Genomic DNA, 112219 nt, shown 5'->3' with positions numbered 1-112219 from the left:
CATGCGGTGGTGGATACGGATTTAAACACGCTGCATGTCTTTACCGGCTTGGAGATCGGCGCGATTCCCGCCTCTCGCCAACGTCTGCTGCGGGGGCTGGCCGGGGAATTTTAGGTATTTAGGACAAGAAGAAAACAGCCGGATGACGGGGAGTTGGCGTTGACCTGCCTGAGGCAGCGCGGTAGCAGGCTGCCATGGCACGTATTCCTCTTTTGCAGATGTCCGGTATTGCGCTGACCTTTGGTGGCGATCCGGTGTTTTCCGATCTTGATCTGGTGGTCCAACCCAGCGACCGTGTGGCGCTGGTTGGCCGAAATGGATCGGGTAAATCCACCCTAATGAAGGTTATGGCCGGCTTGGTTGAAGCCGACAAAGGCACAATTGTCATCCCTCCGGGGCGATCCGTTGGCTATATGGAGCAGGACCCGTCCATGGCGGGTTTTGCTACCTTGGGCGATTTTGCCTGCAGCGAGCTGGACCCTGGTGAGCTGTATAAGGTTGAGCGGGCGGGCGAAGGGCTGAAGTTCGATCCGGCGCGATCGGTTGCAACCGCCTCAGGCGGTGAGCGCCGCCGGGCGGCACTGGCCAAGCTGATGGCCGAATCACCTGATCTGATGCTGCTGGATGAGCCGACCAACCATTTGGACATTCAGGCCATCGGCTGGCTGGAGCGGGAGTTGAAGAGCACCCGCGCCGCCTATGTGCTGATTTCCCACGACCGGGCGTTTTTGCGGGCCCTGACCCGCGCCACGCTGTGGATCGACCGGGGCCAGGTGCGGCGGCAGGAAAAGGGATTTGAGGATTTTGAAGCCTGGCGCGATACCATCTGGGAAGAAGAGGACATGCAGCGCCACAAGCTGAACCGGCTGATCAAGTCGGAAGCCCGCTGGGCGGTCGAAGGCATCAGTGCGCGGCGCAAGCGAAATATGGGCCGGGTGCGGGCGCTGGGGGAGCTGCGGGCAGAGCGCGCGGGTCAGATCAAACGTCAGGGAACTGCGGATTTCGCACTGGACACCTCGCCCAAATCGGGGCGCAAGGTGATCGAGGCGGATTGCGTCACCAAGGGCTTTGGCGACAAGCAGATCGTGGTGGATTTTTCGCTGAAGGTGCAGCGCGGCGACCGGGTGGCCTTTGTCGGCCCCAACGGAGTGGGCAAGACCACGCTGCTGAAAATGCTTTTGGGACTGGAAACGCCGGATGCGGGCACCATCACCCAGGGCACCAAGCTGGAAATCGCCATGTTCGACCAGGCGCGCGATCAGCTGAACCCGGACCTGAGCCTTTGGGACAACCTGACCACGGATCCAGAGATGGGTGTATCGGGCAAGGCAGATCAGGTGATGGTGCGCGGTATGCCCAAACACGTGATTGGCTATCTGAAGGATTTCCTGTTCGACGAAAGCCAGGCACGGGCGCCGGTGCGATCCCTGTCGGGGGGCGAAAAGGCGCGGTTGCTGCTGGCCAAACTGATGGCGCGGCAAAGCAACCTGCTGGTATTGGATGAACCGACCAACGATCTGGATATCGAAACGTTGGATCTGTTACAGGAGCTGCTGGACAGCTACGACGGCACTGTGCTGCTGGTCAGTCACGATCGGGATTTTCTCGACCGGGTGGCCACCACCACCATTGCCATGGAGGGCGATGGCAATGCCACGGCCTATGCCGGTGGCTGGAGCGATTATCTGTTCCAGCGTGGCCCTGTCGCAGGGGAGAAACCCGAAAGGGTAAAAGGCTCTAAGGGCAAGGCCAAGCAAGAGGCTAAGGCGGTCTCGGGGCTTTCGTTTACGGAAAAACACCGGCTGGAGGCGCTGCCGGCGGAGATTGATCGGCTGGAGCAGGAAATTGCCAAGCTGGAGGGGTTGATGGCGGACCCTGATCTGTTCACCAAGCAACCGGTGAAGTTCAAGAAGGCCAATGAGGCGCTGGAGCAGCGGCAGCAGAAACTGGCGGCCTCGGAGGAAGAATGGATGGTGCTGGAGGAAAAGGCCGGCGGCTGAGTCTGCATCAGCCAATTTACAAAAACAGGGAGGGGCGCTGCCCCCTCTGGGGAGCCAATGAATTGGCGCCCCATTCACCCCTGGGATATTTATAGCCAGATGAAGCTGGGGGGATTCGGGAGTTTTGGTCTATTCTAGCTGGCAAGGGCCCGGGCCGGTGAGCCGACAACGGTTGTTCCAGTTGTGACATCGCGCAGGACCACAGACCCGGCTCCGATAATGGCCCTGTCACCAATACTGACACCGGGCATGATGATTGCACCGCCGCCGATCCAGACGTCGTGACCGACGGTGACGGGAAGGGCAATTTCCTGGCCCTGGCTGCGCAATACCGCGTCTTTGTGGTGTTGGGCGCAGTAGATTTGCACATTAGGGCCAAACATACAGCGGTCGCCGATGGTGACTGGGGCGCTGTCCAAAATTGTGCAGCCGGCATTCAGATAGACGTTATCACCAAGGGAGATGTTGATCCCATAGGCGCAGTGAAACGGCGCCTCAATAAAACAGTGGCTGCCATGGGCGGCAAACAGGTTTGCCAGTGGCGGGCTTAAGTGGGTGTTTTGGTCAGGTGCCGCAATGTTGTGCTGGTGAACAGCGCCGCGTGCCGCGTGACGTAAAACGTCCAGTTCCGGATCCAGGCAGCAGTACCAGTCACCGGATTGCATCTTTTCGCGTTCGGTTCTTGCCACTTTGGTCTCCTGCTGCCTGATTTTTTTTTACGCGCTAGCGCATGCGCAAGGCACCGTCGAGACGGATAACTTCGCCATTCAGATAGCCCATCTCGACAATAAAACCGGCGGTGCGGCCATATTCGGAGGGGTCGCCCAAACGGGCCGGGTTCGGCACATCTTCGGCCAGTTGTTGCTGTACCTCTTCGGGCAGGCCGGCCAGCATCGGGGTCATGAAGATTCCCGGCGCAATGGTCATCACCCGAATGCCGGTGGAGGCCAGATCGCGGGCCATCGGCAGGCACATGCCAACGATACCGCCCTTGGAGGCGGCATAGGCAACCTGACCTTTTTGACCGTCAAAAGCCGCAACCGAGGCGGTGTTGATGATCACCCCACGGGCACCGTCTGGCTCGGGCTCATTTTTGGCAATTTCCACCGCAGCGAGGCGCGCCACATTGAAGGTTCCGACCAGATTGATGTCGATGGTGCGCCGGTAGGCGTCCAGCGGGTGCGGCCCGTCGCGGCCAACAGTTTTGATTCCATAAGCGATGCCGGCGCAGTTCACACAGGCGGTAATCTTCCCCATCTTGCCGGAGGCGTATTGGATCGCTGCAAGGACCGAAGTTTCGTCGGTAACATCGGTCTGGATGAAGTGCCCGCCGATTTCAGCGGCGATGGCTGGGCCGCGCTCGGCGTCCCGGTCCAGAATTGTGACTTGGGCTCCGTTTTCGGCGAAGTGACGTGCGGTGGCTTCGCCCAGTCCCGAAGCGCCGCCCGTGATGACGGCGGCTGTGGTCGACAATTTCATGAGCGCAGGTCCTTGTGCTATCTGAACAGGCGTTCAGATAATCACATGCGCCTAGAGCTGTCCAGTTTTCCGGGGCGTCATTACCTGGCGATCGAGTGCTGCCAGTGGCCGCAACAGGCGCCCCATTGGCGGCCAATAAAGCCAGCTGCCACCCAGAGTGTGCAACTGGGCGCCGGTTCCGAGCTTGAAGCGGGCCAGCCCCGCCGCATCTTCGGTATTGATCAGCCCGAGATCCAGTTCGGTGTATTCGTTTGCGGCCAACCAGTTGATGGCTTGCCACATTAGGAGATTATGGGCTGACAACGCGCGGCCCCGATCGGTGGAATGGCTGATGTGGTAACTGGCGCTGGTGCCATGACAAAGGATCAGCACGGCGGCGACGCTGTCGTTGCCCTCAAAGGCCTGAAACAGTTTTGCCTTGCCGGGGTTTGTACGCACATAGGCCAGGGTCAGATCCTGCGGCCAGTTGCGATAGCCACGCTGGCCCTGTTGTTTGGCGTCGGCCTGAAACAACCAATGGGCCGGGTCCACCGGCATGGTCTGGCGGCTCACCCTCAGGCCCTGCGATTCGGCATGTTTTAGCCGGTTCCGCCATTTCTGGTGAAGGGCGGCGCGGCGCTGCTCCTTGGGGGCGGTCAGATCCAGCCGGGCAATCCGGGCCGGGCTCATCACCGGGACGGCACCGAGCCTGGCCAGATCCGGGGTTGGGCTTTCGGGGGACAGGATGACGGGGGTGCGGCGCAGGCCCTGTTCCTGCAACATTTCCAGCAGCCGCAGGGGCTTGTCGATCGGCGCACGGTTGACCATGGCGACATCCAAAAACCGCCCAATGCGCCGACGCATGACTAGGGTATTGTTGAGCTGGTCAAGAATCAGCGGCGCTTGGCCGCGATAACGTAAGGCGCGCGCAAATTCTGGCGACTGGGCGATGGAGCGGATAGGAGTGGCGCGTTGTATGGGGCGGGGCATGACATCTGCTGGCATAAAATCAAACATGAGCCCATTAACGCTGTTGAAACCTAAATGCTGGTTAATGAGACCATGAAAAATCAATATAAAATCATGGGTCTCTCGGCGCCCGCTCCTCGGATGACCAGAGCCGCCGCATTTTTGTTGGCGACGGCGCTGTCGGTGCCCGTGTTCATCTTACTGAATGGCATAGCCTGGCTGCTGGGCTGATCCACGGGGGCCTGGCGGCCATAAACATCACTGGCCCGAAGAGACTGCGGACCAGTGATGTCCATTCAGGTATTTTGGCCGTCGAGCTGTACCAACGCGTGGCGCTTTTTACCGGCGCTCAGCTTGATCGGCGAGGTCAGCGCATCAGCGGTAATCATCAGCCCGGCGTCGGTCAGCGGCGCATCATCCAGCTTGGCACCGCTCTCAGCAATAAGACGCTTGGCCTCTTTGCCGGTTTTCGCCAGCCCGGATTTTACGATCAACTGCACGATAGAGATACCATCGCCCAGATCCGCAGCCGACAGCGTCACAGTTGGAAGATCACCGCCAATGCCGCCTTTTTCAAAGACTTCACGCGCGGTGGCCTCGGCCTTTGCGGCGGCGTCAGCACCGTGCAGCAGCGTCGTCACTTCGTTTGCCAGGCGGATCTTGGCCGCGTTGATATCAGAGCCTTGCAGCGCCCCCAGACGATCACAGTCTTCGATCGGCAGCTCTGTATAGAGCTTCAGGAAGCGGCCAACATCGGCATCGGTGGTGTTGCGCCAGAACTGCCAGAATTCATAAGGTGACAGCATGTCGGGGTTCAACCAGATCGCGCCAGACAGAGATTTGCCCATCTTCTTGCCATCCGAGGTGGTCAGCAGCGGCGAGGTCAGGCCAAACACCTCCCCCTCAATGGTGCGGCGGGTCAGGTCGATACCATTGACGATATTGCCCCACTGGTCCGATCCGCCCATCTGCAGGATACAGCCATAGCGGCTGTGCAGCTCCATGAAATCATAGGCTTGCAAGATCATGTAGTTGAATTCGAGAAAGCTGAGCGATTGCTCGCGGTCCAGTCGTGACTTCACCGATTCAAACGCCAGCATCCGGTTAACCGAGAAGTGACGGCCAATGTCGCGCAGAAATTCCAGGTAGTTCAACCCGTCCAGCCATTCGGCATTGTTGATCATCACCGCGCCGTTTTTGTCGTCGCTATAGTCAACATAGGCCGAGAACACCCGCTTGATGCCGGCGATATTATCGTCAATCTGCGCATCGGTCAGCAGCGGCCGCTCATCCGCACGAAACGACGGATCGCCCACCTTGGTGGTGCCGCCGCCCATCAGGGTGATTGGTTTGTGGCCGGTTTTCTGCAACCAGCGCAGCATCATGATCTGGATCAGCGATCCAACATGCAGCGATTTGGCGGTGGCATCAAAACCGATATAGGCAGGCTGGCCCGGGGTCATCAGGGCTTCGTCCAGCCCCTGATAATCGGTGCAATCGGCCAGATACCCGCGCTCTATCATTACGCGCATGAATTCCGATTTGGGATGGTAGGTCATGATGTGCCTCGGCTATGGATTGCGTCGGCCTGTATAAAACGCAATTGCGGCAGTGGGAACAGGTTTTCGAGAGAAAAACACTATCCTATAAGGATGGTTAACGGGCAGAGTAGATCCGGCAGCAGCAAAAGGGGCTGAGAATGAGCAATGCCATTTCCAAAACAGGTGTGGTGAAAGCACTGGGCGCAATGAGCGGCACCTCGCTGGACGGCGTTGATGCTGCCATAGTTGAGACGGACGGCAGCCAGATCTATGGCTTCGGGGACTCAGCTTACCGGGGCTACTCAAAGGCTGAGAGAGAGATCCTGCGCGCCGGGTTGGGATGTTGGGGCGGCGCGGCGGCCACGGCGGCGGCGCGGGTGGTCGATGCGGCCCATGGCGAGCTGATGGCCGGTTTTTCAGACTATGATATAGCCGGTTTTCACGGCCAGACGCTGGCCCATGCGCCGCGTCAGCAGGGCACTTTTCAGGTGGGCGACGGCGCCGCGCTGGCCGAGAAACTTGGCAAACCGGTGGTCTGGGATTTTCGCTCAGACGATGTGGCAATGGGCGGCGAGGGGGCGCCACTGGCGCCGTTCTTTCACTTTGCCTGTGCCAAATATCTGAACCTGCGCCAGCCAGTTTGTTTCCTTAACCTCGGCGGTGTTGGCAATCTCACCTATGTTGATCCGCGTCTGGACACGGCTGAGCAACCGGGCGCATTGCTGGCCTTTGACACCGGCCCGGCCAATGCGCCAGTGAATGATCTGATGCAGGCCCGGCTGGGGCTGGAGATGGACGCAGGCGGCAAGATTGCGCAAGGCGGCACTGTTGAAACCGGCGCCCTCGAATTGTTCCTGGCTGAACCTTTTTTCTCAAAACTTCCGCCTAAATCGCTGGATCGTAACGATTTTTCGGAAATGATCTCGCTGGTTGGAGAGCTGAGCGACGCAGATGCCGCAGCGACACTAACCGCGATGTGCGCCGCCGGAGTGGCGCAGGGAATGCAGCATTGCCCGGAGCAGCCGAGGGTGGTGTTGGCCACCGGCGGCGGCCGTCATAACCCGGTGCTGATGCAGATGCTTTCAGTGTCGCTGGATTGCCCGGTGCAACCCATTGAAGAGGTCGGTCTGGACGGTGACATGCTCGAGGCGCAGGCCTTTGGTTATCTGGCAGTGCGGGTTGCCCGCGGCATGGTCACCTCGGCCCCCGGCACCACCGGGGTCAGCGCCTGTGTCGGCGGTGGTGTGGTGAGTGTGCCGGGGCATCGCTAGCTCGGGTAACGCTTAGCTGGGCGCAATATCAAAGCCGGGCGCAGCCAGCTCAAAGCCGTCAAACTGAAACCCCGGCGACACCGTACAGCTGACCAAGGTATAGTCTCCGGTACTACGGGCGGCTTGCCAGTGGCCTTCGGGGACAATGATCTGGGGCTCACCTTCACGCAAGTCCGGGCTCAGCAGATGGTCCTGCGCCGGACCACGATCTGTCGGCGCCAGCGACAGCACCAGCGGCGCGCCGCAATGAAACAGCCAGATTTCGGTGGCATCGACCCGGTGCCAATGGCTGCGCTCATTGGCGGCCAACAGAAAATAAATGCAGGTGCCAGTGGCGCGGCCCTCATTTTCCGCCTGCCAGGTCTGCCGGTACCAGCCACCCTCGGGGTGAGGTTGCAGGTCAAGCCTGGCGATAATCTCCTGTGCCGTCATAGAATTGCGCGCTCCTTTATGGCTGGAAGTTCTATATCCAAAGCATATGTTGTGGGCATGAAACTGCACATCCCCTTTGACAATTCATACGCCCGCCTGGCGCCGGTGTTCTACAGCAAACAAGCGCCTGAGCCGGTGAAATCCCCGACCCTGATTGCCTTTAACCAGGACCTGGCTCAAATGCTGGGGATCTCTCCAGGTGAAAATGACGAGATGGCACAGGTGTTTGGCGGCAATCAGCTGCCCAAGGGGGCCGAGCCGCTGGCGCAGCTTTACGCGGGGCACCAGTTTGGCAGCTACAACCCGCAGCTTGGCGATGGCCGTGCGGTACTGCTGGGGGAAACGGTCGGCATTGACGGACAGCGGCGCGACATCCAGCTGAAGGGCTCCGGGCGCACGCCCTATTCCCGCCGCGGCGATGGACGCGCCTGGCTGGGGCCGGTGCTGCGGGAATATGTGGTCTCCGAGGCCATGCATGCCCTTGGTATCCCCACCACGCGGGCATTGGCGGCGGTTGCAACCGGAGACATCGTCCAGCGCGAGCGGGGCCTGCCGGGGGCGGTGCTGACCCGTGTGGCCTCCAGCCATCTGCGGGTGGGCAGCTTTGAAGTGTTTGCCCGTCGCGGCGACATCCACAGTTTGAAACAGCTGACAGATTACGCAATTCAACGTCACTATCCGCAGGCAGTGGGGCCGATGGATCTGTTGCGCGCGGTGCGCGATGCGCAGAGCAAGCTGATCGCAGACTGGATGGCGGTGGGGTTTATCCACGGGGTGATGAATACGGACAACTCGTCGATCGCCGGCGAAACCATCGACTATGGCCCCTGCGCCTTCATGGATCGCTACCACCCGCAAACAGTGTTCAGCTCCATCGACCGCAATGGCCGCTATGCCTATGATAACCAGCCCGAAATTGCCGTATGGAACCTGGCGCAACTGGCCACAGCGCTGATCCAGCAGCTTGACGATCCGCAGCAGGCGGTGGAGCAGGCAACCGAGATCGTGCATGCCATGCCGGCGCTGACGCAGCAGCACTGGGAACAAAATTTTCGCGCCAAGCTGGGCCTCTCGAGCGCCCATGCGGAGGATCTGCAGCTGATCTCTGAGCTGCTCAGCCTGATGGCCCAGAATCAAAGCGATTTCACCAATACATTCCGTTCTTTGGCGACCGGCGGTGGTGGCGATCATTTTGCGGATCGCGCTGGCTTTGCGCGCTGGCAGGCCCGCTGGCAGGCGCGGTTGGCGGATGAACCTGATTCACAGGCGCTGATGCTCAGATCTAACCCCGCCTATATCCCGCGAAATCACCAGATCGAACAGATGATAGCTGCCGCGGTGGCGGGGGATTACGCGCTGTTTCACCGTTTAAATCAGGTGCTGGCACAGCCCTTTGCACAGCAGCCTGACCAGGCTGACCTGCGCCTACCGCCAACCCCGGATCAGGTGGTCCCGGCGACCTTCTGTGGCACCTGATCCCATTCATCTGGCTCTAAATATCCTCGGGGGTGAATTGGCCAGAGGCCAAGAGGGGGCAGACAGCCCCCCTTTTGAGCGTAGTTTCGATTGAAAGCAAACCGCCCTGTACCGGATCGGCAGAATAGCCAATACTCAGGCAACCAAAGGAATTTAGATGTCTGTCCCAACCCTGCGCCTGGCCAGTTACAATATTCAGAAATGTGTTGGTCTGGACCTGCGCCGCAGGCCGCGGCGCACATTGCAGGTGATCGACGGCACCGGCGCTCAGATCGTGCTGCTGCAAGAGGCCGACAAGCGGCTGCCTCCGCGACCCGCTGCCTTGCCGCATTTTGTGCTGGACGAGGCCGGCTGGCAGATTGCCAACCTGGGCGGCGCGGGCTCTCTGGGCTGGCATGGCAACGCGATTTTGTGGCGCTCAGATTCGGTGACCATGCGCGATCATGGCCACATCAAGCTGCCGGGGCTGGGACCGCGTGGTGCAGTCTGGGCGCGGTTCGACACCGCCATCGGCCCGCTGCGGGTGATCGGTGCGCATCTTGGGCTGACCGGTAGAGTGCGCCACGAGCAGGTGCTGCATCTGGCCCGCGAGAGCGCCAGTTTTGATGACACACCCTTGGTCTGGGGCGGTGACTTTAACGAGTGGTCGCGGGCCCCGGTTCTGGATCATCTGGCGCCGGAAATGACCTTTTTGGTACCCAAGCCGAGTTTCCCGGCGCTGCGCCCCATTGGCGCCTTGGACCGGATCGCCATTGGCCCGGATCTACAGGTGGCGGCGCATGGGGTTTACAGCGAACGCCCGGCCCATATTGCCTCGGATCATCTGCCGGTCTGGGCTGACCTGCGTCGCGCATGAAAAACCCCGCCCCGGTGAGCACCGGAGCGGGGTTTGAATTGTTTTTGGGTTAACCAGAGGTCACACTGCAGTTAAGCTGCGGTCCGGTTGCCGCCACCGCCGCCACCGCTGCGCCGCCGCCGACTCTGACCGCCGGGCTTGGCACCGTCACCGCCGCCGGCAGATCTGCGCTGGCCACCGCCGCCACCGCCGCCGCCGCGACGCCGGTTGCCACCACCGCCACTGGGTTTCTTGGCGCCGGGCTGAACTTCCCAAGGGGTGCCCGAGGCCACCGGAATGGTGGTGCCCAGAACCTTTTGGATGTCCTTCAATTCGCCCATTTCATCGGGAGAACAGAAGGCAATCGCTGCGCCGTCCTTGCCAGCCCGCGCGGTGCGGCCGATGCGGTGCACATAGGCGTCGGGCACATTGGGCAGATCATAGTTATAGACGTGTTTGACGTCCGGAATATCCAGCCCGCGGGCCGCCACATCGGTGGCCACCAGCACTTTGATCTGACCGGATTTAAACGCCGCAATTGCCCGGTCGCGCTGGCCCTGGCTTTTGTTGCCGTGGATCGAGGCTGTCGAGAAACCAGCCTTTTCCAGCGTCTTCATCAGCTTTTCCGAGCCATGCTTGGTGCGGCCAAAGACCAGCGAACGCTCGTCTGTGTGCTTGGACAGCAGCTCTTTCAGCAGCGAAGTCTTTTCCGCCTTGGCGATGAAATGCACCTCTTGGGTGACCTTGTCGGCAGCCTTGCCCGGAGGCGAGACTTCGACCCGGATCGGGCTTTTGAGGTAGCTAGCGGCGATCTCGTTCATCTGTTTTGGCATGGTGGCCGAGAACAGCATGGTCTGGCGCTCGGTGGGCAGCAGCGCGGCGATTTTGCGCAGGGCGTGGATAAAGCCCATGTCCAGCATCTGGTCGGCTTCGTCCAGCACCAGGAAATCACAGGAGCCAAGGTTAAGGGCGCGGCGGTCCAGAATGTCCAGCAAACGACCGGGGGTGGCGACCAGAATGTCGGTGCCACGGGCAATGCGCTGGATCTGCGGGTTGATCGATACGCCGCCAACCACCAGGCCGACGCTCATCGATGAGCCATCCATCAGGCCTTTGATCTGCTGGCTGATCTGATTGGCCAACTCACGGGTTGGCGCCAGAACCAGACCGCGTACGGTCTTGGGAGCGGGTTTACGCTCATACTGCATCATCTGAGCAATCAGCGGCACCCCGAAGGCTGCGGTTTTGCCGGTGCCGGTCTGGGCCAGGCCCAGCACGTCGCGGCCCTGCAACGCATGCGGAATTGCGTGCGACTGAATCGGGGTTGGGTCTTTGAAGCCCATGGCTTCGATCCGGGCCAGAAGCTTCTCGGGAAGCCCCATTGTAGAAAATTCGCTCAAGTCATATCCTTTCGCAGCCTTTGCAGATGCAACGGCCGGTTTTGTCGCAACCTGTGCGACGAGTTGGGGGCAGGGACCTCGGGCGCAGCTGGCCGTATGCCAGCGAGCCGGTCGTCTGCTCGTGCCCCACGCGTGATTTTGGGAACGCAGGTATATCACTGTAGGCGCTGGAGACCGGAGTCTCGGAGGGGGCAAAATTGCCCGAACGCCTCTGCTCACGCGGCAGAGAGGGATACCTGTTGGGCCAAATGGCTGTGGATAAGGTATTTGTCAACCGGCATTCTGTGATTATATCCGGTTTTCGGGCGCTTGTTCTTTCGTTACACAGGGCAACCAAGCGCAATGTGAGCGCACAGAGGATGCCGATGACTGATACAATCATTTCCCGCTGCGAGGCCAAGGGCCTGCGTATGACCGGTCAACGCCGGATCATTGCCCGCGTCCTGCAGGACAGTGTAGACCACCCGGATGTGGAGGCCTTGTATACCCGTGCCAGTGCGCTGGACGCCGGTATCTCGATTGCGACGGTCTATCGGACCGTCAAGCTGTTTGAGGAAGCTGGTATACTGGAGCGGTTGGAGTTCGGCGATGGCCGCGCCCGCTATGAGGATGCCGAGCGCGAGCACCATGACCATTTGATTGATATGAATTCCGGTGAGGTGATCGAATTTGTGGATCCTGACATCGAGGCGTTGCAGGAAAAGATTGCCCAGAAGCTGGGCTATGAGCTGAAGGGCCATAAGCTGGAACTCTACGGGGTGCCAATCCGCAAGAGGTAAAAGAACCGGGAGTCGTTTCATCGTTGGGGCGCCTGCCTGCGCCGGGCTTGGAGTGAGTATTTTAGGCAAAAAGAAACCCCAGGGGGGTGGTTAGTTGTTGCCGGCTGTCCCCGGAGCCATGAAACGGCTGGCCTCGGCGTGGCTTAGGGCCTGATCCGCATAGCTGAAGGTGCCCTGTTCGAGGATCTCGTTTGCCGCCCTTACCAGGGCGCCCAGGGCGGCGCGGGCAAAAGAGCCGCCGACGCTGATGCGTTTGACGCCGGTATCTGCAAGGTCGCTCACCGACCAGTTTGGCCCGCCTAGGCCCATGACCACATTCACCGGCTTGTCCAGGTTGCGGCACAGGGTTGCGATCGAGGCCAGGTCCGGCAGGCCGGGGGCGTATAACACCTCTGCTCCGGCGTCGCTGAAGGCCTGTAGGCGGGCGATGGTGTCCGCGAGGTCCGGCCGTCCACAGATGAAGTTTTCGGCGCGGGCGGTTAGCAAGAAGGGTTTGCCTGCGCATGTTTCGGCCGCAGCCTGGATGCGCTCGACGGCGAGATCAAAATCGTAGATGGGCCGGTCAGCGTCGCCGGTTGTGTCCTCGATTGAGCCGCCGACCAGACCGATATCCATCGCCTGCTGGATGGTCTGTTGGCAGTCTTTGGCGGCAGCGCCAAAACCATTTTCCAGGTCTGCGGAGACCGGCAGGTCGCAGGCGGCGACAATGTCGCAGGCGTTGGCCAGAATTTCATCGCGGCTGATGGCGCCTTCGGAATCCTGCTTGCCAATCGAAAAAGCCAGACCTGCACTGGTTGTTGCCAGGGCCTCGAAGCCCAGCGAGCCTAGTATCAATGCGCTGCCAGCGGTCCATGGGTTGGGCATGACAAATGCGCCGGGGCGGGCATGCAGATCGCGAAATGTCTCGTATTTTTGAAGGGATGATGTCATTGAATTTCTCCTAAATAGATAGATCCTAGCACTAATGGGAGCATCGGGCGTGCATCAATATCTGTGATGCAGTGCGGCACGACTTGTTGCGTTGGTTGTGTCGGATTGTCGCGAATGGGCGAGCGTGGTTGCTGAAAATGTCGTTGCTCTGGTCGGATTGTGCCAGCACAGGCTGGCGATCCCTCTGATGGAGATGCGCGTATGAACAATCTTAACGGTATCTTGCTGGTGGTCGCGTCCATGGCCGCCTTTACGCTGGAAGATATGTTTATCAAACATCTGTCGGCGGATATGCCGGTGGGACAGATCCTGATTCTTCTGGGACTTGGCAGCAGTAGCGTGTTTGCGGCCCTGGCCTGGTACAAGGGGCACAATTTACTGGCGAGAGCGGCGTGGAAACCTGCGGCGGTGCTGCGGACCCTGGCTGAGGCTGTTGGTGCGATGTGTTTTGCAACAGCGCTGGCGCTGGTTGATATATCAACTGTGGCAGCGGTGTTTCAGGCCTTGCCACTGGTGATCACCATGGCCGCTGCAGTGTTCCTGAAGGAACAGGTGGGCTGGCGCCGCTGGAGCGCCATTTCGGTTGGCTTTATCGGAGTGCTGTTGATTATTCGCCCTGGTTTTGACGGCTTTGAGCCGGCTTCTATACTGGTGCTTTTGTCGGTGTTTGCCATTGCTGCTCGTGATCTTCTAACCCGGTTTGTGGATTCCTCGGTGTCGTCAACTGTTGTAAGCTTTCAGGGCTTTGCGGCGCTTATCGTGGCTGGAATACTGCTGCTTGTATTGGTCCCCGGAGAGGTGAGCGCGGTGAGCAGCCCACAGGCGCTGATGATCTTTGGCGGCGTGGTGTTTGGGGTTATGGGCTATTACGGCATTGTGGTGGCCATGCGGGTGGGGGATGCCTCGGCGGTGACGCCCTTTCGATACTCGCGACTGTTATTTTCGATTCTTGCGGGCATGGTGATGTTTGATGAACGTCCCGATATGATGACACTGGCCGGGGCTTCGCTGATCATTGGCTCTGGCTTGTATACCTTTCTGCGCGAACGCAGATTGGCACGTTCGAATGGGATGGTTGCGGCCTAGGGACCGAAACATAACGGCGCCTGCCGGTCAATCCAATGAGGTGGGGCTTCTGAGGGCTCTGCGGATCTCTGCGAACGGGCAAGGGGGTGTTAGCGATAACACCTGAGGTTTACATTTGCCCGCTGTCTACCTATGACGCTGGCAAGCAATAGCCATAGTCAGGGACATTCCGATGAGCATTATTATCGACATCCACGCCCGCGAAATTCTCGACAGCCGGGGCAACCCGACGGTTGAGGTTGATGTGATGCTGGAAGACGGCACCATGGGCCGCGCTGCGGTGCCTTCGGGGGCCTCGACCGGGGCGCATGAGGCGGTTGAAAAGCGCGATGGTGACATGAGCCGCTACCTGGGCAAGGGCGTGCTGGAAGCGGTGGCGGCGGTCAATGGCGAGATCGCCGATATGCTGGTTGGCTTTGATGCCACCGAGCAGGTGTCGATTGACATGGCGATGATCGAGCTGGACGGCACCGACAACAAAAGCCGTCTGGGGGCCAATGCCATTCTGGGTGTCTCGCTGGCAGTCGCCAAGGCCGCAGCTGATTTCACAACGCAGCCGCTGTATCGCTATATCGGCGGCACCTCGGCCCGAGTTCTGCCGGTGCCGATGATGAACATCATCAACGGCGGCGAACATGCCGACAACCCGATCGATATTCAGGAATTCATGATCATGCCGGTGGCTGCGGAAAATATCCGCGAAGCTGTGCGCATGGGCTCGGAAGTGTTCCACACGCTGAAAAAAGAGCTGACAGCGGCGGGCCTGTCCACCGGCATTGGTGACGAAGGGGGCTTTGCGCCCAATATCGCCTCGACCCGTGAAGCGCTGGATTTCATCCTGCGTTCGATCGAGAAGGCCGGGTATAAGCCGGGTGAAGAGATCTATCTGGCGCTGGATTGCGCCGCGACCGAATATTACAAGGATGGCAAATACGTTCTTTCGGGGGAGGGGAAATCCCTGACCTCCGAGGAAAACGTTGCCTATCTGGCGGCGCTGGCCAATGATTACCCGATCATCTCTATCGAAGATGGCATGGCCGAAGATGACTGGGACGGCTGGAAGGCGCTGACCGATGCCATTGGCGACAAGGTGCAGCTGGTGGGCGACGATCTGTTTGTGACCAACCCGACACGTCTGGCGGATGGCATCGCCAAAGGATCCGCCAACTCGATGCTGGTGAAAGTGAACCAGATTGGCACCCTGACCGAAACGCTGCAGGCGGTCGACATGGCGCACCGGGCTGGCTTTACCAATGTGATGTCGCACCGCTCGGGCGAGACCGAGGATGCCACCATCGCCGACCTGGCGGTGGCGACCAACTGTGGTCAGATCAAAACCGGCTCGCTGGCGCGGTCGGACCGGCTGGCAAAATACAACCAGCTGATCCGTATCGAGGAGGCCCTGGGCGAGGTCGCGGAATATGCGGGCCGTTCGATCCTGAAGGGCTAAGCCAACAGATCAGACCAATTTTAACGCCCCGGATGAAAGTCTGGGGCGTTTTTTGTGCGAGATCAGCATAGCCGGATTTTCGATCACAACATTGCGATCCTGAAACGGACCGAGATGGGGTAACTTGCCCTAACCATACGGAAGGGGAAGAAGCCATGATTGTCAAAACACTGACCGCGGCCGCGATTTTCGCTTTTGCTGCCAGTCCTGCATTTGCGCAGGACACACAACGTGCGATTACCAATGTCAAAGGTGATGTCTGGCGATTTCAAAACAACTTCCACTTCTCGGTGTTTGTGATCACCGATGAGGGTGTCATTGTCAGCGATCCGATCAACGCCGAGGCCGCAGCCTGGCTGAAGAGTGAAATCTCGAAACTGACGGATGCGCCGATAACCCATTTGGTCTATAGCCACAGCCATGGCGATCATGCCTCTGGTGGGGCGATATTCGCTGACACGGCAACTGTCTTTGCCGGCGCCAATGGGCCAGAGGAGATTGACGGGGTGACCCCCGACACGCAGGTCTCTGAGGTGAGCAATTTCACCTCCGGCGATCATAGCTTTGAAATAACCGCGCTGGGCTCTGGTCATGGAAGCGACATGCTGGCGCTGGTCATCCGTCCCGAAAACGTCGCATTCATCGTTGATGTTGTGACGCCCAAGCGGCTGCCATTCAAGAATTTCCCGGGGGCTGATATTGGCGGCTACATTGATCAGATCCGGGTGGTTGAAACGCTTGAATTTGATGTGCTGGTGCCGGGCCACGGCGCCCTGGGTGGCAAGGTCGACGCCACCGAGAACCGTCAATATGTCGAGTGGCTGCGGGATGCGGTGACGGCAGAGTTGAAACAGGGCAGCAGTGTCGAAGAGATTGTCGCCTCGCTTGATACTAGTGCCTACGCCGATTGGGGGAATTATGAAAACTGGCGGGATCTCAATATTCGCGGGATGGCGGATTGGCTGGTAGAAAGCGGGGCGCTGAACTAGGCGGCAATTTTGCTCTGTCGGATCGGCGCCGGACGTGGTTCGATTGCTGCACCCGGTGCAATTCGCGTCACATCGGACTCGACAAAACACTATCATCTTGATACGGGGCGGGTTATTGCAAATCATTGCAGCTGGATTTTAGAAAAGGTGGCGAAACCCACATGCAGGTTAGCGTTCGCGACAACAATGTCGATCAAGCCCTTCGGGCCTTGAAGAAAAAACTACAGCGCGAAGGCGTGTTCCGTGAAATGAAGCTGAAGCAGCATTTCGAGAAACCGTCTGAGAAAAAAGCGCGCAACAAGGCGGAAGCGATCCGTCGTGCCCGTAAATTGGCGCGTAAAAAACTGGAGCGCGAAGGGTGATGTAAATCACGCTGTTGCTTTGACGAGTTTGAAAACCCCCGCGGCCAATTGACCGCGGGGTTTTTTGTTGCGCAGGGTCGCCAGTCGGCAACCCCGAATGGCGACCCATAGCTGCGATCCACATTATGTATCGGGCTAAAACTGGATTGCCAAAACACCATCGTGCTATAGAGCCCAGCGGCGTTTGATGGCTGGGGCGATTGGGACCCGCGACATATGGGGCAAGGTTGATTGTGAGGGCGAAGGGCCATCGGTTGTTGCCTTGCCGCCAGTGCCTTTTGGCTCCAACGCTGACAATAGCGTCGAGATGCGAAACTCGCGGTGGCCTCTCCCCGAGCAGGTCAAAAGGTATTTCTTGGGACAGCGAAGTTTAAGCGTTGGTGATGAAGTCGATTTGCGCGCGCAAGGGGCGAATTGCTTGACTTCAAGCCTTGGGATGTCTCTGAGAACACGCAAACCACAGGGCGAAAACCTGCAGCGTTCCAATCCGAACGGCTCTATGAGGCCGCCGGCACCATCTATGAATACGGCTTTGCCTTTATCGAAGCTCCTACCGGGTCGGGCAAAACAGATATTGGGAAACATCTCGGCGTGGCGCCCGGTTTTGGCCAAAACAGCAGTGATGTTTTTCCGCCTAGGTTGGTAGCGGTAACCGAGGGGCAGGTGCTGCGAGGCCAGGAGGAGTGCGTCAACCTGCTTTTGGAAGGCTATGTGAAGACAAAGGCGCAGGGCGCACATCAGGCGTCTGGAGCAAAGGGCCAGCTGTCTGGTGTCTTAGGAAAAGCCATTGGCAATATCGCCGCTCTCACCCATTGGGATCTACGGCCAGAGCGCACGGTGTCCTTGCCTGGTCCCTTGACCACGGAGGGTGCCAATACGGGCAGGGGTCAGACGATATTGATGCATCCGTATTTGGTCAGCTCACCCTGCCAGCTCTTGAATATCTTGCCAACGAAAGGAGCATCCTTCTCGACCCATCTTGGATTGCAATAAAGAAAGACATTCAGGCAAAGGCGGAGGAGGTTTCCGGGGCTGCCGCCTATATCAACATTAACGGCGTGATGTCTTTCTTTGTTGCGCAATCGACTGATCAGACCGACGCTGCGCACGGAAAATGTTTGATGTTATGGGGGGCATTCAAGACCGGTCAGGGGAGCCTGACACATCCATTCAGGATCGTATTGCCGTTGTATTTCAGTCTGTTCAACACTGATGCTTGAGCTGGCCCGGCTTTTGGGGGCAGGTCTGCGGCCTTGCTGGACCAGAGCCGTCATGGCAGTGGAGGCACAACAACGATGTGGGTTGAAGGGGCGGGCAGGAATATCGTCAGTCGTTGGATCCGACTTGAGAGGGGCTGCTCCTGAAATCCCGGAGGGTGTCATAGGCCATTCTCTAGGTTGGATTTGCCCATCCAATCGCGCAACAGGTCAATTTTGAACCCAGCTCCGTATCGTGCCGCGACCTCTTTGTTGCTGTGGCCAAGGATCACTTTGCTGATTTCTTCAGGACAACTGGCGTTTCTTAGGTCGTCCTTCTTCTTGTGTCGTAGGCTGTGCAACGCCTTCTTGGGGTCAGAGATGACTTTCCTGAAGCGTTTCATCATCGTTGCTGAGGCTGCGGTATTTCCTTTGTCACGACCATACCGATCAAAAATTGGTGCCTCGTCCAGCTTGTTCTCTCTGTGCTCCTGTAACGCTTCGACCAATCGGTCAGATATAGGCAGCCGTCGCTCGCTGCTTACTGTCTTCAACCCTAGGCGGTCTCCGGCAGTATTCCCGGCGCGTTTGATCTGCAATTTGTGGAAAGGGTTGCTAACCGACAGGCCACGCTCGTCGATTGTGTGGTTCACCACTGCTCTGATGACATTGACGTAGCGGGTCACGCTGTTGGGGGAGGCCCGTTTTAGCAATAAGTCTCTGTACTTGAGGGCATCCAAACGCCGCAGGTATGTGAGGGGAGGGCTTCATCAGCTTTAGTGTCCCAAAAGGGTCCAATACCCCTTGGTTTCTTTGCACTTATAGCAAAATCAAGGGGAATTGGCTCCGGCGGTAGGGGTCGACTTTTTAAATAACATCTTGTTTTAATGAAACTATATCCGGTGATCTGAAAATAAAGGGTCCGAAAAGGGTCCGAAAAGGGTCCGGAGTCGTTTCATTCAGCCTTGAGACAGTAAGACAGCTAGACAGTAAGACACCGGAAAACCTTTACTGATGGGGCCAATCCTGGATCCTGCTGAGTTGTTGGTCACGGAGATTTTGCGCCTGGGTGCCTATCTTCAGATGTCGAGGGTGAATGCAGCTGCGATTGTTGCATAAGTGACGAACTACACTCTGGACCTGTCACGGTATTGTTCCGCCCCTTTGAGAGCATATTCTGCCCCAAAGGAGATACACCATGGCACCACGACCATCCGAAGAATTCAAACGCGACGCAGTGCGGATCGCACTGACCAGCGGGCTGACCCGCCGACAGGTGTCCTCCGATCTTGGGGTTGGTATGTCCACCCTGTGCAAGTGGATCAGAACCTATCGTGACGCGGACGTTGTTTCGAAAGAGGATCAGGAACTGGCCAATGAGAACGAGCGCCTTCGCCGGGAAAACCGCCTTCTACGTGAGGAGAGGGAGCTGCTAAAAAAAGCAACAATCTTCTTTGCGGACCAAAGCAAATGAGGTTTTCATTTGTTGAAAAGCACCGCAATAGCATTCCCACAGAGCGACTTTGCCGGATTGTGGATGTCACCCCACGTGGCTACCGAGCCTGGCGCAAACGCCCTGCCTGCCAGCGTCAACGTGGGGATATGGTTCTGTTGGCCCACATCCGGGAGCAGCACCGCCTGAGTTTGCAGAGCTACGGCCGACCGAGAATGGTCGAAGAACTGAAAGAGCTTGGTCTGGATATTGGTCACCGCCGTGTCGGCCGATTGATGCGCCAGAACGGCATATCTGTTGTCAGAACCCGTAAGTACAAGGCCACAACGGACAGCAATCACAAGTTCAACATCACGCCAAACCTGCTGAACCGGAACTTCTCAGCAGATCGACCCAATCAAAAATGGGTTGTTGATATCAGCTACATCTGGACCCGCGAGGGCTGGCTCTATCTGGCCGTGGTTCTGGACCTGTACTCCAGGCGCGTGGTCGGTTGGGCTGTCAGCAACCGGATGAAGCGCGATCTGGCCATACGGGCGCTGAACATGGCCATAACCCTGCGCAGGCCGCCCAAAGGATGCATCCATCATTCTGATAGGGGCAGCCAATATTGCTCGCAGGATTACCAGAAAATCCTGCGCCGGTATGGCTTCAAGGTATCCATGAGCGGCAAGGGTAATTGCTATGATAACGCCGCAATGGAAACCTTCTTCAAAACCATCAAAGCGGAATTGATCTGGCGGCACTCTTGGCAAACCCGCAGGGCTGCTGAGATCGCCATCTTCGAGTACATTAATGGGTTCTATAATCCCCGCCGGAGACACTCGGCATTAGGCTGGAAAAGTCCCTTGGCTTTTGAAAAGATCGCCGCCTAAATGAGCACAAGGGGCGGAACGAAAGCGGGACAGGTCCATATCGTTACAGCCCGCTCTTGAGCGATGAGAACGAAGAGATTGCCGATCTGCTGGTTGGGCTGACGGCCGCACGGAAGACTTGGGGGTTTGGGCTATGTTTCCTGCATCTACGTAACGTGCAAGGTCATTCGTGGAACCACAAAAGGGTTTACCGGATTTACTGCGAACTGGAACTGAACTTGCGGATCAAACCTCGGAAACGGTTAAAGCGGGACAAACCCGATGCGCTGGCAGTGCCGGACGCCCCGAACATGACCTGGTCGATGGACTTCATGGCGGATCGCCTCGGGGATGGTCGGGCGTTTCGGCTCTTGAACGTGCTGGATGATTTTAACCGCGAGGGTTTGGGCATCGAGGTCGATTTTTCTTTGCCAGCCGAACGGGTTATTCGCAGCCTTAATCGGATCATTGAATGGCGTGGGAAACCAGGAACCATTCGGGTCGATAATGGGCCGGAGTACATCAGTGGTAAGCTGCTGGAATGGGCTGAGAAACAAGGTATTATCATCCAGTACATTCAACCCGGAAAGCCGCAGCAGAACGCTTACATCGAGCGCTATAATCGCACCGTCAGGCATGAATGGTTGGACCAACATATCATCGAAAACATAGAGGAGGCACAGGACTTTGCCACACAATGGCTATGGACTTACAATAATGACCGCCCGAATATGGGCCTCGGCGGCATCACACCCGCAATGAAACTGAAAATGGCCGCGTAAATTCTACGACCGCCCCCTGTTAAAAATGGGGGATTACCCGACAAGTCTGTAATACCGTTGTTGGCATGTTTGTTCCCAAACCGCGCGAAATTGATAACTGGAAAAGAACAATCGCGGGCGGAACCATACCATCAGGTGGTCAGGCGTCGAGGGATAGGCCATGCTAACGCGTTTCAAACTTATATGGCATTTGGCTTATCAGAAGACGTTATTCCTTATGCTACGATTCAGATGATTTTTGATAGCTTGGATGATGAAGAAGCATTGAGTCTTGCTTTAGAAAATTTTGCGGCAAAGAAAGACGCTCACGGTCATCCAATGATTGGCGAGCTGTTCTCCGAAATTCAATATCGAATGATTGAACCGAACGCTGTTAAACCAACTCAACAGTTGTTGAACGCGCTCTTTTCGATTGGCGAGACTGTGAGCCGCATGAGGGCAAAGAGAGGGTTCGCCCTACTGGGTCCATCTCAAGTACTCTACCTGCTCATCGCGGAAATCCTAAAGACCTATTCAAGTGGCGAGGCTGCGGCCCCCTTGATTGAAGCGTTGAAAGTGAAACGCAGAGTCTCATATGGGATTGAAACCTTTTGCGATTATGGCAGGCTGCTCGGTGAGATAGGTGCATCTGAGGAACGCATGGACAGTCCGTTAGGCAAAGCCGATTGGGAGAGATTTCGAGATGCAATCAAGCCGCTGTTTGACGAGGATTTGGCGTCAGAGGTGTATCTTAAGTACCCGAAAACATGGATGACTATTCGTGCTTACGCCTACTTTTACGGAAAGGTTCGGTGCAAAAAATGGATCATTAAGTCAGCAAATTCTAACACACATTTTTATTGGGCACAGTCACCGCCTTGCTGACCGAAACGACAGGCTCCGATGGAGCATACTTTAGTATCAAGGAGGCTCCAGACGTCGACATCTATGACCTTGAAGCTTTACTGCCAGTCGCCCAATCGGCATTGAGTGCATCAAAATTTCAAGGTGAGGACTTAGAGCGATTAAAAGCATTCATCGATGGCACGGTCTTTTGGCTGCGAACGACAAAAGCCAAGTAAGCTAACCTAGTCTTGGCGCTACCCATCCAAGCGAAACATTCACTGTCCCAGACGGCAAAAAAATATAGCAAGAGTTACTCCCGCCCGAATGCCAACAAAGGCACCCGGACGGGAATGTTGATCTGTATTCTGTGAAAGGCCCCTTCGTACTGGATGATTACGGCTCTTTTTGGGGGGCCACAAAGTCAGGGATCTGAGAAAACCCATTACAGCAGTACCGCTACTGGCAACTTCACCTGATCCACGATCTCACGTTTCTGGCTGTCGCTGATCCCGGCAGAGTAAAGCCCATAGGTGAGTTTGTTCTCTGATCGCGCTGACTGGTGTCCCACAAGACTTGCAGTAAAGTGTTCCGGGACGCCGGTCCGCTCACACTGGGTGATGAACCACTTCCGGGTCGAGTGAAACACCAATCCTGGACGGCTCAGATCAAGTTTCCGCCGCAAGCTCGTGAACCGTTTGGTGACCCTGTCAACACTGAGGTCGGGGAACAGGGGTCCTTCGCAGGGCAGAGTTTGAAGGATTGGCAGCCATTGGTCGTGAAGTGGTACTTCGCGCTCAGCGGCCTTGGATTTCAATCCTCTGATCCCGTTTGGTCGGACCCTGACAAAGATACCGTGATTGTCCCTTGTCACGAGGTCTTCAGCTAGGATCCCACAGGCCTCCCCTGAGCGCAGACCTGATAGCAAGCAGAGCAAAAGTATGGGCGTGAGGTCAGGATCATTTGCCGTTAGCAGTGTCGTCACCTCAGGATCAGAGAGGACAGCATAACTTTGCACCGATACTTTGCCTGATACTTTCAGAGCACTGAAGCAATGCCCGCCGGTGTGACCTTCACTCGTCGCCCAATCCAGGAATTGGCAGACTTGTTTCCAGATCCGCTTCTGGGTCTGTGTTGAGATCGTTTTCCCTGTCCCTTTGGAGAGTGCTACAAGCCGTTTCAGACTTTTCCCCTTGGCCGCAATGGATTTGGCAACGTCAGGGGAGAGTTTGGCGATCAGTCCGAGAAACGTCTGACCATCCGTTCTGCTGAGGTCGCTGATCTTCCTGTGACCTAAGTATGAAACCAGAAGGCCAAGGCTGAACCGTACCGACTTGAAGGCCCCTGGACTAAGATCGTCAAATCGAGTGGGTAAATAAACCTGCGCCAGATCTCTGACCGAAACCTGGCCTAGAACAGTGGCGCGCTGGAACTTTGTAGTTGGCCCCGTGACTACAACGCGATGATCGATCGGCTGTCCGTTTGCTGAGTTGACCTGTGTTTCAGCCTCATGGACGACCTTGGCGTAGCTGGCATTGACCTCGACAACGCGAGCCTTGGCTACTCTTGCGTCTCCGGTCTTCAGGGTCCGCTTCAGTGCCTGCCCAAGATAGGGCTGAAGGTGTTTGGGGTAGTTTCGCCGGTACAGCCATGTTTGCTGCTTCAGATAGGCATATTTGATTGTAGCAGGCATAAGTCCTCCTTCTGGGGCATTCGCCCCAGTTTTGCTTGTGATTGAGATTTTTTGATTGGGAACAGCAGGATACTTGGTTAGGGAAGATCCCTGCCGTTCCCCACCTGCTAGTCTTGGATAACCCTTAGGATCATCGAAAAGTCAGGCTCGCCATATTCGCCAGCCAGTGGTCCCGACAGGGAATAACCGCCTACGCAGTCGTCAAAGACCTCCGAGATTTCGAATGAGTGCTCAGGGATATCGTCAAAGGCAGTTATGACGACTTTCTGGCCAGGAGAGAGGTCTGGCCCTCCGTGTATTGCCTTTGCCATATCTATTTCCTCCCCAGGAGGAAGTCGGGCAGAAGAACCCCAAGCGTAAAGCTGAGGGGCAGGGGGTAGGCAAAGGGCTTGAGCCAGTCAGGTAGCCCTGCCAGTACGATCAAGGCACCAGCGAGAGCCTGTGGGACTGACAGACCAACGTTGAAACGCCGCTCCAGTCCCCAGTTTACGGCTAGCCGGGTACCACACCCAACTGCCAAAAGTAGCGAGAAGGTTGTAAACATCTATACATCTCCAGGATGAGTTACTTTTGTATAGATGCTTGGTGTTTCTCAGTTTTCCTGGATGGTTTCAGTCTTTCGAAAAGCAGGCATTGAAGCGACGTGAGGTGAGCGGATGGACTAACTATGCTGCTGCCGCAGAAACTAGTCACGAAGGGCGGAATGTGTTGAAAACTCCAAATTCAGCAGTCATAAAATTTCCGACAGAAGTGTACCTGAGGCCAAAGTCAGATTAGGGATTTCGGCTCTGTAGTGAAGGTTTTGCTTTCAAACATTGCTGGCCGCTGGTTGTCTGGAGCCAACGGTCGGTCGAGGTTCCATTTAGAGAATGCTGCGCATTTGCCTGAAATAGGCAACGCGCAGAAATATGGCTTTGCAGAATGAATCGAGCGGCCCAGTCCGGCCGTTCTTGTCCTCCTCTGCTTTTGATTGGTTGGAGCCCACTTGCCTAATCTTCTGTAACGCAGGGAATGTCTAATTTGGCAGTCGTGGATCAAAAGGGCCGCATGTGAACTTGGGTGTTGAAGCTCAGTCCATGTGGAAGACTTCGCGCATTTCCGCCCACCATTCTCCCTGGTTGCGAATTTCCAGTGGTACTTGCATTGGACCACACACTTTCCACCAGTCCTGTGTGATCGGATCGTTGGCAATAGCTGCGTTGTCGGTGTCAAAATCATCCCCAGTGTATTCAAAGTACCCAAACATCAGGCATTCTGGTTCTTTGAGGTAGATCGAATAATTTGTGAAATGCGAGGCCTTCAGGCGCGCCAACACGCCGGGCCAGACGTTTGCGTGTAGTTTTACATATTCATCCAGGTCTTCCGGCCTCAGGCCGATCACACTGCCCATACGCTGCGCAGGCCGTATCGGATTTTGCGGTAGGATAGCGCCCTTATGCCCGACCACACGGCGGGCCAAATCATGTGCCAGGGCGAGAGCGGTTCGTTCGGGCTTGCCCGACGCAATCGCGGCCAGGTAGGCGCCGTTAAAACTGTCTCCCGCACCGGTGGTGTCGATGACCGTTTCTGCGGCTTTGTAACTGGAAGTCTCAGCGGAGTGCGGAATCTGAATAGGACCATCCTGGCCACATTTGAGAGCACCCGTTTTGGGCCCTGTTGCGAGGATCCGGTCGAGGATGGCCCTGCGCTCAGCATCACCGAACAGGGCGGTTTCGTCTTCGTGCGTGGGTAGGGCGATATCGGTGATTTTCCAAAATCGGGCGATTTCGCGGCTAGCGATTTCTGGTGTTTCCCAGAGGTTGGGCCGATAGTTGCTGTCAAAGGCAACTTTTAAGCCGGATGCACGCTGCTCAGCCAAGGCGCGCCAAAGCCTGTCACGCGCGTCTTGGCTGAGGATCGCGAGGGTTATGCCTGACAGATAAACCAAATCGGCCGATTTGATCGATTTAAGATGAGGCGAGGCATCGGTAGAAAACATCTGGCGCGCCGCAGAACTGTCGCGCCAATAATGAAAGCTCCGCTCTCCGTGAATGTCGTTCTGGATGGCATATATGCCGATCTGCCGCGCTGGGTCACGCGTGACGTAATTGGTGCCCAGTCCTTCGCGCCTCATTAAGTTCAGTGCACCTTCTGACAAGGCGTCATGGCCAATTGCGCAGACGTATTGGACGTCTATGTCATGGCCTTTGGCTTCGCGGGCACAGTAGATCGCGGTGTTGAGTGTGTCACCTGCAAAGCCAACGCCGAAAGTTTCTCCGTAATGAGAAATTTCAGCCAAGGGCTCGCCGATGCAAGCGATGCGAAGGGTCATTATTTGATCTCCAAACCGTAGAACTGAGCAGCCGTTCCGCCATAAACACGGGCACGGTCGGCTTTGGTTAAGCCATTGAACAATTGATCAGACGCGCGCCGCCATTTGCCGTAATCGCCAACAAGATTGATCACCGGCCAGTCGCTGCCCCACATCACCCTTTTGGGGCCGAACTGCGCGATGACATGATCAATCACGTGCTGAAGGCCGTCAACGCTCCAACTTGGTCCGACCTCAGTTGCAAGACCTGAAATCTTACAGAAAACATTCGGGAAACGCGCTAGGTTTGCCATGCCTGTGCGCCAGTTTTCACTGGCATCCGCGCCGTTTGCGATGATGGGTTTGGCGCAATGGTCAATCACGATGGGCAGGTCGGTTAAGGCTTCTGCAACCCGTGCTAAAACCTCCAGGTGACGCGGCAGGATCAAGGCATCCATCCGCAATCCGCGAGCCGCCACTTCGGCAAGATTGGCAAGTACATTTGGCCGCAATATCCAATTGGTGTCGTCAATGTTTTGCAACATTGGCCGGACCCCCTTGAAGGCCGCATTTTGCGCGAACTTATCCAAAAACGTGGGCGCGGCGGCATCGTCAAGATCGACCCAGCCAACGACCCCCTTGGCGAAGTTGTTTTGGGTGGCAATATCAAGCAGGAATTCCGTTTCTGCGATACTATCCGTTGCCTGCACAAGCACGGTCTGCGACACACCCGATGCCTTAAGCAATTCGATCAGGTCTTGCGGACCGAAGTCTCGAAAAATTGAGGCGACGCTTTCATCCGGCCAGGGATAATCCCCACGCGCCAATGACCAGAAATGTTGGTGGCTATCGATCATCATAGTGTTGCCCTCAGGTTATCAAATTCTCGCGCCGTAAGTCCGCCCAAAGGTCTGTGGGCAGCGGCATTTCAAACTGGGTGACATTGCGCAAAAGAGAACTGGATTTGGACGTGCCAATCAGGGTGGACGCCACATGCGGGCTTTGTGCTGGATATTGCAAAGCCGCTGCTGCCATGGGCACGTTGTGGCGGGCACAAACTGATTCGATCTGGGTCGTTCTGTCCAGAATGGATTGCGGGGCAGGGGCGTAGTTGTAATGTGCACCCGCCACCGGACCTGTCGCCAGTATGCCAGAATTGAACACACCGCCGATTACCAGTTTTACGCCGTGTTGTTCCAATAAGGGGAACAATCGTACTTCAGCTGTTTGTTCCAATAAGGTGTAGCGGCCAGCAAGCAAGATCAGGTCAATCTCCATCTGCCCCAGCAAGCCTTCGCATATTTCGACGGTGTTCACACCGAGCCCTACAGATGAAATGACGCCTTGAGATTTCAGATCGCTGAGCGCGCGGTGGCCGCCATCCAACAACTGCGCGCGGTGGTGCGGGGTGTCAGTGCCAGCGCCTGGGTCACCGATGTCATGGACATAGAGAATGTCGATCCGGTTCAGCCCAAGTCGCTGAAAACTGTCGTCGACAGACCGCATGATCCCATCATAGCTGAAATCGAATTCTTGCTTAAAGGGCAGGGCACTGTGAAGCCCATTCGCTATATTTGGTGGGTTCAGATCTGGCGTAAGGATACGGCCTACCTTGGTAGAAATCACCCAACCGCTTTTGTCCCGCAAGAAATCACCTAAACGCCGCTCGGACACGCCATGGCCGTAATGGGGCGCTGTGTCGAAATAGCGAATGCCCGCGTTCCATGCTGTGGTCAGCACATCATGTGCCTCTTGAGAATTCACGGGTTTGAATAGGCCCGCTACGCTGGCGCAGCCAAAGGAAAGTTTGTGATCCGGTAATAACATCATGTCTCGCTTATGTCGCAGTTTGGCAGCCAGGTTCGGCCTGTGTCGGATTTTTATAGGTGAGGACAAATTCGGTGTGCCCCAGGTCTTCTGACGCTGTCATCTCGCCGGTTCCGAGCGCTACGAGCTTGTTGTAGATTTCATCCCCGACCTCGGACAGAGTCGCGTCGCCGGTTAGAATACGACCAGCGTTGACATCCATGTCTTCGGACATGCGCGCATATGTGTCCGGATTGGCGCAGACTTTAAGCACCGGAGAGATTGCCGATCCCACAACCGACCCGCGCCCTGTGACAAAGATCACCGCATGGGCGCCGCAGGAAATCAGCTCGATGATTTCGGCTGTGTCGTTGATATTGGGAAAACCGAACTTCGGCGCACCGTCAGGAACAACATCAAGCAAATATAGCCCGCCGGTGGTAGCCCGTTCAGCTGGACGCAAGATGCCACAGATTTCGCTGTCGCCTGACTTGGCATAGGCGCCCAGAGATTTTTCTTCGATAGTCGACAGACCTCCGGTCGCGTTGCCTTGCGAAAAAGACCCGTACCCCATCGCGGCATAATATTGTTCGGCTTTCTTGACTGTAGCGATCAGTTCATTCCTCAGCGCTGGCGTGGACGCCCGGGCGGCCATGACATGTTCACATCCGATCAGTTCTCCGGTTTCTTCGAAGATGCAGGTGGCCCCTTCGGTCACCAAACGATCAAACGCACGTCCCGCTGCTGGGTTGCCCGTCAGACCAGAGGTGGCGTCCGAACCACCACAGATGGTGCCGATGACCAACTCTGATGGCTCCATCGGAACGCGCGGGATCTGGGCGAGCGCAGCCAGGGTATCACGCACCCAGGCCCGGCCTGCGTCAACAGCACTGCGCGTGCCGCCGGTTTGCTGAATGGTGATTAGATTGACAGTTCGACCCGAGGCTTCAATTGCGCGTACCAGATCAGCCTTGCGAAAATTCTCGCAGCCCAAGGACACCAACTGGACCGCACCCACATTGGGGTGTGTGCAAAGAGCCTCCATCATGTCTTGCCCGTAGGGGCTTGGAAAGCAACCCGAAAATCCGATGACTTGCACGTCGGTTTCAGGAAACTCACGCGCAATTTTCTTGGAAACGTGATGCGCACACTCCACCAAATATGCGACGAGCACTGTGTTGCGAATGCCTTTGCGTCCGTCATTTCGCAACCAGCCTGTCATTAGTGCACTCATGTCTGGCCCGCCTCCATGTCTTCAATTACTGTATATTGGCTTTTAATATTGTGTAGATGCACATGATCGCCAGGCACGATCTCGCATGTGGCTGTTCCGATTGGTGCGCCGTATTTGAGAATCTCTGTCCCTTTGCCAATCGGGCCAATCGCCAACTTGTGCCCCATTGGGAGGTCACAAGGGAGTATTAGCTCTGTTTCCTGCAGTTTTGCCGATGCGCCTTTCTTACCGTCCTGCGCAAGGACTGCAATATTGTCCTTAGGGTGCAAATGTAGCAGCCGGACAAAATTCAGTTCTTCTATTGGCATGTTAGTTTTCCCCAATTTGCTAATGTATACTTTGCAAAAAAAACAGTTGACGGCAAGTAAAATGTTTTTTATCGATAATAAACATAACAACATCGTACTGCAGCCATATGCGCTGGGGGGAAAGCATGACAAACACGAGACAAGCCCAACCGGTGCTAGAAGCACAGGGCATATCAAAGCACTACGGAGGCGTCGTCGCATTGGATGACGTCAATCTGACACTCTATGAGGGCGAAGTGCTTGCTGTCGTAGGGGACAATGGTGCCGGAAAGTCGACGCTGATCAAGGCGCTGACGGGTGCGATTCCGCGCACGTCCGGAGTGATCCGGTTCGACGGGCAGGAGTTGCAAATCGATAGCCCTTCTGATGCGAAAGCCGCCGGCATTGAGACGGTCTACCAGGATCTTGCGCTGGTGAACGAAATCTCGATCACAAAGAACGTGTATTTGGGTCGCGAGATCGTGCGGTCCGACTGGCTCGGCCGAGTTTTTGGCGTCCTCGACTTTAAGAAGATGGATGCAGAAATTCGCGATCTTTTTGCCAAGCTGGATGTGCGCATTGCCGACATCTACCGTGACGCGCAAGCGTTTTCGGGGGGGCAGCGACAGGCTGTAGCCCTGTCCAAAACTGTCCTGTTTGGCAAACGTATCGCCATTCTGGATGAGCCGACTGCAGCCCTCGGGGTGCGCGAAAGCAAAATGGCGATGGACCTTGTCCGGTCGCTCAAAGACCACGGGCTTTCGGTCATTATGATCACTCACAATATGGAGCATGTCTTGAATTACTGCGACCGCGTGATGGTGTTGCGCCTTGGCCGGTTGGTGGCCGAGCGCGATGTGAAAGATGTGGATGGCGACACGCTTGTGGGCCTGATCACCGGCGCCGCCGCTGCGGAGGTCAAAGCATGAGCCAGGTTCAAAACAGCTCGACGTCCGTGTCCAGCCCCGGCAGCGCAGCAAGCAGCTTTGATCTGCTCAAGCACAGCTTTATGCAGATTTGGCAGGTGGTTGCTGCACTGGCCATTATCTACACTTTCTTCTTTGTCATGTCGCCGCCGTTTCGCAGCTTAGACACGTTGCTGTCAATCTTCGGCCAGGCCTCTATTCTCGCCATTCTGGCATGCGGGACAACGATTGTTCTGATCTCTGGTGGGCTTGATCTGTCGGTAGGATCTATCTTTGCGGTGGTGGGCGTCGCGGTCGGTATATTCTTGGCAGAATGGGGCTTGAGCCCAGTTGCAGCCGTCGGTTTGGGGCTGTTGATTGGCGCGGGGCTAGGCGCGCTGAATGGTGCCATTCAGGTTGTCACCAAGGTGCCTGCGTTTATCGTCACTTTGGGCGGCTTGACGGCCTACAAGGGCGTTGCAGAAATTCTGGCCAGCGGCCGTGATTTGTCGCGCTTTCCAGACGCCTTCAGGTTTTTGGGGACTGGCAATGTCACACCGGTGATCATCATGTTTGGCGCGGCAATTCTGACCGGATTGTTCCTGACCAAAACACGTTTGGGCAGCCGTGCCTTTGCCATTGGTGGCAACGAAGAAGTTGCCCGCTTGTCGGGCGTTCCCATCGCGAAAAGCCGGATTTATTATTACATGCTTGGCGGTCTTTTGGCAGGTCTCGCTGCCGTCATCGAAGTGTCAAAGCTGAACTTCGCCATGCCCGCACGCGGTCAAAGCTATGAGCTTTATGCCATCGCTGCGGTTGTTATCGGCGGCACCAGCCTGTTCGGCGGACGGGGCGGCGTCGGTAAGACGCTTTTGGGCATGCTCATCATGCAAACCATCATTGTCGGTCTGTCATATATGGGCATCGGCACTTCATACCAGCGCATCGCAATCGGGGCGATTATCATCATGGCTGTCTACTGGGATGTCTGGCGACGATCGGCACGGTGATCTTTCACTGCGCAATAACAGGCTCAAAACGGGCCAATTCTTAAACTGGGAGGACTAAATGACTATTAAACTTAAAACCGCCGCAACGGCCGCCGCTCTGGTGCTTGGCATGAGCAGTGCTGCCATCGCCGCAGATCTGCGTATCGCATACACGGGCTATTCGACAGACAACACGTTCTGGATCGGCGTTGCGAACGCTGCCAGTGAAGAGGCAGAACGCCAAGGTGTTGAATTCATCGATATGACCGCGTCGTCCCCTGACGCCGCCGCCCAAAAAGATGCCGTTGATCGCGCCATCGACATGGGCGTTGACGGTATCATCATCGGCTCAGTCGACAACCGCGCGTTCGACTCATCGCTCGACAATGCAGCGACAGCTGGCATCCCTGTTGTGGCCGTGGACACGGGTATCGACCATTCACATGTCGCGAGCCTGGTGCAGACTGACAACCTTGCGGCTGCTAGTATTGCAGGCGACTACATTGTCGGCGAGCTTGGCGGCGAAGGCACGGTTCTGATCCTTGGCGGTTCCGCTGGGCACCAAACAGGCAATGCACGTCGTGATGGCGTTTTGATCGCTGCTGAAGCCGCTGGTCACGAAGTCATCTTCCAGATCTGTGATTGGCAAGATGCCTGTGCGTTTGAGACGACCACAAACTTCTTGCAGTCTAACCCAGACATCAAAGCCATCTTCTCGGCTTGGGATCCGGGTGCGCTTGCTGCTGTGTCCGCAGCTGATGCGCTTGGCAAACTTGATGATCTCGTGATTGTCGGTTTCGATGGCAACCCTGCAAATTTGGTCGCAATCTCAGAAGGTGAACAGTCCGCGACAATCAAGCAGGACAACACCCAAATGGGCGTTCAGTCGGTCCAAAACCTTCTTAACCTCATCAAAGGCGAAGAAGCGCCCGCTCTGGTGCCAATCGCCGGTATTTTGATCACAGCCGATAACGTCGCTGAGTTCCAATAACACAACATCTGACAGGCGGGCACACGCCTGCCTGTCAAACCTCAAACATGAAAGCCCAATAATGCAATCTCTCGTCATCGACAAAATCGGACATTCTGAATTCCGCGAAGGTGATCTCGCGCCCACTCTTGGAGCTGGTGATGTGCTGCTGGATGTCCATTACGTCGGACTGTGTGGCAGCGATCTGAACACATACAACGGGCTTAATCCTTTGGTTCAATTGCCCCGTATTCCGGGTCATGAGATCGGAGGGGCAATTGCTGCGCGCGGTCCAGGCGTTTCTGAGGATTTAGCCATCGGAAAACGAGCTATTGTCATTCCTTATACGACCTGCGGCACCTGCGCGTCCTGCAGAAAAGGGCGGGTCAATGCCTGCCAATTCAACAAAACACTGGGTGTGCAACAAGACGGTGGCTTATGCAGCCAAATCGTACTTAAGGCGGACCGTTTGATCCTGAACGACACCTTGCCGCCGAACTATTTGGCACTGGTTGAACCCCTTTCGGTGGGTTTCCATGCTGTGGCGCGGGGGCGGGTGTCTGCCGAAGATACGGTGCTCGTTTTGGGCGGTGGTATGATCGGCGTCGGTGCCATTTTGGGCGCACAGGCCATGGGTGCGCGCACGATCGTCAGTGAAGTTTCCCCCAGCAAAAGCGAGACGCTTAAAGGCCTCGGCGTAGAGGCCATCATCAATCCCAACGACGAGGATATCGCGGCACGGCTGGACGACCTCACGGGAGGCGCTGGCCCGGACGTCGTTATCGAGGCGGTTGGGTTGCCTGCCACGTTCCGCTCTGCCATCGACCTTGCTCCATTTTCCGGCCGCGTGGTCTATGTGGGCTACGCCAAGGCCGAGGTCAGCTATGACACGACGCTGTTCAACCTCAAGGAATTGGACATCTGTGGATCGCGCAACGCGACACGCGCGGATTTTGAGGCTGTGATCGACTATCTCCAAGGGCAACCGCAGGTCGCGGACAAGCTGATCTCCAAAGTTTTTCCATGGTCTAACGCCGATCAGGCACTGGACTATTGGAACGCCCACCGCAACGAGACTTTTAAGATTATGATCGATATGGGAGCCAATTCATGAGCCTGAGCGACATTTACGGACTTGAAGGCAAGCGGGCCTTGGTCACTGGCGGAGGCACTGGCTTGGGCCGCGCTATCGCATCTTGCCTTGCGCAGAGCGGCGCCAATGTCGCGATCGCGGGACGTCGCGAAAACGTGTTGAAAGCGGCTGCCGAGGAAATCGGGCACGGCTGCGAGATTGCGCCCTGCGACTTGACCCAAATGGACGCCATTGCCGCCTTTGAGGCTGACTTGGGACCCGTTGATATCCTTGTGAACAACGCTGGAAATACCCTTAAAAAACCATTTGAAGACCAGACGATGGCTGATTTTGATCAGGTCTTCGACGTTCATGTACGTGGTGCGCTTGAGTTGAGCCGACACGTAATCCGTCGGATGCTGGCCGAAGAGCGGGGCGGCACAGTGCAATTCCTTTCGTCGATGACGGCTTATATCGGTCAACCTATGGTCTCTGGCTATACAATTTCGAAAACAGCGATCAACGGAGTAGTGCGGGGGCTTTCGGCTGAATTTGCTGCGCGTGGTATTCGCGTAAACGGCGTGGCCCCGGGTTGGATTGACACTGATATCTACCGTAATGCGACCAAAGGTGATCCTGCCCGGCAACAAAAAATCATGAGCCGAATTCCTATGGGCCATCTTGGGCAACCTGAGGATATCGGCTGGTGCTGCGCCTTCTTGGCCTCGCCAGCAGCACGCTATATCAACGGACAGGTCGTGCTAGTAGACGGCGGAGGTGCGACAGGGTTTTAGATGCAGCCAAGCGTCGATCGGCAAAGACGCCTTGGATTGGTTGACGGGTCATGACACTTTTAGAAATTCGGGTCGAATGCAAACCTAAGACTTGCTACTACGGACGCCGAAACACCGTTACGTGAATTTCGATCAGAACAACCAGTGGGAGCTTTAGAAGATGTCTCGAACTAGCAGCACCTACAACCAAGGCTATAATCGTGCTTTGGACCTGGTCTGTGAAACTGAGCTTGGGGGCGACTTACCAACTGAAACTGCGTTGTCACGTAGATGGGATGTTAGCCGGACCACTGTGCGGGGCATTCTGAACGGTTTGCAGGCGGCAAATATCATCCGATGGACCGGTCGTTCCAAAACGGTTCTGCGTAAACCTAAGGCTAATGAATATTTCCCTGAAGAAGAAACGGCTTCTAACGTTGAACGGCTGTCATCACTCTTTATGGAATACATTTTTGCAGGTGAACTGGTACCTGGTGAAGCAATTATTGAGAGCGAATTGGCCAAGCACTTTGAAGTCAACTCGACTGTTGTTCGCGAATTCCTGATACGATTTTCGCGCTTTGGTTTGATCGAAAAGAAGCCTAATCGGCATTGGATTTTGAATGGATTTACCCGTGACTTCGCGGAAGAGCTATTTACGGTTCGAGAGATGTTTGAACATCAGGCATTCTTACAGTTTTTGGGTGCAGGACCAGATGAACACCACAAGGCAATCTGCCTGAAACCCGAACACACTCTGCTGTTACAAAATATGGAGCGGGACTTTTTACAATTTCCGCGTCTCGATGAAAAATTCCATCGTATTTGGATCGACGGATTTGGAAACAGGTTCGTGCGCGATTTTTTTGAGTTGGTTTCTCTGGTTTTTCACTACCATTACCGTTGGAACAAGATCGACGAGATGGAGCGCAACCACGACGCGGCAGAGCAGCACTTGAAAATCATCGCAGCTCTTGAAACAGGCGATCTCGATAAGACTGAGGCTGCCTTTCGTGAACACCTTACTCATGCGAAAGAGACACTTTTTGCATCCGTTTCGTGGGATGTAAAAAAACAAACAAGCGGGTCAGCGTAAATCACTTAGGTCAGATAGGCCTGTGTTGGTTTGCCTCTGTAAGAGATAGTTCGCGCCTAGTGGCATTGGCGCGAAAAGTATCAAAGGCCGATATCTGCAATAAGCCCCAAAGGAACCCCCTCTGTTTTGGCGTAATCTGACCTGTCATTTGTTGCGCGAGGCTGGCGATTTGCCCGCGCAATGACAGGGGATTTGATGTGAGAAATGACTGCTTTGCGACAAGCCCACGGGAAATCTCCTCCCGTTCAATGAGGCTCAAGGTCCATCGCTACCGCGTGCGATCAGGGGCCGGATCCCACCCGTTCGCGCCAAATGAGGGAAAATCGAAGACGACGCACGATTGAAGTGACGTCCAATCGAACTCATTGACTCACCGCGTTGCCAGCGATCCCACATCTCGGACTTCTGTTTGTCCGTATAAAACGTCCGTGTGCGATACTTCATTCAATACACTCCATCTTTCTTAAAAGATTAGAGTGTTGCGACGACCCATTGAAACCACAGCTGGAACCTGCCGTTAGACGCGTTTTCCGCAAAGGTCTGCATTGGGCAGAAAGTACCAGTCGGATCGATCAGAGCAAAGATCGGGGCCTTCGTACTTTGCTCATTGCATATGATCACGACTAATGACTGCTTTTCACCGCTAGATAGGCGTCACAACCCATACGGGTCCCATATATGAGGTGGGGTTAGGGGTAACCTTATTCATTAAGCATACTTCTTCTTGTATTATGAATATTTAGTAATATTATTAATAGCTTACTGATATCTCCCCTGGTTTATTAGGGGTGCTCAATACTGACTTCTGGGGTCAGGTCGACATGCTCTTTGAATACCCGGATCATGACCTCCTGAGCCTCAATATCGTTCTCCCCAGGCACAAGCACAGCATCATGAACGGGGAGCGCTGGTATGTTCTTGTCTTTCAGAGCCAAAAGAACAGAAACAAGGATGTCTGATTCCTGCCGCATAAGCAGCATGCCAACCCCTGCAAAAAATCGATGAACGATAAGTGGATGCCTATTGCTGACTGCCTCAAGTATTTCAGTCAGTGATATCCTCTTTGGGATGGTTTTCTTGGCTCGCTTGGGCATGCGTCCCAGAGGTTTACTGGCGTTAATAGCCGCCTGAATGACCTTCTTGACGCCAGGACGACAGCTTGTCGGGATACCAAATTCAGACAGGTCGTAGAGGTCGCCTTCTGGAGGCGTTGTCCCCTCAAGTCCATAAAGCAGCATGAGACCCATCTGGCCGTAGTCGAGCTCTGCAACGTATTCCTCGCCCAGCATAATGTTTTCAAGACGTTCAGAGTGTTTCAAAAGTTGCCAGAATCCGCCATACAGCCTGCCTCCCTGCGCAAAGTCAGAGTTGTTAAATATGCGCTTCAGACGACGATTATGAGAGTTGATGTCCAGGAGGGAGCAGGAGACGTCTGTCTTTTCCAGTCAAGTGTTGATGACCTGCACCTGCTCTCTGAGGGTAGGGGTCTCTTCTGTGTCCGCATAGTCGACCAGTTTTCCGGGTTTATCGTCCCGTTGTTTAGGCTCTCTCAGCAGAATGACTTCTTCATCAGGTGTTCGTCCGATGTCAGCAAAGGTGATGCATGAGCCTTCAATCAGGCGCAAAAGCCTAGATCCCGAGCCAAGAACTGTCTGTTTTCCGCTGACGGCAACGTTCAAAGCCTGATCTTTGATCGTGAACTTACGTTCTCCCGCTGTCAAAGTGATGAAAGACATCTCTTCGGCAGACATTACCTTCAGGATATCAGAAAGGGTCTTGCCAAGCGCCACATCTTTGTAGCGGGATTTCGATCGCAGGATCTGGTGGCTTTGGGTGACATGAACTTGCCCACCAAGAACTTCCAACTGGCGGTGAACCAAATCACACACAACAGCTTCAACTGTGGCTTCGTAGGTGGCTTGAGCAGCAGCATTCCGTCTTCGTTTGCGCTTCTTATAGTAGGCTTCATACCCTTCCATGAATCGCAGAACGTCCTGGACCAGCGCCGTCATGGCAGTGGAGGCACAGCAACGATGTGGGTTGAAAGGGCGGGCAGGAATATCGTCAGTCGTTGGATCCGACTTGAGCGGGGCTGCTCCTGAATTCCCGGAGGGTGTCATAGGCCATTCTCTAGGTTGGATTTGTCCATCCAGTCGCGCAACACGTCAATTTTGAACCCAGCTCCGTACCGTGCAGCGACCTCTTTGTTGCTGTGACCAAGGATCACTTTGCTGATTTCTTCAGGACAACTGGTGTTTCTCAGGTCGTCCTTCTTCCTGTGCCGTAGGCTGTGCAACGCCTTCTTGGGGTCAGAGATGACTTTCCTGAAGCGTTTCATCATCGTTGCTGAGGCTGCAGTATTTCCTTTGTCGCGACCATACCGATCAAAAATTGGTGCCTCCTCCAGCTTGTTCTCTCTATGCTCCTGTAACGCTTCGACCAATCGGTCAGATATAGGCAGCCGTCGCTCGCTGCTTACTGTCTTCAACCCTAGGCGGTCTCCGGCAGTATTCCCGGCGCCTTTGATCTGCAATTTGTGGAAAGGGTTGCTAACCGACAGGCCACGCTCGTCGATTGTGTGGTTCACCACTGCTCTGATGACATTGACGTAGCGGGTCACGCTGTTGGGGGAGGCCCGTTTTAGCAAGAAGTCTCTGTACTTGAGGGCATCCAAACGCCGCAGGTATGTGAGGGGAGGGCTTCATCAGCTTTAGTGTCCCAAAAGGGTCCAATACCCCTTGGTTTCTTTGCCTATATAGCAAAATCAAGGGAAATTGGCTCCGGCGGTAGGGATCGAACCTACGACCAATTGATTAACAGTCAACTGCTCTACCGCTGAGCTACGCCGGAACGGTGGGTGTGATATAGCGTCGGGATTCTTGACCGTCCAGAGAAGAAATGAGAATTTCCAAAATTATTTTGTGCCGCCTACTTGGCAGGCCGGAAGGTGGCATCGACGGTTAGTTTTCCGATCGGCTCCACCAGTGATTTCCCCATCAGATCAATCAGATGCGCCAGAATATTACGCTCTGCTGCGGCCAGTAACGACGCTGGGGTTGTTGTGTAGATTTTTTCGGCGAGGTCGCGGGCGGTGGCGGGGCTTTTTGCCAGTTCGGCCAGCACCGCCTGTTCTCGGGCGGTGCGGTGGGCAATCAACCAGTCAAGTCGCGCTGCCGGGTCAGTGACCGGGGCGCCGTGGCCGGGGTGGAATACCCGCCACGGCCTGGCGCGCAGGCGGTGGCAGGAGGCCATGAACTGGCTCAGGTCCCCATCTGGCGGCGACACCAGCGAACTGGCCCAGCCCATGACGTGATCGGCGGTGAAACAGGCGTCTTGCCAGGCCAGTGCAATGTGATTGCCCAAATGGCCGGGGGTATGGATAACCTCGAGCGACCAGCCGTCGCCGGTGATCAGGGCGCCGTCCTCGACAATAATGTCCGGGCGGAAGGCAGTGTCTATGCCTTCGCCTCCGCCCACCAGGCCAGCCGCGTCCAGCTCTGACATTATCGGGCTGCGGCCGGCGGTGGCATCGCCAAAGGCATAGATCGGCGCACCGCAGCTTTGACGCAGCGCCGCCGCCAAGGGCGAGTGGTCGAGGTGGCTGTGAGTGACAATGATATGAGAAATATGCTGGCCAGGACCAACCGCCGCCAGAATTGCCGCCAGATGCGCAGGCATGGCCGGGCCCGGATCAATCACCGCCAGCGCGGTTTCCCCAAGCAAATAGGTATTGGTGCCGCGATAGGTCATCGGGGAGGGGTTCGCCGCCAGGATGCGCCGCAAAGCGGGCTCCAGTTCAATGGCTACTCCGGCGACCGGGTTGAAATCATCAGGAGCCTGCATCATTGTGCCTCGATCTTTTGTAATCCATCTAAACGCCTGCCGGTGTCTGTGTGTCACAGTCCTTTCAGGGCTCTATAGGCTTATCCCATGTTGTTCCCCTGGCTCAAACGTTATCTGCCGCGCAGCCTGTACGGGCGGGCCGCTTTGATCATGATGTTGCCCATCGTGGTGCTTCAACTGGTGGTTTTCAATGCGTTCATTCAACGGCATTTGCAGGAAGTCACAACGCAGATGACCGGGACGGTCCTGCAGGAAATGGAAATGATTGTAGCGTTTGGCTCGGCCAGTCCAACCCAGGAGGCGATGCTGGAGGCAACAGCCCCCTTGCTGGCCCCGCTGAGAATGGAGCTGCGCTTTCTGGAGGCTTCGGAACTGCCGCCGCAGGACGAGCTGGCATGGAATGAGTTTTCGGGACGGGTGGTAAGGGATGCTCTGCGCGACAGTTCCGCACCGATCCTGGCGGTCCAGTTTTCGCAAGACAAACAGGTCAGGTTGATTTTTTCAAACAGATTGGGGCCGTTGGAAATTAGCTTCAAACGACGGCGACTGACGGTATCGTCACCGCACCAGTTGATTGTTACAATGTTGTTTTTCAGCATATTCATGTCGGTCATCAGCTTTCTGTACATGCGCAACCAGCTGCGGCCAATCAAGCGGCTGGCCGACGCGGCGCAGGCTTTTGGCCGGGGGCGAAATGTAACCTACAAGCCGACAGGCGCCACCGAGGTGCGGATCGCCGGGAGCGCATTTCTGGATATGAGGGCCCGTATCGAACGTCAGATCGAGCAACGGACGCTGATGTTGTCTGGGGTCAGTCATGATCTGCGGACCCCGTTGACCCGGATGAAGCTGGGGTTGGCGATGCTGGAGGAAGAGGAGGCCCGACCGCTTATGCAGGATGTTGATGAAATGCGGCAACTGCTGGATGCCTTTCTTGATTTTTCACATGGGGTTTCAACCAGCAAGCCAGAAGACACTGATCCGCAGGATTTGGTCAGTTCGATTGTAGAAAACTGGCGCCGCGAGGGGCAGGACGTGATGCTGGGCGAGTTGAGCAGCAACGGCACTGTCATGCTGCGCCCCGGGGCAATGCGCCGGGCGATAGACAACCTGATATCAAACGCAGTGCGATACGGCAGCCGGGCGCGTGTATCGGTGGCGCTGACGGAGCGGTCGTTGCGTATTCGCGTCGAGGATGACGGCCCGGGCATTGCTCAGGACCAGTTCAGCGAGGCGATGCGGCCCTTTACCCGGTTGGACCCGGCGCGCAATCAGGATCTGGGGTCTGGTGTTGGTTTGGGGCTGGCCATTGTGGCCGATATCGCCCGGGCTCATGGCGGCGCCCTGCGCCTGGGCGCAAGTCAGGATCTGGGCGGATTGCAGGCAGATATCGTTATTGGCAGGTAAATTACTCCGGCCCTCAACTGGGCGAATTGACGCTGAGAATAACAATTTCCCTTGTGATTGCAGCGATCAATACTAATCTAGACAAATGGTACAAAATCAATTTCCGGAACGGCAATTTCCTATGGCGGTGCTCCGTAGGCAAACTTTGGTGTGGTGTTTTGCGGTGGCTGCTGCAGGGTTGGGGCTGGCATCATCAGGCGCCGCCGCAACTGAAAATGAACCGCCACCCCCGGTGCCTCTTGATCCACAGGCCGTCGAGATTTTGACATCGGCCTCAAGATACCTTGCGGAGCAGAGCGCTTTGTCGATGGATTGGTTTGTGTCCTTTGACGTGGTGGTCGATGGTCGCGAAAAAATCACCTACATGCGCAGTGGCGCCAATCTATTGCAGCGTGGGGTTGGGTTTTACGGATATTCCGAGTTTGGCGATGAAACCCGCGAGTATTTCTTTGACGGTGCGCAGTTTCAAATTTTTGATGTCGAAGAAAACGCTTATGTGTCTACCGAATTCACCGGCGATTTTGATGCTTTGGCGGACCGGGCCAAGGAGGCTTACGATATCCGATTGCCGATCTGGCAGGTGATGAGCACCGAACCACAGCCCGAGCTACTTGATCAGGCGACCGCAGCGGCCTATTTGGGGACCACCAGGATTGCCGGGCGCGAGGCCCATCATCTGGCCTTTTCCAACTATGATACAGATTGGCAAATCTGGATTTCGACGGAGCCTGATCAGCCTGAGTTGATGATGATCGTCGGCACAGATCCCTATACTCAGGGGTGGCCGCAGTATCGGGCCTACTTCACCAATTGGAATTTCGACCCGGAAATTCCGGAGGGTGTTTTCACTTATTTCCCAGATGCAGAGGCTGAGCTGATGGCTTGGCCAAAGCCAGAGGATGTCATCCTTCAAGGGGGGCAAAACTGATGCGACAGTTTTTCATTGGTGTGCTTATTTTTGCAGTCTCCGTGGGCACCTCGCCCGAGAGTGTCATGCGGTTGTCGCCGCGTGCGGATATGGCTGATGCCAGAGGCCACGGAGGCGGCGGTGGACGCGCCAGAGGCGGTGGTGGCGGTAATCGAGGTGGCTATTCCAGTGCGCCAAGATCACGGCCCTCAGGTGCCAAGACGCGACCCTCTTCAGGAACGCGACCGTCTACAGGAACCAGGCCGTCATCCCGCCCGGCATCTAAACCTGCGACACGTCCTGCCAGTAAGCCGTCAACCCGGCCGGCATCTAGACCTGCGACACGTCCTGCCAGCAAGCCGTCCACTCGCCCTGCGGCGAAACCGGCAACACGGCCCAATCGGCCATCTGCTGTAAATCCCGCCCGGCCTGCTGCGGGGCAGCGCCCGGGGGCAGGCAGCCGCCCAGCCGGCAGTCGCCCGGTAGGTGCCCGCCCTCCGGGGTCGCGTCCTGTTGGCTCACGTCCCGTTGGCTCACGCCCTCCGGGAACGCGTCCACCCAATGTGGGGCATCGTCCGGTTGGGTCGCGCCCGCCGGGCCATCGCCCACCAGGATACCGCCCACCGGGATACCGCCCGCCCGGCTATCGTCCACCGGCCTATCGGCCTCCCTACCACCGGCCTCCCTACCACCGGCCGCCGCACTACCATTATGGTCCCTACCATTACAATTCCGGTTGGGGATGGTTCTTCACTGCGGCAATCATCGGCTCGACGCTGGTCTACACCACTTCGCTGCCGTCGGATAAAGAGTGCGAGAAGATCACCGAGAAGGGGGAAACCCTCTATCTGTGCGACGGTGTCTTGTATCGCTCAACCTATTATGAAGATGAAAAAGTCTACGAGATCGTGTCGGACCCTCCGGCTGAACAGGGCCAGCCACAATCGGTTGTTGGCCTGGGGCTGACCAGTCCCTTTACCCGTGGCGAAACAGTGCGAGAACTGCAAAATCGGCTTGTTGGCGCGGGCTATGATGTTGGCAGCGTGGACGGGGTGTTTGGCAGCGGTACGGAATCGGCTGTGATGTGGTTGCAATATGACAATGGGCTCGACTCTTCGGGCGTGATTGACCCGCCGACGGCGACACTGTTGGGCTATGACGTGCCCGGTGCCGCAGAGCCTGTGGCCGCGCCAGCCCAGCAGGCAGCACCGACGGATCCAGCACCTGCCGCCGAAGCAGACGGATCAGTCACTGAGCAACCCGAAGTCGCTGCACCCGCTGATCCAGAGCCTGCCTCTGATGTCGTGCCTGACGCCGGGACGGATGATGCGATGGACGAGCCGCAAAACTGAACCAAATCAGATGCCGACCTTTGGGGGCCGGCATCTGAGCTTTGTGTAACTGCGCGCGTCGTATCAGTCCTTAATCCAGACCAAATGCCGGAATGGGAAGGTCTTGGCGCATATGCGGGATGTCAGGCCCGTAGGCGTTCGTTTGCCGGATCCCAAATCGGCTGGTCTTCCTGCACCACAGCGCGGCACTTCACCCCGTAGATTTCGACCTCCAGCTCTGTTCCGGGTACCGCAATCTCCGCCCGCACCATGCCCAGCGCAACCGAGGCGTTTACCCGGTAGCCCCAATCTCCGCTGGTGGTCTCGCCGACAATCTCGCCGTCTTTCCAGATACAGGACATATAGGGCGCGTCGGCAGCTCCGGCATCGACGATCAGGGTGACAAAGCTCTTTTTGACGCCCTGTTGTTTCTCGGCCTGAATTGCGGCTTTGCCGGGGAAATCCTGCGGCTTGTCCAGTTTGACAAAGCGACCCAAGCCACCTTCGAGCAGTGAATAGTCGGTGGTCAGATCGCCTTTCCAGGTGCGATAGCCCTTTTCAATCCGCAAGGAGTTCAGCGCATACATGCCAAATGGCTTGGCCCCGGCGTCAAGGATTGCCGCATAGATGGCAGGCTGATCCTGATTGGCACAGTGGACTTCCCAACCCAGCTCTCCGGCAAAAGACACCCGCACCAAGAAGGCAGGTTTACCCGCCACAGTGGCCTTTTGATGGGTCAGCCAGCCAAGCGACAGATCACCGTCCGAGAGGCCGGCAAACAGATCACGCGCTTTGGGGCCGGTGACGATCATGGTGCCGAATTCAGTGGTGTGATCACTCAGGGTCAAACCGTCGGGCAGGGCATTGCGCAGGATTTCAAAGTCATGCCACTGCGCCGTGCCTGCGGTGATCATGGTAAAGTGATCCTCGCCGTGACGCAGGCAGGACATCTCGGTCAGGATGCGGCCGCGATTGTCCGAAATGTAGACCAGGTTCATCCGTCCCACCTTGGGCAAGCCGCCAGCGACCAGACCGCGCAGGAATTCTGCGGCGCCTTCGCCGGCTAGGTTGAACCGTGAAAATCCCGGCAAATCGAGCACGCCAATGCCGTCACGCACCGCCTCGCATTCTTCCTTGATGCGCTGCTGCCAGGGGCCTGAGCGGCCCCAGGTGTGGGTGGCCTCGTCAGAGGTGTCATCGCCGTCCTGGGCAAACCAGTTGGCCCGTTCCCAACCGTTATAGGCCCCCATCACGCCGCCCATATCCTTGACCTTTGCATGAACCGCGCTGACCTTCTTGTCGCGCGCGGCGGGCCATTCGTGGTGCGGGAAGTGCATGGCGTATTCGTTGCCATAGACCTCCATGCCCTTTTGCACACAGTAGTCATGATCGGTGTAATCGGTATAGCGACGCGGATCGCAGGCCCACATGTCCCATTCGGTCTGGCCGTCAACGATCCATTCCGCCAGACATTTGCCGGCACCGCCACCCTGGGCAATGCCAAAGGTGAACACGCAGGCCTCAAAGGCATTTTTGACACCGGGCATCGGGCCAAGCAGCGGCAACCCGTCGGGCGCATAGGGGATTGGGCCGTTGATGACTCGGCTGATGCCTGCGGTCGCCAGCGAGGGCACCCGTTCCATCGCGTCCATCATGATGTCTTCGATCCGGTCCAGATCGTTTTGCCACAGCTGAAACGAGAAATCCTCGGGCATCGGGTCTTCTGGGGTATCCCAATGGGCCCGGCAGCTCGGCTCGTAAGGGCCAAGGTTAAAGCCGTGCTTTTCCTGGCGCAGGTAGTATGACACATCCACATCGCGCAGCAGCGGCAGCTTTTTGCCGCCATTGGCCTTGGACCAATTTTCGATCTCGGGGATTTCTTCGGACAGCAGGTATTGGTGGCTCATCACCATCATCGGCACGGTGCGGCCACCGTAAGGCTTGAACCAATCGCCAACGCGCTGGGCGTAATACCCGGCGGCATTGACAACATAGTCACAAGTGATATCGCCCTTGTCGGTGTGTACGGTCCAAGTTCCGTCGCCGTGCTGAGTGACGCCAGTGGCCGGGCAGAAGCGCAGGATCTTGGCGCCCATGTCACGCGCGCCCTTGGCCAGTGCCTGGGTCAGCTGCGCCGGGTCGATATCACCGTCATGGGGATCATACAGCGCTCCGGCCAGATCATGGGTCTCCAGGAAGGGATAGCGCTCCTTGGTCTGTTCGGGTGTCAGGATCTCGATGTCCATGCCCTGGTAACGCCCCATGGAGGCCGCCCGTTCGAATTCCTGCATCCGTTCCTTGGTATGCGCCAGACGGATCGAGCCGGTGACGTGATAGTTCATCGGATAGTCGACTTCGTCGCCCAGCCGCGCATAGAGTTCGGTGGAATAGCGCTGCATGTTCATCACCGACCATGAGGTCGAGAAGGTTGGCACATTGCCGGCCGCGTGCCAGGTTGACCCCGCCGTCAGCTCGTTCTTTTCCAGCAGCACACAATCGCTCCAGCCTTTTTTGGCCAGATGGTACAGCGCCGAGGTGCCGATGACGCCGCCGCCGATGATCACGACGCGCGCTTTAGTTGGGAATTCAGACATGGGTGTTCTTTCTTAATCTTGTTGCGGCACAGCATCCGCGATGTCGTAATAGTCGCCCTTGGAGGCGACAAAGATGTGTTTGTTGATCTTTAACCCGGTGGCGCCGTCGACAGCGCCGAGGGCAAAACTGGTGGTGTCCTCGTCATGGGCCTTCCAGAACAGGTAGGACCCACAGCGTGGGCAGCTGCCGCGTTTGGCCAGATCGCTGGCGGCGTACCAGCTAACTGGACCGGTGATGATCAGGTCATTGTCGGCGACATAGGCCGACGACCAGATACCGCCCGATTGTTTGCGACACTGGCCGCAATGGCACATGGATGCACCCTGTGGTTCAGCTGCCGTTTCAAATTGGATGTCGCCACATAGGCAGGATCCCTTTATCATTTATGAGCTCTCCAGATGTGGAGTGCTGCTGGCACCCAGCAGAACTCCGTAGACAATGAAACAGATGGCCATGGTGCGGCGGATCCAAGTGTTGAACACCGCCGCCATTGCGGCGCGGCCCAGGCCTGCACCCAGGGCGGTGTAACCGGTATAGCTCAGCGCGGTGATCACCAGTGCGGTTGGCATAATCACCCCCATTTGCTGCAGCACCGGCACATCCGGCTGCACAAACTGCGAGAAGGCGGCGAGATAGCCGGCGACGCTTTTGGGGTTGATCACGGCCACCGCCAAGGCGTGCAGGTAGACATGTCGCGCCGGACGTTCGGCCATGGGGGGCGGCTTGGTGGCACTCAGCCAGCCGCGGATGCCCAGATAGATCAGGAAGCCGGCGCCGATCAGCTTGGCTATGAAAAAGCCGGTTGGCGAGGCGGCAATCAGCGCCGTCACGCCCAGGGCTGACAGGATCAGGAACAGGCTGGCCTGGGTCAGGATCGCCAACACGCCGATCATCGCCCTGGTAAAGCCCAGTGCCATGCCGTTGCTGATGCAATTCACCGCATTTGGCCCCGGTGTGGTGACAAACACCACCCAGAACAGTGCAAATATTGTCCAGGCTTCAAAACTCATGGCATCAATAGACCGGTGGGGCGATCACCCAGATCGCAACCGCAGGCGCGTCGTAAGGGTTGGCCCAGTGATAGGCCTCATGGCGGATGCGGAAACTGTCGCCAGCCCCTACGGTGAAGGCCCGGCCGCCAATCACCAGGTCAAGCTGGCCAGATATGATATAGCCCACCTCCTGCGTTGGTCGGTCTGCCGGAGTCTGCATCTTGGAGCGCGCCTGAAAGGTGGAATGCACCATTTCAAACTCGTCCGTTAGATCCGGTGACAAAAGTTCCTCGATCAGGCCTTCCTCGCCCGATCCCATTGGACGGCGGGCCCCGGATCGCACCACATATCCCTGTTCGTTGTCTGGCGCATGGGTATGGCCGAACAGCATCGACATCGGCACCTCAAGACAGCCGGCAATCTGGCGCAGGTCAGAAATCGTCGGTTCTGACAGATCCCGTTCAACCTGACTAAGCCAGCCAACCGAACGGTTCAGACGGGTGGCAATGTCATTTAATGTCAGCCCACGCGCCTTGCGCAGGGCACGGATGTCAGCCCCCAGTGACGCGATGAGCGGAGCATGGTTGTTCACGGAGATTTCCTGACTGAGCTGGTGAAAAATGACCCTGGAATTTCACGATGGAGGTGGTGCGTGAAATTATCAAGTGATTTTTCACGAAAAATGCGCATCAATGAGCAGCCATTTGAGCGCCTGAACCTGCGGCCACTGTGGATTATGCCGCAAATCCGAGTGTCAGCGGTTTGGGGCTGGGGCATTTTCAGGGCGGGGCAGGGCGTTAATATTGATCCAGCGAGATGAAGCCGTTTGGAATTTCCAGAAATTGCATTGGTGACGCCTTGGGCTCGCGCACCGCCCGAATGGCTGCTTGTGCCAGATATTCGCCGGTCGCGGAAACATCCTCGAGCATCACCAGGATATCCTTGCGGAAAAATTTCAGGAAGGGGATCGCCTCTTTCGACACAACATCAATGTCTTTCCCCACCACCAATCCCTTGGCCTCCATTCCAGAGACCGCCGCCATCGTGGCGTTGACAGATCCACAAATGAAGCCGTCGATCAGCGGATCATCCGCCACTTTTCCGGCAACCCATTCGCGCATCTGGGTATTGGTGCTATCGCTAGTGGTTATCTTGGAATAGCGAAAGTTTACGCCAGCCGCCGCCGCTGCGGCTTCGCCGCCGCGCACCATTTCCTGAGCATAGTTTTGCGCAATGGGTGGCGCGATCATCAGAATGTTTTTGCGCCCCCGTCTCACCAGTTCCTCGACGCCCAGGCGGGCAAAGGTTTCGTTGTCAAAATCATAATAGGCGTGCTGATCAAGCCAGTTGCTACGGCCATGGGTTGCAAAGGGAAATTGCTTATCCATCAGGTAGGCAACCCGCGGATCATCGGGCAGGACCTGGTTCAGAATAACGGCATCTGCGGAGCCGTTTTCTACAATATACCGGATCGGCGTCATTGGATCATCACCCGGGAAAAACGGCGTCACATTCAAATGGTACGGGGTGTTGCGCAGACCACTGCCGACCGAGGTAATCAGTCGCGCAGTCTGGTTCATCATGTCTTGTTCGGTGGACATGACCAGACTGATGACATTGGTGCGGCCGGTTCGCAGGCGGAGCCCGGCACGATTGGGGACATAGCCAATGTCATCTGCAATCTTGCGAATCCTGGCCTTGGTTGCCGCAGAGATGTCCGGCGCATCGTTCAGGGCACGCGATACGGTTGGCACCGCCATGCCGCTTAGGGTTGCAATCGTCTTGAGCGTTGGCTTCACTGTCAAGCCGCCGCTTGTTGTCGATGGTTTATCGGTGCCGCGGTTGGTCATCAGTTCGTGGAAGCCTTTGGATTAACCCGTATTTGCCAGTGTCGGGGCGTTTTGCAACTGATTTCATAGCCGGGGTTTTGGCTGGCCGATCAGCGGCAGGACGCGACTGTCTGACATTCATACCTTTACAAAGAAAATTCTTGCCAGGTCAATCTAAATCGATATAGGCGTTACCGATAACGATTTAGATCTGGGAGGAGAGAATTGTGAAACTTAAAACAAAACTGCTGTCTGCGGCGGCCATTATTTTTGGCACCAGTGTCGGAGCTGTTGAATTGGAAGTGACCCATTGGTGGACATCTGGTGGCGAAGCCGCCGCAGTGTCCGAGCTGGCAAAGGCCTTTACCGGCAAGACCGATCACACTTGGGTCGACGGCGCTATTGCCGGGTCAGGTGGCACTGCCCGCCCGATTATCATCAGCCGAATTCTGGGCGGCGACCCGATGGCGGCGACACAGCTAAACCACGGGCGCCAATCCGAAGAGTTGATTGAGGCCGGGTTGATGACTGACCTGACCGAGATTGCTGAGGCGGGCGGCTGGAAAGACCTGGTGAACCCATCGTCACTGTTGGACTCCTGCACGCTGGACGGCCGCATTTACTGCGTTCCTGTGAACATCCATTCGGCGCAGTGGCTCTGGCTTAGCCATGATGCCTTTGACACCGCAGGGGTCGAGGTGCCCGAGGATTGGCATCAGTTTGTTGCGGCTGCCCCCGCTTTGCAAAAGGCTGGCTTGGTGCCATTGGCCATGGGCCAACAGGGATGGCAGCAGAATATTGCATTTGGAACGCTGACCATAGCCATCGCCGGAGTTGATGACTGGCGCGAGGTTACTGTCAACAAGAACGCTGAGGTCGCCGCCGGAGCGTCCTACAAGTCTGTCTTCGAAGCGGTCGCCAATGCGCGGGAATTGGCGCGTGACAGTAATGTTCAGGACTGGAACCTTGCCACCAACATGGTGATCACCGGCAAGGCAGGTGGTCAGATCATGGGCGACTGGGCCCAGGGTGAGTTCCAGGTGGCCGGGCAGGTTGCCGATCAGGACTATACCTGCCTGCCGGGTCTTGGAATTAATCAGGTTCTGGATACCGGTGGCGATGCCTTCTATTTCCCGAAAATTGATGACCCCGAGGTCCATGCCGCGCAGCTGGAGCTGGCAGCCCTGTTGATTTCGCCTGAGGTTCAGGTCGCGTTCAACCTGGCCAAAGGCTCACTGCCCGTTCGCGGTGACATCGACATGTCCTCGGCCAACAGCTGCATGCAAAAGGGGCTCGAAATTCTGGCCTCCGGCGGCGTACTTCCGTCAGATGACATGTCACTTTCGGCAGACTCGACCACCCAGATCGAGGATCTGATGGCCGAATTCTGGGCCTCGGACCTGAGCGCCACAGACGCGCAGGCACGCTATGTGGATATCATCGCAACCGCCGATTGATACCATCACAGCAACGAAGAAGGAGCCCGATGGTGTCGGGCTCCACCTGATCTGCGGAGAAACGCTCATGGATTCAGCCAAACGGCCCAATGGTCTGTTTCGGAATAAAAGCGCCAAGATTGCCTCAATTCCGATGATACTGACAGCAATGGTTGTCTTTTTCGGGGGGACGGCCTGGACCGTCTTCTATTCCTTCACCGGCTCTCGGCTGCTGCCCAAAGTCAAGTTCGTGGGCTTCGATCAATACGAGCGGTTATGGTCGTCGCATCGCTGGATGATCTCTATTGAGAACCTGGCGATCTACGGCATCTGTTCGCTGATCCTGACCATGGTTCTGGGGTTTACCCTAGCCGCGTTGCTGGACCGCAAGATCAGATTCGAGAATACCTTTCGGACCATTATCCTGTACCCGTTTGCCTTGTCTTTTGTTGTCACCGGCCTGGCCTGGCAATGGATTCTCAACCCGGATTTCGGGGTTCAGGCGGTGGTGCGCGGATGGGGCTGGGAGAGCTTTAGTTTTGACCCGATGAACACCCCGGATATCGTCATCTACGGCGTGCTGATTGCCGGCATGTGGCAGGGAACCGGGCTGGTCATGGTGATCATGCTGGCCGGGCTGCGCGGTATAGACGAGGACATTTGGAAAGCCACCCGCGTCGATGGGATCGGACTGGTTAAAACCTATATTCAGGTCATTGTCCCGATGATGCGACCGGTGTTTGTCACCGCGCTTGTCATCATCTCCAGTGGGATCATCAAGCTTTATGATCTGGTTGTTGCGCAGACAAATGGCGGCCCGGGGATTTCCTCGGAAGTGCCGGCAAAATACGTCATCGACTATATGTTCAAGGCCCAGAACCTGGGCCAGGGATTTGCGGCCTCAACCATGATGATGGTCTCGGTCATCATCATTCTAGTGCCCTGGGCCTATCTTGAATTTGGGGGAAAGAAACGTGACTGATACATCGCCCTTGTCGGGTGGCACTGCCGCCATGGCGGGACCACGTGGGGCCAAACCCAAAAACCGTCTGTCGCGCAGAAACATCTTTCTGTACGGCACATTGATGTTGATCTCGGTCTACTATCTGCTGCCGCTCTACGTGATGGTTGTGACCTCGCTGAAAGGCATGCCCGAGATCCGCATGGGCAATATCTTTAGCCCGCCGGTGGACATCACCTTTCAGCCCTGGGTCAAGGCCTGGTCCGAGGCCTGTACCGGGATCAACTGCGACGGTCTAAGTCGTGGCTTTGGCAATTCGGTGCGGATCCTGATCCCATCGGTTGCCCTGTCCATCACCATCGCCAGCATCAATGGCTATGCGCTGGCCAACTGGCGCTTCAAGGGCTCCGAGGTGTTCTTTACCATTCTGATCATCGGCGCGTTCATTCCCTATCAGACCATGCTGTACCCAATTGTGATCCTGCTGCGCGAAATCGGGCTGATGGGGTCAGTATGGGGGTTGGTTCTGGTCCATTCGGTGTTTGGCATGCCGATCCTGACCCTGTTGTTCCGCAACTATTTCACCTCAATGCCCGAGGAATTGTTCAAGGCGGCCCGGGTTGACGGAGCCGGGTTCTGGGGCATCTACTTTCGGATCATGCTGCCGATGTCGGTGCCGATCTTCGTGGTGGCTATGATCTTGCAGGTGACGGGAATCTGGAACGATTTCCTGTTTGGCGTGATCTATACCAAACCATCGACATACCCGATGACCGTTCAGCTTAACAACATCGTCAACTCGGTGCAGGGGGTCAAGGAATACAATGTCAACATGGCAGCGACCCTGCTGACCAGTCTGGTGCCGCTGGTGATCTACTTCGTTTCCGGAAAACTATTTGTGCGTGGCATCGCTGCCGGCGCGGTGAAAGGCTAACCCCATGAATGCCACCAACTTATCCGTTCAGATCCGCGATCTCGACCTGCATTTTGGCGAAGTCAAAGTCCTGCAGGGACTGAACCTCGACATCGGAGAAGGCGAGTTCCTGGTGCTTCTCGGCTCCTCCGGTTGCGGTAAGTCGACGCTGCTGAACTGTATCGCCGGGCTGCTTGATATCACCGACGGGCAGATCTTTATCAACGGCGAAAACGTCACCTGGAAAGAGCCCTCCGAGCGGGGCATCGGCATGGTGTTTCAGTCTTACGCGCTGTACCCGCAGATGACGGTCGAGGGAAACCTGTCGTTTGGTCTCAAGAATGCGCGCGTGCCCAGGGCTGAAATCAAACACCGGGTTGCGCGGGCGGCTGAGGTGCTGCAGATCGAACCGCTATTGAAGCGCAAGCCCGGCGCGCTGTCGGGGGGGCAGCGTCAACGGGTGGCGATCGGTCGGGCGCTGGTGCGCGATGTGGATGTCTTTCTGTTTGACGAGCCGCTGTCGAACCTGGACGCCAAGTTGCGGGCGGATCTGCGGGTCGAGTTGAAGCGGCTGCACCAGCAGCTGAAAAACACAATGATCTATGTGACCCATGATCAGGTCGAGGCGATGACACTGGCGGACCGGATTGCCATCATGAAAGGCGGCAGGATCATGCAGCTGGGCACCCCGGACGAGATCTATAACCGGCCGCAGAACCGCTATGTCGCGGATTTCATTGGCAGCCCGTCAATGAACTTTCTTGAGGGCAATCTGGAAAATGCCGAGTTTTCGGCCGGGGCTTTGAAATTGCCAATGAAGGACTACACATTCCTGAACGGCGGGGCCTCAAACGGTGAAACCACCATCGGTATTCGCCCCGAGCATGTGGTCACCGGCGAATTGGTAGGCCGCGCGTCGGTTCAGACAAACGTCAAGGTCAATCTGGTGGAGCCTATGGGGTCCGACACCCTAGTCTATGCCGACCTTGGCGGCGATCAAATCAGAATCCGAATGGACGGACATTCCAAGGTGCGCAGCGGCGATGATCTTCCCATTGGAATTGACACCCGGCGTGCTTCGCTGTTCGACAAAAAATCAGAAATGCGTCTGTGACCATTTCAAATCACGAAAGGTGGCATTATGCCCGCGATCTCCTATCAAATGTATGGCTCCAGAAACTGGGCCTTGGCTGAAACGCTCACCATGCTGTCCGCCGCTGGTTTCTCCGAAGTGGAGGGTTACGGCGGGCTCTACGGCGACCCAGACGGTCTGCAGGCCGCTCTGCAGCAAAATGGCTTGCGGATGACCACGGGCCATTTTGGTCTGGCCGAAATCGAAGCGGACCCGCAGCGCGTCATTGACCTTGCCAACCGGTTTGGGATGGAGGCCGTTTTTGCGCCCTTTATTGTTGCCGAGGAGCGCCCCAAAGATCTGGCTGGATGGCAGGCCTTTGCCACCTCTCTGGTCGAGGCAGGCAAACCCATTCAGGATGCCGGGCTGGTCTTTGGCTGGCACAATCATGATTTTGAGCTGGTGGATCTTGGGGCAGGGGTAACGGCTCTGGATGTGATCGCGCAGGCGTCACCGGATCTGAAGCTGGAGCTGGATATTGGCTGGGTGATCCGGGCCGGGCAGGATCCGGTGGCCATGATCCAAAAATATGGCAGCCAGATCAAGGTGGCGCATATCAAGGATGTCGCCGCTCAGGGCGCAGGCCTGGATGAGGATGGCTGGTCTGATGTCGGCCACGGTGTTGTCGGTTGGGCGCCCATTCACGCGGCGCTGCAGGCGGCGGGCGTCGATCGCTATGTCATTGAACATGACAATCCAAATGACCATCTGCGGTTCGCGACACGGTCGTTGAACGCGGTCACAGCATTCTAAGGACACCACAAATGCATATACTTGGCGTTGGCATCATCGGATGCGGCAACATTTCGACCACCTATTTGAATTTTGCGCCCAAGTTTTGTGGTCTCGAAGTTCGGGCGGTGGCGGATATCAACATGGATACGGCCATTTCCCGTGCGCAAGAGTATAATGTTCGCGCAGATACGGTGGAGGCGCTGTTACAGGCGGATGACATCGACATCATTGTGAACCTGACCATCCCGGCGGCGCATTTCGAAATTACCCGGAAAATTCTGCAGGCGGGAAAACACGCCTATTCTGAAAAACCGTTTGTTCTGAACCTCGACGATGGCAAGGAGCTGCGTGATCTGGCCACGGCTAAGGGGCTGCGCATTGGTTCGGCTCCGGATACTTTCTTTGGCGGGTCTCACCAACTGGCACGGGCGGCCATTGATGGTGGTAAGATCGGCACGGTGATTGGAGGCAGCTGTCATGTGATGTCGCATGGGATGGAACACTGGCATCCCAACCCTGACTTCTTTTTCCAGCCGGGGGGTGGCCCCGTTCTGGACCTTGGTCCCTACTATATCACCAATCTGATCCAACTGATTGGGCCGGTTCGGGCGGTGACGGCGATGACCGGCACCAGTTTCCCAACCCGCACCATTTCCAATGGGCCGCGCGACGGGGAAACCGTGCCGGTGGAGACCCCGACCAACATCCATGCATTGCTGGAATTTGAAAACGGCGCCATCGTCACCTTTGGTGCAAGCTGGGATGTCTGGAACAGCGCTCATCCCAACATGGAGCTTTATGGCACTCAGGGCACGATTTCCTTGCCGGACCCGAACTTTTTTGGTGGCGAGGTGACCCTGGCCACCAAAGGCGATGACTTTGCCGTGCTTGCCGCCAGTGATCATCCTTTTGGGGTGGCGAATGAAGAAGACAACGATGGGCGGCTTCAGGCCAACTATCGTGCGGCAGGACTTGCAGAAATGGCCCAGGCGATTTCCGAAGACCGCCTTCATCGGTGCAATATTGATCTGGCCCTGCATGCGGTGGACGTGATGACGGCAATATTGGCGGCGGGGGAAACAAGACAGTGGATTGAAATGACAACCAGTTGCGCACGCCCAGCCCCCCTGTCTCCGGCGGCGGCGCTCTCGCTGTTGAGGGACACCCAGGCGTGAGGGGCCAAAGCGGGAGCTGACGGCGGAATATGAGCCAGGCTGTGGGGGCCATTTATTGCATAAGGTCAGGTCGCTGCATAAGGGCATATCAAGGCCGCCGGGACGGGGCCGTATTTGCGCCTGACAGGGCATTGTTGTACAAATAGAGTGATGGGCATGCTTCGCCTTTCCCCGGACGGATTTATCCTACGGCCCCTGTTTTGGGTATGCCAAGCGCGGTGAAACCGTTGAGGATCGCAGCACGGATTTGGATCTCGGCGACCTGCCGGTCGAAGTCTCGCGCTGAGAGGCGCGTTTTCGATGCGGCTGCGCGTCCCCTCGATTGCTGGTATCTCTTGTGATTGTTCATCAATACCCCTCTCAGAGAATGCACCAATCGTCTGCCGGGGCTGTCAATCAGAAGGTGTAATGGCCCCACTGAACCCCGGCAGGGAATGGCAACCGACAGCAGCTTCTGTCGTCGACACAAGGTGCTGAAGTCCGGTACGGCCCAGTCCGGTACAGCCCAGCCCGGTACAGCCCAGTCCAAGCCTACCCAGTCCAAGCCTGCCAGTTCCAGCAGGCGTTCCACAAACCCGGTCGCCAGCTATCAGGCTGGTTTCACAAGGTGAATCCTTTCATCCGATTTGTGCAACAAGCCAATGGATGGCAGCGATAATACCGGGTCTCAACTACCTGATTTTAGTGCAGCGTTGATTTTCCGTTCGGTATCCGGAGAAAGAGTGGTGCTAATCACTTCGCCATCAAATTTCGCCATGCGCTCTAGAACTTTCTCCGAGTCTTCAGTCTTGGCTAAGACAAATAAAACAGCACCATCTCCTTTGATTGCGTTGACTATACCTTTCATTTTGGCATCTGGAATACCCACGTCAGTCAAAAGACCTGCTGCAAGGCCCGTACCAAGGCCTCCAACAGTCCCTGCAATAGTATGCCGGTCCCCACCCCACCTGTCGCAATCGAAACAATTGCGGTGACCAACATACCCAACCAAGCACCTCCGATGGCGCCCGGAACTTCCCAGTTTACCATCTGGTCAAGCCGAACTTCGCCAATGTGCTTATGCGCGATTACCGCGTCTTCAAGATCTAACAGCCCATTTTCCGCTAACTTGTGAAGGGCATGCCTTGCGTCATTCGCCTCTTTGGTGCTGTTCATCAAAAGAGCGGTAAAATCGTATTGAGATTTAGCCATCAGCATTCCCAGCCATCACAATTTCATTGTCTCGATTTTCCCCAAGTAACAGGGCCTACTGGCAAGGTTTGGCGTTCCGTCGCGTTGTGACAATTGTTTTGGCGTTCGGCGACTGTTCACGCTGCAAGATCGGGCATTTCCCCGCGCGTCCGTTCAGGCCTCATGGAACAGGCGTAAACTGATCAACATGGACAACAATCCTAAAAGTTTCAGTCGTTTGCGATCCCGCCGCCGCTTTCCTTCCGGTTTTTCAGCTGACGTCTTCATTCAGGAACTGGCGGCGAGGGCAGGCAATGGATGGGAGCGATAATACCGCACTTCAGAAAATGGGATGACAAGGCAGATATAGCGAGAGGCATCCAACATTGATGCCCCACACTGGTGCCAATGACGGATTTCCAACCAAGCGGCGGTCCTCCCGCAACCACACCATAGCCAGCACAGCCGCAACGCCCAGCGCTCCTATCAGAGCGGCCCAGCCTATCTGCCGACAGGTGTGGCGTTTTGCATACGCTCCATGATCGCGCCCACATTATAGCTCGATGACTTTTGCCGTTGGGAAAATTCCACGAAACTCTGCAAAAATTTCCCGACGAACACCTGCATCGGCTGATAAATCCACATCTTGTCAGCAACTCAGCGAAAATACATCGGCCGATGATCCATATTGGCAATGGTATTCTCGAAAGGGTCCATGCGCAAATTGGTCACCCGAGGGAAGTTCTGCGGAGCCGCCATCGTCCCTCCAAATCACCGGCCACCAATCGCGAAATGGACTTTCCAGTCGTTAATTCGCACTGCATTCAGTAAGCCGCGGTCATCGAAATAGAGGATCTCATGGCTTATTCGTCCGGGCTCGACGACGCCTGGCCACCGTACGACAGCAGGGGCGCGAAATCCGCCTTCCCAGATTTCACCCTTTTCTCCATGGAACGGGCTGGTTCCTCCGTCGGGCCATGACAATTTCTCTGCGCCGTTGTCGGAGTAAAACACGACAATTGTATTGTCCGCGGTTTCGAGCTCATCGAGCTTTTTAAGCAGTTCACCAACAACCCAATCAGTCTCCTGCATCCCGTCCACCTTTCACTGGTCCGACAGCCGCGTTCACAAGTGCATCCGTAGCATATTGTGCCAGATGAAAAATGGCATGTCGGCCTCGTGGGCTTTGTCGATAAACGCAAGCGATCTTTCGAGGATTTCGTTCTCCATCGTCTCCATCCGCTTACGGGTCACTGGTCCGGTGTCCTGGCAGTTCTGTTTCCCGACACGGCCCCAGCGTAGCTCCTTCGTGGTGTCGTCACGATCACTTGCCTTGCAATCCATTGCGCCCCTCGGTCCGAACTGTTCGTAGAAGCCTTCTACGTCATGCGGATACTGGGGGTCTTCCGGTTCTTCCTCGGCATTCAGATGGTAAAGACTGCCAAAGAACTCGTCGAATCCATGCACTGTCGGGAGAAATTTATTCAGCTCATCCAGACGATCCTTGCCGTTTTAATGGCCCTTCTCGGGCATTCTTTGAGTGCCCTGTTAGGCAGCGATAGCGACAGTTGCGACGCGCGCAGGTTTGCGTTCCAGCAGTGATGCCAACCATTTACTGGCGCGCTCCGGGTGTGACTTGGTCTGTCGGACGAGCGACGTCATGCCAACGACCAGCAATAATCGTAAGTATTGATCACCCATTCACTGCCCGGCAGGGCATTGAGCAGCGATGTCCCGAAAGGGATCGTAATGCGCCCGAGTTTCTCTTTGCCGCCGCTGGATTTGTTCGCGGGCGTCAGCCCCAACCATGCTGCAAACTCGCGGTCATTTCGGAACTGATGACCACCGATGACCCGCGCGAGGCCCTTCGCGATGTAAATGTCGAACTCCGCGACCATACCACGCAAGCCATTGATCAGCTGCGTGCGTTGGCGGACAAGCAGAGCCCGTGCGCGATGGAGCGACAGCAGAGCTTGTTGCTCAACTGTCTTTACTGCAACAAATCGCATTCTGCGCTTTTGAACGATCCCCCGGATCGTTCAATCCGTCAGCGCGGATCAGCTTGAATTCGGACGCATCACCGCTTCACAAATGGCCTCGGCATCATTGGCGTCACACTTCCCGCGCTTGTCGTATGGTTTGACATACATCGGTAGAATCAGCCGGACATCATGGCCCAACTCTGTTAGTTCCCGAGCCCAATGATGCGCACCACTACAGGCTTCCATGCCAATGAGACCGCGCTCAAGTTTAGAGAAGAACGGCAATCGCTGCGCGCGTCTCAAAGGCCTGTTGAAGACGACCTCTTCGTCTTCCGTGACCCCGTGAACTTGAAAAACGTTCTTGGCCAGATCAAGGCCGATTGTGGAACCTTGCATCGGGTGGCTCCTCTCATAAGCAGATATCGACACCTGCATTATGGCGCATTACGACGCCCGTTGGAGCAGAAGCCATCCTCCCCATCACCTTACCGCCCTTACGTACACATTTCTGCGAGAGCAGCATTGATCACAATAAGATCGGAGCGGACATTGCGCGATAGCAGCAGATGGGTAGGATGTGTCCATCAAAGGAGCGACCCGCACAACATGCACAACAAAATGCCAGTGCTGCGGGCCGCTCTATCCCGCCCACGGAATAAGCCAGTTGTATTAGGGTAGTGCAAGGCTGGAACAGGTCCAGAAATGGAGTGAAACCAGTGAAAGGCGCATTGATTAAGCAAGAGCAGGAAATCATCAAACTCCTAAACGAGCAGGTCCAAAATCTGCAAAGCGGTTCAGACTTTGGAACATTGCAAGCGACACAGATGTCGAACCTAAGAGGCGCGTGGTTGACTGTGAACCAGTCTCAACTTGACCTGGCTGCAGCACGATTGAAGCGATTGCAGCCCAGCTAAGGAGGCCGGGCAAAGGCGGCTATGCGGGATAGTCCCGCCATACAGTGAACCGTCCTACAAATTGTGAGAGCTAGTCTTCCGGCTTCCAATCAGGCTGTGTCTGAAATGACATGACATCCTCCCCAAGCTGGTCCCAATGTTTTCTATCCCGTTCGAATACAACGACCTGAACATCCAATCCCGTGGAATCATCTATCGAGCCGAGAGTAAGGGTTAAGTGATCTGGCATCCGCGTGTTCTTGCCATAGATCGGGCTTCCGCAACGGGCGCAAAAGGCCTTGGTAACCTCAGATCCCTTGCCAGAAATGTATTTGAATTCGGAAAGTACACCGCTCAGAACAAAGGTTTCTGAGGAGAACATCGCCCCAATTGTGTGGCCCGTTCCACTTATCCGGCGGCACTCCTCGCAATGACACTGGGCAACGACGATCGGTTGACCCTCAACATGGTATGTGACCTCGCCACATAGGCATTTACCAGAGTATTTGTTTTTCATACCTCGAACCTTAGAAATTTGGGCAGGGCAAGCAAGCCCAAAAACGGTGGCAATTGCTGAAGATAGAACCGGGCCATGTTCTTCGGCGGCACATGCGGGGTGCTTTAGGTTTAATGCAGGGCACTTTAGGTTCAAAGTCGGCACTCGACTGTCCGATGACGCTTCGCGATGATGGTGTCCAACAAAGGAGGCGGTAGTGCTAGTTGGAGAATGGCGTGACGAACTTCATCCAATCAGCAGTATGGTGAAAACAGATTGCTACTCCAGAAATGTCAGTATATTCTATTGAGCAGAGTTTGTTATTTATAGAGATTTCTTGCAGATGAATAAACTGATTGTTTCGTTGACGACCATTCCCTCGCGTATCGATAGCATCGGTCCGACACTGCGCGACTTGCTCAATCAAAGCGTTAAAATAGATGAGATTCGGTTGAATCTTGCCCGCAAATATCGCCGCTTTCCCGGGGTGGAAATCAGTGTGCCAGATTTGCCTGAGAGGATAACGATCCACTGGTCCGATACTGATTTTGGTCCTGCAACCAAAGTTCTCCCTACGGTTTTGGACCATAGGGACGATGATGTGGATATCCTCTTTTGCGACGATGATCAGCCCTATGATAGGGATTGGGCACGAAAATTTCTCGAACATAGGCAGAGTCATCCCAACTGCTGCATCGTCGGAAAAGGGTACGATTTGAGCGCACGCCCTCTGGGCCATCGCTATGACCGAAAACAGGAACGTTTTCCCCGCGCAGAGGCACGCCGCAAAGGGCCGAGCTATCGCATGTTTCGAGCAGTAACGCTCGGCTTGTGCAAACCGCACCCCTTTATTTCAGACGGTTATGTTGATATCTTAGAAGGCTTTCGCGGGGTAATGGTGCGCCCGAGCTTTTTCCCAAATGAAGTTTTTGACATTCCAGATATCTTATGGACCGTTGATGATCCATGGCTTTCTGGGCACTTGGAGCGCAATGGAGTCCCGATCTGGTTGATGAGTGAAGCGCGACAGTTTGCGCGACCATACGGAGCTCATTTCCGGGACCGTCTTGGCGCTTACGTGTACAAGAAACATGACCGTCTAAAGGCTGACAGCTCGTCCATAGATCACTTCCGAGATACCTATGGGATCTGGCCCGGCCACAAGGAGGTCCCCACTGAAGCTCCGCGAAAGAAGTTGCGTCACATGTTAGGTGCGCCTGTGCCCTTTGTGCACAAAACTGACGCCATCGCTCCGTCCAAGCAAGGAGCCTGATTTGCGAGGAACTAGCATTGGAGCGAGTATTGTCGCGCCAGCTATTCTAGGGGCTCAAACGAGGCGGCACGCGCCTATTAGCGATCCCAACACACCAGCTCTGGCTTGAATGCGGCTGCGGCCACAACAGGCCTGCCCAGGTTGGCGACATCATTGCCAAATTGGGCGATCAGATCACTGTTGGCGAAGCTGTGGACCGGCTGCGGTTTTCCCGCCGCATAATCTGGAATTCCCTGACCGCATAATTACGACGTCATCCGGTCGCGTTCCGCGCAGGTTGAGACGTAAGAATCGACTTAGCTTGAGGGGTCTTTCGGAGGGAATGGGCGATGGTTCAGAACAATCTTTTTCAAGCTATGTTGGCGGCAATCTCAGAGGTCTTTGAGGCTGAGACCAACCCGCAGGGGCCTCATACCGCCAAGACGCTGATGGTGACGCCGTCGCCTGTGACCTTTGATCCGGTTCCGCAGTGTCTGCTGGATGAGGCCATGCGCAGGGTCTTGGCCGCCAGTGACCACCCAGTCGCGGGCGCCATTCTAAAGGCGCAAAACCTGCTGCCCTGGGGATCAAATCCGGTCGAAGGAAATACCGAAAGAAGTATCGCCGCGATGATCAGCGTCGCCAGCCTATTGGGGCCGGAAGGGCCTATCCCTGCGCCGGATGTCCGGCTGGGGTTGGTCTATATGCGGCCGGACAGTTATTACCCGCTGCATCTTCATGATGCCGACGAGACTTACGCCATTATTGCCGGGCAGGCGCTGTGGACCGCCGGGGATGATGTAAGGATGCGGCAGGTGGGCGACATGATCCACCACCCCAGCCTGATGCCACATGCCTTTCGGACCGGGGCTGAAGGGTTTCTCGCAATCTGGCGCTGGAGCGGCGATATCAACACCCATTCCTATCGGTTCACCGAAGATCAGGCGGCCTCCATTCAGGCCTGAGGGCCGCCCGCAGTGTCGCATGTGAGATGATTGCCAAAGCTTGCAATGGGACGGACCGTGAAGCTTTGCTCAAACACGGCCCGGTCCTTCAAGCTCGGTCTGGTAGCCAAACAGCGCCGGCAACCCGCCGGTGTGCAGCATGACAACTTTTTGGCCGGGCTGGATGCGCCCCTCTTTCAGCAAGCCCAAAAGGCCGGCGAAGGTTTTGGCGGTATAGACCGGGTCCAGAAATACGCCCTCGGTGCGGGCCATCAAGGTCAGCGCCTCGCGGGTTGTGTCGCCAATTATGCCATAGCCCGGGGCCAGTGCGCCGTCCCATGTCAGAATGTCGTTCAGGGTCAGACTGGGGCCGAAACCCATCATATCCGCCAGCTTTTTCAGCACTGTTTTCAGCCGGGCGGATTGCTGCTCCTGGTCGCGCCTGACGCAGATGCCATAGACCGGCGCGGTTTGCCCAACCAGGCGCAATCCGGTCAGCAAGCCGGCATGGGTGGCGCCGCTGCCCGAGGGCACCACTGCCACGTCGAAATCACTGATTTGCCGGTTCAGTTCCTCGCCGCCGAGGACATATCCCAGCGCCCCAAGCGGCGGATGATCAATGCCAAGATGGATCACATAGGGCCTGCGCCCTTCGGCCCGCAATGTCTCGGCGCGTTGGTGCAGCGCATGGTCGGCCCCCGCTTCATCCTCGCCCATTGGATAGCTGATATGCTCAGCTCCAAGGATCTTGCCGAGCAACACGTTACCGGAACTGTGATACAGCGCGCCCATGTCCGGCACCCGCTGTTCCAGTTGCAAGACAGCTTCAAGGCCCAGACGCGCCGCAGCGGCGGCGGCAGAGCGGACAAAGTTTGACTGCACCGCACCGGTGATCAGAACCGTATCCGCCCCCTGCGCCAAAGCCTCGCCAAAGTAAAACTCCAGCTGGCGGGTCTTGTTGCCCCCCAGTCCAAGCCCGGTCAGATCGTCGCGTTTGAGCCACAGATCAAGGCTCAGCAGATCAGACATCCGGTCCAGCCGTTCCACCGGTGTTTCGCTGTTGAGCAACCGCCTGCGGGGGAAGCGCTGCAGCATATCCTTGATTGCCATGTGTTTTTCCTCTGGTTTAGCCGATCAGATAGGCGCGGCGAAACAGCACCGCGCAGGCCAGGATTGAGATAACTCGAATAGTGGTGGTGATAACGTGCTGTGGTAGTCTTGGGCCAATCTGGCGCCCCAGAATACTGCCAACAACCGCCGCCAGGGCGAAGGGGGCCAAATTGCTGGCGCCCGCAAAACTTTGCCAGTCCATCAGGGCATGCAGCGCAAAAGCCACGCCGTAAGCAACCAGCGCCACCGGCTGCACCAATTTGCGCGCCTCATGTGCCGGGCGGCCAACGGCCAGCAGCCCAAACATCATCAGCGGCCCCGGTGTCGCGGCCCAGACAGTCGCCAGCCCGGACAGACCCGACACCGCCCGATATCCAAACTGGCCAATGGCGGATTTCATCGGCACCAGAGTGGAGACCACGCCGATCAGCAACAACAGCGCCGTCAACGACAGAACAATCTGCTCAGACAGATAGGGATAGACCAGCACCCCCAGAACAATGCCCGCGAGGCAGCCCAAAATCGCCTGTCCGATCAGGCTGCGGCCACTTGCCCAGATCCGTGCATCCACGGCGATGACCGAGACCAGCGTGTTCAGCATCAACAGCACCGGCACGGCGGTGGCTGTGCCCAGCAAGACCATCATCAGTGGCGCTACAACAATGCTGAATCCCACCCCAACTCCGACCTGCAGGGTGGCACCGGCAACGATGGCCAGAAGCAATAAGGGCAGGTCAGCAAACAAACGGATGTCCCTGTGGTAGGTTTCGCTGTCAGAGTTATCACCGCAGAGCATAAGTTAAAAATCATCTTGTTGTATCTTATGATACAAAAAGGGTATCAATCCTCATGCGTATTACGGCTCGACAGATCGAACTTTTCCAGATGGCCTACCGTCATAGGTCCACCCGTAAAGCTGCAAATGCGCTGAATATTTCACAACCCGCGATCAGCCGCGCGGTGGCCGATCTTGAAGCTGAAATGGCGGTCGCGTTATTTGACCGGGCAGGGCGCAAGTTTGAGCCGACCGCCGCCGCGCACAGCCTGAGCGCCGCAATCAGGAGCCATTACTACGGGATTGACCGGGTTGTGGAGGCGGCCAGCCTGATCGCCAGCGGCACCTTTGGTGTGCTGAATGTGGTCGCTCTGCCTGCCGTTGCGGATACCGTGGTGGCCCGCGCCGCTGCAACGCTGATGGCGCGCCATTCAAAACTGCGCATCGACATTGATGTGATGGGGGAACAGGAGTGCCTTGCTATGCTGCGATCCGGTAATGCGGATTGTGCGGTCATCTGTTCGAGCCCTAGCGATGCTGGCTTTACCAGTCGCTTGATCCGCGAAATCAGACCGGTTGCTGCGCTGTCAGCAGAGGACCCACTGGCGGCGCAGCGAGAGGTCTCGCTGCAGCAACTTGCGGAAAACGATCTGGTGATGCTGCCGCCGGACAGCCCCTTTCGACGGGCGCTTGAATTGGAACTGGCCAAATCCCGGATTTCATTCAGCGTGCGGGCCGAAGTGCGAACCCAATCCGCGCTGGCGGAGTATGTGATCAGCGGCATCGGACGGGGAGTGATCGACCCGCTGACAGGGGCGATGTTTTCTGCTGCGGCTCTGGTGCTGCGTCCGCTGAGGGCCAGCCTGATTTGGCCGATCAATCTGGTTGCGCCTGCGTCAACCATGGCCCTTCCGGTCACCCAATTGTTGCTGGATGAACTCAAGCCTGACTGATGTTTTTGCTGTCTGATTGGGCCGCTATCCCAATTGGCTCCGATGGCGGCCACAGTCACGGCCGGGAAAACCGGCCGCAGTTTTTCCCGGCCTATATTATCCGCACTAAATAACGACGCCGACCCCGAACGATGGGGCGGAGTTTCCCCCGCCCCGAGGGTCAGCGACCCAAGTGTCTACTCCGACTAAAAGTCCTGCCACAGATCCCTTGCGGTATTGTCGGTCATGCTGCGCCTTGTTGGCGCGGCGGCGATTTCATCCGTCTGCCAGTTGGTATCGACAGGGGCCGGACTGTCGTTGGGGGCAGGTGTCGACGGGACGGAGCGCAGCGGGGCGCTGCTGCGGCTGGCCGATATTTTAAACTGGGCCACCGTTTCGGACAGTTTGCTGGCATCGGATTTCAGCAAGTGCCCGGCGGCGGTGGATTGTTCTACCATGGCGGCGTTCTCCTGCGTCACCTGATCCAATTCGACCACCCCGGTATTGATCTCTGCCAAACCGACGGACTGTTCCCCCGCGCCGACGGCAATATCTGTGACCAGCTTGGAAATATGGCCAATGCGCCCGGCGATGCTGTCAAGTGCTGCGCCCGTTTCACCGACCAGGGCCACGCCTTGTGCGACCTGTTTTGCGCTGTTGTCGATCAGGGCTTTGATCTCTTCTGCGGCATCCGAGGAGCGTTGCGCCAGCGCGCGAACTTCTGATGCGACCACCGCAAAGCCGCGCCCGGATTCACCTGCTCGGGCCGCTTCGACACCGGCGTTTAGCGCCAGCAAATTGGTTTGGAAGGCGATGTCGTCAATTACTTTGATGATCTGCGAAATCTGGCTCGAAGACTGCTCAATCTCGGTCATCGCTGAAACCGCGCTTTGCACCACGATGCCGCTGTCTTTGGCCTCCTGCTGCGCATCTTCCATGATTGTCTCAACGCTGCGGGCGCCCTTTGCCGCTGATTTGACGGATGCCGTCAACTCATCCAGCGCGGCGGCTGTCTGTTCAAGGGTTGCTGCCTGACTTTCAGTCCGCCGCGACAACTCGTCAGAGGCCTGACTGATCTCGCTTGAACTGCCAAAAATGCTGCCCGAAGTTTCGATCACTTGCTGCAGGGTGTCACTTAGCGTGGTCACGGTTGTATTGAAGCTTTTACGCAGATCTTCATACTCAACCGGAAAGCTGTCTTCGATGGCGCAATCCAGATCGCGGTCGGCCAGGCGCGATAGGCCTTGATCCAGCGATTTGATAACAGTGGTGCGATCCGCCTCGGTTGCGGCGAGACTAGCATCGGCGCTCTGCAGTTCGGCGCGGGTTTTCTCCATCGCCTGGTTCAGCAAGCCGATCTCGTTCTGTGTGTCCAGAAAGGCTGGCGTGAAGTCAAAGTCTTTGCGCGACAGCCGGTCCAAATCCTGCTGCAAGGCTCCGAACTGGGTGTCGAATATGCGGATCAGGCGTATCCCGAGACCGCTACATGCAGCAATTGCGAGGAGAACGATCAGACCTGTTAATGCAAAAGTAAAAAGAGCGCTACGCGCCTCAGCCGAGGCAATATCAGTCATTTTGGTGGCGATTGATCCTTCGATTTCATAAAGATGGCTGATCCACTTTGTTGATAGATTAAACCATTCCAGACTGGTCAGATCGGGCGCATTGCCGCCAGGTCCGGCGGCCAGCACCGCCTGGCGAAGACCCTGTAATGGACTCTCCCTTAAAAATTTCTGGATATCCAGATCAGGTAAATGCTGTGAGAGCGCAAGCTGGGCAACATGAAGCATCCGCTGTTCTGCGGCGCCTTTTTCGGAAAAATTGCGATAGGCAGGCAGGTCAAACTGACCCGAGCTAAACCCAGCTGCCCCAGCGGCACGCTGAAGCCCTGCAGCCTCCTTCGCCGCACTTAGCGCAACAAGACCTGATGCAAATCTGACGATACGGGGATTCTCCTGCCCCAACATCCGGTTGCCGGCCTCATCCAAGAGCGCAGCAATGATATTGGTGTAATAGGCACCCATTTTCGGAGCAACGGTTTTCAGCGCGTCGATATCACGCCGCATGTTTTCAAGCGCGTTTAACTGGGTTTGCACCGACTTGGCGGTTTCGGAAATGGCACTATCAACCTGCAGCCGGGTTTTGATTAAATCATCGCGAAAGTTGCTGCCGCCAGAGGCGAGAAAACCAGCCGATTGTCCGCGTTCAACTTGCAGTAAATGAGCCATGTTAGTCAATTTCACGGCATCGCCAGTATTTTCCTGCGTTTTCTGCGCGTTGGAAAAACGAGTGAAATCCGCTTTGCCTTTCATACTGCCAACGACCGCAAGGCCAATAAGAGGAATAGCTATCAAGGAGAGAATATATGATCGTAGCTTCATTGGTGGTAACTCCACATTGGTGCATTTTTTGTTGAATTTATCGCGGTAAATATTTGGGTCTCAGAGGGAGATTTAGTGTGTGTACGTCGTAAAAGTCAGATCGCAAGAGACACTTGATATGTTAAATATTGGTCAACTTGAATGTTATTTTCCATTTATAGCCGGACCTTACCGGTGGTATTTGGTGGAAAAAACGGTGAATTTTCGGGTGTTCGAAAGTGTCGGATTGCCTCGATTTTACGGGGCAATTCGGTTTTTTTGATGATATCAGTCCTGCTTGAGTGGGGCGGAAAATAAATTTGGCGAATTGCCGGGTCGATTTAGTGGTGTAAATATGCGAACTAAATACATGTTTTGATGGGTTGCATTTGGCGAATTTAAAATGATTGATTTGATCGTTCTGATGATCCGCCGCAGTTCCAGTACAATCCCGGTGCAATAACCCCGCGATCGCCGGGTGTGGCGTATTGGGATGAAAACTGCCGGGACACAACCGTCAAGCAAAGGCACCACATCAAGGGGGTGTATTTCGGGACCGAAAAAAAGATAAAAGACCGCAAAATACATTTTTTGAAATTCGACTGGCTGCGGTCTTTTCGTCGTCGGCAGGTATTTGAGAAAAGAGCGCTGCCTTTCAGGCCTGCCTATCGTGGCAAAGGCCCGCCGGGTTGCAGGACGTCAAGACAAGTAGGCCAGAGCCGGTTGCTGTTTGGGGAAGACCCCTGAGCGGTGCAACCGGCTCTGGCCGAGATTAAAGACCCTGGGTTAGAAATCCTGAATTAAAAGTCCTGCCAGGTATCTGCTTTGCTGGGATGAGCGGTAGCTGCGGCCGCGCGAGGCCGCGACTCGGGGGCGATGTCCCAGTCCGTCCCATGGGCCGTTGGAGTGGTGAAATCGACCAGGTTGGCGGTGCTGCTGACGGCGGGCTTGCGACCGTCGATATTGAAATGCGACACCAGTTGCGACAGTTTATTGGCATCGGTGTTCAGCAGGTGACTGGCCGCCGTGGCTTGCTCTACCATCGCAGCGTTCTGCTGGGTGACCTGATCCAACTGGGTCACGCCGAGGTTGATTTCCCCCAACCCGGTGGATTGTTCAGCTGTTCCAACCGCAATTTCCGACACCAGTTGCGCGATATTGGTGACGCGGTCGGTAATGCTGGTTAGCGCATCGCCTGCTTTGCCAACAAGTTTAACACCCTGATCGACCTGTTTAGAGCTGTCACCAATCAACGTCTTGATCTCCATCGCCGCATCCGAGGAGCGCTGCGCCAGGGCGCGCACTTCGGAGGCCACCACCGCAAAGCCACGTCCTGCTTTGCCCGCGCGGGCCGCCTCGACCCCGGCGTTCAGCGCCAACAGATTGGTTTGGAATGCAATATCGTCAATCACGCTGATGATCTGGCCAATATGGCGGGCCGAACTTTCGATCCCGGTCATGGCTTCCACTGCGTTCTGCACTACGGCGCCGCTTTCTTCGGCCTCTACTTTGGCTTCGTTGACGATGATTTCAACGCTGCGTGTGCCCTCGGCAGCCGATTTGACACTGGTGGTCATCTGTTCCAGCGCCGCTGCCGTCTGCTCCAGTGTTGCGGCTTGGCTTTCGGTGCGTTGCGACAGATCATCCGAGGCCTGGCTGATCTCTGTGGCCCCATCGCGGATACTGTCGGCCGAGCTGATTACCTCGACAATGGTCGAGCTGAGGGTTGCCAGGGTGCGGTTGAAGTCGCTGCGCAATTGTTCGTAGTCGGCCGGGAACGCGGTGTTCAATGGGCTTGAGAAGTCACCGGTGGAGAGGTTGACAAGGCCGAGGCTCAATTGTTCGACCACCACAGACTGCTCGCGTTGCTGCTCGGTGCGTTCTTCCTCGGCGCTGCGTGCCAGTTTCAAGTCATCCCGCAGGCTGTGCAAAGCCTTACCGAGTTGGCCCAGTTCGTCGCCACGGTCTGCTGATGGGATGTCGTGGTCAAGATCCCCTGAAGCCACGTTATCCATGCTCTGACAGATTGTTGCGATTGGTTGGGTAATGCTGCGCGCAAACAGCCATCCCAGGAAAGACATCACCACCGCGCAGATTATTGAGGCAATCAGTAGCTTGTTGCGCTCTGCAATGACCGGCGCCATCACCTCAGCCCAGTCTTGCTCGGCCACCAGGGCCCAGTGACCCTCATGGAAGTCGACGGCGTCGGAAAAGGCGATAACCTGCTGTCCGTTCAGGCCGATGGCATCATGAAAAAATCCCTTGCCGCCGTCCAGGGCAGAAGAGATTTGCTCACTGGCCAGCATCTCTTGGAGAACCTGAAACCCGCCATCAAAGCGCGAGGTAGTGCGGGCCCGCATATCCTTTCCGACCAGATAGACCTCAACACTGTCGCCCTGGCCGGCAGAATTATTGGTGATATTGGTCAGCAACTCGACAGGCAGCTGAAACGAAAGCACGCCGATAGCATCTCCGCGTTCGTTTTGGATAAGGGTGGAGATAAATGCGGCCGCATCGCCATTGCTGGGCGCATATCCTTCAAGATCTGAAAAGTGGATCTCGCCCGGAGCGCCGCTGGTGGCGGTGCGGAATACCTCTCCGAGGCCAGAATTCTGGTAGGGACCAGTGAGCAGGTTGGTGCCATAGTCGGCCTCTTTGAACACGGAATAAATAATGTCGCCTGCCATGTTGATCAGAAAGACATCATAATAGCCCTTGGTTTCCATCAGGACCCGCAGACCTGGGTGAAACCCTTCATGGTGATTATTATACGAGGAGTCCCCGGGCGCCCGGGTCAACAGGTGTTTCTGGCCCAGCGGATTTGGGTTGTCGTTCACATATGCCTGGCGCAGGGTTTCACCCGGATCGCCATTAATTTCGGTCCAGCTCTTGTTGAACTCTTGCAGCGCCTGTGCCGTCGAGGGCGCCGCTGCCATCGTCAAGATGTCGGCATCAACACCGTCCATAAAGGTGGTCAGGGCCAATTCACGATCAGCGACAATTGCCTGAAAATGTTCTTCGGTGCTGGCAACCGTATTGCTCTTGAAGCTCATGTTACTGAGCGAAACGAGGATGGTGGCCATAAGCACACCAAATCCCACAAAAAACATTGGCAGCTTATGCGCAAGTTTGATTGAATTAAAGGATGTCATCGGGGTCTCCTGTAGGAACGTGGTTCGGTGTGGCAGTTGGCTGGGTCAGGATCTCACTGAGACCGGCGATCTGCGGTTGTGTTGGTCTGGGGGGCTGATTGTGAGGGTGCCTGACGCCGGGGGTGCCTTTTCCTGCGGGGCCAAGGCTGCCCCGGCACCCGCAGGCAAGCTGGGCGTCAACCTGTTGGCCCTGGCGTCAGTGCGCTCAACACCGGCGTTGCGCGGGGGGCATTTTACAGGCTTGGGCGCTGACCCGATGCGCCATCAACCCTGTTACTGCAGGGCTCAATGAAATTATTATTGTCGTCTTCATTATAGTTTTACCCTTTTGGGTTGATAGTGGTCCTGTACTTGCGTGTCAGGCGGTCCATTGGGTTGGCGGCGCCTCAGAAACCGGCATGAGCAGGTATCTGCAGTGCTATTGGTGTCTCTGGGGCAGAGGCTGTCCTGTCCTGTCTCGGGGGGCGGGGACCCCTTGCTGACCTGGCTGTGACGCCGGGCCAAACGGCTGTGTGTTTTTGAGATTGCGACCGGCAGCAATGTCCGTAGGGGGTTCTCCTCTACGGGGATGTGATGATTGGTGGTCCGGGCGGATGTCGTCACGTAAACCGTGAGGGTTACGTCTAGCTTTCCTGCTACATGGGGTTTCTATTGTCCATGATGGCTCCTTCGACTTTGTGTGCTTGTTGGGTTATTATGTATCTGGATCATTAAATTCCCGTAAAATTACGGTGATCGCCCTTGGTAGAGGGGGATAGGGTCTTTCTTGACGAGTGACCGCTGATAAAAAAGGATAGTTTCGATTGTCGGGCTGTTCTTTTTCTTGCCGGGCTCGCCCCCGGGAAGAAAATATTTGCCTTGCCGGACCGGGATCACATCCCAGCCCGCCTGGACTTGCGACGCAAAACCGGGTCTCGCGGCTCTGCCGCCAAACCAATTCAGCTTTCAGGGTGTTAACGACGGTCTTGTCGGTTGAATTATTGTCGTAAATTCCGCTGCTGCTGATCCCCAGCGCGGCAGCGCCCCATGGTTTCAGGTGTCTGTGGACTGTCTGTTGATCAATGTTGAGATCCGCGATCCGTCCGGGGGGGGGATGTCTGAAGACGGGCCGCCCAACATCACGACCGAGACCAGAATTCTTGCGTGGCAAAGTCACCGGTCCCGGGTGTTTTTCAGGGACAGCCGCGCTGCATCACTGGCGGGCCCGCTCAAGGGTTCGGCGGGCTTGTGCGATGACCGGGGTGTCAATCATCTGGCCCTCCAGACGAAAGGCTCCCCGGTTGGTGGCGGCAGTGTCGAGGACACGCTGTGCCCAGGCAACCTGATCGGAGGTCGGCCGGAACGCCTGGTGGATCGCCGCGATTTGGCGCGGATGAATGGCCAACATGCCGGTGAAGCCAAAGCCATGCGCCCTGGCGCAGGCCTGGCGCAGGCCTTCGCAATCGTCGATGCGGCTATGAACCCCATCAACCGGGGCGCAAATTCCTGCGGCACGCGAGGCAATGGTGAGGGTGGCGCGGGCGTGATCCAACAGGCTGATCCCATGCGCGGTATCGCCGTCAATCCCGAGGTCCAGCGCCAGATCAATGGTGCCAAGCACCAGCCGTGATACCGCAGGTGCGGCGGCGATCTCATTGGCGGCGATCACCCCTTTGGCGGTCTCGATCAGCGCCAGCACCGGCTTGCCGGTGGCGGCGCCAACCGAGGCGCAACACTTGGTACTGTCAACCTTGGGCAGCATCACCGCATCGACGCGCGGGTGGCTGGCCAGGGCGATATCCGCTGGGTGATCCACATGGGTTGCATCATTGATGCGCAGGCAGATATGGCCGGATTTGGCGCGGTCCAGCCAATGGGCCAAGGCCACCCTAGCCGCCGCCTTGGCGGCAGGCGCCACCGCGTCCTCCAGATCGACGATGATGCCGTCAGCGCCGCTGGCCAGGGCCTTGTCGAACCGTTCGGGACGGTCGGCGGGCACAAATAACAGGCTCCGGGCGGTGGTCAGGCCGCTCATATGGCACCATCGTGTTGCAGCGTCGCAATCACCTGTTGATCGATGCCCAGTTCCGCCAGGATGGCCCGGCTGTGTTCGCCAAGTTGCGGCACCGGGCCCAGGCGCGGCGCAAAGGCATCGCTGCGTCCCGGTGGTAACAATGTCGGGATCGGGCCGGCCCCAGTGTCCACTTCGCTCCAGCGCTGGCGGGCGTGCAGCTGTGGATGCGCCCAAAGCCCTGCCATATCATTCATCCGCGCATTGGCGATGCCGGCGGCATCGAGCCGCTCGACCAGCTGGTCACCGCTCAGACCGGCAAAGCTGGACAGGATGATATCGCGCAGGCTTTGCTTGTTTTCCGACCGCAACGCATTGGAGGCAAAACGCGGATCACTTGCCAGCGCGCTGTCTTGCAGGACGGTCTGGCAAAAGGCCTGCCACTCGCGTTCGTTCTGCAGGCCCAGCATCACCACCTTGCCATCGCCGGCGGCAAAAGGCCCGTAGGGATAGATGGTGGCATGGCTGCCGCCATTGCGTTTGGGCGGCGGGGCCCCGTCATAGGCATAATACATTGGAAACCCCATCCATTCGGCCATCGCCTCCAGCATGGATATGTCGATGGAGGCGCCTTCGCCGGTCTTGCCGCGCTGGATCAGAGCCGCGAGAATATTGGTATAGGCATACATCCCGGCGGCAATGTCAGCGATCGAAATCCCCGCCTTGGACGGTGTCTCCTCATCGCCAGTGATTGACAGAAAACCGGCCTCGGCCTGGATCAGAAGATCATAGGCTTTGCGGTCCTTGTCTGGTCCGTCCTCGCCGTAACCCGAGATATTGCACACGATGAGGCCGGGATTGTCCGCCTTTAGCGCCTCGCGCGACAGCCCCAGTCGCGCCGCTGCCCCCGGTGCCAAGTTCTGCACCAACACATCCGCTTTGAGCAATAGTTTGCGCAGGATAGCGCCGGCCTCGGGATGTTTGAGATCCAGCGACAGGCTTTCTTTGGAGCGGTTTGTCCAGACAAAATGAGAGGCCAGGCCGTTGACGCGGCTATCGTAGGCGCGGGCAAAATCACCGACGCCGGGGCGCTCCACCTTGATTACCCGGGCGCCCAGATCGGCCAATTGGCGGCTGGCAAATGGCGCCGCAATCGCATGTTCCAGCGACACCACGGTGATGCCATCCAGCGGCCTCATCAAAACGACCTCGGCAGGCCAAGCACATGTTCGGCGACATAAGACAGGATCATATTGGTGGAAATCGGCGCCACCTGATACAGCCGGGTCTCGCGGAACTTGCGCTCCACATCATACTCAGTAGCAAAGCCAAAGCCGCCGTGGAATTGCAGACAGGCATTTGCCGCCTCCCAGCTGGCCTTGGCCGCCAGGTATTTGGCCATGTTGGCCTGCTCACCACAGGGAGCATGGGCATCGAACAACCGGCAGGCCTCCCAGCGCATCAGATTGGCGGCCTCCAATTCGATCTTGGCCTCGGCGATGGGGAACTGCACCCCCTGGTTCTGGCCAATGGGACGGCCAAACACCGTGCGTTCCTTGGCATAGGCGGTGATCTTGTCGAGAAACCAGAACCCGTCGCCGATACATTCGGCGGCAATCAGGGTGCGCTCGGCGTTCAGCCCGTCGAGGATATAGCGGAACCCCAATCCTTCCTCGCCGATCAGGTTTTCGGCGGGGATTTCGAGATTGTCAAAGAACAGCTCATTGGTCTCATGGTTGACCATGTTGGAGATCGGTTTGACCTCCATACCATTGCCGGTGGCGGCCTTGATATCGACAATGAAAATCGACATCCCCTCAGACTTGCGCGTTACCTCGGCCAGCGGTGTAGTGCGGGCCAGCAGGATCATCAGATCGGAATGCTGCACCCGGCTGATCCAGACCTTTTGGCCGTTGATGACATATTTGTCGCCTTTTCGCACCGCGGTGGTCTTGATCTTGGTGGTATCGGTGCCGGTTGTCGGTTCGGTCACCGCCATAGATTGCAGCCGCAGCTGGCCACTGGCGATTTTGGGCAGGTAATGCCGTTTCTGGACGTCTGATCCGTGCCGCAACAGGGTGTTCATATTATACATCTGGCCATGACAGGCACCGGCATTGCCGCCCGAGCGGTTGATCTCTTCCATGATGATCGAGGCCTCGACCAATCCCAACCCCGAGCCGCCGAATTCTTCGGGGATCAGCGCCGCCATCCAGCCCTCAGAGGTCAGCTTATCCACAAAGGCCTCGGGGTAGGCTTTGTCTTCATCCACCTTGCGGTGATATTCTGCGGGAAATTCAGCGCAGAGCGCGCGCAGGGCATCGCGCAGATCCTGATGGGGGTCGGTCATTTTATGTCCTCTAAAGTGGCCGTTCCGGTCATTGCCAGCGCGCCATCATGGCGGCGGACCCAAAGTTTGACTGTGCCGTCATCGCCGGGTTGCCCGTGGACGGAAAAATCATCGGTATCGAACAGCGGCGATACCGCGCGAAATTCAAAACCTGCGATCTGCGCCTGGGGCCGTTCACGCCGCAGAAGGTCAAGCAGCAGCGTGGCCAGAAGCGGCCCGTGCACCACAAGACCGGGATAGCCTTCGGTGCTGGTGCAGAACGGTAGGTCATAGTGAATGCGATGGGGGTTGAAGGTCAGCGCGGAGTAGCGAAACAACAACGTCGGGTCAGGCGAGATGAGCCGGGAAAAGGCACTGTGATCCGGGGCTTGTACTGGCTCTGGAGGGACAGATCCCGGCTCAGGCGCGGCGCGGTAGACGATATCATGTTCTTCCTCGATGCCCTGCACAGCGCCATCAAACAGCTGATGGCGCACTGTGACAAATACCAGATCGCCACTGCGCCCCGCCTTGTGGTCAACAGAAGTGACGGTTGAGAGTTTGCGCAAGGCGCGCCCGATCCGCATCGGCGCCATCCATTTCAGGCGACTGCCAGCCCACATGCGACGCGGCAGAGGCACCGGCGGTAAGAAGCCGCCAAGCGCGGCATGTCCGTCATAGCCTGCATCCTCCAGTTTGTGGATTGGTAGAAAATGCAGCCAGTGCCACAGCGGGGGCAGCGGGGTCTGCTCGCCGTAGATCGGATCATCACGGTTCAGGGTGGCGGCCAGCGCATTGGACGGAAACGGCGCGATATGCTCGGTCACGGTCTGCGAGCGCCCGATCCAATCGCTAAGATGCTTGAGGTCGATTGTCATGATTTCTCCTGCCGGGCTTTCAAACAGTATGGTCGATTTTTTGCGTTCTGGAAATTCGCTATCGTTTAAGGGTATGTTCGGGAAAGCCGAACGCAGAAAGATACCAATGCATTTCGATTTCACCGATCTTCGCCTGTTTGTTCATATTGCAGAGGCAGGCAATTTGACCCAAGGCGCGGCGCAGGTGTTCCTGTCGCCGCCTGCAGCCAGTGCGCGCATTCGTGCTCTGGAGGACAGTCTTGAATCCCAGCTGCTTTATCGGGGCAACAAGGGGGTCAGCCTGACCCAGTCGGGCGAGACCCTGCTGCGTCATGCGCGCATCATCCTGCGCCAGGTTGATTATCTGCGAGACGATTTCACCGGGCCGAACAACGACCGCTCAGGTCATGTGCGGATCTTTGCCAATACCACCGCCGTCACCGAATTCATGCCCGAGATCCTGGCCCATTTTCTGGCGTCACGGCCGGGTGTTACCATCGACCTGCAGGAAAGATTAACCCATGATATTGTCCGCGCAATCCGCGATGGAACTGCCGATCTGGGCATTGTCTCCGGCGATATCGACCAGACCGGCCTTGAGGCGATCCGCTTTTCAACCGACCGCCTGTTGCTGGCGGTGCCGCTGGGCCATGAACTGGCCAAGCGAAAATCCGTGGCGTTTGCCGACACCCTGGCGTTTGAGCATATCGGTCTGCACGAAGGCAGCACATTGCTGGCGTTTTTGCGCGGGCTGATGGAAAAGAACGGCTATGAGCGGGCGCTGCGGGTCAAACTGCGCAGCTTTGAGGCCATGTGCCGGATGATCGAGGCCGGTGTCGGCATTGGAATCCTGCCAGAGTCGGCGGCCCGCAGGCATATGAAAACCATGCAGATCGCGCTGGTCGGCATCAATGACAGCTGGGCGGTGCGCGAACGCTATGTGCTGGTGCGCTCGATAGATGCGCTGCCTGGGGCGGGGCGGGCGCTGGTTGACGAACTGGTTCTGAATGCGGCGGGCGGCAGCAAGTGACCCGGTCTGCGCGCCAAACAGATCGGCAGAACCAGCGTGCTGCACATCTGGGGATCGGCTCTGACCCATCCTCCACACATCCATATGATCGGGCCCGGGCAGTGGATTCAGGCGGTCAGCACATGCAGTGCCTAGGTGAGAGGGACCCGGTAGTGCTTTGTCAGGGATCGTTGTTCTTGGCTTCTTACCGCGATTGCCACTCGCGACCGTGCCTTTCTGAGCCACTGGTTCAGCGTTTGTGGCACGCAGCCGATCTTCGCAGAGGTCGACATGATCGCAGACCAGTGGCTGTCATGCTGCCCTTGATTGTCCAAAACCATCCGCCCGGCACGCGCGCGCACCTCCGGGGAATACCTGTTCGTTGTGTTGCTGATGATGCTCCATCCTACTCAGGTGTTGGAGCCTCCGGCAAACCCGGCGCGGTTCAATACTGCATGTTCTGGCCGAACTGGAAGGCAACAGGTCATTGTGCCCGGAAACGCTGCCCCTTGGCAGGGGGTGATACAGGTGGGCCGGCAAAACACTGAGCCTGCTCCATCCAGTGGCGCGCCACGTCGCCGGTGACCTGCAACGTGGTATCGGCAATGTTTCGGGTTTGGGTTACAACCTGCGCAAATTCGACCGCCAGGCCGCGCACCACGTTGTCCTTTTGCGGCGCGTTCCAATGCCACACGGCGCCTGATGGCCCGGTCAGCTCGACATGAGGGGCAGGGCTGGGCACCTCTTCCTTGCGGTTGAGGAAGGTCCAGCCAAAGGTCGCGGTGCCCAGATGGGCAATATTGCGGATACGGTCCTGGTCTATACGCTGCATACCCAGCAGGTCGAACACCGCCTGCCCATGCGCCCAGGTCTCCATTTGGCGGGCAGTGATGGAACTGAGCGCGCTCATGTCCGGCCCGACCCACTTCACCCGGTCCTTTGGGTCGACCTGGGCAAAGGCGTCGGCGCAGGCTTCGGCCCCTTGGCACCAGGCTTCAAACAATGCCCGGCCTGACAGCCCATCCAGCCAGGGGAACTGACAATCCAATATGGACGTCCCCTTTTGCATCTCGGTAACGATTGGATCTATGAATTTTGCAAAGACCTCTGGTCCTTTGAGCGATGTTTCGGCGGCTATGTTGAAGAGGTGCAGATGGCCCAATACATGGTCAATGGTCCAGTTTTTAAACAGCGTCGGCCGGTGGAACTCAGCCTCGGGCAAATCCTCTAGTATAGCTGCCAGGGTCAGGCTCTCTGCCCGGAAATCCTCTGCTTGCTGCATCTGCACACCTTTCTGTTTCATCCGATATTTCCCAGATAAAACGCCGACAGGCAATGTTACAGTCTGGAAGATTGTTATTATAGGCGGTCGCCCCCAAGGCCTGCCTCATCGCAGCCGTAACGGCGATGGGGCAGGGTCCGCCTTAAGGGCGCTCAGGGCTTTAGAACCTCAGCGACAAGCAGGACATGCCGCCATCCAGTTTGGCGCATTCGCTGTTGTCAATCTGAACCACTTCGTACCCGGCGTTGTCCAGCATCTCAGCCGTGCGGGGGAAGCCTGCGGGCATGATCACCAGATTGTTGAAACGGATCGCGTTGGCGGCGGCTTCTTCGCCCTCGGCAACGTGCAGAACCCGGTATCCCTCAAAACAGCCCGAGGCATCCAGCCGCTTGGTGGCGAGGATTGTTTCGCCGTCCATCAGCGAGCAATCGGTCTTGAAGTGCAGCACGCCGGGGGGGGTAAACACCTCTCGCAGGGTATGGCCCCATTCGGTGGCGATCTCAGCCAGTTCGGCAACACCCGCCGCATCAGTACGGTCTGAACGGCCCACCAGAATCTCCCGTCCAGTGACCAGAATATCGCCCCCCTCAACGTGGCCCGGCCCCTGAATCTGGCGGACATCCTGGTATAGACCCCGCACTGTCTTTGCCATCTCGGCGACTTCTCCGACCCGTGACGGGGCTCCGGGGTGCATCATGATGGCGCCTTGGGGCAGGCACAGGGTGGTGTCTTCGACAAACACCGCGTCCGCAAACCCCTCTAGTGGCGGCAGTTCAGTGACCTCGGCGCCGGTGCTTTTCAGCGCCGCAACATAAGCCGTGTGGGCCTGTTGCATCCGGTCCAGATCCGGGGTGCCGATGTCCTTGGCGCGCAGGCCATCGACAATGCAGGCCGAGGGACGCCGGGTGATGGCGCGGCTGAATTCAAAAGTTGGATCGCTCATAGCAGTCTCATTCGTTTAGGAGGGCCGAAAAACCGGGGCCTCGATTTCAATCATACTGGGGCCTGGCAGACGGGCAGAGGTCGCCAGGGCCTCTGCCACCGCTTGCGGATCGGCAGCACAGTGTTGATGGGGAATGGTGAAAGATTTTGCAGTTGCTGCGAAGTCTGGCGGTGTCGGATCACAGCCGACAATAGTAACGCCGGCATCCTGCATTGAGGTCGAAATCTCGTGGTAGCCCTGATTGTTCCAGATGACAAAAGTAATGGGCAGGTTTTCGTCCACAGCGGCCATGATCTCGGGCAGGCTGAACTGGGCGCCACCATCACCAACAATGCAGATCACCCGGGTGCCCGGCTCGGCAATAGAGGCACCGATTGCGGCTGGGATACCAAAGCCCAAAGCACCATATCCGGTGGCCGCGTTGAACCAGCCGTGGGGGCGGTCTGGGTCGTAGTACATGTTTCCGGCATAGATCGGCTGGGTTGAATCACCAACCATGATGGCGCCGGGAACGGTATCGCGCATGGCGTCGAGTATCCGCACCTGGGCTTGATACTGAGGGCTCAGTTCCTCAAAGGCGGCGACCCGTGTTTGCGCGGCCCTGTCGGCGCCTGCTTTGGACGGCGCGTTTTTATGGCGGATACCCTGAGTCAGCTCGGCCAGCTTGGCCTTGGCATCGCCAAGCAGGCCGATTTCGGCCTGATGCCGGTTCAACTGCTGATCGCAGCAATCAATCCGGACAAGCTTGGCCATCCGGGCCATACTTCCGGTCGCATACATGTCGTAATCGGTTGGGCCCAATTCGGTGCCGACGGCCAGCACCACATCTGCGCCTTCGATCAGGTCCCGCACTGCGCTGAGGCTGGGACTGGCGGGCACGCCAAGCGGATGATCAAACATGATCCCCCGCGCATTTACCGTTTGCACCACCGGAGCCTCCAGTCGCTCGGCCAGCTCACGCAGCTCTGCCGCTGCGGCAACCGCGCCACCGCCGGCCAGAATCACCGGGGCTTTGGCCGTTTCCAGCAGCAGCACCGCGCGCGCGATCATCTCGGTGTCGTCTTTGGCTGGTTCTGCTGGTGCAGTGTTTTCGACGGGGGCAGCATAGTCCTCGCCGGCGACGTCCAGCGGGATTTCGATATGGGTTGGCCCCGGTCTGCCTGTGGAAAACGGCTCAAACACCTTATGGAGAGCGGCTGTCAGCTGGTCTGCGGTGCGCACCTGTTCCGACACCAGCGCCACTGTCGACATCATCTTGTGCTGGTCCGGCAGCTCATGCAGATGGCCCAGCCCCTTACCAAGGGTGGCAACGCGGTTCACCCCGGACACCACCAGCATCGGCACACTGTCAGCCCGCGCCTGTGCCATTGGCGTCAGCGTGTTGGTCAATCCCGGTCCGGTGATGACAAAGGCGACGCCGGGTTTGCCTGACACCCTCGCATAGCCATCGGCCATGAACCCGGCCCCCTGTTCGTGGCGCGGAGTCACATGGCGAATACCCGAGCTGGCAAGCCCGCGGTACAGCTCGACGGTGTGTACGCCGGGAATGCCAAAGACGGTTTCGACACCGCGTTCGGCCAGTTGCGTCACTAAAGCCTCGCCGATGGTGGTCATGCGACATTCCTTTGCAGTGTGTTGGCATGCAAGACGATACGCTGGATAGCGCGATCAAAATCGCCGTCGTCGATGGTCAGGGCGACCCGCACCCAATCGGACATCGTGGTGCCAAACGAGGTGCCGGGCATCACCGCGACGCCGCCATGTTCCAGCAGGTGTTCAGCATAGGCCTGCCCATCCAGCCCGGTGCTAGCGACATTGATCATTGCGAACATTCCGGCCTCGGGCTGATGCACCGTCAAAGTGGTCTCTTGCGTCAGTTGTTGATCCAGTTTGGCAGCGCGGGCTGCGTAGCGTGTCCGCATACCCTTGGCCACCGGAGAGCCCTCGCGCACCGCCTGTTCGGTCATATCCGCGATAAAGGGCTGATTGCCAAACAGCATGGTTTCCGACACCGACAACAGCGCGTCACAAAACGCAGTCGAGGCCACACACCAGCCACTGCGGAACCCCGGTGCGGCGTGGGATTTGGAGATCGACGACACCGCAATCACCCGGTCGGCAATGGCAGGATTGGACAGCGGCGATACAAAGGTCGATCCGTCAAACACCAGATGCTCATAAACCTCGTCCGAAATGATCCACAGATCATGTTTCAGTGCCAGTTCACCAATGGCCTCAATATCCGCCGCCGTCAGGATCGAGCCTGTGGGGTTGTGCGGCGAGGTCAGCAGGATGGCGCGGCTGCGCGGGGTGATCCGCTCGGCCAGATCCGCCGCCTGCATACGAAACCCATGCTCTGGTCGCAGCGGCACCGGCACCATTTCGGCCCCCGAGGCCCGTACTACGCCTTCATAGGTGGCATACAGCGGATCGCCCACCAATACCTCGTCTCCGGCCTCGGCCACACCCATCATCACCGTGAATAATGCGGTCTGAGTTCCTGGAAAACACAGGAAATTGTTGGGCTCAAAGTCCCGGCCAGTACTGGCTGTATAGCGTTCGGCCAGAGCCGCCCGCAGATTGTCCTCGCCGCGCCCGTTCGAGTAGCCGGTGCGCCCGGCCCGCATCGCGGCAACAGCCGTATCCATCAGCGCCGCTGGCGTCGCCACATCCGGTTCACCAATGGTCATCTCGACGATGTCGGCGCCAGCGGCGATCATGTCCCGTGCCTTTAGGTGGAGCTCCCATTTGGCGCCGCCCAAACCGTCCAACCGACGGGTGATCGCTGTTGTTTTCATGGCTGTTCTGCTTTCTGTTCCAAATCTAATCCAATAATCGCACCAACGGCTTCCACCCCGATGCCCGGCAGTTCACCTGGGGCAAAGGCATCTGGCAGAGCGCCACCTTCCATCCAGAGCCCGTCGATCACCCCGTTGCAGGCGGTTGCCAAATGGCGCAGTCGTGTGGGCGATGGCCTCTGTCCTGCTTCCTCTAGCGCGGCGCTAATAAGGTCTTGCAGCTGGTCGCGAAAGTAGGCGTAGGTGCGTTCGTGAGTGGCCTTCATCTGTGCGTCTCGCTGCACTTTGTTGAGAAAGCTGGCCCATAGGGCAACCGCCCGGGGATCGGCCACCGGTGGTCGCAAGGACGCATTCACCAGCGCCGCCAAACGATCCCGCGCCGAGCTGTCAACCGCAGCGGCAAGGGCAAAGGTCTGATCGGTCATGGTGGTCATGTGATGTTCGTAGGCGGCAATGATCAGCTCCTCTTTGGAGCTGAAATAGTGCCGGATCAAACCCTGTGTCACATCCGCCCGCTCGGCAATGGCCCGCACCGTCGCCCCGCGCACACCCATCTCAGCCACCAGAGACAGCGTCGCCACGATCAACGCGTCTTTGCGCTGTTCGGCACTCTCGCGTTTGAATTTGCGGCGCTCGTCGTTCACAGAGCTTCCTTTCGTGGCGGCAGTAATTATACACTTGCATAATTACGAAGCTTCAGCCTTACTACAAGCACAAATGTGAGGACGCCGGAAAATGCCGACAGCTGCATCTGCAGACCCATTACCTGAGCCCGACACCCGGGCCGAAGCCATTCACGTTGAGGATCTACACAAATCCTTTGGTACCTTAGAGGTGCTAAAAGGTGTGTCTCTAAAGGCAAAGAAGGGCGACGTAGTTGCCATCATCGGTGGCTCGGGGTCCGGCAAATCGACGATGCTGCGCTGTATCAACTTTCTGGAAACCCCATCCTCGGGTCGGATCGTCATTGACGGCGAAGAGGTGAAGATGAACGCGGATGGCAGCCCTGCCGACCGGCGCCAGATCGAACGTATCCGCACCCGGCTGGCGATGGTGTTCCAACAGTTCAACCTGTGGACCCACCGCACTCTGTTGGAGAATATCATCGAGGTGCCGGTCTACGTGCTCAAGGTGCCGCGCGCCGAGGCCATTGCGCAGGCCAGGGTGCTGCTGGACCGGGTCGGCCTGGGGGACAAGATCGACACTTTTCCCGCTTTTCTGTCCGGTGGCCAACAGCAGCGCGCCGCCATCGCCCGGGCGCTGGCCGTTGATCCCAATGTCATGTTGTTTGACGAGCCAACCTCGGCGCTGGACCCGGAGCTGGTAGGCGAGGTGCTGACGGTGATCCGCGATTTGGCCGCCGAGGGTCGCACCATGCTGCTGGTCACTCACGAGATGAAATTCGCACGCGAGGTGGCAAACCACGTCGTTTATCTATTCGAAGGCCGCATCGAAGAGCAGGGTCCACCTGCCGAGGTTTTTGGCAATCCACAGTCGGAACGGCTGAAGCAATTTCTCAGTTCCGTCACCTAAAAATACCAACAGATCAAAACTTTCAATCAGGGAAAAACATATGAAACTCAATACATTGCTCGCCGCGACAGTTACCGCGGCCACACTTGTCGCTGGGGTTGCCGCTGCTGAACAGGTCAAAATCGGCATCGCCGCCGAAGCCTATCCACCGTTTGCCTCGGTCGATTCCTCCGGCACCTGGGTTGGCTGGGAAATCGAAGTCATCGGGGCCGTCTGCGCCGCTGCAAAACTCGACTGTGTGATCACCCCCGTTGCATGGGATGGCATCATTCCGTCGCTGACCGGTCAGCAAATCGACGCCATCATGGCCTCGATGTCGATCACCGCTGAACGCGCCAAAACCATCGACTTTTCCGACGCCTACTACAACACTCCGGCTGTAATCGTTGCTGACAAATCAATGGACATCGAGCCGACACCGGAATCGCTGGCTGGCAAGATTGTCGGCATTCAGGCCTCGACCATTCACCAGGCCTATGCGCAGGAATACTTCAAGGATTCCGAAATCCGCGTCTATCAGACCCAGGACGAAGCCAACCAGGATCTGTTTGCAGGCCGCATTGACGCCACTCAGGCTGACAGCATCGCGATGGCGGATTTTGTCGGCTCGGACGCTGGTGGCTGCTGTGAAATCAAAGGCCCGGTTGCCAATGATGTATCGATCCTGGGTCGCGGCGCTGGCGCTGGTGTCCGCAAGGGTGACGATGCCCTGCGCGAAGCTCTGAATGCGGGCATTGCCGCCATTCTGGCCGATGGCACCCATGAGAAGATCACTGCGCGCTACTTCAACGCCAGCATCTACAGCGAATAAGGTCTGACCTTGGAGCTGATCCTCGAAACGCTCGGTCTCGCCGAGAGCGCAAAACTATTGTCGCTGTCGCCGCCGGGCTGGGGCGCCAACCTGCTGCGCGGGCTGGCGAACTCGCTGAAAATTGCATCCGGAGCCTTTGGCTTTGGGCTGCTGATCGGGCTTTTCGGGGCCTATGGCAAACTATATGGCGGGCCGGTCCTGCGCGACCTGCTCGCCATATATACCACTGTTATCAGGGCGGTCCCCGAGCTGGTTCTGATCCTGATCCTGTATTACGTCGGCACCGACCTGATTAACCAGGCGTCTTCGGCGATGGGCTATGGCCGGGTTGAAATCAGCGGCATCGTGGCTGGCATCTGGGTGCTGGGCATTGTGCAGGGCGCCTATTCGATTGAGGTTCTGCGCGGCGCAATTCTGGCGGTGCCGCCCGGCCAGATTGAGGCGGCCCGGGCCTTTGGCATGCCACCCCTGATGACCATGTGGCGGGTCACCATCCCGGCGATGATGTCCTTTGCCACCCCGGGGCTGGCCAACCTGTGGCTGATCGCCACCAAAGACACTGCCTTGCTGGCCATCGTCGGCTTTTCGGAACTGACCTTGGAAACCCGTCAGGCAGCCAGCAGCACCCGGGCTTATTTCACCTTTTTCCTGGCGGCAGGCGGCTTGTACCTGATGGTGACCTTATGTTCCGGAGTGGTGTTCGGCTGGATTGAAAAATGGGCGCGGCGTGGCCAGCCTTCGCTGCGGGAGGGCCGGGGATGACGACCCTAAAATCCCTGATGTTGCCGCATCGCATTGTGATGATGGCGCTGTTTGCCGCCTTGGTTCTGTGGTGCGCTGTCACCCTGCGCTGGGACTGGATCCCGAAATATGCCCCCCTGGCAGTAGAAGGAATATGGACCACCATTTGGATTATGGCGGTGACGACTGTGCTGGGCTTTCTGCTGGCGGTGCCGCTGGGCCTGGCTCAGGCGATTGGGCCGTGGTATCTGTCGATCCCGGCGCGCAGCTTCTGTACCGTCATTCGCGGCACACCGCTGTTGTTGCAGATCTGGCTGCTTTACTATGGTCTGGGATCTCTCTTCCCGCAGTTCCCGTGGATCCGCAGCAGTGAATTGTGGCCCTACCTGCGCCAGGCCTGGCCCTATGCGGTGCTGGCGCTGACCCTGTCTTATGCCGGCTACGAGGGCGAGGTGATGCGCGGTGCCTTTTCCGGTGTTGCCAAGGGCCAGCTGGAGACCGCCAAATCCTTTGGCATGCGCCGTTTCACCATGTTTCGCCGGATCTGGCTGCCGCAGGCCATTCGCAATGTGCTGCCCACGTTGGGCGGCGAGACCATCCTGCAGTTGAAGGCAACGCCACTGGTGGCGACAATCACCGTGATCGACATCTATGCGGTGTCGTCGCGTGTTCGATCAGATACCTTCATCGTCTATGAGCCGCTGCTGTTGCTGGCGGTGGTCTATATGGTCATTGCCGGCCTGATCACGCTGGCCTTCAAACGGTTCGAAGCTCAGCTTCCGCGATAAGCTGCAGACATAAAAATGGCCTCGTGTTGAGCGAGGCCATTTTTATGGTTTTGGTTATTTGCCAGTCCAGACTGGATCCCGTTTCTCAGCAAAGGCACGCGCACCTTCCAGCTGATCATCCGAGCGGTACAGCACATCAACCGAGGCCAGCTGGCTTTTGGTGATCCGGTTCATCGCGTCCTGAAACTTGCTGTCTTCGGCATCGCGGACAATTTCCTTGATCGCCGCATAGACCAGCGGTGGGCCACTGGCCAGCAGACGCGCCAGCTCCCAGGCGCGGTCCATCAGCTGATCGGCGGCGAGGATCTCATTCACCAGCCCCCAGCGATGTGCCTCATCCGCATCAAACCAACGGCCAGTCAGCAGCAGTTCCATGGCGATGTGATAGGGAATGCGTTTGGGCAGTTTGATACTGGCCGCATCTGCCACGGTGCCCGAGCGGATTTCCGGCAGCGCAAAGCTGGCGTGATCGGCGGCCAGGATCATATCAGCCGACAGCGCCAGCTCCAGCCCGCCGCCACAGGCGATGCCGTTCACCGCCGCAATCACCGGCTTGTTCATGTCGCGCAATTCCTGCAAGCCGCCAAAGCCACCGACGCCATAGTCTCCATCCACCGCATCGCCATCAGCGGCGGCTTTCAGATCCCAGCCGGGGCAAAAGAACTTACCGCCGCCACCGGTGATAATCGCCACCCGCAACTCGGGGTCATCACGGAAATCGCGAAACACTTCGCCCATGACATGACTGGTGGCCAGATCAATGGCATTGGCCTTGGGACGATCCAGGGTGATCTCAAGAATTGCGCCATCGCGTTTGGTTTTAATAGGGGACATCTGTCAGGCCTTTCGAATAAGGGCGTCCACTGCCACGGCCCGATCGGGCGTGCAGAGGAGGGGGTTGATTTCAACTTCGCTAACGGTTTCAGCATTTGCAAGGACGTAGGACTGAACAGCCAGCACCGCCTCGACAATCGCAGCCCTATTGGCGGCGGGCTTGCCCCGGTATCCGGTCAGCAATGGGCCACAGTTCAATTTAGCCAGGGCGGTTTCGATGTCTGCGGGTTGCACTGGCAGCAACAGGGAGGTCGTATCCCGCAGCATCTCGGTCAGCACACCTCCGGCCCCCAGTGTCAGCACATAGCCATGTGCATCATCGCGGATCACCCCCACCAGCAGTTCAGCCACGGTGCCGGTGATCATCTCTTCGATCAGCACCGTGTCGGTGCCAATCTCGGCGGCGACGGCGGCGACCTGTTCGGGCATAATGCCCAATCGAACCGCTGCGTGCTCTGATTTATGCGCCAATCCGACACCTTTGATGGCAAAGGGCGGGCGCAGCTCAGTAGCGGCACTGGCTATGGCCCCCGGCCCCTGGGCTGAGCGGTTCTGCGGCACCTGAACCCCGTGCTCGGCCAGCGCCTGCTTAGAGGCGGCCTCGGTCAAGGTCTGGGTCGCCGCGGTGGTTGCCGGCAGACATATGGGATCTGGGTGTGGGGCGCGCAGGTTTGCTGCCGTCTCGGTCGCGGCGAGGGCTTCACGCAGGCCCAGAAACGGCACCACCCCGCCGGCCATCAATTCGGCGGCAACATCTGCTGGCATCAGTTCCGGCAGGCTTGAGACAACGGCGAACCGGGCTTGGGTGTCGGCGCGTACTGATAGCGCCGCTTGGGTGGCACAGATCCAGTCGGCCTGGTCGGTGGTGGGATAATCGACAATCGAAAACGTCATCGCGATCCCGTCGCCGGTCATACCGGACCAGGCCCGCGCCATTGCCGCCCCGTCGCGCCAGATATAGGTGTGGTAGTCCAGCGGGTTGTTCAGCGCCACCATCGGCCCCAATGCAGCCCGCAATTGCACCTGTTGCTGGTCTGTCAGTGGCGGAAATTCCAGTTTGGTACCAACCGCCATATCGGCGATCAGGCTGGCCTCGCCGCCAGAACAGCTGATTGACGCGATATTGCCGCTGGGCAGAGGCCCATAGCAGTGCAGCAGTTTCAGCGCTTCCAGCAGGTCGGGCAGGGCACCCAGCCGGGGAATGCCGAGCCGGTCGAGAAAGGCCTGCGCCCCGGCATCGCTGCCCGCCAGTGAGGCGGTATGGGAGACGGTGGCCTGTTGTGCCTGCTCGGATATCCCCACTTTCAGCGCCACCAGTGGCACGCCCTTTTTATGGGCCTTGGCGGCCAGCGCCTCCCATTCCCGCAGGTCAGAGAAGCCTTCGATATGCAGACCCACCGCAGTGACCCGCGGATCGTCAATCAGCGCCGAGGCGATCTTTGCCTGCGAGCTCTGCGCCATATTTCCGCAGGTCACCACATAGGCGATTGGCAGACCGCGCTGTTGCATGGTCAGATTGATCGCAATATTTGAACTCTGCGTCAGGATCGCGACGCCACGATCAACCCTTTGGCAGCCATGCTGATCGGGCCACAGCAGGGCGCCGTCCAAAGCGTTGATAAAGCCATAGCAATTGGGCCCCAGAATGGGCATTTGCCCGGCAGCGGCAACCAGTTGCGCCTGCAGATCATCACCTGTGGCGTCCTCTGCGGCGGCCTCGGAAAAGCCGGAGGCAAAACAGATCGCGCCACCAGCCCCCATCGCCGCAAGGCTGCGCACCAACTCGATGGTGGCATGGCGGTTGATGCCAATGAACACCGCATCCGGCGCCGCTGGCAGATCCGCGAGGGACTTATAGGCCGGACAGCCGGCGATTTCATCAGACCTGGGATGAACCGGCCAGATATCCCCGGAAAACCCCATTGCCTGAGACTGTTTGATAACCTGTACACACCAGGCGCCGCCGCCGACGATGGCGATGGATTTTGGCTGGAACAGGCGGCTGAGAGTGTTGGACATGCGGTTGCCGTATACAAAGAGGTCTAGGGTGTCCCGGCGAACCCTTTCGCCGGGACAGCGATGTCAGGCGCCAAGGGGGCGCAGCAGATCGCGGGAGATAATGTGGCGCTGGATTTCCGAGGTGCCGTCCCAGATCCGCTCGACGCGGGCATCGCGCCAGAAGCGTTCAATCGGGAAGTCATCCATCAGCCCCATGCCGCCAAAAATCTGCAACGTGGTATCGGTGACCCGCGCCAGCGTCTCGGAGGCATAGAGTTTGGCTGAGGCAATTTCACGGTTGGCCGGCAGGCCCTGATCCAGCCGCCAGGCGGCCGCAAGGGTCAGCCATTCGGCGGCGTCGATCTCGGTGATCATGTCGGCGATCTGAAAGCTGATGCCCTGAAACTTGCCAATCGGTTGGCCGAACTGCTTGCGCTCGGCGGCATAGTTCAACGCATAGTCAAAGCAGCGTCGCGCCCGACCGACTGAGAAGGCCGCAACGGTCAGACGGGTGGCGTAGAGCCATTCGTTCATCACCGCAAAACCACCATCAACCTCGCCCAGAACCTGCGCATCCGGCAGGCGGCAATCGTCGAAGCTCAGGATATAGTTCTTGTAGCCCTTGTGGCTGACCGAGTTATAGCCGTGGCGCACCTCAAACCCCGGGGTGCCGCGATCCACCAGAAAGGTAGTGATCCGGCGCTTGGGGCCTTTGGGGGTCTCATCCACCCCGGTGGCAATGAATACGATAAAGAAATCAGCATGTTCCGCGCCGGAGATAAAGTGCTTGGAGCCGTTCACAACCCAGTCACCACCGTCGCGCACGGCCTGACACTTCATGCCGCGCACATCCGATCCGGCGTCCGGTTCTGTCATCGCCAGCGCATCCATCCGCTCGCCGCGAACGGCGGGCAGCAGATAGCGTTCACGCTGTTCGTCATTGCTGGCCATCAGAATATTCTGTGGCCGCCCAAAGAAATGGGTCAGGGCCATCGACCCGCGGCCCAGCTCGCGCTCGACCAGAGTGAAATCGGTGTGGCTCAGGCCCGCGCCTCCGACCTCTTCGGGGAAGTTACAGGCATAGAAGCCCAGATCGATGCATTTCTGCTTGATCGCATTGCCCAGCTCCAATGGCACCTGACCGGTCCGTTCGACCTCGGCCTCATGCGGATAGATTTCTTTCTCTACGAAACTGCGAACAGTCGAGACGATCATCTCTTGTTCTTCGGACAAGCCAAAATGCATTTTTCTCGGACCTCTCTGCCGGTGAATTTTCCCGAATAAATAGCCTCTTGCCCTAGGTAGACGTGCAGAGTTAGGTGCTGATCATGCAAAGTTTGACAAATATCGATAACCAGACGCAGAATTTTGATATTCTCCTTTTTGACAACTTTTCCAATCATTGCCTGGCAAACACCGTCGAGCCCCTGCGGGCGGCCAATACGCTGTCGCGCAAGCCCCTGTATCAATGGCGGTTCTTGACGATGGACGGCGCCGCGGTTGTCAGCTCCAGCGGCATGCAGGTGGCGCCTCATGGTCCGCTCAAAGAGGGCGCAGGCACGGCGCTGATGATCATGCCGTCTTATGGGTTTCGGGGTCTTGGCAGTTGGGACATCAGCCGAGGGCTGAGGGCTGCGGCAAAACGCTATACCTATCTGGCGGGGCTGGACACTGGCAGTTGGCTATTGGCCAGTGCGGGGTTGCTGGATGGCTATCGCGCAACAATCCACTGGGAGGAGCTCACCAGCTTTGCCGAGACATTTCCTGATGTTGATGCACAGCGTGAACGGTTTGTGATTGATCGGGACCGGATTACCTGCTCGGGCGCGATGGCCGCATTTGATCTGATCATGCATCTGGTCAGTGAAACCCATGATCCGTTACTGTCGGTGGAGGTTGCGCAATTGTTCATGACCCGCGATTCCGCGCGATCCCATGCGTCGTTTTCGCGGACCACCGGTAGATCTGTCGACCGTGCGATTTCCATTATGCAGGAACATCTTGAGCGGCCTCTCTCTGTGGGCGAGATTGCCCAGCAGGTTGGCTGCACGCAAAGAACACTGGAACAGCGGGTGCAGGCAGAATTGAATGCGACGCCGCAAGCAGTTTACCGCAGGTTACGGATGACTTTGGCACGGAAACTGGTGGGAGACACCGACCAGCGGGTGAGTGAAATCGCAGCCCGCTGTGGTTATGAAAATGCCAGCGCCATGACCCGCGCCTTTAAGGCGGAATTTGGTCAGACCCCACGCCAATTGCGCAGCCAATCCTGATTTCTGACTGCTATGTTATGGTCTCGGATCACGCAGGGTGCCCCGGCGCTGAGAATGGATATGGGGACGGGCCGGGATATCTCCCGGCCCGAAGTGGCGCTAGGTGAGGGCCAGCAAACTGTTCGGCGCTGCATTGGCAATCGACAGCGATAGAGATCCAAGCTGTTGCTGAACGGTGAGCGCGGCCAGACGAACGGAGGCCTGCTCCATATTGGTGTCGGTCATCGCACTGATGCCCACCTTCATACTGTCAGCCAACCTGCCGACAAAATCATTCTGATCCGACATTTGAGTGGCACTGGCGCCCAGCGCTGCGGCGCCTTCGATCGCATATTTCAGAAATCCTTCAATTTCGCCCAAGGCCGTTTGTGCACTGGCCTGATCGGTTATCGCGGTGCGATTGTTGATGTCGAAACTGGGACTTCCCTCAAAATCCAGACTGTCGACCGAAATGGTGGCGAGACTGGCCGTGCCCGAACCCTGACGATCAAATGATGCGGCAACCGTCAGCGATGTGCTTCCGGTTCCGTCGGTATCGGTCTTCAGCAGGTTGACACCGTTGAACTGTGTCGAGGAGATGATCGAATTCAGCTGTTCCGTCTTATGGGCCATCTGGGTTTCGATTTTGCTATAGTCCACCGCGCCGCTGCTGGCCATTATGGTAAGCTGCTTCATGTCCTGCAGCACCTCAGTCATCCGTTCTGCACCGACGGCGGCCACTGATGCGGTTGCCTCGCCAAGCGACAGGGAACCGGACACGGCAGAGAACCCGGCCACATCACTCTCCATCACCTGCGAAATGGCCCAGAGTGCGGCCGCGTCTTTTGCGGTGTTGACCTCTTTTCCAGTCGCAATATCCTCTTGGACCGTCTCCTTTTGTTCCACGGTGCCCCCAAGCATTTGCAGTGCGACCGCCGCACCCGAGTTGCTATTGATACTTGACATATTTGGTTGCCCTCCAATTGAGAAAACACTGCAAAAAGCTAAGCCCATCCCAGCTACTGAGATGAACCACCGGCCATTCTGGCAGTGCTCTGAACAAATGACTAAAATTCCCAAGCCCATATTTGGGCCCAGGATTGTGTTAAGTTCTGGTCAATGAATGTAGCGTCGGGGCGGTTTAACTGTGGCGAAAATCTGTTGAAAAGCATGACATTTAGTTGAATTGTTTCGACCTGACATCGCCGCAGCCAGTGTCAGACCGGACCGGGACGGGCTACCGCCAAAACTTCCTATACGGTCAATAGCCGCAGCAGGGTATTTGCGGTCAGCGACGGGTCACTCAGGGCAAAGCCTGTCTCGACTGTGCTATATTGAGTGTTTGATGCTTTGATGAATTCAAGCATCAGTTGCGGATCGGACATGGTCAGATCCATGCCGGCAATACAGGGTAGTTCCTCCTGATGCAGGGCGCTGGGAAGCGGTCCGATGACACGCTCAAAAACATCCGCTGTCAGCACCCGGATGACACCATTGGCTGTCTGGCATTGGAAGCCGCCACCTATCCCTGTGACATCGCTATATAGCTTACTGAACCGTGCCTTTAGCGCGGCGTGCAATGCCTGGTCCGCCAAGATGTTGATGCCGCAGATACCGGTGACCTTGTTTGGGTGCTGCAACCACTGGGGCACGTAGATCAGGTCGGGGCGATGTTGCTGGCACAGGAACAGTGACAGGCGGGGGAATTCGGCGTCAGGTAGCAGCGCGAGGGTGGTTTTTGTGCGCCCCGTTGTGCCGTCCGGCAGGGTCACATCGCGGCCAAATTGCAAATGTCCCGCCACCGTAAACCCGGCAGTTTCGGCCCGTTGGGCATCGGCAACCGAATTGGTGCTGTGCAAGGCAGACAGAGCCACGCCCTCACGCTGGCGAAGATGTTCATAAACATGCCGCCCAAAACAAAAATCGCCGGCGGGCACCTCATCCAGCAGGGTTTCATCATAGGTGCCCATGATTTCAATCAGGCATCCATCAAACATGGCCAGGCTGGTGCTGGTGCCCCAGGGATGTTTGCCGATGGCGGTCATGTTAAAGCCAAGCGATATCAGCCTTGCCCGCAGCCCTTCGATGTCATGGGTGGCCAGCAAAGGGTGATCAATGCCAAAGGATGCGTTCATGGAGAGCTCTCTTCCTTGGCGCTGAAACTAATTCTGGCATCGCCGCGGATACTGGCTTTGGGTCCAACCGCAAGCGCGCCCTGCGGGATGTCCTGTACCACGATGGCGCCGGCCGCAATATTGGCATGGGCACCTATGGTGATGCCGCCCAAAAGCATGGCACCGGCGCCAATGACCGCACCGCGACCTATATGAGGGTGGCGATGCGATCCGCTATCGTTCAATGTGCTGCCAAGCGTCACGTTGTGCCAGATGGAGACATCCTCGGCGATGACAGCGGTTTCACCGACGACAAAACCCAAGCCATGGTCCAGCCACAGGCCTGCACCAATCTGCGCGGCGGGGTGAATATCAGTTGAGAACGCCCGCCCAAAGGCGGCTTTGGTGGCGAGAGACAGGTTGGTGTTGCCGTCCTGCCAAAGCCTATGCGCAACGCGGTGTGCCATGATGGCCTGCACCCCGCGTGAAAACAGCAAAGTGGCAGGGGGACCGCCGGGCTCAAAGTTGCGGAGGGCGGTCTCAGAAATATCGTAGCACGACATCTCTACCAGTTGCCGGTCACTGGCATAGACATCCCGCACCACTTTGCCGATTTCACGGCTGTTGCAGAGACTGGCAAACAAGGTGTCGGCTAATTCCGCAAAATTGGTGAACGGCCGCAGCTCAAGAAGCTTTGCCAGACCGGCATCACCAGCCAGCAGGGCCTGAATATCATCAGTCAGTTTCATCACGCCCCCCTTAGGACACATAGCCAAAAGCGATGCGTGGTATTGGCGCACTGTCAAGCCAGACGCTTTTGGCGGAGGTGTACTCCAACAGCGCATCGGTGCCGCTGGAGCGGCCATAGCCCGAATTCAGCGAGCCGCCAAAGGGTGAGGAGACATGGATCGCCTTGTAGCTGTTGATCCAGAACGTACCTGCGCGAACGGCGTCGGCCATCCGATGAGCGCGCCCCACATCACTGGTCCAGACCGCAGCTGCCAGACCAAAGCAGCTGTCATTGGCCAGAGCGATGGCCTCGGCCTCATCCTCAAAGGGGATGGCACAGACAACAGGGCCAAAGATCTCTTGCTGGGCGGCCTGGGCCGAGTTTGACAGGTTGCGAAGCACAGTGGGCGGTACAAAATACCCTTGCTCCTGCCGCTCTGTGCGAGACAGCACAGATGCGCCAGCCTCTCGGGCGCTGCTAATCATGCCGGTGACATGGGCATATTGCCGGGCATTGCTGATCGGTCCGACCTCGGTGGTCTCAGCCAGCGGATCCCCCAGCGTTATGTTGTCCATGCCGCTGGACAGCATCGCCACCAAATCCTCATAGATTGATTTCTGCACCAGCAGTCTGGACCCGGCGACACAGCTTTGTCCGGCACCAGAAAAGATCGCCGCCTGCGCCCCCAGACAAGCCTGTTCTAGATTGGCATCGTCAAAGACGATATTGGCAGATTTCCCGCCAAGCTCCAGCACGGCAGGTTTTAACGCGGTCGCCGCCGCAATGGCTACCCGCCGCCCGGTTTCAGGAGAGCCGACAAAAACCACCTTGCGTATCGCAGGATGCTCTATCGCTGCCTGACCCGCCGTTGGGCCAAGACCACAAAGCACGTTCACCAGACCAGAGGGAAGCCCAGCCCCTTCGGCCAGTTTGACCAGTGCAACAGTGGTAACGGGGGTCAGCTCGCTAGGCTTGATAACCACCCCATTGCCGGTGGCGATGGCAGGTGCAATTTGCCACCCACCGGTAAAGACCGGCGCATTCCACGGGGTGATCTGAAAGACAACACCCAGCGGCTCGCGCAATGTATAGTTCAGATGCCCCGATGGCACCGGGATCACCTCGCCGTGCAGCTTGTCGGCCCAACCGGCGTAATAGGCAAACATCTCGGCCACCTTGGCCACCTCAACCCGGCAATCGCGGATCGGTTTACCGGCAATGATCGCCTCAATCGTGGCCAGCGGTTCCACATGTGCCAGCACGGCCCGAGAGATATCCTGCATCACCTGTCCGCGCTGGGCGGCTGAAATGCCCTTGGCCCATCCCGGCTGGGCCTGCTGGGCCGCATCACAGGTCTGAACAGACAGGGCCACATCCGCGTCCGGGTAGCAGAACAACGCCTGCTCGGTGAAGGGGTCCACAAGGGTCACATCAGCGCCAGCCCCATCCAGCAGAACGCCGTTAATGAGGCTCTGAGGGCGGTCGCCCAACCCAAGCATGGCCATTGCATCCAGTAATGTTTGTTTACGATCAGACATTATGGCCTGCTTTCCCGTCGCGCGTGACGATTTGGTTGAAATCGGCGCTGTCTGCTATGTCCTGCGACTGGTTCAGCCAGATGTCTGCGATCTGCGCAAAACCGCTAAGCTCCACCCCGGAGGCCTTGGCGAGATCAAGGGCAAGCCCGACATCTTTGCGCATCAGCCCCATGGTAAACCCTGAATCAAAGCCGTCATTCAGGATCCACTTGGGGAAATTGACCTCACTCACGCCACTGCGGCCCGAGCCTGCGTTAATGCCTTCCAGCAGCGCCTCGGGGGCGACACCTGCGGCTTGACCCAGACGTACAGCCTCGCCAACCAAGATAAGATTGGCAGCGCAGAGCATGTTATTGGCGATCTTGGCCGCATGACCGGCGCCAGAGCCTCCAACAATCACCGTCTTGGCGGTGAGAATGTCCAATACCGGCGCAAGACGTTCGATCGCGGCTGTCTCTCCGCCCAGCAGCATCGTCATGCTGCCGGCATTGGCGGCCGCCGGCCCGCCGCTCACCGGGCCATCGACAAATGAAAACCCATGCGCATCCCCCAGCGAGGCCATAGCCTGAGAGGTGACAGGTTCGGATGTTGAGGTATCCAAAACAATGGCGGCGGGGCGAATATCTGCAACAATCTCGCGCATCACCGCGTCCACCACTGCGGCCTTTGGCAGGGAAAGAATGATGATATCAGCCACTTTTGCAAGCGCCTTAGGGCTCTCTGCGCCCCTTGCACCAAGATCCTGCATCTTGCTCAGTGTCGCAGGGTCGGGATCATAACATATCAACTGGCTGCCACTGGCAATCAGCTGCGCCGCCATGCCGCCGCCCATATTGCCACATCCAATAAGCCCAATTTGCATGTCCATAGTCCTTCTACTGACAGGGGTTTCCAGAACTATGGTTCATTTTCTTTCGGCAAAGAATGCCGGGCATTCGATGAATTCGTTGCGCTGGGCGCAACGATAAGCTGACTAAGCAAAGGCCGCCATCTTTTTCAACTGCTTGAGAAGAAGATCTGCCGCCTGCGGCAGCTTGCGGCCTTCCTTGCGCAGCAGCGAGGACACGCCACCCGCAAATACAGTGGATGTTATCTGGTGTGCGGTCATCATCCCGGACGACAGCTCATTTTCGACAACAAACCGCGGCAGGATGGTGTATCCCATGTCATTGCGCACAAAGGCCTTCAGCGCCGCAATCGAACCGGTCTCGACAATCGCGCGTAGCCGGATGCCGTGTTTGGCCTCAACCGCTGTTATCATCGCCCCAATGCCAAAGGTTTTGGGCGGGATGGCACATGGCATTTTTGCTAGGGTTGCCAGATCAAGAGGCTCTGTGCTGTCGTAAATGCCACCCCTGCGCACCAGCGCGACAAGAGGCTGCGCGGCGCAGGTCTCGACCCTGATCTGCGGGGTTTTGGGGACATTGTAGGCCAGTCCCAGATGGGCTTGCTCTGAGGTGATCTGTTGCATCACATGTTCGGTCGATCCCACCGTTATGGCGAAGGTGATATCGGGGTATTTGGCGGAAAACCTGGCCAGGGCGCCATCAAACAGGTCGCCGACAAAGCCTTCGCCGACCGCGATTGTCACTTTGCCACGTTTCATCTGCGCAAGGGCATCAAATTCAGACCGGAGAAGATCCAACTCACCGCTCTGCCGTTTTAAGAACGCCACCAAAAGCACACCCGATTCAGTTGGCCGAACACCGGATCTTCCACGTTCAATCAGCGTCGTGGACATGGCAGTTTCCAGTGCAGAAATATTCCGGCTGACAGTCGAGGGCTCCAGGCCAATCTGCTCGGCTGCCGCTCTGACGGTTCCGGTCTGAACGGCGACCAGGAAACAGGTGGTCTGTCGGGGATCAAGTTGGGTCATGGCGCGACTCTGGCGCAACATGGCCCCCAATTCAATGCGCCAAAGCCGGTGTTTCAGGTTGAGTTTCAGAGACAGACGTCTGTGAGACGCGCATGAGATGCGCCGGTATTTTGTGCAGATATGAATTTTCTGAAGAAAAAGTATTTTGGCCCTTGCGTCGGCCCTGCGCATTGTCTAAATCCCGCCTCACCGGGTCGTTAGCTCAGTTGGTAGAGCGCTTCGTTTACACCGAAGATGTCGGGAGTTCGAGCCTCTCACGACCCACCATCTAACCATTTGAAAACTAAAGATATTGAATGGTTGCGGCGGTGGTTTACGAAGTGTTCCTCAGTTCTTGGAACCTAGGACGCTCCGGATCATGGTAAAATCAACCACATCAGCAGCTTTGCGCAGGTAATCTGGGCTGAATCGTGCATAGACCCGTTCGGTGATTGCGACGTTAGAGTGGCCAAGGTACTGGCTGATTTCGCTCATTGGCACCCCGGCCTCGGCCATGTGAACGGCTGATGTATGTCGGAAGACATGCGGGCTGATATTCGGGACCCCGGCACGCGCCGCTAGGCTTACGATTCCCTTGCGGATGGATTTGACAGGTCCGCCAGCCCATTCAACCACATGATCACTTAATGCGGCTTCGCGCGCTTCTTGCAATGCGGCGCGCAGGCCTGCGTTGATCGGAACAACAGCGCGGCCCTTGCGGGTGGTGCTCTCGCTGATGCGGAGATCGATCAAGCCACGATCGAGGTCCACCCTGTCCCAAGTTAATTCTAAAATGGCAGAAACCCGACCTGCGGTGGACAGCATCAGAAGGGCAGCAAGACGGATGTGCGGTTCACACGGGGCGGCAAGGATTTTGGCGATTTCGGCACGGGTCATATAACGGTCTTTTGGCGCCGGTTTCTGCGGTCTTTCGATGGCTGGCGCGCGCTCGATCCGGCCTGTTTTCTCAGCCCATTGCATGGTGGTGCGCAGGTGCCCAAGTTCTGTCCAGATTGAACCGTCCTTGCGCCCGGCCTGGCGGCGCATGGATGTGTAGTCTCGACAATGCAGGGTGTCGATTTGGTCGGGGCGCAGCGCGCCAAAATGCGGGAGGATGGCTTTGCCAGTGTAGCGCATTGTCGTTGCAACTGAGCGCCCCTGCCGCTCAATCAGGTAATCATCCCAGATCTGCTGAACAGTCTGGCCAGCGGGGGTAGGGTTCTCTTTGCGATAAACGTCTATTGCTTCGGCTTCTGCGTCCTTTCGGGTGCGTGCCTCAAGCTGACGGCGAATTCGTTTGCCGGTGCTATCATACCAATAGACACAGAGTCCGCCTCTAAGCCGTCCGATGTTGATTTCGGGCATTCGTATTCCTCCACTGCATCCCTGGGTATCCGGATCATGCGACCAACGCGGAATCCGCGCAAGGCCCCGCTTTTCACCAGTAGACGCACGGTTTCACCAGAACAGTGCCAGCGCTCGCCCAGTTGGTCAGGCGTATATGGTCGGGCAGGTGTCATGCGGCCAGATCCTCCATTGCATAGCTACCCCATTGATCGGCCATCGCGAGTGCAATGCCGGTGAATGTCTTAGAGCGGGTTTTCCACCGGTCAGGTCCGGGCGGGGCTCGGTGGATCGCTGACCAGCGTTTGTGGTCATCAGTGCCGCGCCTTGGTGGTGTCAGTCGGTTGGTAGCGACCAAGGGTGGCAGGTCGCGCAAATAAAGGCCGGTGCCCTTGAACGCCTCTTCGCCAAACCACCACGGCTGTACGGTCTGTGCGGCGGGCTGAAAATTCTCGATCAGCGCCTTGGCGTGTTTGTGCATCACCGGATTTTCCACAGCTACGCGCGGCACTGGCGCATTCCAGCAGGCAGAAAACAACGCGGCGCCATCATCCAGCTCTGCCCACATCTCGGCCTTGGTGCGTCCCGGTGGTGGAGTATGCAGCCAGCGCACACCGCTGTTGCACAGCCGAGTGCAGGGCGGGTGCATCACCACCAGCAGATCCCAGCCATCATCCAGCACATCTCGCACGTCGCATTGCATGTGGCGGTTGCTGCGATCGTCGGCAGGTAGCAGATCACAGGACCATGCGTCGTGTCCTCGATCGAGGAATGCGCGACGAACCTCGCCCGAGGTCTCGCAGCCGACTAATACGCGTAGGGCTTTCATGGCGTCCTCCTGGTTTCCGTCGCTGGCCCTTCGATCGAGAAGGGCCACAGAGAGAGATCAGAGACCCCGCCGCCACCCGGCCAAGGGATTACGGCGGCGGGGGTATCAGTCAGAGCGACCGATCAGGGGGTTTCGGGGGAGCCGTAGAAGGTGGGCAACTTAGTCTTTTCCTGGGCGGTGTTCACAGCCTCTTTCAGGGCGTCATAGAATGCCGCTTCAGGGTTATAAATCGTCAGCCGGAAAGAGACCGCAGAGCCGTTTTTCTTGAAGCTGAACCGAACCGGAAGGCGATAGTTGACGCCCTGGTCAAATACCGGGATGGCGATCAGGAAAAGATTTGGGATGGAGAGCGGCTTGCCCTCGGCGTCCTTGTTTTCATTCTCGAATGACATTTGCACGGTGCCGTCGTCCGGGTTGCGCTTGGTGATCAGATTGCTGCTCACATAGATCTCCAGATGGCGGGACATTTCCATCAGGCGGGCAAACTGGCCGTAGCGGCCCTTCAGCTTGGCGGCGACCTCGATCAGGGGCTTTTCCCAGGGCTCCGCATTTTCTGGTTTGCCGCTGCCCAGCAAGGCCGGGGAGGGATCGATAATGTCCTTGGCGTGTTCTTCGATAAATTCTCCCAGCTCGGATTTGGCCAGGGTCTTTTGGGCGACTGCATTCCAGATCTTCCATTCCTCGGAAACCGGGAATTTGTAGAGTCCGCGGTGGCGGCAGTACCGAGCATTTGCATCGCCGGTTTTTGGATCGAGCTGCGGGGCGCTTTCTGGGTGGTAATCAATAACGCTGGTGAGCGATGGTTGCTGGCGTGACTGGTTGGCAAACACCACCGATTCATCGCCTTTGAAGCGATTGGTCCAGTCAATGAAGCTGTCCAGCGTTTCAAATTTGGCGGTGCCGGTCTTTTGCGCTGGTTTCAGGTGGGTTGCGGCCTTGCGCATCTGCTCTGTCACGTCCGCGACCGTGCGGCCTTTGGGAAGGCTCAACAGGTGCGCGGCTGACAGGTCAGTGCGATCGGCGTTGGTGTCAATCGGCTCAGCTTTACTAAGCTGCTCTACGGTCTGGCGCATTGTTTCAGCGATATTTTGAACTTCTGGGTGTTCCATGATTGTCCTCTTGGAATTGAGTTGAAGGAATTAGCCTGCGGTGCGCAGTTCGGTTTCACCCGGCGAAACATCCCGGATTTCCATTTTCAACTGCGCAGGGTTGGCGGGGGTGATCCGGCCTTCTCCACCCTGCCAGGCAACGGCAGTGGCGGCGGGTTTCTGGGGCTCTTTGGCATCGCATTTGGCGGCGATCTGAAACATGCCGGCGCGATCCAGTTTGTAATTCAGCTTGATGGTAAAGCTGCCGGTTGCCTCTTTGCTATTGGTCTCGACAAAATCATCCATCGATTTGATCAGCGACTCGTGTTTGTCGTGAACCTCCATCAGAAATTCGCCGCTGTCGGGCAGTGAGAGGATTTGGTCGATCGTTTTCATGTCATGGGGTTTGCTGGTCATGGCGTCCTCTTAGGTTCCTTTGTTGGATGGGTTTGTGGCGGCGGGCTTGGGGATGGCGCCGCGCCAGGCGTCGTAGTCTGAGCGCAGGTGTTGAAAGCGCAGGGCGGCGCGCTGATCGGTGCCCACGTCGCGGCTGCTGACGATATTGCACCAGCCAATGACAAAGGCGCGCGGTTCGCCGGGGAACTGGTGAACCTTGCGCAGGAAATCAGCGAACCGGGGCTCGTTGCAGAGCATGCCTGCCTGTTGGGCAGGGGGCAGGTCGCCGAACGGGGTTTTGGATGATCCTGGCATCTGGTCCGATCCGTGAAATTGGCGGGGGCGCGGTTGGTAAAGTCCGTGAGTGGAATTGCGCCCCCCCTGTGGCGGGCCGCAGCGCGCCGGTGTGGGGAAAAGGGCCGGGGGCAAGTGACCCCCGGCCAAGTGGATGCCCTAGCTGCAGGTCGCTGGTTCGGGCACCATGGGAGGTTCGGTGGCTTGGATGCCGGCGGCCGGGCGCTGCGCGCTGTCGATCCAATTCTGGATCGCCTCATCCTCTGTCCAGCCAATGGCAGCGGTGCCATGCAGCTGGATCTCGAGCGCAGCGCGATATGGCACCTGAAATGGGTAGTCCCCGCCGGTTTCAATCACCGCGCAGGCGACCGCGTCGCGGCGTTCGTCCAGGGGCAGGGCAGCCAGCGTGTCCGCAAATCGGTTAGCGAGGGTTTGGAACATGGTCACTCCCCTATGCCGCTGGAGGCAGTGCATGCCCCTTGGCCTGTGCGATTGCGCGGGTTTTGGCAGCAACTCGGTCCAGCGTCTGGTCCAGATTGTTTGGTTCTGGCGTCGGTTCCGGGCGATCGATCAAATGCGCAGCCCGCAGGCGGGCTGGGTCAAACGCCTGACCGCGTGCGGCCTTCAATACGGCCCAGGCGGCCATGAACAGGGCGGGGTTGTCCAGGTAGTCCTCGGGCCGCGAAACGATTGTGCGGGGCGAGGAGATAGTCTCCTTGGGTAGATCTTGAATCTTTACCTCCATCGGTTGATACAGCAATGCTTAAACTAAGCAAATTGCGTAGGTCAAGTGCAAAAGTAAGCAAATTGTTTAGTTTTAACTTTATGCAAGAAACGATGAGATCCCAATGTTGGGAGCTAGTAGATTGCTCTTTAGTGGCCATCTAAGCATCCATGCGTAGGAATGCGCGAACGTAATTTTCTTTCAACGTCAGGATTAGAAGTTATGAACGAATATGAGCATCTTCGTCTATTGAAGTTGGCGCGTTGTTTGTCCGGTCTACCACTGGATTTCTGGGTAGATATCACCGAGGGACTAGATCACAAATCTTTAGAGATCCTGGTCGGTAGATCTTCAATTTTCCCGAAATACGTAAACTCTAGAGGTAAGCCATAGCGTTTTCTGAGCTTTTTCGCCGCGTTCAGCGACAGTTCACGGCGGGCATTTTCAAATGGACCATATGTTTGCTCTGTCATATCGGCACGCTCGGCAAATTCTTTCTTGGTTAACCCAAGGATTTCCCTCACCCTTTTCAGGCGTGCCGCTACGGCTTCAATGTCGTCTTCTTGATCTTCAAGCATGAGTGCATTCTATCGTTTTGCTTGATTGACGGCACTGAGCAATTTGCGTATTTACAAAATACGCAAATTGCGTAGAAGTGTGGTTATGAGAGCAGGGAATAGAACACAATCTGTTGCGGACTTTCTTGAGTCTGCTGGACGCGGTCAGTTTCAGCGTGAAACGGGCTTGTCGGTTCAGCTGGTTACTCGGGCCAAGCGTGTTGGTTTGTTTCCAGCACACTGGTTTTGGGTGGTCCGAGAATATTGCAATGCGAGAGGCCTCGATGTCCCGGAGCACCTTTTTAAGGGGCACCCTGAAGCTAATGGAAAGGACGCCGCATGAGACCTCCATATCTGACCATTGTTGTAAAAAATGTTGTTTCATGTGCCGATACTGGCGCAGATCAGCAGCGAAACTCTTGGTCAAATCAATTTGACCCCTATTGGCTAAAATCCAACGCGCCTGATTTGTGGTCGGGATATTTCAGATCCCGGTTCCGTAGTCCGCGTGAAGTGGCGCTGTTTTGCGATGTCAGTTTCCAGACCGCATTGAACTGGTGGGGGGCTGTGACCGCGCCAACTAGCCATATCGCCCTGTTGGTCATGCTGACCGACCCCGACGCGTCAGCGTATTTCGCAGCTGAATTGGCCCGGGCGGCATGACCGGCCCTTGTTCAGAAACCGGCGGTTTGATGGAATTTGGCAATCAACGGAGGATGGCATGATGCAGAGAACGCAGTATGTGCAGCCGGTGTCGGTCGATGATCTGCCCGAATATCCGCTGACGTCAGATGACCGGCTGGACAGTCACTATTTCATGGTCTGGGAGCGCCGCCGTTGGCTCAATTCGGACATGCGCCTGAAGGGCACACCAGAGTGCCGGGCGCTGTATTTCGATCTCACCAACATTGCTTATGACCATTCACCTGTTGGCACTTTGCCGGATGATATGGATGCGCTGGCAAAGATGATATTCATCGATGCCTCCCATTTTAAGGCGCTGTGTGCGCTTGAATATGGGCCGCTGCACAAGTGGAGGCGCTGCCTCTGTGAGGGGGGCGAGATCCGGTTGATGCACCCGATGGTGCTGAAATCCCTGAATGAGGCCATTGCCCGCAAAGAGGACAACCGCGCCCGCAATGAGGCGGCCAATACAGCCAAACGGCTGCAGCGCCTACGGGTCACCGTGGCAGGCTATCAGGTTGACTTGGCCAAGAACGATGCCGCGGTGCGCTGGATGGATGAATGGCTGACCAAAGAGGGCTGCAGCTATCGCGGCGGCGAGTGGATCGAGCGGGCAATGCGCGCCTGGTCAGATCATATGTTCGATCTGGGACGGATGCGCGGTCAGGGACGGGCATGACTGTCCGAGACTGTCCGAAAGACACTTTAAGACAGTCTCGGACAGTCTTGGACTGTCCTGCACGACAGGGACACAGACAGGGACATAACAAGACAGCAGGACAGTTGCGCGACACAGCAGCGGTCCTGCCTGTGGATAAGTCGGAATTGCTGAGAAAGAGTGAGGGCAGAAAATGGATGCGATAGAACAGGCTGCAGGTGAGAAGCGGGTAATGTCACACCTGATTGTACCATTGCAGCGGCGCGGGTTGGCGCGGCCATCGACCCTGCGACAGGCGCAGTTTGAAGCCATGGTCGATGATCTGTGCAAGATGCTTGCATATATGTCGGGCATCAATCTGCAGGCGCTGGCCGAAGTGGTTGCAGCTAATCCCGGTGGCAAGGGCGCGGACCGGTTCCCGATTGCCAACAAGATCCTTGAATGGGCGCGCCAGATCCAAACGCCCGAGGAAGATGCCTCGCCGTTGCAGCGGGCTGTTTTTGCGGCGCCGGTGGGGCGTGCTGCGTTGGAGGGGCTGTGGGCGCCTGAGTTGTTGGCACTGATAAAGGCGGAACGAAAATGGCCAGGTCGGTGGTCGGTATCGCAGATTAAGACGCAAGCTGATGATGCAGTGCGGCGGTTGCGGGATGTTGAAATGCGTTTGTCGCGCGGTGACCAGCTGAACCAGGAGGATCTGCAATGGCGTGACCGCCGCCGCGCCGCAATCCAGCGCTGTCAGGACATTGCCGTCATGGCGCAGAGCGAGGTGCAGGTATGAATGCGGTGGTTGTGATCGTCTCGCCCGATGGTTCGGCGCGGCTGGAAGCTGAGCGCGTCAGAATAGATGCGGTCAAAGCGGCGGGTCATGTGCCGCCCGAATGTGGTCCTGAAATCCCCGAAGCTCCAGCGCGTGGCGCGTTTCGGGTGTTTCAGCCGCAGCAGCTGTATCCAGAGGGCGCCGAGGGCTATTCCAGCAAACCGGCAGGCTATCGTGGCCGCTCGGCCATCCAACGCGCCGATGCTTTTGATGTGATGGCGGCCAAGGCTGCGCGGCACAATAAGCCGTCGCCATTCTCGCCTGGGCAGGTACAGATGGGGCGGCATTACCGCGACCTAGTGGAGCGGTATGAAAGTGCCGGCATCAAATGTTCCTCGCACGAAAGCCTTGGTGGTGGCGGTGGCCAGGGTGGTGGGTTCATCGATGCGGTGCTGCGAGACCGGGAGGAGATTGAACTGCTGCGCCGCCGAATTGGGACTGGATCGGCCATGGTAGTGCGGCGCATCCGCCCATCAAAGCGCGGCTCGCGGGTCTCGATCACTGATCGGCGATTGGTCGATATGGTGTGCTTGGAAGACAAGACGCTGAGTGATGTGCTGCGAGCGCATGGGTGGGCAATTAAGGGTGAATTGATCAGCTCGCTTCAGATTGCAGCTGATCAAACGTTTCAGAGAATGGCTGATTCTACACACTAACGCAGGATACCATCGCATGATCTAGATTGAAATAACACCCACCCAATCGGGGCATTTCCTTTTGGATGTACAATTGTAGAATGTACATTCAATATTGTCTAAACACATCTTCAACCGCCCACAGAACAAATTCAATATCAAACCCAAACACATTAAATACGACAAGAGAAATTATAAATGCCGGAATCATCACGGCAATATATGCAATTATAGTTGTGAGGCAGAATAATATTCTAGATGCAGGCTTGTAATAGTGCAGTAAGAATCGATAGTAACGATAGGTGAATAGCAGGAAAAACAAAATAGACACAACTTCGACCAATACCTTTATCGCATTTTGCGAAAAATTCACGACCCCAAATAGCTGAAGGTTTTCAGGGTACTCCCTGAGCAACATGCCAGCTGCAATGTTTGTAGAAACAAGAGAAAATGATAGAATACCTGATACAGCAATTGCTACACCCGAAAAATAGCACAATAGGCGAAATGAGTATCCTGCACCAGAAGTGAGCCCCCAAATTCTACCAGTTGCAACGTTGGCTAATACACTCAAAAGTATAACGCTGAAGCCAAAAAATAGAAATACAACAAATATTTGCAGCGTGATTTCGCTATCAAATCCACTAGGCATAGAGACTGTGATCGCATAAAGTACGTTAGATAGAAGGAAGAACTTTGCAGCCCGTTGATTGTCCTTCAACATCACGCGATACGACTTCCTTCCTTCCCCGAAAATCATCGCAGTCATCAGCGGGAAGAAGTCAACAAGTTCACCAAAGTTCTTTTCTAGAAATTTTTCCATATTGGTCTAGGCCCCAGTCGCACATTACTTGACGTGGAAAAGGTACAACGAAAAATATCTTTGGTCTACCGACCAGAGTTCTCACAGATGTACTCAACTAATTCACAGTCAGAAAAAAGGCCTATTTCAGTCTTATTATTTCATAATTTCAGCAAAATGCGAGATCGATTTTACCATGCTACGATCGGAAGGTGTGTCTTCCGACTCGCGGGTTTTGTACTTTGAGGCTCATCTGCCAAATTTGATCTTTCACTATTGTTCACTTTGGCACCCGGAGAATTACTGATCAGGGTTGATGTTTACATTGTCTCTTGACCATTAGTCCATCAGCATGCAAGTAATTCCATATCATCACCAAATGCGCCCACGGGAAACCGGCGGGCGCTTTTGCGTTGGGGCTTTCAAAAACTGTTGGTGGGATCATGGCGCAGCTCAAGGTTTGTGTAGCTGCTGGCTGCGAAGAGTTATCGACGCCTGGCCTGTCTCATTGCGATGAGCATGAACAGCGCCGCAAGGCTCGGTTGAAACAACAGCGGGCCAAGGCGCAGACCTCGCCAGCGGCCATCATGGCCCGACGTCTCTATGCAGATCCAAAGTGGGTGCGCACCAGCAAGGCATTCCTGCGGGACAACCCGCTCTGTGTCGATTGCCTAGAGTTGAACGTGGTAGAACCGGCCACCGACGTGGACCATATCGTGCCTCACAAGGGCGACCGGAAGGCGTTCTGGACCCGAAGCAACTGGCAGGCTCTCTGCCATCGATGTCACAGCCGGAAAACAGCCCATGAGGTGTTCCACCGCAAGGGGGGGTATCTAAAAACAGAGGCTCCAGACAGCAAACCGGCGGCATAACCTTTTAAAACGCGAGCGCGTAATTGGGGTAAAAGACCCAACCTGGAAAGGAGGGATTTAGATGAAAGGTAGAAAGCCAAACCTTCAGAATGTCGTTCCGATGAAGGAGGATATTCAGCGTGAAATCCCAACGGCACCAGGCTTCTTGTGCAACTTGGCACGGGATGTTTGGAACGAGTTGGCACCTGAACTGGCGAAAAAGGGGCGGTTAGAACTGCTCTACAAATACCAGTTCGGAACCTATTGCGCCTCTGTTGCGAACTTCATTTCCGCGACCAATGAGCTGGCGTTGGAGGGTCTGTATTACTCAACCGGAAAAGGCCGGAACGGTAATCAAAAGCGCCGCCACCCAGCGGTCGCGGTGCAAGAAACTGCGATGGGAAATATGCGCCGGGACTCGGCGCTGTTTGGACTGTCGCCGGTTGATGCAGCACGATTGGATACCGGCGGTCAGGGCGATTTGTTTGACGACGTGATGAAGCAGCTGAATGGAACCGATTGATCACCCGGTTTCCCGCTACGCCACTGGAGTAATTGAGGGAGATATCGTTGCCGGAGACCTGGTGCGGATGGCTTGCGAGCGCCATTTGATGGATCTGGAAACTGGTGCCGATCGCGGGCTGTACTTTGATTGCGCGGCGGCCAGCCGGATCATTCGCTGGGGTGGAATGCTGCAGCACACAACCGGGCCAATGGCGGGGATGCCGCTAAAACTGGAACCCTGGCAAGAGTTTCGCCATGGGTCTGTCTTTGGTTGGAAGCGATCGGAAACGGGGCTGCGCCGGTTTCAGTCCACCTATCACCAGGTGGGCAAGAAGAACGGCAAGACCACCGACACGGCGGTGCCGATGTTGTTCACGCAGCTGTTTGATGGTGAGGCGGCGCCGCAGGGCTATTGCGCCGCCACCACAAAGAACCAGGCGGGGCTGCTGTTCAAGGAAATGAAGCGGATGATCAAGCGATCGGCGTTTCTAAAACAGTTTATGGATGTGTCTCGAACAGCAATTGAGACCTCCAGAACAGACGGGCTGATCGCCTGTCTGAGCCGCGACGGTGATTCATCGGATGGGATCAACCCGAGCTTTCTGGCGCGCGATGAAATGCACCGCTGGACGGACCGCGAACTGGCCGACACCATTGTTGAAAGCATGATCGCCCGCGCCCAGCCGATCGACTGGGTGATTACCACTGCCGGGCAGGACCGCGCCTCTCTGTGCGGCGAGCTGCGGGACTACGGTGAAAGTGTTTTGCGCGGCGCGGTCGATGATGATTCATTCTTTGGTTTCATTGCCGAACCACCTGCTGACTGTGATCCGGCTGACCCGAAATTCTGGGCCATGGGAAATCCCAACCTCGGGGTAAGCAAACCTGTTCAGGCCATGCAGGACACTCTGAAAAAGGCGCAGGCGATCGCAGGGAGAATGCCGAACTTCAAGCGGTTCCACCTGAACCTGTGGACCGAGGGCGCAGAGACCTGGATTGCCCGTGATGTGTGGGACAAGGGCACGGCCTGCGCGCGGTTTGATCCGCGCATGCTGTATGGCCGCAAGGCCTGGGTTGGGCTGGACCTGTCCAACAAGATCGACACCACGGCCATTGTGGTGGCGGTGCCGGTGGATGGGCTGATTTACATGATCGCCTATACCTTTTTGCCAGAGGGTCCAAAGGGGTTCATCCAGCGGGCGCAGAGTGAAAAGCGGGAATATGTCGGCTGGCGCGACCAGGGCTGGCTGGAGGTCCACAAGGGCGGCACGATTGACGAAGAACTATTGGCCAACCGGTTGGAATGGATCCGGCAGAATTTTGATCTGCAGGAAGTGGCCTATGATCCCTGGGGCATGAAGTACCTGGCCGACAAATTGGACAAGCGCCGCTTTCCAATGGTCGAGCATCGGCAGGGCTATCAGTCGATGTCAAACCCGATGAAACGGTTTGAGGAACGGGTGATGGAAAACAAGATCCGCCACGGTGGCAACCCGGTGCTGGCCTGGCAGGTGGGCAATGTTCACCGCGACGAGGATGCCGCCGAGAACGTGAAGCCAAACAAGAAGAAATCCACCGGCCGCATCGATGCGGCGGTGGCCGCCATCATGGCGCTGGGACGCGCTGAACATGGCGAACAGAAACGCAAGGCACGGGAAATCGAGGTGGTATGAAGTTCTTTGGATTGGACATTTCGCGCGCCGGGCAGGTTGAGCCGGTGGCGGCACGGGTTGAACCGCCGGTCATGGATGCCTCGGCTGAGACCTCGGGCACCCTGAACCCCGAACCTTGGCTGCAGGATATCGGCTGGGGTGGATCACGCCCGAACAAACGCCTGCCACGGGTGACACCGCAGCGGGCCGAACAGAATGGCACCATATTTGCCTGCTGCAATAACATCGGCGGTGATCTGTCCAAGGTGCCGCTGAAACTCTATCAGCGCAAGGATGACGGGCAAGAGGTCCGGGTTCGCGATCATCCCGCTGCCTATTTGCTGAACCGGGAATCCGCACCAGGTGTTCCTGCAAAATTGACCCGGTTTGCCCTTGTCTATGCCTGGGCCCTGCGCGGCAATTCTTATGCTTACAGCCCGCGTGACGGCGGCGGTGAGTTGGAAATGATCGAGTTGGCACCGCAGGGCGGTTGCACGATGTTGCGGGCCGGGCGGGAACGGTTTTATGATTTTGAAGATGGGGCGGGGGTGCAGCGCCGGGTGCCGAGCCGGTCCATGGTGCATATGCGCTATATGGCGCTGGACGGATGGACCGGGCGATCACCTTTGCAGGTTGCCTCTGAGAGTGTTGGTCTGGCGATCGCTGGACAGGACGCCGCGGCGCGATCGGTTTCTGGGGCGATGGCCAAAGCGTTTATCAAGTTGGGCGATAACTACGAAGATGACGACGCCAGGCTGCGCAATGCCCGGCGGGTTAAAGATCAAATCACCCGGCCCGATTCAGACGGCATGCCGGTTCTTGGCCCCGATGACGATATCAAAAGTCTGGATCTCACGGCTGCGGATCAAGAGCTCCTGGCCACGTTGAAGTATGACCGCGAGATTTTGGCCGCGTTGTACCGGATGCCGCCGAGCAAATTGCAGATGCTGGAATACGGCGTCAAGGCCAACGGCGAACAACAGGCGATCGACTATCTGACCGATTGTCTGCTGCATTGGTCTGGGCAGGCCGAGGCGCAGTTAGAGATGACGGTGCTGACCCGGGCGGAACGGGAACGTGGTATGTTCTTGCGCCATGATTTTGGGGCGCTGTTGCAGCCGACGATCAAGGATCAATACGAAGCCATCGGCAAGGCTGTTGGTGGGCCATTTATGACACCAAACCACGGCCAGAAGGTGCTGGGGCTTCCTGTGACTGCAGGTGACGACAAGTTGAACCCCGCGCCAAATATGACTCGCGATGACAGCAAGACACCGAAAGGAAAAGAGGAATGAGCCGCACCAGTATTGCCGCCCTGATCGGGGCCTCGCCACTTGCCATTTCGGCAGAACATGGCCTGCCCATGTTGCAAATGGATTTGCCCAAAGAGGCCGCCCATGAACCAATGGCGATTGAGACCTCGGCGCAGGAGATCACGATCGAGCGCGGCCAGCGCTTCGCCATTCATCGCGGCGTGGCCTATGTGCCGGTGCGCGGCATCATAACGCCCAATTCAGCGATGCTGGAAAGATACCTCGGCTGGGCCACCTATCATGGGCTTGTGGAAACCATGGGCGCGATCACGGCCAGCGATGAGGTGCAGGCCACCGTGATGATTTACGACACCCCCGGCGGCGCCGTTCTGGGTATTCAGGGCGCGGTTGAAGCCATTCGCCAGGCCGCAGCGGCCAAGCCGGTTCATGCTCTGGTGCATCCACTGGCGGCCTCGGCTGGATATTGGCTGGCCAGCCAGTGCAGTGACATTGCCCTGACGCCAGGGTCTTGGGTTGGGTCTGTCGGCACTATGACCACGGCGGTGCAACCAATGCAGCCGGGCATGGGGGGCTATCAGGAATTCATTCAGACCTCGGCCCATGCCGGGGCCAAGCGTCCGGACCTGTCCAGCGATCACGGCAAAGAGTTGACGCAGCTGCGGTTGGATCAAATGGAAGCCGAATTTCTGGCTGACGTGTCGCGAGGGCGCGGTATTGGCGTTGAGGATCTACCGGGGCGCATGAGCCGCACTGAGAGCAATCGCGACGGCGGCGATGTGTTCTGGGGCGATGACGCCCTGGCGCGTGGCCTGTGTAATAGCGTCGAGACCATGGCCGAATTCATGGGGCGGATCGGCGGGCAATATGCGCCCAAGCCACGCCCCAAATCCAGCGCCTATGCTGCCATAGCAGCAGCTGCGCAGGCGACAGCCAACATCTGATTTCACCAGCACCTGCTGAGTGTTTTGCCCTGCGCATTTGCGGCGGGGTCTTTGGGCTGCGCAATTGCCAGCCTTCCATGAGAACAGGAGAAACAACCATGGATATCAATGATCTGCGCCGCATGCTGAAAGCGTCGGCGGACACTATGGGAACCACGGCCAAACTGATCGAGGACTTGCAAGCCAGCGGCACCGCCGAGGCCAGCGCAATCGACACTGCAGTTGCTGAGTTTACTGCGGCTCAGAAAGAATTCGAGGGACTGCAGGTGCGGGTAAAACGGGCCGAGGCAGTCGAGGCCGCAAAAGCCTCCACTGCCGTTTCGGAACTTGATGGCGGCACGGGTGGCGGTGGTTCTTTGCCTGCACAGCCAGCCAATGCGGATCTCAAGGGCGCTGATACCGGCCTGATGGTGGCGGCTCTGGCCAATTCCCGGGGCGACAAAGACAAGGCCGCGACCCTTCTGGAAGAACAGGGGCACAGCCAGATTGCGGCCACTTTGTCGGGGGCAACTGAAAGCGCCGGCGGCGTGTTGATCCCGCGTCCTCAGAGCAATGTTCTGATCGAATTGCTGAAACCCAAGGTCGTGGTTCGCAAACTCGGTGCAGTTGTCCATGACATGCCCGCAGGTAAGTTGCGCCATGGCCGGGTGGCAACCGCTCCGACCGCTGGCTATATCGGTGAGAACGCCCCGATTGTCGAAAGCGAGCCGAGCTTTGACAATGTCGATCAGGATTTCAAAACCCTGACCGCTCTGGTGCCGCTCGGCAACGCGCTTCTGGCGCATTCCAGCGCCAGCATTGGTGTCATGGTGCGCGATCTGTTGCTGAACTATATGGCGCTGCGCGAAGATCTGGCCTTCCTGCGCGGTGACGGCACCAGCAACACGCCCAAAGGTCTGCTGAACTGGTGCCTGGCCGGTCACAAGCAATCCGCCATTGCCAACACTCCGTCCGTTGTGGAGGCCAAGCTGCGCTGGATGGTCAGCGTGGTCGAAGATACCAATGTGCCGATGATGCGATGCGGTTGGATCATGCGGGGGGCGACGAAACATTTCCTGGCCAGCCTGATCAATGCAGCTGGAACTAAGATGTTCCCGTCGATCGAGGCCAGCAATATGCTGTTTGGCTATCCGATTGAGACGACCTCGCAGGTGCCGAACAACCTCGGCACTGGTAATGACACTGAAATCACTTTTGCGGACTTCTCGGAGATTATGATCGGCGACGATCAGGACATTCGCATCGCGTCCTCAAGTGAAGCATCCTTTGTCGATACCAGCGGCGACACCGTTTCGGCATTCCAGCGTGACCTGACGCTGATGCGGGCGGTGTCTCGCCACGATCTGGCCCCGGCCCATGATGAAGCCATCTCGGTTCTGACCGGCACCAGCTGGGGTCTGTAATCCCCCTGACCTGACACGGGCGGCCTGACGGGCCGCCCTTTTCCATTCTCAAATGACGGAGGCCAGGACATGGCACGACTACTGGTGAAATTCACCCAAGGATATTCCCGCTACAACAAGGGCGACACCGCCGCTTTTGGAGCGGATGTGGCGCGAAAACTTTGCGAGGGCAAAGGCAAGGTCGCCAAACTGATGGGCGATGCCGCTGATCCGGACGCGGGCAAATCTGTCCTCATTGGTAAAGTGGACACCCGCGAAGTGCAGGAAATCGTAGATCAGGCGCGCACCGAATTGCAGGGCCGGTCGCAGACGCTGGATGAACGCGAAAACTCCCTCAGCCAGCAGGAGCAGGTCTTGTTCGATCGTGAAGCGGCGTTGGCAACCCGCGAGGCCGACCTGGCCAGTCGTGAGACCGCATTGTCCGCAACAGCGGAACCCGCTGACACCAAGGCAAAAACCGATGGCAAAAAAACCAGCGGCGAGCCGCCTAAGCAGGGCGCAAAGACGTAATCGAGAGGGGGCGGCGCAGTGGAATACATCGGTGAAGAAGCAATCCCGGAGGCGGTTTCCGTTGAAGGCTTTAAGCGGTCCGTTCACATGGTGGACTGCGATGCGGACGATGACGCCGCAATTGCATTGCTGCTGGTGGCCGCGCAACAGGTTGTTGTCACTGCCACTGGCCGCCCATTCTCACCACTGGAATTTGCGTTCTATATTCCGGCTGGCGACTGGAGCCGATGGTGGTTCCCTTGCATGCCGGTGGTCTCGATCACCAGTGTTGAGATTGAAGATCCTGATGCTGGTCTGGTGGCGCTGGACGCCTCAAAATACCGTCTTTCCCG

General features: G+C 57.2%; 112 protein-coding genes, 2 tRNA genes and 5 pseudogenes (2 of these 119 cut by a window edge). 54 read left to right on the top strand and 65 right to left on the bottom strand.

Annotation, left to right across the window (positions count from 1 at the left end; genetic code table 11):
- Nucleotides 1-114, top strand: the 3' end of a protein-coding gene (locus tag QPJ95_RS22545) for a GNAT family N-acetyltransferase (protein ID WP_270920276.1). The gene continues 633 nt to the left of window position 1, outside the view; only the last 114 of its 747 coding nucleotides appear in the window; its start codon lies beyond the left edge, outside the window; its stop codon occupies nucleotides 112-114.
- A gap of 80 nt (nucleotides 115-194) precedes the next feature.
- The gene (locus tag QPJ95_RS22540; RefSeq protein WP_270920275.1) at nucleotides 195-2000 is read left to right on the top strand and encodes an ABC-F family ATP-binding cassette domain-containing protein; all 1806 of its coding nucleotides are present in this window, start codon (nucleotides 195-197) and stop codon (nucleotides 1998-2000) included.
- Between the two features lie 134 nt (nucleotides 2001-2134).
- On the opposite strand, the gene QPJ95_RS22535 is transcribed toward QPJ95_RS22540, so the two are convergent.
- The 3 genes from QPJ95_RS22535 to QPJ95_RS22525 are packed head-to-tail and all read right to left on the bottom strand — an operon-like array spanning nucleotide 2135 to nucleotide 4475.
- Nucleotides 2135-2689, bottom strand: a complete 555-nt coding sequence (locus tag QPJ95_RS22535) for a sugar O-acetyltransferase (RefSeq protein WP_270920274.1) — start codon at nucleotides 2687-2689, stop codon at nucleotides 2135-2137.
- A gap of 34 nt (nucleotides 2690-2723) precedes the next feature.
- Nucleotides 2724-3479 (bottom strand): 3-hydroxyacyl-CoA dehydrogenase, encoded by a 756-nt coding sequence (locus QPJ95_RS22530; protein ID WP_270920273.1) that lies wholly within the window; start codon nucleotides 3477-3479, stop codon nucleotides 2724-2726.
- A 51-nt stretch (nucleotides 3480-3530) separates the two neighbouring features.
- The gene (locus QPJ95_RS22525; protein ID WP_270920272.1) at nucleotides 3531-4475 is read right to left on the bottom strand and encodes a GNAT family N-acetyltransferase; all 945 of its coding nucleotides are present in this window, start codon (nucleotides 4473-4475) and stop codon (nucleotides 3531-3533) included.
- Nucleotides 4476-4502: 27 nt separating this feature from the next.
- Here QPJ95_RS22525 and QPJ95_RS22520 point away from each other — a divergent pair, with 27 nt between their 5' ends.
- A complete protein-coding gene (locus QPJ95_RS22520) occupies nucleotides 4503-4658 on the top strand; it encodes a hypothetical protein (protein WP_270920271.1) in 156 nt (51 codons plus the stop codon).
- Nucleotides 4659-4723: 65 nt separating this feature from the next.
- Here QPJ95_RS22520 and tyrS read toward each other — a convergent pair whose 3' ends face one another.
- Nucleotides 4724-5986 (bottom strand): tyrosine--tRNA ligase, encoded by a 1263-nt coding sequence (gene tyrS / locus QPJ95_RS22515; protein ID WP_270920270.1) that lies wholly within the window; start codon nucleotides 5984-5986, stop codon nucleotides 4724-4726.
- A gap of 140 nt (nucleotides 5987-6126) precedes the next feature.
- Between tyrS and QPJ95_RS22510 the strand changes: the two genes are divergently transcribed.
- Nucleotides 6127-7239, top strand: coding sequence for an anhydro-N-acetylmuramic acid kinase (locus tag QPJ95_RS22510; RefSeq protein ID WP_270920269.1), 1113 nt, complete (start codon nucleotides 6127-6129; stop codon nucleotides 7237-7239).
- 12 nt (nucleotides 7240-7251) lie between these two features.
- On the opposite strand, the gene QPJ95_RS22505 is transcribed toward QPJ95_RS22510, so the two are convergent.
- Nucleotides 7252-7671: a cupin domain-containing protein gene (locus QPJ95_RS22505; protein WP_270920268.1), complete on the bottom strand. Its 420-nt coding sequence runs from the start codon at nucleotides 7669-7671 to the stop codon at nucleotides 7252-7254.
- Nucleotides 7672-7728: 57 nt separating this feature from the next.
- Between QPJ95_RS22505 and QPJ95_RS22500 the strand changes: the two genes are divergently transcribed.
- Together QPJ95_RS22500 and QPJ95_RS22495 are read left to right on the top strand one after the other, a co-directional pair.
- On the top strand, nucleotides 7729-9147 hold the full coding sequence (locus QPJ95_RS22500; RefSeq protein ID WP_270920267.1) for a protein adenylyltransferase SelO: 1419 nt from the start codon (nucleotides 7729-7731) through the stop codon (nucleotides 9145-9147).
- A 157-nt stretch (nucleotides 9148-9304) separates the two neighbouring features.
- A complete protein-coding gene (locus QPJ95_RS22495) occupies nucleotides 9305-10003 on the top strand; it encodes an endonuclease/exonuclease/phosphatase family protein (RefSeq protein WP_270920266.1) in 699 nt (232 codons plus the stop codon).
- A gap of 71 nt (nucleotides 10004-10074) precedes the next feature.
- Here the strand turns inward: QPJ95_RS22495 and QPJ95_RS22490 are convergent, their stop codons facing one another.
- Nucleotides 10075-11382, bottom strand: coding sequence for a DEAD/DEAH box helicase (locus tag QPJ95_RS22490; protein ID WP_270920265.1), 1308 nt, complete (start codon nucleotides 11380-11382; stop codon nucleotides 10075-10077).
- 365 nt (nucleotides 11383-11747) lie between these two features.
- On the opposite strand from QPJ95_RS22490, the gene QPJ95_RS22485 reads away from it, so the two are divergent.
- Nucleotides 11748-12161: a Fur family transcriptional regulator gene (locus tag QPJ95_RS22485; protein ID WP_270920264.1), complete on the top strand. Its 414-nt coding sequence runs from the start codon at nucleotides 11748-11750 to the stop codon at nucleotides 12159-12161.
- A gap of 90 nt (nucleotides 12162-12251) precedes the next feature.
- Here the strand turns inward: QPJ95_RS22485 and QPJ95_RS22480 are convergent, their stop codons facing one another.
- Nucleotides 12252-13091 carry an isocitrate lyase/PEP mutase family protein gene (locus QPJ95_RS22480; RefSeq protein ID WP_270920263.1) on the bottom strand — a complete coding sequence of 280 codons (840 nt, stop codon included), beginning with the start codon at nucleotides 13089-13091 and terminating at the stop codon, nucleotides 12252-12254.
- A 201-nt stretch (nucleotides 13092-13292) separates the two neighbouring features.
- Between QPJ95_RS22480 and QPJ95_RS22475 the strand changes: the two genes are divergently transcribed.
- From QPJ95_RS22475 to QPJ95_RS22455, 5 genes are all read left to right on the top strand, one after another.
- Entirely contained in the window at nucleotides 13293-14177 is an 885-nt protein-coding gene (locus tag QPJ95_RS22475) for a DMT family transporter (protein ID WP_270920262.1), read from the top strand.
- A 172-nt stretch (nucleotides 14178-14349) separates the two neighbouring features.
- Entirely contained in the window at nucleotides 14350-15627 is a 1278-nt protein-coding gene (eno, locus tag QPJ95_RS22470) for a phosphopyruvate hydratase (RefSeq protein ID WP_270920261.1), read from the top strand.
- A gap of 155 nt (nucleotides 15628-15782) precedes the next feature.
- On the top strand, nucleotides 15783-16616 hold the full coding sequence (locus QPJ95_RS22465; protein ID WP_270920260.1) for an MBL fold metallo-hydrolase: 834 nt from the start codon (nucleotides 15783-15785) through the stop codon (nucleotides 16614-16616).
- Nucleotides 16617-16777: 161 nt separating this feature from the next.
- Entirely contained in the window at nucleotides 16778-16978 is a 201-nt protein-coding gene (gene rpsU, locus QPJ95_RS22460) for a 30S ribosomal protein S21 (RefSeq protein WP_083101223.1), read from the top strand.
- A gap of 683 nt (nucleotides 16979-17661) precedes the next feature.
- Nucleotides 17662-18198, top strand: a complete 537-nt coding sequence (locus QPJ95_RS22455; RefSeq protein ID WP_286018221.1) for a hypothetical protein — start codon at nucleotides 17662-17664, stop codon at nucleotides 18196-18198.
- A gap of 158 nt (nucleotides 18199-18356) precedes the next feature.
- Here the strand turns inward: QPJ95_RS22455 and QPJ95_RS22450 are convergent, their stop codons facing one another.
- The gene (locus QPJ95_RS22450; RefSeq protein WP_286018220.1) at nucleotides 18357-18887 is read right to left on the bottom strand and encodes a site-specific integrase; all 531 of its coding nucleotides are present in this window, start codon (nucleotides 18885-18887) and stop codon (nucleotides 18357-18359) included.
- A 485-nt stretch (nucleotides 18888-19372) separates the two neighbouring features.
- On the opposite strand from QPJ95_RS22450, the gene QPJ95_RS22445 reads away from it, so the two are divergent.
- The 3 genes and pseudogenes from QPJ95_RS22445 to QPJ95_RS22435 all read left to right on the top strand — a co-directional run bounded on the left by QPJ95_RS22445 (nucleotide 19373) and on the right by QPJ95_RS22435 (nucleotide 22127).
- Nucleotides 19373-20502, top strand: a protein-coding gene (locus QPJ95_RS22445; RefSeq protein ID WP_390922490.1) for an IS3 family transposase whose coding sequence is annotated in 2 segments (ribosomal slippage) — nucleotides 19373-19616 and nucleotides 19616-20502 — 1131 coding nt in all. Because the reading frame shifts where the segments join, the coding sequence is not laid out codon by codon here.
- A 38-nt stretch (nucleotides 20503-20540) separates the two neighbouring features.
- Nucleotides 20541-21263 (top strand): annotated as a pseudogene (locus QPJ95_RS22440) (IS3 family transposase); the annotation flags it as partial.
- A gap of 183 nt (nucleotides 21264-21446) precedes the next feature.
- On the top strand, nucleotides 21447-22127 hold the full coding sequence (locus tag QPJ95_RS22435; protein WP_270921027.1) for a hypothetical protein: 681 nt from the start codon (nucleotides 21447-21449) through the stop codon (nucleotides 22125-22127).
- A gap of 403 nt (nucleotides 22128-22530) precedes the next feature.
- Here the strand turns inward: QPJ95_RS22435 and QPJ95_RS22430 are convergent, their stop codons facing one another.
- The 7 genes from QPJ95_RS22430 to QPJ95_RS22400 all read right to left on the bottom strand — a co-directional run bounded on the left by QPJ95_RS22430 (nucleotide 22531) and on the right by QPJ95_RS22400 (nucleotide 29416).
- The gene (locus tag QPJ95_RS22430; protein ID WP_270921028.1) at nucleotides 22531-23778 is read right to left on the bottom strand and encodes a tyrosine-type recombinase/integrase; all 1248 of its coding nucleotides are present in this window, start codon (nucleotides 23776-23778) and stop codon (nucleotides 22531-22533) included.
- Between the two features lie 107 nt (nucleotides 23779-23885).
- Nucleotides 23886-24089, bottom strand: a complete 204-nt coding sequence (locus tag QPJ95_RS22425) for a hypothetical protein (RefSeq protein WP_270921029.1) — start codon at nucleotides 24087-24089, stop codon at nucleotides 23886-23888.
- 758 nt (nucleotides 24090-24847) lie between these two features.
- Nucleotides 24848-26089, bottom strand: coding sequence for a PfkB family carbohydrate kinase (locus tag QPJ95_RS22420; protein WP_270921030.1), 1242 nt, complete (start codon nucleotides 26087-26089; stop codon nucleotides 24848-24850).
- Nucleotides 26089-26928 carry an amidohydrolase family protein gene (locus QPJ95_RS22415; RefSeq protein ID WP_270921031.1) on the bottom strand — a complete coding sequence of 280 codons (840 nt, stop codon included), beginning with the start codon at nucleotides 26926-26928 and terminating at the stop codon, nucleotides 26089-26091. The genes QPJ95_RS22420 and QPJ95_RS22415 overlap by 1 nt, the downstream gene beginning before the upstream one ends.
- A 10-nt stretch (nucleotides 26929-26938) precedes the next feature.
- The gene (locus QPJ95_RS22410) at nucleotides 26939-27895 is read right to left on the bottom strand and encodes an aldo/keto reductase (RefSeq protein WP_270921041.1); all 957 of its coding nucleotides are present in this window, start codon (nucleotides 27893-27895) and stop codon (nucleotides 26939-26941) included.
- Between the two features lie 10 nt (nucleotides 27896-27905).
- On the bottom strand, nucleotides 27906-29108 hold the full coding sequence (locus QPJ95_RS22405) for a UxaA family hydrolase (RefSeq protein WP_270921032.1): 1203 nt from the start codon (nucleotides 29106-29108) through the stop codon (nucleotides 27906-27908).
- Complete coding sequence (locus QPJ95_RS22400) at nucleotides 29105-29416, bottom strand: UxaA family hydrolase (protein WP_270921033.1); 312 nt, start codon at nucleotides 29414-29416, stop codon at nucleotides 29105-29107. The genes QPJ95_RS22405 and QPJ95_RS22400 overlap by 4 nt, the downstream gene beginning before the upstream one ends.
- 125 nt (nucleotides 29417-29541) lie before the next feature.
- Here QPJ95_RS22400 and QPJ95_RS22395 point away from each other — a divergent pair, with 125 nt between their 5' ends.
- From QPJ95_RS22395 to QPJ95_RS22370, 6 genes are all read left to right on the top strand, one after another.
- The gene (locus QPJ95_RS22395; protein WP_270921034.1) at nucleotides 29542-30324 is read left to right on the top strand and encodes an ATP-binding cassette domain-containing protein; all 783 of its coding nucleotides are present in this window, start codon (nucleotides 29542-29544) and stop codon (nucleotides 30322-30324) included.
- Complete coding sequence (locus QPJ95_RS22390; RefSeq protein WP_270921035.1) at nucleotides 30321-31310, top strand: ABC transporter permease; 990 nt, start codon at nucleotides 30321-30323, stop codon at nucleotides 31308-31310. Before QPJ95_RS22395 ends, QPJ95_RS22390 begins: the two co-directional genes overlap by 4 nt.
- Nucleotides 31311-31419: 109 nt before the next feature.
- On the top strand, nucleotides 31420-32280 hold the full coding sequence (locus QPJ95_RS22385; RefSeq protein WP_286018219.1) for a sugar ABC transporter substrate-binding protein: 861 nt from the start codon (nucleotides 31420-31422) through the stop codon (nucleotides 32278-32280).
- 61 nt (nucleotides 32281-32341) lie between these two features.
- Nucleotides 32342-33373 carry a zinc-binding alcohol dehydrogenase family protein gene (locus QPJ95_RS22380; RefSeq protein WP_270921037.1) on the top strand — a complete coding sequence of 344 codons (1032 nt, stop codon included), beginning with the start codon at nucleotides 32342-32344 and terminating at the stop codon, nucleotides 33371-33373.
- Nucleotides 33374-33435: 62 nt separating this feature from the next.
- Complete coding sequence (locus QPJ95_RS22375; protein WP_286018218.1) at nucleotides 33436-34125, top strand: SDR family NAD(P)-dependent oxidoreductase; 690 nt, start codon at nucleotides 33436-33438, stop codon at nucleotides 34123-34125.
- Between the two features lie 160 nt (nucleotides 34126-34285).
- Nucleotides 34286-35200: a GntR family transcriptional regulator gene (locus QPJ95_RS22370; RefSeq protein WP_270921039.1), complete on the top strand. Its 915-nt coding sequence runs from the start codon at nucleotides 34286-34288 to the stop codon at nucleotides 35198-35200.
- Between the two features lie 202 nt (nucleotides 35201-35402).
- On the opposite strand, the pseudogene QPJ95_RS24510 reads toward QPJ95_RS22370, so the two are convergent.
- The 6 genes and pseudogenes from QPJ95_RS24510 to QPJ95_RS22345 form a co-directional block, all read right to left on the bottom strand.
- Nucleotides 35403-35644: pseudogene (locus QPJ95_RS24510) on the bottom strand (IS30 family transposase); the annotation flags it as partial.
- Between the two features lie 338 nt (nucleotides 35645-35982).
- Nucleotides 35983-36519 carry a hypothetical protein gene (locus tag QPJ95_RS22365; protein WP_270921040.1) on the bottom strand — a complete coding sequence of 179 codons (537 nt, stop codon included), beginning with the start codon at nucleotides 36517-36519 and terminating at the stop codon, nucleotides 35983-35985.
- Nucleotides 36520-36645: 126 nt separating this feature from the next.
- Nucleotides 36646-37320, bottom strand: a complete 675-nt coding sequence (locus QPJ95_RS22360) for a hypothetical protein (protein ID WP_286018217.1) — start codon at nucleotides 37318-37320, stop codon at nucleotides 36646-36648.
- Nucleotides 37317-37847 (bottom strand): site-specific integrase, encoded by a 531-nt coding sequence (locus tag QPJ95_RS22355; RefSeq protein ID WP_286018216.1) that lies wholly within the window; start codon nucleotides 37845-37847, stop codon nucleotides 37317-37319. The genes QPJ95_RS22360 and QPJ95_RS22355 overlap by 4 nt, the downstream gene beginning before the upstream one ends.
- Before the next feature lie 128 nt (nucleotides 37848-37975).
- Nucleotides 37976-38050 (bottom strand) — tRNA-Asn (locus QPJ95_RS22350).
- A 78-nt stretch (nucleotides 38051-38128) separates the two neighbouring features.
- Complete coding sequence (locus QPJ95_RS22345; protein WP_270920140.1) at nucleotides 38129-39043, bottom strand: MBL fold metallo-hydrolase; 915 nt, start codon at nucleotides 39041-39043, stop codon at nucleotides 38129-38131.
- Between the two features lie 87 nt (nucleotides 39044-39130).
- Between QPJ95_RS22345 and QPJ95_RS22340 the strand changes: the two genes are divergently transcribed.
- From QPJ95_RS22340 to QPJ95_RS22330, 3 genes are all read left to right on the top strand, one after another.
- Nucleotides 39131-40450: an ATP-binding protein gene (locus QPJ95_RS22340; protein WP_270920075.1), complete on the top strand. Its 1320-nt coding sequence runs from the start codon at nucleotides 39131-39133 to the stop codon at nucleotides 40448-40450.
- A gap of 307 nt (nucleotides 40451-40757) precedes the next feature.
- Nucleotides 40758-41378, top strand: a complete 621-nt coding sequence (locus tag QPJ95_RS22335) for a DUF2092 domain-containing protein (protein WP_286018291.1) — start codon at nucleotides 40758-40760, stop codon at nucleotides 41376-41378.
- A gap of 542 nt (nucleotides 41379-41920) precedes the next feature.
- Nucleotides 41921-42709 (top strand): peptidoglycan-binding domain-containing protein, encoded by a 789-nt coding sequence (locus QPJ95_RS22330; RefSeq protein WP_270920077.1) that lies wholly within the window; start codon nucleotides 41921-41923, stop codon nucleotides 42707-42709.
- 122 nt (nucleotides 42710-42831) lie between these two features.
- Here QPJ95_RS22330 and QPJ95_RS22325 read toward each other — a convergent pair whose 3' ends face one another.
- From QPJ95_RS22325 to QPJ95_RS22305, 5 genes are all read right to left on the bottom strand, one after another.
- Nucleotides 42832-45282, bottom strand: coding sequence for a GcvT family protein (locus QPJ95_RS22325; protein WP_270920078.1), 2451 nt, complete (start codon nucleotides 45280-45282; stop codon nucleotides 42832-42834).
- Nucleotides 45283-45294: 12 nt separating this feature from the next.
- Nucleotides 45295-45666, bottom strand: a complete 372-nt coding sequence (locus tag QPJ95_RS22320; RefSeq protein ID WP_270920079.1) for a GFA family protein — start codon at nucleotides 45664-45666, stop codon at nucleotides 45295-45297.
- Nucleotides 45667-46293: a LysE family translocator gene (locus tag QPJ95_RS22315; RefSeq protein WP_270920080.1), complete on the bottom strand. Its 627-nt coding sequence runs from the start codon at nucleotides 46291-46293 to the stop codon at nucleotides 45667-45669.
- A gap of 4 nt (nucleotides 46294-46297) precedes the next feature.
- Nucleotides 46298-46867, bottom strand: a complete 570-nt coding sequence (locus QPJ95_RS22310) for a helix-turn-helix domain-containing protein (RefSeq protein WP_270920081.1) — start codon at nucleotides 46865-46867, stop codon at nucleotides 46298-46300.
- 205 nt (nucleotides 46868-47072) lie between these two features.
- On the bottom strand, nucleotides 47073-48125 hold the full coding sequence (locus QPJ95_RS22305) for a LacI family transcriptional regulator (RefSeq protein ID WP_270920083.1): 1053 nt from the start codon (nucleotides 48123-48125) through the stop codon (nucleotides 47073-47075).
- Nucleotides 48126-48331: 206 nt separating this feature from the next.
- Here QPJ95_RS22305 and QPJ95_RS22300 point away from each other — a divergent pair, with 206 nt between their 5' ends.
- The 6 genes from QPJ95_RS22300 to QPJ95_RS22275 all read left to right on the top strand — a co-directional run bounded on the left by QPJ95_RS22300 (nucleotide 48332) and on the right by QPJ95_RS22275 (nucleotide 54456).
- Nucleotides 48332-49561, top strand: coding sequence for an ABC transporter substrate-binding protein (locus QPJ95_RS22300; RefSeq protein WP_270920084.1), 1230 nt, complete (start codon nucleotides 48332-48334; stop codon nucleotides 49559-49561).
- Between the two features lie 67 nt (nucleotides 49562-49628).
- Nucleotides 49629-50522, top strand: a complete 894-nt coding sequence (locus tag QPJ95_RS22295; protein ID WP_270920085.1) for a carbohydrate ABC transporter permease — start codon at nucleotides 49629-49631, stop codon at nucleotides 50520-50522.
- Between the two features lie 31 nt (nucleotides 50523-50553).
- Entirely contained in the window at nucleotides 50554-51435 is an 882-nt protein-coding gene (locus QPJ95_RS22290; protein ID WP_270920141.1) for a carbohydrate ABC transporter permease, read from the top strand.
- A 4-nt stretch (nucleotides 51436-51439) separates the two neighbouring features.
- Nucleotides 51440-52528, top strand: coding sequence for an ABC transporter ATP-binding protein (locus tag QPJ95_RS22285; protein WP_270920086.1), 1089 nt, complete (start codon nucleotides 51440-51442; stop codon nucleotides 52526-52528).
- A gap of 27 nt (nucleotides 52529-52555) precedes the next feature.
- The gene (locus tag QPJ95_RS22280; protein WP_270920087.1) at nucleotides 52556-53299 is read left to right on the top strand and encodes a sugar phosphate isomerase/epimerase family protein; all 744 of its coding nucleotides are present in this window, start codon (nucleotides 52556-52558) and stop codon (nucleotides 53297-53299) included.
- Between the two features lie 11 nt (nucleotides 53300-53310).
- On the top strand, nucleotides 53311-54456 hold the full coding sequence (locus QPJ95_RS22275; protein ID WP_270920088.1) for a Gfo/Idh/MocA family protein: 1146 nt from the start codon (nucleotides 53311-53313) through the stop codon (nucleotides 54454-54456).
- Between the two features lie 181 nt (nucleotides 54457-54637).
- Here the strand turns inward: QPJ95_RS22275 and QPJ95_RS22270 are convergent.
- The 6 genes and pseudogenes from QPJ95_RS22270 to QPJ95_RS22245 form a co-directional block, all read right to left on the bottom strand.
- Nucleotides 54638-55036, bottom strand: a pseudogene (locus QPJ95_RS22270) (transposase); the annotation flags it as partial.
- A gap of 87 nt (nucleotides 55037-55123) precedes the next feature.
- The gene (locus tag QPJ95_RS22265) at nucleotides 55124-55324 is read right to left on the bottom strand and encodes a DUF1269 domain-containing protein (protein ID WP_270920142.1); all 201 of its coding nucleotides are present in this window, start codon (nucleotides 55322-55324) and stop codon (nucleotides 55124-55126) included.
- 5 nt (nucleotides 55325-55329) lie between these two features.
- Nucleotides 55330-55653, bottom strand: a complete 324-nt coding sequence (locus QPJ95_RS22260) for a hypothetical protein (protein WP_286018215.1) — start codon at nucleotides 55651-55653, stop codon at nucleotides 55330-55332.
- 744 nt (nucleotides 55654-56397) lie between these two features.
- The gene (locus tag QPJ95_RS22255; protein ID WP_270920090.1) at nucleotides 56398-56718 is read right to left on the bottom strand and encodes a sulfatase-like hydrolase/transferase; all 321 of its coding nucleotides are present in this window, start codon (nucleotides 56716-56718) and stop codon (nucleotides 56398-56400) included.
- A gap of 33 nt (nucleotides 56719-56751) precedes the next feature.
- The gene (locus tag QPJ95_RS22250; RefSeq protein WP_286018214.1) at nucleotides 56752-57093 is read right to left on the bottom strand and encodes a hypothetical protein; all 342 of its coding nucleotides are present in this window, start codon (nucleotides 57091-57093) and stop codon (nucleotides 56752-56754) included.
- Nucleotides 57094-57174: 81 nt separating this feature from the next.
- A pseudogene (locus QPJ95_RS22245) lies at nucleotides 57175-58004 on the bottom strand (IS110 family transposase).
- A 320-nt stretch (nucleotides 58005-58324) separates the two neighbouring features.
- Between QPJ95_RS22245 and QPJ95_RS22240 the strand changes: the two are divergent.
- Entirely contained in the window at nucleotides 58325-58522 is a 198-nt protein-coding gene (locus tag QPJ95_RS22240; protein WP_270920092.1) for a hypothetical protein, read from the top strand.
- A 70-nt stretch (nucleotides 58523-58592) separates the two neighbouring features.
- On the opposite strand, the gene QPJ95_RS24405 is transcribed toward QPJ95_RS22240, so the two are convergent.
- Nucleotides 58593-59018 carry a GFA family protein gene (locus QPJ95_RS24405; protein ID WP_390955241.1) on the bottom strand — a complete coding sequence of 142 codons (426 nt, stop codon included), beginning with the start codon at nucleotides 59016-59018 and terminating at the stop codon, nucleotides 58593-58595.
- 322 nt (nucleotides 59019-59340) lie between these two features.
- Here QPJ95_RS24405 and QPJ95_RS22235 point away from each other — a divergent pair, with 322 nt between their 5' ends.
- Both QPJ95_RS22235 and QPJ95_RS22230 read left to right on the top strand, forming a co-directional pair.
- Nucleotides 59341-60270, top strand: a complete 930-nt coding sequence (locus QPJ95_RS22235; RefSeq protein ID WP_270920093.1) for a glycosyltransferase family A protein — start codon at nucleotides 59341-59343, stop codon at nucleotides 60268-60270.
- A 329-nt stretch (nucleotides 60271-60599) separates the two neighbouring features.
- On the top strand, nucleotides 60600-61214 hold the full coding sequence (locus tag QPJ95_RS22230) for a dimethylsulfonioproprionate lyase family protein (protein WP_270920094.1): 615 nt from the start codon (nucleotides 60600-60602) through the stop codon (nucleotides 61212-61214).
- Nucleotides 61215-61283: 69 nt separating this feature from the next.
- Here the strand turns inward: QPJ95_RS22230 and QPJ95_RS22225 are convergent, their stop codons facing one another.
- Together QPJ95_RS22225 and QPJ95_RS22220 are read right to left on the bottom strand one after the other, a co-directional pair.
- A complete protein-coding gene (locus QPJ95_RS22225) occupies nucleotides 61284-62303 on the bottom strand; it encodes a D-cysteine desulfhydrase family protein (protein ID WP_270920095.1) in 1020 nt (339 codons plus the stop codon).
- Nucleotides 62304-62319: 16 nt separating this feature from the next.
- Entirely contained in the window at nucleotides 62320-63048 is a 729-nt protein-coding gene (locus QPJ95_RS22220; protein WP_270920096.1) for a TSUP family transporter, read from the bottom strand.
- Between the two features lie 104 nt (nucleotides 63049-63152).
- Here QPJ95_RS22220 and QPJ95_RS22215 point away from each other — a divergent pair, with 104 nt between their 5' ends.
- The gene (locus QPJ95_RS22215; RefSeq protein ID WP_270920097.1) at nucleotides 63153-64031 is read left to right on the top strand and encodes a LysR family transcriptional regulator; all 879 of its coding nucleotides are present in this window, start codon (nucleotides 63153-63155) and stop codon (nucleotides 64029-64031) included.
- Between the two features lie 185 nt (nucleotides 64032-64216).
- On the opposite strand, the gene QPJ95_RS22210 is transcribed toward QPJ95_RS22215, so the two are convergent.
- The 6 genes from QPJ95_RS22210 to QPJ95_RS22185 all read right to left on the bottom strand — a co-directional run bounded on the left by QPJ95_RS22210 (nucleotide 64217) and on the right by QPJ95_RS22185 (nucleotide 74719).
- Entirely contained in the window at nucleotides 64217-66391 is a 2175-nt protein-coding gene (locus QPJ95_RS22210) for a methyl-accepting chemotaxis protein (protein WP_390922795.1), read from the bottom strand.
- Between the two features lie 779 nt (nucleotides 66392-67170).
- Nucleotides 67171-69522, bottom strand: a complete 2352-nt coding sequence (locus tag QPJ95_RS22205) for a methyl-accepting chemotaxis protein (protein WP_270920099.1) — start codon at nucleotides 69520-69522, stop codon at nucleotides 67171-67173.
- Nucleotides 69523-70714: 1192 nt separating this feature from the next.
- Nucleotides 70715-71536 (bottom strand): HpcH/HpaI aldolase/citrate lyase family protein, encoded by an 822-nt coding sequence (locus QPJ95_RS22200; protein WP_270920100.1) that lies wholly within the window; start codon nucleotides 71534-71536, stop codon nucleotides 70715-70717.
- The gene (locus QPJ95_RS22195; protein WP_270920101.1) at nucleotides 71533-72711 is read right to left on the bottom strand and encodes a CaiB/BaiF CoA transferase family protein; all 1179 of its coding nucleotides are present in this window, start codon (nucleotides 72709-72711) and stop codon (nucleotides 71533-71535) included. Before QPJ95_RS22195 ends, QPJ95_RS22200 begins: the two co-directional genes overlap by 4 nt.
- On the bottom strand, nucleotides 72711-73862 hold the full coding sequence (locus QPJ95_RS22190) for an acyl-CoA dehydrogenase family protein (RefSeq protein ID WP_270920102.1): 1152 nt from the start codon (nucleotides 73860-73862) through the stop codon (nucleotides 72711-72713). The genes QPJ95_RS22195 and QPJ95_RS22190 overlap by 1 nt, the downstream gene beginning before the upstream one ends.
- A complete protein-coding gene (locus QPJ95_RS22185; protein ID WP_270920103.1) occupies nucleotides 73859-74719 on the bottom strand; it encodes an FAS1-like dehydratase domain-containing protein in 861 nt (286 codons plus the stop codon). Before QPJ95_RS22185 ends, QPJ95_RS22190 begins: the two co-directional genes overlap by 4 nt.
- Nucleotides 74720-74825: 106 nt before the next feature.
- Between QPJ95_RS22185 and QPJ95_RS22180 the strand changes: the two genes are divergently transcribed.
- Together QPJ95_RS22180 and QPJ95_RS24505 are read left to right on the top strand one after the other, a co-directional pair.
- The gene (locus tag QPJ95_RS22180; protein WP_270920104.1) at nucleotides 74826-75728 is read left to right on the top strand and encodes a LysR family transcriptional regulator; all 903 of its coding nucleotides are present in this window, start codon (nucleotides 74826-74828) and stop codon (nucleotides 75726-75728) included.
- An 18-nt stretch (nucleotides 75729-75746) separates the two neighbouring features.
- Nucleotides 75747-75827 (top strand): annotated as a pseudogene (locus QPJ95_RS24505) (transposase); the annotation flags it as partial.
- A gap of 364 nt (nucleotides 75828-76191) precedes the next feature.
- Here the strand turns inward: QPJ95_RS24505 and QPJ95_RS22170 are convergent.
- The 5 genes from QPJ95_RS22170 to QPJ95_RS22150 all read right to left on the bottom strand — a co-directional run bounded on the left by QPJ95_RS22170 (nucleotide 76192) and on the right by QPJ95_RS22150 (nucleotide 81374).
- Nucleotides 76192-76989, bottom strand: coding sequence for a TIGR03084 family metal-binding protein (locus QPJ95_RS22170; protein ID WP_270920143.1), 798 nt, complete (start codon nucleotides 76987-76989; stop codon nucleotides 76192-76194).
- Between the two features lie 160 nt (nucleotides 76990-77149).
- Nucleotides 77150-77932 carry a dimethylarginine dimethylaminohydrolase family protein gene (locus QPJ95_RS22165; RefSeq protein ID WP_270920106.1) on the bottom strand — a complete coding sequence of 261 codons (783 nt, stop codon included), beginning with the start codon at nucleotides 77930-77932 and terminating at the stop codon, nucleotides 77150-77152.
- Between the two features lie 15 nt (nucleotides 77933-77947).
- Nucleotides 77948-79546, bottom strand: coding sequence for a 5-guanidino-2-oxopentanoate decarboxylase (locus QPJ95_RS22160; RefSeq protein ID WP_270920107.1), 1599 nt, complete (start codon nucleotides 79544-79546; stop codon nucleotides 77948-77950).
- Nucleotides 79543-80730 (bottom strand): pyridoxal phosphate-dependent aminotransferase, encoded by a 1188-nt coding sequence (locus QPJ95_RS22155; RefSeq protein ID WP_270920108.1) that lies wholly within the window; start codon nucleotides 80728-80730, stop codon nucleotides 79543-79545. Before QPJ95_RS22155 ends, QPJ95_RS22160 begins: the two co-directional genes overlap by 4 nt.
- The gene (locus QPJ95_RS22150) at nucleotides 80727-81374 is read right to left on the bottom strand and encodes a TetR/AcrR family transcriptional regulator (RefSeq protein WP_270920109.1); all 648 of its coding nucleotides are present in this window, start codon (nucleotides 81372-81374) and stop codon (nucleotides 80727-80729) included. The genes QPJ95_RS22155 and QPJ95_RS22150 overlap by 4 nt, the downstream gene beginning before the upstream one ends.
- A gap of 91 nt (nucleotides 81375-81465) precedes the next feature.
- On the opposite strand from QPJ95_RS22150, the gene QPJ95_RS22145 reads away from it, so the two are divergent.
- From QPJ95_RS22145 to QPJ95_RS22130, 4 genes are read left to right on the top strand one after another with little or no spacing between them, the layout of a single operon-like run.
- On the top strand, nucleotides 81466-82263 hold the full coding sequence (locus tag QPJ95_RS22145) for an ABC transporter ATP-binding protein (protein ID WP_270920110.1): 798 nt from the start codon (nucleotides 81466-81468) through the stop codon (nucleotides 82261-82263).
- A gap of 40 nt (nucleotides 82264-82303) precedes the next feature.
- Nucleotides 82304-83074 (top strand): transporter substrate-binding domain-containing protein, encoded by a 771-nt coding sequence (locus tag QPJ95_RS22140; RefSeq protein ID WP_270920111.1) that lies wholly within the window; start codon nucleotides 82304-82306, stop codon nucleotides 83072-83074.
- A gap of 9 nt (nucleotides 83075-83083) precedes the next feature.
- Nucleotides 83084-83836: an ABC transporter permease gene (locus QPJ95_RS22135; RefSeq protein WP_270920112.1), complete on the top strand. Its 753-nt coding sequence runs from the start codon at nucleotides 83084-83086 to the stop codon at nucleotides 83834-83836.
- Nucleotides 83833-84603 carry an ABC transporter permease gene (locus QPJ95_RS22130; protein ID WP_270920113.1) on the top strand — a complete coding sequence of 257 codons (771 nt, stop codon included), beginning with the start codon at nucleotides 83833-83835 and terminating at the stop codon, nucleotides 84601-84603. Before QPJ95_RS22135 ends, QPJ95_RS22130 begins: the two co-directional genes overlap by 4 nt.
- A 54-nt stretch (nucleotides 84604-84657) precedes the next feature.
- Here the strand turns inward: QPJ95_RS22130 and QPJ95_RS22125 are convergent, their stop codons facing one another.
- From QPJ95_RS22125 to QPJ95_RS22115, 3 genes are all read right to left on the bottom strand, one after another.
- Nucleotides 84658-85437 carry a carnitinyl-CoA dehydratase gene (locus QPJ95_RS22125; RefSeq protein WP_270920114.1) on the bottom strand — a complete coding sequence of 260 codons (780 nt, stop codon included), beginning with the start codon at nucleotides 85435-85437 and terminating at the stop codon, nucleotides 84658-84660.
- Between the two features lie 3 nt (nucleotides 85438-85440).
- Nucleotides 85441-87456, bottom strand: coding sequence for an acetate--CoA ligase family protein (locus QPJ95_RS22120; RefSeq protein ID WP_270920115.1), 2016 nt, complete (start codon nucleotides 87454-87456; stop codon nucleotides 85441-85443).
- Nucleotides 87457-87519: 63 nt separating this feature from the next.
- Complete coding sequence (locus QPJ95_RS22115; protein WP_270920116.1) at nucleotides 87520-88680, bottom strand: acyl-CoA dehydrogenase family protein; 1161 nt, start codon at nucleotides 88678-88680, stop codon at nucleotides 87520-87522.
- A gap of 83 nt (nucleotides 88681-88763) precedes the next feature.
- On the opposite strand from QPJ95_RS22115, the gene QPJ95_RS22110 reads away from it, so the two are divergent.
- Complete coding sequence (locus tag QPJ95_RS22110) at nucleotides 88764-89708, top strand: GlxA family transcriptional regulator (protein ID WP_270920117.1); 945 nt, start codon at nucleotides 88764-88766, stop codon at nucleotides 89706-89708.
- Between the two features lie 99 nt (nucleotides 89709-89807).
- Here QPJ95_RS22110 and QPJ95_RS22105 read toward each other — a convergent pair whose 3' ends face one another.
- The 6 genes from QPJ95_RS22105 to QPJ95_RS22080 all read right to left on the bottom strand — a co-directional run bounded on the left by QPJ95_RS22105 (nucleotide 89808) and on the right by QPJ95_RS22080 (nucleotide 95945).
- Entirely contained in the window at nucleotides 89808-90653 is an 846-nt protein-coding gene (locus QPJ95_RS22105; protein ID WP_270920118.1) for a flagellin N-terminal helical domain-containing protein, read from the bottom strand.
- A 287-nt stretch (nucleotides 90654-90940) separates the two neighbouring features.
- Nucleotides 90941-91822, bottom strand: coding sequence for a VOC family protein (locus QPJ95_RS22100; protein WP_270920119.1), 882 nt, complete (start codon nucleotides 91820-91822; stop codon nucleotides 90941-90943).
- On the bottom strand, nucleotides 91819-92550 hold the full coding sequence (locus QPJ95_RS22095; RefSeq protein ID WP_270920120.1) for a serine O-acetyltransferase: 732 nt from the start codon (nucleotides 92548-92550) through the stop codon (nucleotides 91819-91821). Before QPJ95_RS22095 ends, QPJ95_RS22100 begins: the two co-directional genes overlap by 4 nt.
- Nucleotides 92551-92560: 10 nt before the next feature.
- A complete protein-coding gene (locus QPJ95_RS22090; protein ID WP_270920121.1) occupies nucleotides 92561-94069 on the bottom strand; it encodes an aldehyde dehydrogenase family protein in 1509 nt (502 codons plus the stop codon).
- Nucleotides 94062-94931, bottom strand: coding sequence for an NAD(P)-dependent oxidoreductase (locus QPJ95_RS22085; protein ID WP_286018212.1), 870 nt, complete (start codon nucleotides 94929-94931; stop codon nucleotides 94062-94064). Before QPJ95_RS22085 ends, QPJ95_RS22090 begins: the two co-directional genes overlap by 8 nt.
- A gap of 111 nt (nucleotides 94932-95042) precedes the next feature.
- Entirely contained in the window at nucleotides 95043-95945 is a 903-nt protein-coding gene (locus QPJ95_RS22080; RefSeq protein WP_270920123.1) for a LysR family transcriptional regulator, read from the bottom strand.
- A 191-nt stretch (nucleotides 95946-96136) separates the two neighbouring features.
- Here QPJ95_RS22080 and QPJ95_RS22075 point away from each other — a divergent pair.
- Nucleotides 96137-96212, top strand: a tRNA-Val gene (locus tag QPJ95_RS22075).
- Nucleotides 96213-96272: 60 nt separating this feature from the next.
- Here the strand turns inward: QPJ95_RS22075 and QPJ95_RS22070 are convergent.
- The 9 genes from QPJ95_RS22070 to QPJ95_RS22035 all read right to left on the bottom strand — a co-directional run bounded on the left by QPJ95_RS22070 (nucleotide 96273) and on the right by QPJ95_RS22035 (nucleotide 101177).
- Nucleotides 96273-97280 carry a tyrosine-type recombinase/integrase gene (locus QPJ95_RS22070; protein WP_390923860.1) on the bottom strand — a complete coding sequence of 336 codons (1008 nt, stop codon included), beginning with the start codon at nucleotides 97278-97280 and terminating at the stop codon, nucleotides 96273-96275.
- Nucleotides 97163-97444: an excisionase family DNA-binding protein gene (locus tag QPJ95_RS24400; protein ID WP_390922784.1), complete on the bottom strand. Its 282-nt coding sequence runs from the start codon at nucleotides 97442-97444 to the stop codon at nucleotides 97163-97165. The genes QPJ95_RS22070 and QPJ95_RS24400 overlap by 118 nt, the downstream gene beginning before the upstream one ends.
- A complete protein-coding gene (locus tag QPJ95_RS22065; RefSeq protein ID WP_270920125.1) occupies nucleotides 97441-98097 on the bottom strand; it encodes a hypothetical protein in 657 nt (218 codons plus the stop codon). The genes QPJ95_RS24400 and QPJ95_RS22065 overlap by 4 nt, the downstream gene beginning before the upstream one ends.
- 122 nt (nucleotides 98098-98219) lie before the next feature.
- On the bottom strand, nucleotides 98220-99206 hold the full coding sequence (locus tag QPJ95_RS22060; RefSeq protein ID WP_270920126.1) for a DUF2303 family protein: 987 nt from the start codon (nucleotides 99204-99206) through the stop codon (nucleotides 98220-98222).
- A 30-nt stretch (nucleotides 99207-99236) separates the two neighbouring features.
- Nucleotides 99237-99602, bottom strand: a complete 366-nt coding sequence (locus QPJ95_RS22055) for a hypothetical protein (RefSeq protein WP_270920127.1) — start codon at nucleotides 99600-99602, stop codon at nucleotides 99237-99239.
- Nucleotides 99603-99611: 9 nt separating this feature from the next.
- Nucleotides 99612-99896, bottom strand: a complete 285-nt coding sequence (locus tag QPJ95_RS22050; RefSeq protein ID WP_270920128.1) for a hypothetical protein — start codon at nucleotides 99894-99896, stop codon at nucleotides 99612-99614.
- Nucleotides 99897-100034: 138 nt separating this feature from the next.
- Complete coding sequence (locus QPJ95_RS22045; protein ID WP_270920129.1) at nucleotides 100035-100316, bottom strand: hypothetical protein; 282 nt, start codon at nucleotides 100314-100316, stop codon at nucleotides 100035-100037.
- 10 nt (nucleotides 100317-100326) lie between these two features.
- Nucleotides 100327-100620, bottom strand: coding sequence for a hypothetical protein (locus tag QPJ95_RS22040; RefSeq protein ID WP_270920130.1), 294 nt, complete (start codon nucleotides 100618-100620; stop codon nucleotides 100327-100329).
- A gap of 296 nt (nucleotides 100621-100916) precedes the next feature.
- Nucleotides 100917-101177 (bottom strand): helix-turn-helix transcriptional regulator, encoded by a 261-nt coding sequence (locus QPJ95_RS22035; protein WP_270920131.1) that lies wholly within the window; start codon nucleotides 101175-101177, stop codon nucleotides 100917-100919.
- A 318-nt stretch (nucleotides 101178-101495) separates the two neighbouring features.
- Between QPJ95_RS22035 and QPJ95_RS22030 the strand changes: the two genes are divergently transcribed.
- From QPJ95_RS22030 to QPJ95_RS22015, 4 genes are all read left to right on the top strand, one after another.
- Nucleotides 101496-101819, top strand: coding sequence for a hypothetical protein (locus QPJ95_RS22030; RefSeq protein ID WP_270920132.1), 324 nt, complete (start codon nucleotides 101496-101498; stop codon nucleotides 101817-101819).
- A gap of 61 nt (nucleotides 101820-101880) precedes the next feature.
- On the top strand, nucleotides 101881-102519 hold the full coding sequence (locus QPJ95_RS22025) for a hypothetical protein (RefSeq protein WP_270920133.1): 639 nt from the start codon (nucleotides 101881-101883) through the stop codon (nucleotides 102517-102519).
- 211 nt (nucleotides 102520-102730) lie between these two features.
- Complete coding sequence (locus QPJ95_RS22020) at nucleotides 102731-103276, top strand: hypothetical protein (RefSeq protein ID WP_270920134.1); 546 nt, start codon at nucleotides 102731-102733, stop codon at nucleotides 103274-103276.
- Entirely contained in the window at nucleotides 103273-103971 is a 699-nt protein-coding gene (locus tag QPJ95_RS22015) for a hypothetical protein (RefSeq protein ID WP_270920135.1), read from the top strand. The genes QPJ95_RS22020 and QPJ95_RS22015 overlap by 4 nt, the downstream gene beginning before the upstream one ends.
- An 88-nt stretch (nucleotides 103972-104059) precedes the next feature.
- Here QPJ95_RS22015 and QPJ95_RS22010 read toward each other — a convergent pair whose 3' ends face one another.
- Nucleotides 104060-104773, bottom strand: a complete 714-nt coding sequence (locus QPJ95_RS22010; RefSeq protein WP_270920136.1) for a hypothetical protein — start codon at nucleotides 104771-104773, stop codon at nucleotides 104060-104062.
- 422 nt (nucleotides 104774-105195) lie between these two features.
- On the opposite strand from QPJ95_RS22010, the gene QPJ95_RS22005 reads away from it, so the two are divergent.
- From QPJ95_RS22005 to QPJ95_RS21970, 8 genes are all read left to right on the top strand, one after another.
- Nucleotides 105196-105624, top strand: a complete 429-nt coding sequence (locus QPJ95_RS22005) for an HNH endonuclease (protein ID WP_270920137.1) — start codon at nucleotides 105196-105198, stop codon at nucleotides 105622-105624.
- A gap of 61 nt (nucleotides 105625-105685) precedes the next feature.
- On the top strand, nucleotides 105686-106126 hold the full coding sequence (locus tag QPJ95_RS22000) for a phage terminase small subunit P27 family (protein ID WP_270920138.1): 441 nt from the start codon (nucleotides 105686-105688) through the stop codon (nucleotides 106124-106126).
- The gene (locus QPJ95_RS21995; RefSeq protein WP_286018211.1) at nucleotides 106113-107780 is read left to right on the top strand and encodes a terminase large subunit; all 1668 of its coding nucleotides are present in this window, start codon (nucleotides 106113-106115) and stop codon (nucleotides 107778-107780) included. The genes QPJ95_RS22000 and QPJ95_RS21995 overlap by 14 nt, the downstream gene beginning before the upstream one ends.
- Nucleotides 107777-109054: a phage portal protein gene (locus QPJ95_RS21990; RefSeq protein WP_270921231.1), complete on the top strand. Its 1278-nt coding sequence runs from the start codon at nucleotides 107777-107779 to the stop codon at nucleotides 109052-109054. Before QPJ95_RS21995 ends, QPJ95_RS21990 begins: the two co-directional genes overlap by 4 nt.
- Nucleotides 109051-109974, top strand: a complete 924-nt coding sequence (locus QPJ95_RS21985) for a S49 family peptidase (RefSeq protein WP_270921232.1) — start codon at nucleotides 109051-109053, stop codon at nucleotides 109972-109974. Before QPJ95_RS21990 ends, QPJ95_RS21985 begins: the two co-directional genes overlap by 4 nt.
- 98 nt (nucleotides 109975-110072) lie before the next feature.
- Nucleotides 110073-111377, top strand: coding sequence for a phage major capsid protein (locus tag QPJ95_RS21980; RefSeq protein WP_270921233.1), 1305 nt, complete (start codon nucleotides 110073-110075; stop codon nucleotides 111375-111377).
- Between the two features lie 69 nt (nucleotides 111378-111446).
- Nucleotides 111447-111887, top strand: coding sequence for a hypothetical protein (locus QPJ95_RS21975; protein ID WP_286018210.1), 441 nt, complete (start codon nucleotides 111447-111449; stop codon nucleotides 111885-111887).
- 18 nt (nucleotides 111888-111905) lie between these two features.
- A protein-coding gene (locus tag QPJ95_RS21970) for a head-tail connector protein (protein WP_286018209.1) crosses the window boundary here: on the top strand, nucleotides 111906-112219 show its 5' portion. Its footprint extends 265 nt past the window's final position; the window shows 314 of its 579 coding nt (coding positions 1-314); it begins with the start codon at nucleotides 111906-111908; the stop codon falls past the right edge of the window.

Source organism: Parasedimentitalea psychrophila (assembly GCF_030285785.1).
Taxonomy (GTDB): Bacteria; Pseudomonadota; Alphaproteobacteria; order Rhodobacterales; family Rhodobacteraceae; genus Parasedimentitalea; species Parasedimentitalea psychrophila.
This window is presented reverse-complemented; position numbering and strand designations above follow the sequence as displayed.

Coding starts and splice junctions, on each gene's coding strand:
- QPJ95_RS22540 (WP_270920275.1), top strand. CDS start 195: ATGGCACGTATTCCTCTTTTGCAGATGTCCGGTATTGCGCTGACCTTT.
- QPJ95_RS22530 (WP_270920273.1), bottom strand. CDS start 3,479: ATGAAATTGTCGACCACAGCCGCCGTCATCACGGGCGGCGCTTCGGGA.
- QPJ95_RS22525 (WP_270920272.1), bottom strand. CDS start 4,475: ATGTTTGATTTTATGCCAGCAGATGTCATGCCCCGCCCCATACAACGC.
- QPJ95_RS22520 (WP_270920271.1), top strand. CDS start 4,503: ATGCTGGTTAATGAGACCATGAAAAATCAATATAAAATCATGGGTCTC.
- tyrS (WP_270920270.1), bottom strand. CDS start 5,986: ATGACCTACCATCCCAAATCGGAATTCATGCGCGTAATGATAGAGCGC.
- QPJ95_RS22510 (WP_270920269.1), top strand. CDS start 6,127: ATGAGCAATGCCATTTCCAAAACAGGTGTGGTGAAAGCACTGGGCGCA.
- QPJ95_RS22505 (WP_270920268.1), bottom strand. CDS start 7,671: ATGACGGCACAGGAGATTATCGCCAGGCTTGACCTGCAACCTCACCCC.
- QPJ95_RS22500 (WP_270920267.1), top strand. CDS start 7,729: ATGAAACTGCACATCCCCTTTGACAATTCATACGCCCGCCTGGCGCCG.
- QPJ95_RS22495 (WP_270920266.1), top strand. CDS start 9,305: ATGTCTGTCCCAACCCTGCGCCTGGCCAGTTACAATATTCAGAAATGT.
- QPJ95_RS22485 (WP_270920264.1), top strand. CDS start 11,748: ATGACTGATACAATCATTTCCCGCTGCGAGGCCAAGGGCCTGCGTATG.
- QPJ95_RS22480 (WP_270920263.1), bottom strand. CDS start 13,091: ATGACATCATCCCTTCAAAAATACGAGACATTTCGCGATCTGCATGCC.
- QPJ95_RS22475 (WP_270920262.1), top strand. CDS start 13,293: ATGAACAATCTTAACGGTATCTTGCTGGTGGTCGCGTCCATGGCCGCC.
- eno (WP_270920261.1), top strand. CDS start 14,350: ATGAGCATTATTATCGACATCCACGCCCGCGAAATTCTCGACAGCCGG.
- QPJ95_RS22465 (WP_270920260.1), top strand. CDS start 15,783: ATGATTGTCAAAACACTGACCGCGGCCGCGATTTTCGCTTTTGCTGCC.
- rpsU (WP_083101223.1), top strand. CDS start 16,778: ATGCAGGTTAGCGTTCGCGACAACAATGTCGATCAAGCCCTTCGGGCC.
- QPJ95_RS22435 (WP_270921027.1), top strand. CDS start 21,447: ATGGCATTTGGCTTATCAGAAGACGTTATTCCTTATGCTACGATTCAG.
- QPJ95_RS22430 (WP_270921028.1), bottom strand. CDS start 23,778: ATGCCTGCTACAATCAAATATGCCTATCTGAAGCAGCAAACATGGCTG.
- QPJ95_RS22425 (WP_270921029.1), bottom strand. CDS start 24,089: ATGGCAAAGGCAATACACGGAGGGCCAGACCTCTCTCCTGGCCAGAAA.
- QPJ95_RS22420 (WP_270921030.1), bottom strand. CDS start 26,089: ATGACCCTTCGCATCGCTTGCATCGGCGAGCCCTTGGCTGAAATTTCT.
- QPJ95_RS22415 (WP_270921031.1), bottom strand. CDS start 26,928: ATGATGATCGATAGCCACCAACATTTCTGGTCATTGGCGCGTGGGGAT.
- QPJ95_RS22410 (WP_270921041.1), bottom strand. CDS start 27,895: ATGTTATTACCGGATCACAAACTTTCCTTTGGCTGCGCCAGCGTAGCG.
- QPJ95_RS22405 (WP_270921032.1), bottom strand. CDS start 29,108: ATGAGTGCACTAATGACAGGCTGGTTGCGAAATGACGGACGCAAAGGC.
- QPJ95_RS22400 (WP_270921033.1), bottom strand. CDS start 29,416: ATGCCAATAGAAGAACTGAATTTTGTCCGGCTGCTACATTTGCACCCT.
- QPJ95_RS22395 (WP_270921034.1), top strand. CDS start 29,542: ATGACAAACACGAGACAAGCCCAACCGGTGCTAGAAGCACAGGGCATA.
- QPJ95_RS22390 (WP_270921035.1), top strand. CDS start 30,321: ATGAGCCAGGTTCAAAACAGCTCGACGTCCGTGTCCAGCCCCGGCAGC.
- QPJ95_RS22385 (WP_286018219.1), top strand. CDS start 31,420: ATGAGCAGTGCTGCCATCGCCGCAGATCTGCGTATCGCATACACGGGC.
- QPJ95_RS22380 (WP_270921037.1), top strand. CDS start 32,342: ATGCAATCTCTCGTCATCGACAAAATCGGACATTCTGAATTCCGCGAA.
- QPJ95_RS22370 (WP_270921039.1), top strand. CDS start 34,286: ATGTCTCGAACTAGCAGCACCTACAACCAAGGCTATAATCGTGCTTTG.
- QPJ95_RS22360 (WP_286018217.1), bottom strand. CDS start 37,320: ATGACACCCTCCGGGAATTCAGGAGCAGCCCCGCTCAAGTCGGATCCA.
- QPJ95_RS22345 (WP_270920140.1), bottom strand. CDS start 39,043: ATGCAGGCTCCTGATGATTTCAACCCGGTCGCCGGAGTAGCCATTGAA.
- QPJ95_RS22340 (WP_270920075.1), top strand. CDS start 39,131: ATGTTGTTCCCCTGGCTCAAACGTTATCTGCCGCGCAGCCTGTACGGG.
- QPJ95_RS22335 (WP_286018291.1), top strand. CDS start 40,758: ATGGATTGGTTTGTGTCCTTTGACGTGGTGGTCGATGGTCGCGAAAAA.
- QPJ95_RS22325 (WP_270920078.1), bottom strand. CDS start 45,282: ATGTCTGAATTCCCAACTAAAGCGCGCGTCGTGATCATCGGCGGCGGC.
- QPJ95_RS22320 (WP_270920079.1), bottom strand. CDS start 45,666: ATGATAAAGGGATCCTGCCTATGTGGCGACATCCAATTTGAAACGGCA.
- QPJ95_RS22315 (WP_270920080.1), bottom strand. CDS start 46,293: ATGAGTTTTGAAGCCTGGACAATATTTGCACTGTTCTGGGTGGTGTTT.
- QPJ95_RS22305 (WP_270920083.1), bottom strand. CDS start 48,125: ATGACCAACCGCGGCACCGATAAACCATCGACAACAAGCGGCGGCTTG.
- QPJ95_RS22295 (WP_270920085.1), top strand. CDS start 49,629: ATGGATTCAGCCAAACGGCCCAATGGTCTGTTTCGGAATAAAAGCGCC.
- QPJ95_RS22290 (WP_270920141.1), top strand. CDS start 50,554: ATGGCGGGACCACGTGGGGCCAAACCCAAAAACCGTCTGTCGCGCAGA.
- QPJ95_RS22285 (WP_270920086.1), top strand. CDS start 51,440: ATGAATGCCACCAACTTATCCGTTCAGATCCGCGATCTCGACCTGCAT.
- QPJ95_RS22280 (WP_270920087.1), top strand. CDS start 52,556: ATGCCCGCGATCTCCTATCAAATGTATGGCTCCAGAAACTGGGCCTTG.
- QPJ95_RS22275 (WP_270920088.1), top strand. CDS start 53,311: ATGCATATACTTGGCGTTGGCATCATCGGATGCGGCAACATTTCGACC.
- QPJ95_RS22260 (WP_286018215.1), bottom strand. CDS start 55,653: ATGCTGATGGCTAAATCTCAATACGATTTTACCGCTCTTTTGATGAAC.
- QPJ95_RS22255 (WP_270920090.1), bottom strand. CDS start 56,718: ATGCAGGAGACTGATTGGGTTGTTGGTGAACTGCTTAAAAAGCTCGAT.
- QPJ95_RS24405 (WP_390955241.1), bottom strand. CDS start 59,018: ATGAAAAACAAATACTCTGGTAAATGCCTATGTGGCGAGGTCACATAC.
- QPJ95_RS22235 (WP_270920093.1), top strand. CDS start 59,341: ATGAATAAACTGATTGTTTCGTTGACGACCATTCCCTCGCGTATCGAT.
- QPJ95_RS22230 (WP_270920094.1), top strand. CDS start 60,600: ATGGTTCAGAACAATCTTTTTCAAGCTATGTTGGCGGCAATCTCAGAG.
- QPJ95_RS22225 (WP_270920095.1), bottom strand. CDS start 62,303: ATGGCAATCAAGGATATGCTGCAGCGCTTCCCCCGCAGGCGGTTGCTC.
- QPJ95_RS22215 (WP_270920097.1), top strand. CDS start 63,153: ATGCGTATTACGGCTCGACAGATCGAACTTTTCCAGATGGCCTACCGT.
- QPJ95_RS22210 (WP_390922795.1), bottom strand. CDS start 66,391: ATGAAGCTACGATCATATATTCTCTCCTTGATAGCTATTCCTCTTATT.
- QPJ95_RS22205 (WP_270920099.1), bottom strand. CDS start 69,522: ATGACATCCTTTAATTCAATCAAACTTGCGCATAAGCTGCCAATGTTT.
- QPJ95_RS22200 (WP_270920100.1), bottom strand. CDS start 71,536: ATGAGCGGCCTGACCACCGCCCGGAGCCTGTTATTTGTGCCCGCCGAC.
- QPJ95_RS22195 (WP_270920101.1), bottom strand. CDS start 72,711: ATGAGGCCGCTGGATGGCATCACCGTGGTGTCGCTGGAACATGCGATT.
- QPJ95_RS22190 (WP_270920102.1), bottom strand. CDS start 73,862: ATGACCGACCCCCATCAGGATCTGCGCGATGCCCTGCGCGCGCTCTGC.
- QPJ95_RS22185 (WP_270920103.1), bottom strand. CDS start 74,719: ATGACAATCGACCTCAAGCATCTTAGCGATTGGATCGGGCGCTCGCAG.
- QPJ95_RS22180 (WP_270920104.1), top strand. CDS start 74,826: ATGCATTTCGATTTCACCGATCTTCGCCTGTTTGTTCATATTGCAGAG.
- QPJ95_RS22170 (WP_270920143.1), bottom strand. CDS start 76,989: ATGCAGCAAGCAGAGGATTTCCGGGCAGAGAGCCTGACCCTGGCAGCT.
- QPJ95_RS22165 (WP_270920106.1), bottom strand. CDS start 77,932: ATGAGCGATCCAACTTTTGAATTCAGCCGCGCCATCACCCGGCGTCCC.
- QPJ95_RS22160 (WP_270920107.1), bottom strand. CDS start 79,546: ATGACCACCATCGGCGAGGCTTTAGTGACGCAACTGGCCGAACGCGGT.
- QPJ95_RS22155 (WP_270920108.1), bottom strand. CDS start 80,730: ATGAAAACAACAGCGATCACCCGTCGGTTGGACGGTTTGGGCGGCGCC.
- QPJ95_RS22145 (WP_270920110.1), top strand. CDS start 81,466: ATGCCGACAGCTGCATCTGCAGACCCATTACCTGAGCCCGACACCCGG.
- QPJ95_RS22140 (WP_270920111.1), top strand. CDS start 82,304: ATGAAACTCAATACATTGCTCGCCGCGACAGTTACCGCGGCCACACTT.
- QPJ95_RS22130 (WP_270920113.1), top strand. CDS start 83,833: ATGACGACCCTAAAATCCCTGATGTTGCCGCATCGCATTGTGATGATG.
- QPJ95_RS22125 (WP_270920114.1), bottom strand. CDS start 85,437: ATGTCCCCTATTAAAACCAAACGCGATGGCGCAATTCTTGAGATCACC.
- QPJ95_RS22120 (WP_270920115.1), bottom strand. CDS start 87,456: ATGTCCAACACTCTCAGCCGCCTGTTCCAGCCAAAATCCATCGCCATC.
- QPJ95_RS22115 (WP_270920116.1), bottom strand. CDS start 88,680: ATGCATTTTGGCTTGTCCGAAGAACAAGAGATGATCGTCTCGACTGTT.
- QPJ95_RS22110 (WP_270920117.1), top strand. CDS start 88,764: ATGCAAAGTTTGACAAATATCGATAACCAGACGCAGAATTTTGATATT.
- QPJ95_RS22105 (WP_270920118.1), bottom strand. CDS start 90,653: ATGTCAAGTATCAATAGCAACTCGGGTGCGGCGGTCGCACTGCAAATG.
- QPJ95_RS22100 (WP_270920119.1), bottom strand. CDS start 91,822: ATGAACGCATCCTTTGGCATTGATCACCCTTTGCTGGCCACCCATGAC.
- QPJ95_RS22095 (WP_270920120.1), bottom strand. CDS start 92,550: ATGAAACTGACTGATGATATTCAGGCCCTGCTGGCTGGTGATGCCGGT.
- QPJ95_RS22090 (WP_270920121.1), bottom strand. CDS start 94,069: ATGTCTGATCGTAAACAAACATTACTGGATGCAATGGCCATGCTTGGG.
- QPJ95_RS22085 (WP_286018212.1), bottom strand. CDS start 94,931: ATGCAAATTGGGCTTATTGGATGTGGCAATATGGGCGGCGGCATGGCG.
- QPJ95_RS22080 (WP_270920123.1), bottom strand. CDS start 95,945: ATGACCCAACTTGATCCCCGACAGACCACCTGTTTCCTGGTCGCCGTT.
- QPJ95_RS24400 (WP_390922784.1), bottom strand. CDS start 97,444: ATGACACCTGCCCGACCATATACGCCTGACCAACTGGGCGAGCGCTGG.
- QPJ95_RS22065 (WP_270920125.1), bottom strand. CDS start 98,097: ATGAAAGCCCTACGCGTATTAGTCGGCTGCGAGACCTCGGGCGAGGTT.
- QPJ95_RS22060 (WP_270920126.1), bottom strand. CDS start 99,206: ATGGAACACCCAGAAGTTCAAAATATCGCTGAAACAATGCGCCAGACC.
- QPJ95_RS22055 (WP_270920127.1), bottom strand. CDS start 99,602: ATGACCAGCAAACCCCATGACATGAAAACGATCGACCAAATCCTCTCA.
- QPJ95_RS22050 (WP_270920128.1), bottom strand. CDS start 99,896: ATGCCAGGATCATCCAAAACCCCGTTCGGCGACCTGCCCCCTGCCCAA.
- QPJ95_RS22045 (WP_270920129.1), bottom strand. CDS start 100,316: ATGTTCCAAACCCTCGCTAACCGATTTGCGGACACGCTGGCTGCCCTG.
- QPJ95_RS22040 (WP_270920130.1), bottom strand. CDS start 100,620: ATGGAGGTAAAGATTCAAGATCTACCCAAGGAGACTATCTCCTCGCCC.
- QPJ95_RS22035 (WP_270920131.1), bottom strand. CDS start 101,177: ATGCTTGAAGATCAAGAAGACGACATTGAAGCCGTAGCGGCACGCCTG.
- QPJ95_RS22030 (WP_270920132.1), top strand. CDS start 101,496: ATGAGACCTCCATATCTGACCATTGTTGTAAAAAATGTTGTTTCATGT.
- QPJ95_RS22025 (WP_270920133.1), top strand. CDS start 101,881: ATGCAGAGAACGCAGTATGTGCAGCCGGTGTCGGTCGATGATCTGCCC.
- QPJ95_RS22020 (WP_270920134.1), top strand. CDS start 102,731: ATGTCACACCTGATTGTACCATTGCAGCGGCGCGGGTTGGCGCGGCCA.
- QPJ95_RS22015 (WP_270920135.1), top strand. CDS start 103,273: ATGAATGCGGTGGTTGTGATCGTCTCGCCCGATGGTTCGGCGCGGCTG.
- QPJ95_RS22010 (WP_270920136.1), bottom strand. CDS start 104,773: ATGGAAAAATTTCTAGAAAAGAACTTTGGTGAACTTGTTGACTTCTTC.
- QPJ95_RS22005 (WP_270920137.1), top strand. CDS start 105,196: ATGGCGCAGCTCAAGGTTTGTGTAGCTGCTGGCTGCGAAGAGTTATCG.
- QPJ95_RS22000 (WP_270920138.1), top strand. CDS start 105,686: ATGAAAGGTAGAAAGCCAAACCTTCAGAATGTCGTTCCGATGAAGGAG.
- QPJ95_RS21995 (WP_286018211.1), top strand. CDS start 106,113: ATGGAACCGATTGATCACCCGGTTTCCCGCTACGCCACTGGAGTAATT.
- QPJ95_RS21990 (WP_270921231.1), top strand. CDS start 107,777: ATGAAGTTCTTTGGATTGGACATTTCGCGCGCCGGGCAGGTTGAGCCG.
- QPJ95_RS21985 (WP_270921232.1), top strand. CDS start 109,051: ATGAGCCGCACCAGTATTGCCGCCCTGATCGGGGCCTCGCCACTTGCC.
- QPJ95_RS21980 (WP_270921233.1), top strand. CDS start 110,073: ATGGATATCAATGATCTGCGCCGCATGCTGAAAGCGTCGGCGGACACT.
- QPJ95_RS21975 (WP_286018210.1), top strand. CDS start 111,447: ATGGCACGACTACTGGTGAAATTCACCCAAGGATATTCCCGCTACAAC.